This is a genomic window from Nocardia takedensis NBRC 100417, from assembly GCF_000308695.1.
Classification (GTDB): Bacteria; Actinomycetota; Actinomycetes; order Mycobacteriales; family Mycobacteriaceae; genus Nocardia; species Nocardia takedensis.
Map to the genome: position 1 here is coordinate 57,672 of NZ_BAGG01000266.1, position 114,792 is coordinate 172,463.

General features: G+C 69.4%; 107 protein-coding genes, 1 tRNA gene and 1 pseudogene (2 of these 109 running past the window's edge). 63 read left to right on the plus strand and 46 right to left on the minus strand.

The annotated features are described in order from the left end of the window. Both ON30_RS35055 and ON30_RS35060 read right to left on the minus strand, forming a co-directional pair. Positions 1 to 60, minus strand: the 5' end (the start) of a protein-coding gene (locus tag ON30_RS35055) for a hypothetical protein (protein ID WP_040714741.1). The gene continues 141 nt to the left of window position 1, outside the view; 60 of the gene's 201 nt are visible here — the first part of the coding sequence; it begins with the start codon at positions 58 to 60; the stop codon falls past the left edge of the window. Positions 61 to 190: 130 nt separating this feature from the next. Next, on the minus strand, positions 191 to 514 hold the full coding sequence (locus ON30_RS35060; protein ID WP_040714743.1) for a hypothetical protein: 324 nt from the start codon (positions 512 to 514) through the stop codon (positions 191 to 193). Positions 515 to 1,366: 852 nt separating this feature from the next. Between ON30_RS35060 and ON30_RS35065 the strand changes: the two genes are divergently transcribed. After that, positions 1,367 to 1,696, plus strand: coding sequence for a hypothetical protein (locus ON30_RS35065; RefSeq protein WP_040714745.1), 330 nt, complete (start codon positions 1,367 to 1,369; stop codon positions 1,694 to 1,696). A gap of 108 nt (positions 1,697 to 1,804) precedes the next feature. Here the strand turns inward: ON30_RS35065 and ON30_RS35070 are convergent, their stop codons facing one another. The 4 genes from ON30_RS35070 to ON30_RS35085 all read right to left on the minus strand — a co-directional run bounded on the left by ON30_RS35070 (position 1,805) and on the right by ON30_RS35085 (position 9,535). Next, the gene (locus tag ON30_RS35070) at positions 1,805 to 2,443 is read right to left on the minus strand and encodes a hypothetical protein (protein ID WP_051030449.1); all 639 of its coding nucleotides are present in this window, start codon (positions 2,441 to 2,443) and stop codon (positions 1,805 to 1,807) included. A 257-nt stretch (positions 2,444 to 2,700) separates the two neighbouring features. Next, positions 2,701 to 3,117: a hypothetical protein gene (locus tag ON30_RS35075; RefSeq protein WP_040714749.1), complete on the minus strand. Its 417-nt coding sequence runs from the start codon at positions 3,115 to 3,117 to the stop codon at positions 2,701 to 2,703. Between the two features lie 1,653 nt (positions 3,118 to 4,770). Further along, positions 4,771 to 6,075, minus strand: coding sequence for a damage-control phosphatase ARMT1 family protein (locus ON30_RS35080; RefSeq protein WP_063720015.1), 1,305 nt, complete (start codon positions 6,073 to 6,075; stop codon positions 4,771 to 4,773). After that, positions 6,017 to 9,535 carry an NB-ARC domain-containing protein gene (locus ON30_RS35085; protein ID WP_218006345.1) on the minus strand — a complete coding sequence of 1,173 codons (3,519 nt, stop codon included), beginning with the start codon at positions 9,533 to 9,535 and terminating at the stop codon, positions 6,017 to 6,019. The genes ON30_RS35080 and ON30_RS35085 overlap by 59 nt, the downstream gene beginning before the upstream one ends. Positions 9,536 to 10,034: 499 nt before the next feature. Between ON30_RS35085 and ON30_RS35090 the strand changes: the two genes are divergently transcribed. The 4 genes from ON30_RS35090 to ON30_RS35105 are packed head-to-tail and all read left to right on the plus strand — an operon-like array spanning position 10,035 to position 14,691. After that, positions 10,035 to 11,465 carry a coproporphyrinogen-III oxidase family protein gene (locus tag ON30_RS35090; RefSeq protein WP_040714751.1) on the plus strand — a complete coding sequence of 477 codons (1,431 nt, stop codon included), beginning with the start codon at positions 10,035 to 10,037 and terminating at the stop codon, positions 11,463 to 11,465. Further along, the gene (locus ON30_RS35095) at positions 11,462 to 12,595 is read left to right on the plus strand and encodes a pyridoxal phosphate-dependent aminotransferase (protein WP_040714752.1); all 1,134 of its coding nucleotides are present in this window, start codon (positions 11,462 to 11,464) and stop codon (positions 12,593 to 12,595) included. The genes ON30_RS35090 and ON30_RS35095 overlap by 4 nt, the downstream gene beginning before the upstream one ends. Further along, positions 12,596 to 13,642: a hydroxymethylglutaryl-CoA lyase-like TIM-barrel protein gene (locus ON30_RS35100; RefSeq protein WP_040714754.1), complete on the plus strand. Its 1,047-nt coding sequence runs from the start codon at positions 12,596 to 12,598 to the stop codon at positions 13,640 to 13,642. Then, the gene (locus ON30_RS35105) at positions 13,639 to 14,691 is read left to right on the plus strand and encodes a pyridoxal phosphate-dependent aminotransferase (protein WP_040714756.1); all 1,053 of its coding nucleotides are present in this window, start codon (positions 13,639 to 13,641) and stop codon (positions 14,689 to 14,691) included. Before ON30_RS35100 ends, ON30_RS35105 begins: the two co-directional genes overlap by 4 nt. Positions 14,692 to 14,708: 17 nt before the next feature. Here ON30_RS35105 and ON30_RS35110 read toward each other — a convergent pair whose 3' ends face one another. Beyond that, complete coding sequence (locus tag ON30_RS35110) at positions 14,709 to 15,398, minus strand: DNA alkylation repair protein (protein ID WP_040714758.1); 690 nt, start codon at positions 15,396 to 15,398, stop codon at positions 14,709 to 14,711. Between the two features lie 48 nt (positions 15,399 to 15,446). Here ON30_RS35110 and ON30_RS39960 point away from each other — a divergent pair, with 48 nt between their 5' ends. From ON30_RS39960 to ON30_RS35130, 4 genes are all read left to right on the plus strand, one after another. Next, on the plus strand, positions 15,447 to 16,742 hold the full coding sequence (locus tag ON30_RS39960) for an ATP-grasp domain-containing protein (protein WP_040714760.1): 1,296 nt from the start codon (positions 15,447 to 15,449) through the stop codon (positions 16,740 to 16,742). A 10-nt stretch (positions 16,743 to 16,752) separates the two neighbouring features. Then, on the plus strand, positions 16,753 to 17,157 hold the full coding sequence (locus ON30_RS35120; protein ID WP_051030450.1) for a VOC family protein: 405 nt from the start codon (positions 16,753 to 16,755) through the stop codon (positions 17,155 to 17,157). A 38-nt stretch (positions 17,158 to 17,195) separates the two neighbouring features. Further along, entirely contained in the window at positions 17,196 to 18,443 is a 1,248-nt protein-coding gene (locus tag ON30_RS35125) for a cation:proton antiporter (RefSeq protein ID WP_040714762.1), read from the plus strand. Between the two features lie 354 nt (positions 18,444 to 18,797). Continuing rightward, positions 18,798 to 19,202: a hypothetical protein gene (locus tag ON30_RS35130; protein ID WP_157184076.1), complete on the plus strand. Its 405-nt coding sequence runs from the start codon at positions 18,798 to 18,800 to the stop codon at positions 19,200 to 19,202. A 232-nt stretch (positions 19,203 to 19,434) separates the two neighbouring features. Here the strand turns inward: ON30_RS35130 and ON30_RS35135 are convergent, their stop codons facing one another. The 6 genes and pseudogenes from ON30_RS35135 to ON30_RS42650 form a co-directional block, all read right to left on the minus strand. Then, positions 19,435 to 20,091 (minus strand): RibD family protein, encoded by a 657-nt coding sequence (locus tag ON30_RS35135; protein ID WP_245554346.1) that lies wholly within the window; start codon positions 20,089 to 20,091, stop codon positions 19,435 to 19,437. 20 nt (positions 20,092 to 20,111) lie between these two features. Further along, complete coding sequence (locus ON30_RS36845) at positions 20,112 to 21,530, minus strand: NsdA family TPR-like regulatory protein (RefSeq protein ID WP_157184077.1); 1,419 nt, start codon at positions 21,528 to 21,530, stop codon at positions 20,112 to 20,114. 313 nt (positions 21,531 to 21,843) lie between these two features. Beyond that, a complete protein-coding gene (locus ON30_RS35145; RefSeq protein ID WP_040714768.1) occupies positions 21,844 to 22,404 on the minus strand; it encodes a GNAT family N-acetyltransferase in 561 nt (186 codons plus the stop codon). Continuing rightward, positions 22,401 to 23,714 (minus strand): NsdA family TPR-like regulatory protein, encoded by a 1,314-nt coding sequence (locus ON30_RS35150; protein ID WP_040714770.1) that lies wholly within the window; start codon positions 23,712 to 23,714, stop codon positions 22,401 to 22,403. The genes ON30_RS35145 and ON30_RS35150 overlap by 4 nt, the downstream gene beginning before the upstream one ends. Positions 23,715 to 23,770: 56 nt before the next feature. After that, positions 23,771 to 24,193 (minus strand): aminotransferase class IV, encoded by a 423-nt coding sequence (locus ON30_RS40790; protein WP_218006346.1) that lies wholly within the window; start codon positions 24,191 to 24,193, stop codon positions 23,771 to 23,773. Positions 24,194 to 24,263: 70 nt separating this feature from the next. Then, positions 24,264 to 25,076 (minus strand): annotated as a pseudogene (locus ON30_RS42650) (aminotransferase class IV); the annotation flags it as partial. Positions 25,077 to 25,210: 134 nt separating this feature from the next. Here ON30_RS42650 and ON30_RS35165 point away from each other — a divergent pair. The 12 genes from ON30_RS35165 (at position 25,211) to ON30_RS35220 (ending at position 39,230) form a co-directional block, all read left to right on the plus strand. Next, positions 25,211 to 26,161: a hypothetical protein gene (locus ON30_RS35165; protein WP_169334982.1), complete on the plus strand. Its 951-nt coding sequence runs from the start codon at positions 25,211 to 25,213 to the stop codon at positions 26,159 to 26,161. A gap of 2 nt (positions 26,162 to 26,163) precedes the next feature. Then, positions 26,164 to 26,628, plus strand: a complete 465-nt coding sequence (locus ON30_RS35170) for a hypothetical protein (protein ID WP_157184080.1) — start codon at positions 26,164 to 26,166, stop codon at positions 26,626 to 26,628. 284 nt (positions 26,629 to 26,912) lie between these two features. Further along, positions 26,913 to 28,712, plus strand: a complete 1,800-nt coding sequence (locus tag ON30_RS35175) for an amino acid adenylation domain-containing protein (protein ID WP_040714779.1) — start codon at positions 26,913 to 26,915, stop codon at positions 28,710 to 28,712. Further along, positions 28,709 to 29,680, plus strand: a complete 972-nt coding sequence (locus ON30_RS35180; RefSeq protein WP_040714782.1) for a hypothetical protein — start codon at positions 28,709 to 28,711, stop codon at positions 29,678 to 29,680. The genes ON30_RS35175 and ON30_RS35180 overlap by 4 nt, the downstream gene beginning before the upstream one ends. A gap of 109 nt (positions 29,681 to 29,789) precedes the next feature. After that, positions 29,790 to 30,779: a nucleoside hydrolase gene (locus ON30_RS36850; protein WP_083911908.1), complete on the plus strand. Its 990-nt coding sequence runs from the start codon at positions 29,790 to 29,792 to the stop codon at positions 30,777 to 30,779. After that, a complete protein-coding gene (locus ON30_RS35190; RefSeq protein WP_040714784.1) occupies positions 30,776 to 31,999 on the plus strand; it encodes a cytochrome P450 family protein in 1,224 nt (407 codons plus the stop codon). Before ON30_RS36850 ends, ON30_RS35190 begins: the two co-directional genes overlap by 4 nt. Then, positions 31,959 to 33,236: a cytochrome P450 family protein gene (locus ON30_RS35195; protein WP_051030453.1), complete on the plus strand. Its 1,278-nt coding sequence runs from the start codon at positions 31,959 to 31,961 to the stop codon at positions 33,234 to 33,236. Before ON30_RS35190 ends, ON30_RS35195 begins: the two co-directional genes overlap by 41 nt. Positions 33,237 to 33,280: 44 nt before the next feature. Next, complete coding sequence (locus ON30_RS35200; protein WP_040714786.1) at positions 33,281 to 35,059, plus strand: acyl-CoA dehydrogenase family protein; 1,779 nt, start codon at positions 33,281 to 33,283, stop codon at positions 35,057 to 35,059. Further along, a complete protein-coding gene (locus ON30_RS35205) occupies positions 35,056 to 36,042 on the plus strand; it encodes an SAM-dependent methyltransferase (RefSeq protein WP_040714788.1) in 987 nt (328 codons plus the stop codon). Before ON30_RS35200 ends, ON30_RS35205 begins: the two co-directional genes overlap by 4 nt. A 116-nt stretch (positions 36,043 to 36,158) precedes the next feature. Beyond that, positions 36,159 to 36,347: a cold-shock protein gene (locus ON30_RS35210; protein ID WP_040714947.1), complete on the plus strand. Its 189-nt coding sequence runs from the start codon at positions 36,159 to 36,161 to the stop codon at positions 36,345 to 36,347. A 259-nt stretch (positions 36,348 to 36,606) separates the two neighbouring features. Next, positions 36,607 to 38,565: a cytochrome P450 family protein gene (locus ON30_RS35215; protein WP_040714790.1), complete on the plus strand. Its 1,959-nt coding sequence runs from the start codon at positions 36,607 to 36,609 to the stop codon at positions 38,563 to 38,565. Between the two features lie 164 nt (positions 38,566 to 38,729). Beyond that, a complete protein-coding gene (locus ON30_RS35220; protein WP_157184081.1) occupies positions 38,730 to 39,230 on the plus strand; it encodes a helix-turn-helix domain-containing protein in 501 nt (166 codons plus the stop codon). Between the two features lie 271 nt (positions 39,231 to 39,501). Here ON30_RS35220 and ON30_RS35225 read toward each other — a convergent pair whose 3' ends face one another. Further along, a complete protein-coding gene (locus ON30_RS35225; protein WP_083911916.1) occupies positions 39,502 to 40,257 on the minus strand; it encodes a helix-turn-helix domain-containing protein in 756 nt (251 codons plus the stop codon). A gap of 245 nt (positions 40,258 to 40,502) precedes the next feature. On the opposite strand from ON30_RS35225, the gene ON30_RS35230 reads away from it, so the two are divergent. The 3 genes from ON30_RS35230 (at position 40,503) to ON30_RS35245 (ending at position 43,228) form a co-directional block, all read left to right on the plus strand. Then, positions 40,503 to 41,540 (plus strand): NAD-dependent epimerase/dehydratase family protein, encoded by a 1,038-nt coding sequence (locus ON30_RS35230; RefSeq protein ID WP_245554347.1) that lies wholly within the window; start codon positions 40,503 to 40,505, stop codon positions 41,538 to 41,540. Positions 41,541 to 41,916: 376 nt separating this feature from the next. Next, on the plus strand, positions 41,917 to 42,246 hold the full coding sequence (locus ON30_RS35235) for a hypothetical protein (RefSeq protein ID WP_157184082.1): 330 nt from the start codon (positions 41,917 to 41,919) through the stop codon (positions 42,244 to 42,246). Between the two features lie 691 nt (positions 42,247 to 42,937). Next, the gene (locus ON30_RS35245; protein ID WP_157184083.1) at positions 42,938 to 43,228 is read left to right on the plus strand and encodes a hypothetical protein; all 291 of its coding nucleotides are present in this window, start codon (positions 42,938 to 42,940) and stop codon (positions 43,226 to 43,228) included. 469 nt (positions 43,229 to 43,697) lie between these two features. On the opposite strand, the gene ON30_RS39965 is transcribed toward ON30_RS35245, so the two are convergent. From ON30_RS39965 to ON30_RS35275, 6 genes are all read right to left on the minus strand, one after another. Continuing rightward, complete coding sequence (locus ON30_RS39965) at positions 43,698 to 43,931, minus strand: hypothetical protein (protein ID WP_157184084.1); 234 nt, start codon at positions 43,929 to 43,931, stop codon at positions 43,698 to 43,700. Positions 43,932 to 44,448: 517 nt separating this feature from the next. Then, complete coding sequence (locus tag ON30_RS35255; protein ID WP_051030454.1) at positions 44,449 to 46,635, minus strand: hypothetical protein; 2,187 nt, start codon at positions 46,633 to 46,635, stop codon at positions 44,449 to 44,451. Between the two features lie 265 nt (positions 46,636 to 46,900). Beyond that, entirely contained in the window at positions 46,901 to 48,127 is a 1,227-nt protein-coding gene (locus ON30_RS35260; RefSeq protein WP_040714806.1) for a hypothetical protein, read from the minus strand. Beyond that, the gene (locus tag ON30_RS35265; protein WP_051030473.1) at positions 48,124 to 49,197 is read right to left on the minus strand and encodes a tyrosine-type recombinase/integrase; all 1,074 of its coding nucleotides are present in this window, start codon (positions 49,195 to 49,197) and stop codon (positions 48,124 to 48,126) included. The genes ON30_RS35260 and ON30_RS35265 overlap by 4 nt, the downstream gene beginning before the upstream one ends. Further along, complete coding sequence (locus tag ON30_RS35270) at positions 49,194 to 49,655, minus strand: AbrB/MazE/SpoVT family DNA-binding domain-containing protein (protein ID WP_040714808.1); 462 nt, start codon at positions 49,653 to 49,655, stop codon at positions 49,194 to 49,196. The genes ON30_RS35265 and ON30_RS35270 overlap by 4 nt, the downstream gene beginning before the upstream one ends. A 109-nt stretch (positions 49,656 to 49,764) precedes the next feature. Beyond that, positions 49,765 to 49,849 (minus strand) — tRNA-Leu (locus tag ON30_RS35275). Positions 49,850 to 50,064: 215 nt separating this feature from the next. On the opposite strand from ON30_RS35275, the gene ON30_RS35280 reads away from it, so the two are divergent. Continuing rightward, a complete protein-coding gene (locus ON30_RS35280) occupies positions 50,065 to 51,150 on the plus strand; it encodes an NAD(P)-dependent alcohol dehydrogenase (protein WP_040714811.1) in 1,086 nt (361 codons plus the stop codon). Next, positions 51,147 to 51,419, plus strand: a complete 273-nt coding sequence (locus tag ON30_RS35285) for a helix-turn-helix domain-containing protein (protein ID WP_157184085.1) — start codon at positions 51,147 to 51,149, stop codon at positions 51,417 to 51,419. Before ON30_RS35280 ends, ON30_RS35285 begins: the two co-directional genes overlap by 4 nt. 14 nt (positions 51,420 to 51,433) lie before the next feature. Here the strand turns inward: ON30_RS35285 and ON30_RS35290 are convergent, their stop codons facing one another. The 5 genes from ON30_RS35290 to ON30_RS35310 form a co-directional block, all read right to left on the minus strand. Beyond that, a complete protein-coding gene (locus ON30_RS35290; protein ID WP_040714815.1) occupies positions 51,434 to 52,645 on the minus strand; it encodes a globin domain-containing protein in 1,212 nt (403 codons plus the stop codon). Beyond that, positions 52,642 to 53,115: an RrF2 family transcriptional regulator gene (locus tag ON30_RS35295; RefSeq protein ID WP_040714817.1), complete on the minus strand. Its 474-nt coding sequence runs from the start codon at positions 53,113 to 53,115 to the stop codon at positions 52,642 to 52,644. The genes ON30_RS35290 and ON30_RS35295 overlap by 4 nt, the downstream gene beginning before the upstream one ends. Positions 53,116 to 53,322: 207 nt before the next feature. Next, positions 53,323 to 54,186: an oxygenase MpaB family protein gene (locus ON30_RS35300; protein ID WP_040714819.1), complete on the minus strand. Its 864-nt coding sequence runs from the start codon at positions 54,184 to 54,186 to the stop codon at positions 53,323 to 53,325. 154 nt (positions 54,187 to 54,340) lie between these two features. Continuing rightward, positions 54,341 to 54,601 carry a hypothetical protein gene (locus ON30_RS35305; RefSeq protein ID WP_040714821.1) on the minus strand — a complete coding sequence of 87 codons (261 nt, stop codon included), beginning with the start codon at positions 54,599 to 54,601 and terminating at the stop codon, positions 54,341 to 54,343. Between the two features lie 377 nt (positions 54,602 to 54,978). Continuing rightward, complete coding sequence (locus ON30_RS35310; protein WP_040714823.1) at positions 54,979 to 55,578, minus strand: DUF47 domain-containing protein; 600 nt, start codon at positions 55,576 to 55,578, stop codon at positions 54,979 to 54,981. 633 nt (positions 55,579 to 56,211) lie between these two features. Between ON30_RS35310 and ON30_RS35315 the strand changes: the two genes are divergently transcribed. After that, the gene (locus ON30_RS35315) at positions 56,212 to 56,553 is read left to right on the plus strand and encodes a hypothetical protein (RefSeq protein ID WP_040714825.1); all 342 of its coding nucleotides are present in this window, start codon (positions 56,212 to 56,214) and stop codon (positions 56,551 to 56,553) included. 41 nt (positions 56,554 to 56,594) lie between these two features. Here ON30_RS35315 and ON30_RS35320 read toward each other — a convergent pair whose 3' ends face one another. Beyond that, positions 56,595 to 57,824 (minus strand): globin domain-containing protein, encoded by a 1,230-nt coding sequence (locus tag ON30_RS35320; protein WP_040714827.1) that lies wholly within the window; start codon positions 57,822 to 57,824, stop codon positions 56,595 to 56,597. A gap of 317 nt (positions 57,825 to 58,141) precedes the next feature. Here ON30_RS35320 and ON30_RS35325 point away from each other — a divergent pair, with 317 nt between their 5' ends. Next, positions 58,142 to 59,041, plus strand: coding sequence for a hypothetical protein (locus ON30_RS35325; RefSeq protein WP_051030475.1), 900 nt, complete (start codon positions 58,142 to 58,144; stop codon positions 59,039 to 59,041). Between the two features lie 20 nt (positions 59,042 to 59,061). Here ON30_RS35325 and ON30_RS40480 read toward each other — a convergent pair whose 3' ends face one another. Then, positions 59,062 to 59,229, minus strand: a complete 168-nt coding sequence (locus ON30_RS40480; RefSeq protein ID WP_174387643.1) for a hypothetical protein — start codon at positions 59,227 to 59,229, stop codon at positions 59,062 to 59,064. Positions 59,230 to 59,294: 65 nt separating this feature from the next. Further along, positions 59,295 to 59,972 (minus strand): hypothetical protein, encoded by a 678-nt coding sequence (locus tag ON30_RS35330; RefSeq protein WP_051030455.1) that lies wholly within the window; start codon positions 59,970 to 59,972, stop codon positions 59,295 to 59,297. A gap of 286 nt (positions 59,973 to 60,258) precedes the next feature. Here ON30_RS35330 and ON30_RS35335 point away from each other — a divergent pair, with 286 nt between their 5' ends. Both ON30_RS35335 and ON30_RS35340 read left to right on the plus strand, forming a co-directional pair. Continuing rightward, positions 60,259 to 60,585, plus strand: coding sequence for a hypothetical protein (locus tag ON30_RS35335; RefSeq protein WP_245554349.1), 327 nt, complete (start codon positions 60,259 to 60,261; stop codon positions 60,583 to 60,585). Between the two features lie 88 nt (positions 60,586 to 60,673). Beyond that, entirely contained in the window at positions 60,674 to 61,294 is a 621-nt protein-coding gene (locus ON30_RS35340; protein ID WP_040714829.1) for a flavodoxin family protein, read from the plus strand. Positions 61,295 to 61,307: 13 nt separating this feature from the next. Here ON30_RS35340 and ON30_RS35345 read toward each other — a convergent pair whose 3' ends face one another. After that, the gene (locus ON30_RS35345) at positions 61,308 to 62,417 is read right to left on the minus strand and encodes a glutamate--cysteine ligase 2 (RefSeq protein WP_040714831.1); all 1,110 of its coding nucleotides are present in this window, start codon (positions 62,415 to 62,417) and stop codon (positions 61,308 to 61,310) included. Between the two features lie 283 nt (positions 62,418 to 62,700). On the opposite strand from ON30_RS35345, the gene ON30_RS35350 reads away from it, so the two are divergent. Continuing rightward, positions 62,701 to 63,513 (plus strand): SigB/SigF/SigG family RNA polymerase sigma factor, encoded by an 813-nt coding sequence (locus ON30_RS35350; RefSeq protein WP_051030456.1) that lies wholly within the window; start codon positions 62,701 to 62,703, stop codon positions 63,511 to 63,513. Between the two features lie 60 nt (positions 63,514 to 63,573). Here ON30_RS35350 and ON30_RS35355 read toward each other — a convergent pair whose 3' ends face one another. Then, positions 63,574 to 65,091: an FAD-dependent oxidoreductase gene (locus ON30_RS35355; RefSeq protein ID WP_051030457.1), complete on the minus strand. Its 1,518-nt coding sequence runs from the start codon at positions 65,089 to 65,091 to the stop codon at positions 63,574 to 63,576. 394 nt (positions 65,092 to 65,485) lie between these two features. Between ON30_RS35355 and ON30_RS35360 the strand changes: the two genes are divergently transcribed. Then, complete coding sequence (locus ON30_RS35360; protein ID WP_040714833.1) at positions 65,486 to 65,932, plus strand: ATP synthase subunit epsilon domain-containing protein; 447 nt, start codon at positions 65,486 to 65,488, stop codon at positions 65,930 to 65,932. Between the two features lie 3 nt (positions 65,933 to 65,935). Here the strand turns inward: ON30_RS35360 and ON30_RS35365 are convergent, their stop codons facing one another. Beyond that, positions 65,936 to 66,439: an SRPBCC family protein gene (locus tag ON30_RS35365; protein ID WP_245554350.1), complete on the minus strand. Its 504-nt coding sequence runs from the start codon at positions 66,437 to 66,439 to the stop codon at positions 65,936 to 65,938. Between the two features lie 62 nt (positions 66,440 to 66,501). Then, positions 66,502 to 66,915, minus strand: a complete 414-nt coding sequence (locus tag ON30_RS35370) for a hypothetical protein (protein ID WP_040714835.1) — start codon at positions 66,913 to 66,915, stop codon at positions 66,502 to 66,504. A gap of 254 nt (positions 66,916 to 67,169) precedes the next feature. Between ON30_RS35370 and ON30_RS35375 the strand changes: the two genes are divergently transcribed. From ON30_RS35375 to ON30_RS35385, 3 genes are all read left to right on the plus strand, one after another. Then, positions 67,170 to 67,802, plus strand: coding sequence for a PAS and ANTAR domain-containing protein (locus ON30_RS35375; RefSeq protein WP_051030477.1), 633 nt, complete (start codon positions 67,170 to 67,172; stop codon positions 67,800 to 67,802). A 56-nt stretch (positions 67,803 to 67,858) separates the two neighbouring features. Beyond that, entirely contained in the window at positions 67,859 to 68,185 is a 327-nt protein-coding gene (locus tag ON30_RS35380; RefSeq protein WP_040714838.1) for an ANTAR domain-containing protein, read from the plus strand. 97 nt (positions 68,186 to 68,282) lie between these two features. Beyond that, entirely contained in the window at positions 68,283 to 69,098 is an 816-nt protein-coding gene (locus tag ON30_RS35385; protein WP_040714839.1) for a SigB/SigF/SigG family RNA polymerase sigma factor, read from the plus strand. 220 nt (positions 69,099 to 69,318) lie between these two features. Here the strand turns inward: ON30_RS35385 and ON30_RS35390 are convergent, their stop codons facing one another. The 3 genes from ON30_RS35390 to ON30_RS35400 form a co-directional block, all read right to left on the minus strand. Further along, complete coding sequence (locus ON30_RS35390; protein WP_040714957.1) at positions 69,319 to 69,594, minus strand: GlsB/YeaQ/YmgE family stress response membrane protein; 276 nt, start codon at positions 69,592 to 69,594, stop codon at positions 69,319 to 69,321. Positions 69,595 to 70,097: 503 nt separating this feature from the next. Further along, positions 70,098 to 70,871, minus strand: a complete 774-nt coding sequence (locus ON30_RS35395; protein WP_040714841.1) for a DUF72 domain-containing protein — start codon at positions 70,869 to 70,871, stop codon at positions 70,098 to 70,100. Between the two features lie 305 nt (positions 70,872 to 71,176). Continuing rightward, the gene (locus ON30_RS35400; protein WP_040714842.1) at positions 71,177 to 71,359 is read right to left on the minus strand and encodes a hypothetical protein; all 183 of its coding nucleotides are present in this window, start codon (positions 71,357 to 71,359) and stop codon (positions 71,177 to 71,179) included. Positions 71,360 to 71,555: 196 nt separating this feature from the next. Here ON30_RS35400 and ON30_RS35405 point away from each other — a divergent pair, with 196 nt between their 5' ends. The 3 genes from ON30_RS35405 (at position 71,556) to ON30_RS35415 (ending at position 75,164) form a co-directional block, all read left to right on the plus strand. Next, positions 71,556 to 72,026 carry a MarR family winged helix-turn-helix transcriptional regulator gene (locus ON30_RS35405; protein WP_040714845.1) on the plus strand — a complete coding sequence of 157 codons (471 nt, stop codon included), beginning with the start codon at positions 71,556 to 71,558 and terminating at the stop codon, positions 72,024 to 72,026. 47 nt (positions 72,027 to 72,073) lie between these two features. Next, entirely contained in the window at positions 72,074 to 73,477 is a 1,404-nt protein-coding gene (locus ON30_RS35410) for an MFS transporter (RefSeq protein WP_218006348.1), read from the plus strand. A gap of 121 nt (positions 73,478 to 73,598) precedes the next feature. Further along, positions 73,599 to 75,164, plus strand: a complete 1,566-nt coding sequence (locus ON30_RS35415) for an alpha/beta fold hydrolase (RefSeq protein WP_051030458.1) — start codon at positions 73,599 to 73,601, stop codon at positions 75,162 to 75,164. A 1-nt stretch (position 75,165) separates the two neighbouring features. Here ON30_RS35415 and ON30_RS35420 read toward each other — a convergent pair whose 3' ends face one another. Beyond that, entirely contained in the window at positions 75,166 to 75,774 is a 609-nt protein-coding gene (locus ON30_RS35420; RefSeq protein WP_051030459.1) for a TetR/AcrR family transcriptional regulator, read from the minus strand. A gap of 125 nt (positions 75,775 to 75,899) precedes the next feature. On the opposite strand from ON30_RS35420, the gene ON30_RS35425 reads away from it, so the two are divergent. From ON30_RS35425 to ON30_RS35440, 4 genes are all read left to right on the plus strand, one after another. Beyond that, the gene (locus ON30_RS35425) at positions 75,900 to 76,955 is read left to right on the plus strand and encodes a Rieske 2Fe-2S domain-containing protein (RefSeq protein ID WP_040714847.1); all 1,056 of its coding nucleotides are present in this window, start codon (positions 75,900 to 75,902) and stop codon (positions 76,953 to 76,955) included. Between the two features lie 38 nt (positions 76,956 to 76,993). Next, entirely contained in the window at positions 76,994 to 78,079 is a 1,086-nt protein-coding gene (locus ON30_RS35430; RefSeq protein ID WP_040714848.1) for an NAD(P)H-dependent amine dehydrogenase family protein, read from the plus strand. A gap of 66 nt (positions 78,080 to 78,145) precedes the next feature. Next, positions 78,146 to 79,141, plus strand: a complete 996-nt coding sequence (locus ON30_RS35435) for a DUF2332 domain-containing protein (RefSeq protein WP_040714850.1) — start codon at positions 78,146 to 78,148, stop codon at positions 79,139 to 79,141. Positions 79,142 to 79,325: 184 nt separating this feature from the next. Next, positions 79,326 to 80,552 carry a PucR family transcriptional regulator gene (locus ON30_RS35440; RefSeq protein WP_085999464.1) on the plus strand — a complete coding sequence of 409 codons (1,227 nt, stop codon included), beginning with the start codon at positions 79,326 to 79,328 and terminating at the stop codon, positions 80,550 to 80,552. Positions 80,553 to 80,571: 19 nt separating this feature from the next. On the opposite strand, the gene ON30_RS35445 is transcribed toward ON30_RS35440, so the two are convergent. Continuing rightward, complete coding sequence (locus tag ON30_RS35445; protein WP_040714961.1) at positions 80,572 to 82,089, minus strand: aldehyde dehydrogenase family protein; 1,518 nt, start codon at positions 82,087 to 82,089, stop codon at positions 80,572 to 80,574. Positions 82,090 to 82,715: 626 nt separating this feature from the next. Between ON30_RS35445 and ON30_RS35450 the strand changes: the two genes are divergently transcribed. Then, on the plus strand, positions 82,716 to 83,957 hold the full coding sequence (locus tag ON30_RS35450; protein ID WP_040714852.1) for an oxygenase MpaB family protein: 1,242 nt from the start codon (positions 82,716 to 82,718) through the stop codon (positions 83,955 to 83,957). Positions 83,958 to 84,049: 92 nt separating this feature from the next. On the opposite strand, the gene ON30_RS35455 is transcribed toward ON30_RS35450, so the two are convergent. From ON30_RS35455 to ON30_RS35470, 4 genes are all read right to left on the minus strand, one after another. Further along, entirely contained in the window at positions 84,050 to 84,715 is a 666-nt protein-coding gene (locus ON30_RS35455; protein ID WP_040714854.1) for a phosphate signaling complex PhoU family protein, read from the minus strand. Positions 84,716 to 84,826: 111 nt separating this feature from the next. After that, positions 84,827 to 85,177, minus strand: coding sequence for a hypothetical protein (locus ON30_RS35460; protein ID WP_157184086.1), 351 nt, complete (start codon positions 85,175 to 85,177; stop codon positions 84,827 to 84,829). 10 nt (positions 85,178 to 85,187) lie between these two features. After that, a complete protein-coding gene (locus tag ON30_RS35465) occupies positions 85,188 to 86,006 on the minus strand; it encodes a potassium channel family protein (RefSeq protein WP_083911919.1) in 819 nt (272 codons plus the stop codon). A gap of 377 nt (positions 86,007 to 86,383) precedes the next feature. Continuing rightward, entirely contained in the window at positions 86,384 to 87,118 is a 735-nt protein-coding gene (locus tag ON30_RS35470) for a class I SAM-dependent DNA methyltransferase (protein ID WP_040714963.1), read from the minus strand. Between the two features lie 245 nt (positions 87,119 to 87,363). On the opposite strand from ON30_RS35470, the gene ON30_RS35475 reads away from it, so the two are divergent. Continuing rightward, positions 87,364 to 88,929: a sensor histidine kinase gene (locus ON30_RS35475; RefSeq protein ID WP_051030461.1), complete on the plus strand. Its 1,566-nt coding sequence runs from the start codon at positions 87,364 to 87,366 to the stop codon at positions 88,927 to 88,929. An 87-nt stretch (positions 88,930 to 89,016) separates the two neighbouring features. Here ON30_RS35475 and ON30_RS35480 read toward each other — a convergent pair whose 3' ends face one another. Both ON30_RS35480 and ON30_RS35485 read right to left on the minus strand, forming a co-directional pair. Beyond that, positions 89,017 to 89,346, minus strand: coding sequence for a histone-like nucleoid-structuring protein Lsr2 (locus tag ON30_RS35480; protein ID WP_040714857.1), 330 nt, complete (start codon positions 89,344 to 89,346; stop codon positions 89,017 to 89,019). A 484-nt stretch (positions 89,347 to 89,830) separates the two neighbouring features. Further along, positions 89,831 to 90,298, minus strand: a complete 468-nt coding sequence (locus tag ON30_RS35485) for a MarR family winged helix-turn-helix transcriptional regulator (protein ID WP_040714859.1) — start codon at positions 90,296 to 90,298, stop codon at positions 89,831 to 89,833. 198 nt (positions 90,299 to 90,496) lie between these two features. On the opposite strand from ON30_RS35485, the gene ON30_RS36855 reads away from it, so the two are divergent. The 7 genes from ON30_RS36855 to ON30_RS35520 all read left to right on the plus strand — a co-directional run bounded on the left by ON30_RS36855 (position 90,497) and on the right by ON30_RS35520 (position 103,255). Continuing rightward, positions 90,497 to 91,165: a TetR/AcrR family transcriptional regulator gene (locus ON30_RS36855; RefSeq protein ID WP_051030462.1), complete on the plus strand. Its 669-nt coding sequence runs from the start codon at positions 90,497 to 90,499 to the stop codon at positions 91,163 to 91,165. Between the two features lie 517 nt (positions 91,166 to 91,682). After that, the gene (locus tag ON30_RS35495) at positions 91,683 to 97,142 is read left to right on the plus strand and encodes an ATP-binding protein (RefSeq protein WP_040714861.1); all 5,460 of its coding nucleotides are present in this window, start codon (positions 91,683 to 91,685) and stop codon (positions 97,140 to 97,142) included. A 446-nt stretch (positions 97,143 to 97,588) separates the two neighbouring features. After that, complete coding sequence (locus ON30_RS35500) at positions 97,589 to 98,851, plus strand: ABC transporter substrate-binding protein (RefSeq protein WP_174387645.1); 1,263 nt, start codon at positions 97,589 to 97,591, stop codon at positions 98,849 to 98,851. 86 nt (positions 98,852 to 98,937) lie between these two features. Then, positions 98,938 to 100,944, plus strand: coding sequence for an ABC transporter permease (locus ON30_RS35505; protein WP_040714863.1), 2,007 nt, complete (start codon positions 98,938 to 98,940; stop codon positions 100,942 to 100,944). Beyond that, positions 100,937 to 101,749: an ABC transporter ATP-binding protein gene (locus ON30_RS35510; protein ID WP_083911921.1), complete on the plus strand. Its 813-nt coding sequence runs from the start codon at positions 100,937 to 100,939 to the stop codon at positions 101,747 to 101,749. Before ON30_RS35505 ends, ON30_RS35510 begins: the two co-directional genes overlap by 8 nt. Then, positions 101,746 to 102,501: an ABC transporter ATP-binding protein gene (locus ON30_RS35515; protein WP_051030463.1), complete on the plus strand. Its 756-nt coding sequence runs from the start codon at positions 101,746 to 101,748 to the stop codon at positions 102,499 to 102,501. The genes ON30_RS35510 and ON30_RS35515 overlap by 4 nt, the downstream gene beginning before the upstream one ends. Before the next feature lie 67 nt (positions 102,502 to 102,568). After that, a complete protein-coding gene (locus ON30_RS35520; protein WP_040714865.1) occupies positions 102,569 to 103,255 on the plus strand; it encodes a TetR/AcrR family transcriptional regulator in 687 nt (228 codons plus the stop codon). Between the two features lie 137 nt (positions 103,256 to 103,392). Here the strand turns inward: ON30_RS35520 and ON30_RS35525 are convergent, their stop codons facing one another. Next, positions 103,393 to 103,809, minus strand: coding sequence for a hypothetical protein (locus ON30_RS35525; protein WP_040714867.1), 417 nt, complete (start codon positions 103,807 to 103,809; stop codon positions 103,393 to 103,395). A 113-nt stretch (positions 103,810 to 103,922) separates the two neighbouring features. Here ON30_RS35525 and ON30_RS35530 point away from each other — a divergent pair, with 113 nt between their 5' ends. From ON30_RS35530 to ON30_RS42485, 4 genes are all read left to right on the plus strand, one after another. Next, positions 103,923 to 104,555 (plus strand): TetR/AcrR family transcriptional regulator, encoded by a 633-nt coding sequence (locus ON30_RS35530; RefSeq protein ID WP_040714869.1) that lies wholly within the window; start codon positions 103,923 to 103,925, stop codon positions 104,553 to 104,555. A 124-nt stretch (positions 104,556 to 104,679) separates the two neighbouring features. Further along, entirely contained in the window at positions 104,680 to 105,084 is a 405-nt protein-coding gene (locus ON30_RS35535) for a fluoride efflux transporter FluC (RefSeq protein WP_306307406.1), read from the plus strand. Then, positions 105,081 to 105,443, plus strand: a complete 363-nt coding sequence (gene crcB / locus ON30_RS35540; protein ID WP_040714871.1) for a fluoride efflux transporter CrcB — start codon at positions 105,081 to 105,083, stop codon at positions 105,441 to 105,443. The genes ON30_RS35535 and crcB overlap by 4 nt, the downstream gene beginning before the upstream one ends. A 2,015-nt stretch (positions 105,444 to 107,458) precedes the next feature. Further along, a complete protein-coding gene (locus tag ON30_RS42485; protein ID WP_040714875.1) occupies positions 107,459 to 108,157 on the plus strand; it encodes a helix-turn-helix domain-containing protein in 699 nt (232 codons plus the stop codon). Positions 108,158 to 108,187: 30 nt separating this feature from the next. Here ON30_RS42485 and ON30_RS35555 read toward each other — a convergent pair whose 3' ends face one another. After that, entirely contained in the window at positions 108,188 to 108,616 is a 429-nt protein-coding gene (locus tag ON30_RS35555; RefSeq protein ID WP_040714878.1) for an ATP-binding protein, read from the minus strand. A gap of 155 nt (positions 108,617 to 108,771) precedes the next feature. Between ON30_RS35555 and ON30_RS35560 the strand changes: the two genes are divergently transcribed. The 6 genes from ON30_RS35560 to ON30_RS35585 all read left to right on the plus strand — a co-directional run bounded on the left by ON30_RS35560 (position 108,772) and on the right by ON30_RS35585 (position 114,056). After that, a complete protein-coding gene (locus tag ON30_RS35560) occupies positions 108,772 to 109,176 on the plus strand; it encodes an STAS domain-containing protein (RefSeq protein WP_245554352.1) in 405 nt (134 codons plus the stop codon). 486 nt (positions 109,177 to 109,662) lie between these two features. Then, positions 109,663 to 110,151 (plus strand): hypothetical protein, encoded by a 489-nt coding sequence (locus ON30_RS35565; RefSeq protein ID WP_040714880.1) that lies wholly within the window; start codon positions 109,663 to 109,665, stop codon positions 110,149 to 110,151. A 48-nt stretch (positions 110,152 to 110,199) separates the two neighbouring features. Next, complete coding sequence (locus ON30_RS35570) at positions 110,200 to 110,715, plus strand: 2Fe-2S iron-sulfur cluster-binding protein (RefSeq protein WP_040714882.1); 516 nt, start codon at positions 110,200 to 110,202, stop codon at positions 110,713 to 110,715. Continuing rightward, positions 110,712 to 111,710, plus strand: a complete 999-nt coding sequence (locus ON30_RS35575) for an FAD binding domain-containing protein (RefSeq protein ID WP_040714884.1) — start codon at positions 110,712 to 110,714, stop codon at positions 111,708 to 111,710. The genes ON30_RS35570 and ON30_RS35575 overlap by 4 nt, the downstream gene beginning before the upstream one ends. Next, on the plus strand, positions 111,707 to 113,815 hold the full coding sequence (locus ON30_RS35580; protein WP_040714886.1) for a xanthine dehydrogenase family protein molybdopterin-binding subunit: 2,109 nt from the start codon (positions 111,707 to 111,709) through the stop codon (positions 113,813 to 113,815). The genes ON30_RS35575 and ON30_RS35580 overlap by 4 nt, the downstream gene beginning before the upstream one ends. Before the next feature lie 52 nt (positions 113,816 to 113,867). Next, positions 113,868 to 114,056, plus strand: a complete 189-nt coding sequence (locus tag ON30_RS35585; RefSeq protein WP_040714971.1) for a DUF3072 domain-containing protein — start codon at positions 113,868 to 113,870, stop codon at positions 114,054 to 114,056. Positions 114,057 to 114,121: 65 nt separating this feature from the next. Here ON30_RS35585 and ON30_RS39975 read toward each other — a convergent pair whose 3' ends face one another. Beyond that, positions 114,122 to 114,286 (minus strand): hypothetical protein, encoded by a 165-nt coding sequence (locus tag ON30_RS39975; RefSeq protein ID WP_157184087.1) that lies wholly within the window; start codon positions 114,284 to 114,286, stop codon positions 114,122 to 114,124. Between the two features lie 26 nt (positions 114,287 to 114,312). Here ON30_RS39975 and ON30_RS35590 point away from each other — a divergent pair, with 26 nt between their 5' ends. Further along, positions 114,313 to 114,522: a hypothetical protein gene (locus ON30_RS35590; protein ID WP_040714889.1), complete on the plus strand. Its 210-nt coding sequence runs from the start codon at positions 114,313 to 114,315 to the stop codon at positions 114,520 to 114,522. A gap of 106 nt (positions 114,523 to 114,628) precedes the next feature. Further along, positions 114,629 to 114,792, plus strand: the start of a protein-coding gene (locus ON30_RS35595) for a PASTA domain-containing protein (RefSeq protein ID WP_040714891.1). 187 nt of this gene lie beyond the right edge of the window; the window shows 164 of its 351 coding nt (coding positions 1-164); its start codon is at positions 114,629 to 114,631; the stop codon falls past the right edge of the window.

Sequence of the window (114,792 nt, forward strand, 5' to 3'; positions counted from 1 at the left end):
GGCGTACTGGTGTCGGTAGTCGTCATGGAATTCGTCGAGGGTGATGATCTTCACGGCCATCGTTCTTCCTCCTGACATGGGCGGCGCGTTCGTGCGGCTTCTGGCTGCTGTCGCATCGGTTGGTCCGTGCGTGATGTGGCTACGGCCGGACGTGGCCGACGCGTTGTTCACCGGGGCAGTTCCGAAGTCCTCAGTGGGTGTAGTGGTCGGAGGAGGGATCGAAGTGGGCGAGGATGGCCGCCTCTGCGGCGTCGAAGCGCTGCCGGAGGACGATGAGCGACCGGGTCGTGAGCGCGGCGAGTTGCGTGGCGCTGAATCGTGGAGCGTCCTCGGTGAGAATCACCACGCCCGAGCCGGGACACAAGTCCGTGTAGTCGTGTTCGGTCCCGCCGTTACGGTGCTGTTCGACCCGGCTGTTGAGTCGGGCGATATAGCCGGCGCGGCTGATGTGGTGGATGGCGAGTGCGGCTTGGTGCCTGCGTTTCTCTGTGGCGGAATTGATGTTCCAGGCCAAGGTGATTGACCGGCGTTGTGAGGTTCGGAGCGGTGGCCGGTGGGGAGTGGGGCAGGAGTGGTTCATCGAGAACCGTTGGGGTGTCGACGGAGTAGGGGTTGCGCGGGCTGCCTCGCTGGGGGCTCGGTGTCACGACGGTGTCTGTCTGAGGCGGGGTCGAAATAGGATCGGATGACCGGGTCGCCGTCATCGAAGCGGCGCTGTACCTCAGCGAGCGACATGGTGAACAGGTTGTTCAGAGTTCCGCGGTGAAAACGGGTCTTGCCGTCGACCTCGTTGAGAATGGTGGAAGGGAGCGGTCCGCCGTCGATGACGGTCCGGCTGTGATCACCCTCGCGCCGGACAGCACCCACGCTCAAGTGGACCCAATAGCTGGCTCCGGTGAAGAGCACGACGAGTGTTGTCTGCGCTCGGAATCCCTCGTGATCAGGCTCGCCGACGTCCCATATTCCCGCAATCGACTGGAATGCGTTCTCGATCCGGGGTTGGACGTGGGGGCCGTGCGGAGGTTCGGTATGAGCGGTGTGGAGCGGTGGTGTTGTCATGGTGAGTTTCACGTTTCTGGTAGAAGGAGGTGAATCGAGGGAGTCGTTCGGAGCGGTCGCACCGCGTAGCTCGTGTTCGTGTTGATGGCAGGGCAATTCGGGCGATGTAGATCCGAGAGCAAAGTCAATATACATAATTCACATACTTCACACAAAGTGCCACGTAGGGCGGTGGCCGGCGCGTGTGTATCCCCGGCGGTGGCGGTTCGGTACGCCGGGCGGAGGCTGAGGTGGGGGCGGCGCGGAGTGCGGCGCGACGGAGGGCGCATGCGAATTGCGTATAATGCGGCCGGTGCAATCATTCCCGGTGAGCACCGTGCAGAGCGGATTCGCCAACGTGCTCTTGGCCGTGCAGCGAGACGGAACGGCAGTCCTGACTTACCACGACCGCGACGATGAGGCCGTTCTGGTGATCCGATCCGAGCTCTGGCACGAGACGCGAGAAGCGTATCCGGTGGACGAGGGCAAGATCATGGAGCCGCTCGCCATCGCCGACGCCCGCGCTGTCTTCGCTCGCGTCCGTGAGCATGTGGTGTACGACGGATACCACGCGCCCATCACGCGCCACCGTCGAGAACACGCGGTCGTGGTGCCGTTGGGCTGGGCGCGACAAGCCCGCCTGGTCCAGTGGCCGTAGGTGTCAGGTGCTGACCAACACTTTCGGCCTGGATGCCAGGAAGGAGGGCTCGGTGTCCGCTCGCCAACAACTGAATCGGGCAGCGCAGATCGCGGGACTGCGCGTGCCCTACAGATGCATGAGTTCGGGCCTGGAAGAGGATTCGCGAGCCCAGGACAGGATCTCGCCGAGGTTGTGGTCAGGTGCGTAGACCAGGTGGGTGCCGTCGACGGAGTGGCAGCCGATTGCTCTCGCGTAGTTGTAGCGCCTGGCCGAATTCACCCGTCCCATATGGACCCACAACCCCAGACCGGAAGCGACCGCGGCGAGCTTCGCGGCGTGCGGGCCGAGCTTCCATTCCGTGTCTCCCGCTAGGAACAGGCAGTCGATCTCGTCCCATGGGTGCCAGGCGTCGAGCTCCATGAAGTTCTGCGCGGCGAATGCGGCGGGGAACCCCAAATCCCTTATTCGACTCAGCATGTCCCGCGATCGTGACAGGGTTCCGAGGTGGTCCCCGACGACGTCGGGGGCCACGACGAACAAGCAGCGCTCCGCGTGGGGTTGCAGCGTCTTAAGCCACGCCAGATACTGCCGGTCGCCTGGATATGTTCCGGTATAGATTCCATTGTCGACACAGAACGCCGGATAGGACTCCTCGACCCGGTTGCCCTGGGCTGGGGTGACGATCATGCCCAGCGCCCCGGCCCGGATGAAAGCGCGCGTCTCCGCGGTTGACGGCGGGGTGCAGTAGAGAGGCGCGTCGTGCATGGCTCGGAACTTTCATACGGGAGAGTGGGGACGTTGAGGGGCTGGGGCGTCGACCTGGCCGATGTGCTGACCGCTGCGGGGAAACGATCACGCCTCCCCGCAGCGCCGACGCCGACGTGCTCCGGATTCTGGACGATCGGCCAGAAGTGCGTTACTCGAAGTCCGGATGCGGTCGGGCACCTTGCATGTCGAACGAGAATGAGCCCCTCCCGTCGAGGGTGAGGCAGGACCGGGCCGTGCGGCCCTCGGTGGATGGCCTACGCGGTGGGTGCCGCGCGGGCCGTGAAATAGCGGGCCAACGCGAATGCCGCGTCGATCTGCGGGCCAGGGAATCCCTCGTACTTCCAAGTATCCCGGCTCAAGTCGAGACTCTCCGCGAGTCGGGTGGCTTCGACTTTCAAAGTCGCGTAGTCGCGGTCCTGTGTGCCAGCGCCCCACCGCGCCAACCCGGGGTAGTCGGCGTTCCCCCAAGCCCGTGCGATGGCACGGGAGTGAAGCTCCGACATCGACGTTTCGCCGTCTTCGTCGTCGGACAGGAGCAGCACTGCCAGTTCGTACCGGTACCGCCACAGTTGCTCGGGATCGACTTCCAGCCAATAGCATTCGGTCCACGGCACCATGTCCGTGCCGCATTCCTGGCACCGCGCCTGATGTGGATCTGTGGAGTCGACCATGGTCGCGCAGTCGGGATCGGGACAGTACAGCAGGCACGTCAGGCGGGTGCATGAGCCAGGTTCTCCTGTGGACTTCGTGGCTGCGTCGCTCTCGATGACGATGCCGGCTCGCCTCGGGTGGTGGGGCGAGGCGTCGGGGACGTGGCGATGCCTGTACCGCGCTTGGAAGGACGGTGAACATTCGCCGGTGAAGTGAAAGAACAACAATGGATTCTCGCTTTGGCGTGTATGCCCAAGAGGTGGGCGGTGTGAGGTGGAGGATTGGCGGTGAGCTCGATATATTTATACATACTTCACAGAAAGTTTGCAACATCGAGGCGCCTGTACCTGATTGGGAAGATGTTGAGTACGGATGGAATATAAAAATGGTTGTATCAGTCAGTTGTCGGGTGAGCCTGTAATGACTGCGGCCTCGCGTGCGTTAATCCGCATACGCGTATTTGGGGCGAGAGTGTTGTGATTGATGTGTCTCGGTGACTCTTCCTGGTCGTGGGGGCCTGCTCGCCTGTGGACTTCCGGTCCCTCGCGTCGTGCGGCGGAACTAGCACTCGTCGGTGTCGTGGCATTCAGTGACTGCCCCAACGCCTTCGGGTATCTCGTTGGTGGCATCGCCGCATCTCTTCGGATCGTGTTGGCTTGGCGGAAGTCGCCGACGGCTCGCCTGAACTCTGGAGACTCTCCCTCGCAATACTGCGGGGCTGCATCGGTGACAACAGAAGTGCCGTCACCGAACTATCCACGAGCGTGGATCAAGCACGTCTAGCAGCGGCGCGTGATCGGCTGCGGCCGTCACAGCATTTGCCGTCACAGCATTTGGGAGTGGCGCCCTGCCGTCGAGGGCGTGTGGCTCCAGCAGGGCTCCAAGCCAAGTTCGAGGAGTCGTCGGCGAATCGTGTGGATCGACAACGAGTCGATCCTGACGGCGGCTGAGCATTCGCGAGCCGCCGTGGGGATGCCCGTGGAGCGCTTCGATCTGGAATGCGGCGCGCGCGGTCGTGCGCGGCTCGGGCCGAGCCCGCGCGCAACGCGCGCGGGTCGGTCACCTCGTGATCTCCGTTGGAATGCTGAGCGTGGGGCTGACTCGCCGGTCTCTCACCGGATCTACTTTGTTGTGCGCGAAGAAGGGGGCGAGGTGCGCGCGAACCGGTGTGGTGATGCGCGATGTAAACCCACCGATCAGCGGCCTATGCGACGTGTTTGGAGGTCGGTTGGACGGTTGCCGACGGGTGTGCGCGCGGCGACCGGGGTAGTGCGCACACCCGGGTTGCCATGGCGTTTTGAGCGTGCGCGAGTGGAGGGTTGCCATGCTGCGGGCCGTCGTCCTTGTAATCGTTGTAGTTTCAAGCTGGCGGTCTTGTTTGCGCGCGGTGGTGATCGCGGCGCGCGCGAGTTGTTACTTGGTGCGCGTGGTGGCTCTCGCCGGTTGCGCGGGCCGCGCGCGGCGTAGGCGAGTGCGCTGCGGTGAGCGTGTCGTGCGGCCGGATGCCTATGTCCGCTCGCGCGCACCCCCTCTCGGCCGGGCGGGTACTCCGCGCGGAGGTTCTGCTCTGTTCGAGGTCGCGAAGGGGGTGGTCTTGATGTCGGTTGGTACCCCGTACCGTGAGGATGGCGCCACGCAGACTCTCCATTCCGGAGCTCTGGGCCCAACGTCACTCACCGTGGCAGTTGCGGGCCGACATCGGTGGTTGTTGACGTGTTTCCTTGTGATGCGCTGGGAGTAGCGGTTCGCTGGTGGGCGCTGACTAGCGCGCGAGTGCCGTTGGTTCGCCATCGTGGATCGGCGGTGTCGAGTTGGCGTCGTTGGTGGTCGGTGAGTCCGACGACGACGTCGGACTTCAGGGTGCGGAGCGCTAGCGCGGAGCTGGGGAAGTGGCTGGCCGCAGTGGTGAAGGGGGTCACCGCTGGCCAGTGGAGGTCCCCGACTAGCCTGCGGTAGTTGAGGTCGCCTTTGAGGATGGTGACGGTCGCGGTGCCCAGCTCGCTGGCCAGAGAGGTTGGCATGTGAGTGAACGAGAGTGGTGCGCAGAAGAATTCGTGGGTTCGCACGGCCAGGCGTGCTGTGTGCATGTGGCGGGTGAGCCGGTCTCCGAGCCGATTGGCTTCGGGGGTTGCCGCGGTGGTCAGTAGGTCGAGGATGGCCAGGACGTCGGTCATGGTGGCGTCGGAGACGTAGTACGGGTGCGGCTTGACCCATACCGTGACGTGGGCGGTGATCTCGTGGGTCAGCAGGTGGTCGATCAGGGCGAGGTCAGGCAGGAGCTCACCGCCGGCGTTGTCGGCGATCAGATGCAGCGAAGGGGCCGGCACGGTGGCCAGGATCGCCCACAGGGTGGGGCTGTCGTCGATGAGCAGGGCGTCGGTGGATTCGGTCGCGGTGGCGGTGAGTTGGAATCCGAGGTCGGACCGGTTGCCCCACAGTGAGGACAGAAGTAGTTGGTCGCGTCGCTGTTCGACGGGCAGGTCGGGGAATGCCTCAAGGGCGTGGAGTTGGCCGGTGACCGTGGCACCGTGGAGTTCGGCGGTCTTGAAGGGGCCGAACGGGTCGATGCCGCGCCAAGCGCTGTGGCCGAAGTAGCCGACGGCTTCGAGCAGCCTGCGGTAGAAGAAACTTTCGGCCCACAGGAACGGGACGTCCGCCCAGAGCTTTCCGTAGTGTTCGCTGCCCCAGGAGTTCCACCCCGGTGCGTCGTGTGAGTCAGCAGGCAGTGGTTGCACGGTACCGGTGGTGGATTCGGCGAGCAGGGCGTGCAGGGCCGTCCGTTGCTCGGGGTGGTAGGGGAACGCGCCTTCGAGGCGCGCGATGAGTTTCGGGTGGCGTTGGTGGAAGACGTCGTGGGCGAAGGACTCCGGAACACCGGACAGGATCGGGGGCGGTGGCGTGTTCAGCGTCGGTGTCCCTTCATCGACCGGTGTCGGACCGGTGTGGCGTGGCTGGTGTACCGATGATGCTGTGCGCACCCGAACGGAGCATTACAGGCCCTGCGGGTCCGGCGGCGAGGATGTGTCCGGTGCGGGGTTCGGCGGCGGCGCAGTGCAGGCTGGCGTCGAGGCGTACCTCGGCGACGTGGTCGCTCTCGTACAGGGACCATGCTTTGACGGTGCCGTCGGCGGCGGCCGAGAGCAGGGTGTCGGCGGTGTCGGCGAAGGCGAGCATCAGGACTCTGCCCGCGTGGCCGGGCAGCTGGGTTTGGTAGCGGTCGGTGGTGAGGTCGCGGATGTGGATGTCGCCGGAGCCGGAGCCGACCGCGATGCGTTCGCCGCTGGCGTCGATGGCGACCGATCGTGCCCAGCCGCCGGGGTTGGCGAAGCCGGCGCGGTGCCGCCCGTCGGTGGTGTCCCAGAGGTGTACGGTGCCGTTGCCTCCGCACGCGGTGAGCCGGCGTTCGGTCGGGTCGAAAGCCAGAGTCCGTATTCGGCCCGCCTCGACGTGATGATGCCAGGCCAGGGTGGCGGTGGGCAGGTGCCAGCACCGGACGCTGCCGTCGTGCAGGCTGGCTGCGAGATAGGTGCCCGCGGCGCTGAGCGCGACGGCCCAGGTGCGGGGTGCGTCGTCGTTGAACCGGGCGGGGTCCTGGTCCGGCGTATCGAGTGGCCAGAGTCGGACGGAGCCGTCGGCGCAGGCGGCGGCCAGGTGGGTGCGGTTCGCGGCCAGCGACCAGATGCGCCCGGCCGGTGCGGTGATCGTGTGGTTGAGGGTGGCGGTGGTGAGGTCGCGGATTTCGATGGAGCCGTCGCCGTAGCCGAGCAGGGCGTGTCCGGCCGCGGTGAGGTGGGTCGACCACACGGTGTTGGCGCCCGAGGCGAGTACGCGTGGTGGTCCGGGGTCGGCGGGGTTCCACTGTCGCAGGCTGCCGTCTTCGCAGCCCGCGATGACCGATCCGTCGTCGGCGGGGGCGGCGAGGGATCTGATCCAGTCGACTCCGGCCGGTGGCGTACTGCGCGCGGTGACGTCGTGGCCGAAGGTGGTGGTGATGGCCGCGTCCTCGGTGGCGGTGTAGAGGACGGTGGCGTCGGTGAGTTGGACAGAGCGCACCCGAGCGCTGCGGGACTCGACGCGCAGTGGGGTGAGTGTGGCGTCGTGGGTGTCCCACACGATCGTGGTGTTGTCGCCGGATCCGGAGGCCAGCAGGGGGGCGTTCGGGGCGAATGCGAGGGTGCGTATCCAGTCGCGGTGTGCGGCTTTCTCGTCGAGGAGTTCCCCGGTGGCCAGGTCGTAGAGGCGGACGTACTCGTCCTGGCCCGCGGCGGCGATCGTGGTGTTGTCGGCGTTGGCGGCCACCGTCCACAGCGGGACACCGGTGGTGGGAATGGGGTGACGCAGTGCGCGGCGCGCGAGGTCCCACACGTTCAGGTTCCCGTCCTCAGCGGCCGAGATCAGCCACCGAGCGTCGGGAGTGAACGCGAGCGCGCGGATGCGTCGACGGTGCCCGGCCAGGAGCCCGACCGCCTCACCGGTGCGCGGGGACCACAGCCGGATCTGAGCGTCGTCGCCGGCGGAAGCGGCGAGTTCGGCGTCGAGGGTGAGCGCGACGGCGTAGACCCAGCCGGTGTGACCGCGCAACACCGCCCGCGGCGCTCGACTGCGCGCGTGCCAGATCCGCACCGCGCCGTCCTCGCCGCCGGAGACGGTTATCGGTCCGGCGTTCGCGACCGAAACGACCGCGCCGATGTGGCCGAGGGATTCGTCGACGCCGTGGGCCCACAGCGTCGCGAAACTGAGTTGTCCCGGTTCGGACGGTGGGCCGTGTTGTTGGGCGCGGACCAGGGCGGTGTGCAGCGTCGCGGCGCGGTCGGGGTCACGGCGCAGCCCGTTGAGCAAGAACCCGGCACTGGTCAGGGTGTGCGCGGTGGTCCACGCCGGGTTCCGGCGCGGCGCGGGCGCGCTCTCGTTGAGCAACGCTGTGTCGGTCACCAGCGACAAAGGTCCGACGGTGGCGGCCTTGGTGGTGATATAGGCGGGGCGAGCGAGGACCTCGACGAGTTCGTCGCCGAGGTCGGCGGCGTGCAGATGGTAGGTCAGGTGCTGCCACAGGTAGCTGTGATGTTCGGGCAGCGCTGTCCAATCCGGGCCGAGCGCGCGATAGGAGTCGAGCAGGGAGCGGTGCAGTCCGGTCCACCGGTCGGCGACGAGGTGGGTGAGGTAGGAGCGGAACACGTCGTGCAGCACGATCACGTCGCGGTCGGGCAGGTAGGCGCTGATCAGCGATCGGTCGGCCAGTGCCCGGCAGAATTGGCGCACCGCGATGATCGTCCAGCCGTGGGCGTAGCGCCACCAGTGGGTCAGGACCCGGATCGGTACCGGGGTGGCGGCGGGGAAGACCGCCAGCGACAAATATCGGTCGCGCAGGTGGCTGCCACCGGGGATGGTGACGTCGGTGTCGAGGCTGTGCAGGCTGGCGGTGATGGCGTGGCCGATCGCGTGGGAGCGTTGGTCGGCGTCCCAGACGTCGAAGGCGGGCGCACCGTGCGCGGCGAGTGCCTGATGTGCTTGGGCGACGGCGTGTTCGGGGTCGACCCCGGTGGCGAGGTCCGCGTTGACGTTGGATCCGACGACGGTGGCCAGCAGCGGCCAGCCGCCGCACAGATCGGCGAGCCGGTCGGCGGTCGTGCGCGGCAGAGCGGTCACGGCGCGGGTGAGCAGTTCGCTGACCTCGGCGCCGCTCATCGGCCCCAGACGCAGGGGCCGCGCGGTGGCGGGGCAGGTGCGAATGTTGCGGGTGGTCACCAGGCGGGTGCAGCGCGCGAGCAGGAACGGCGCGAGGTCGGCGGCGGACCAGACGTTGTCGATGACGATGAGCACCTCGCGCTCGGCCACGATCCGGGCCAGATGGAATCCTGCCTGCTCGGCTGTGGTCAGCGGCGGTGACTGGCCCTCGAGGTGCACGCACAGGTCCGAGATCAACGCCAGCACCCGCGCCGGGGTGCAGTTCTGGCCGGTCTCGACCCACAGGATCTCCGAGAATGCCGCGCGGACGGTGGGATCGGCGCACACCTGGGTGGCCAGGGTCGTCTTGCCGAATCCGCCGGGCCCGCAGAGCGCGACGGTGGTGTCCGCGCCGGTCGCGTCGGTGAGCAGCGCGGCCAGTGCGGTGTGGTCGTCGGATCGTTGGATCAAGCCGGGCTCCGGGGTCGGTGTGAGGACCTCGGTGGTGATCGAGGTCTTGGGACGTCGACGCGGCAACTGCTCGTTGAGGTTCCAGAACCGGTCGGCAACCTCGGCGTCGGCTCGACTCAGCAGCGTATCGAGCATTCGCTGCGACTCGTTGGCCGGGACGAGACTCTCCCACCCGGCCTCCCACCGCGACACCACACGCGCCGCCACCCCCAGAACGGCGGCGAAATCGCGCACGCTCCACCGACCGGCCTCACGCAGAGCCCGCGACTCACGGCCGGTCCACCGCGACACAGTGCGCACCACACCCCCGAACATCGGAAACCGGCAGACGCGCACAGCGTAAACCGTTCAGCCCCCGCCTATCTCCTACACCGAGCGCATACACAGATTCGGCCCGCCCGGCGACCCTCCTTCGAATTGGTTTGGTCGACTAGAAGTCCACAAAAGGTCTACACAGGGTCGACAACGAGGCGCGACGTCATCGTGGCGGACCCGTCACGATCGAACAGGGACAGAAACCGACGCACGAGCGGGGTTCGCCCACACCGACTTTCGACATCAACCCCGGCGGGCTCGGACCGCTCGGGCGGCTGGTCGTCTCGGGTCGGATCGGTGGAAAGGAGGTGATCGGGATGTCCGGTTGGGTCGCGGGCGGCGCATAACGCACCGTCATACCCGGACCCGATGGGTCCGAACCGTCATCTGGGCTTGTCGGCGGCCCGCCGCGTTCGCGCGGTAGGGCCGTCGGCAAGGCAGTTCCGATTCCTATTCCGTTGTTCCGACGCACCTGTTCGAGGTTTGGATGCTTCCGTTCGAGTCCTTCTCCTATCCGTTTTTCGACCTGAACACCGTCGCGGACCATCGCGGTATCGTCTCGGCGTTCCTGGACCACACCGACCCGCAGGTCGTGGGCGACCACGCCACCGGGCGCAGGGCCCTGTATGTGCATATCCCGTTCTGCGAGACCATCTGCCGGTTCTGTCCGTTCGTGAAATCGGTGGGCAGCACCGAACGGGTGAACGCCTACCTGACCGCGCTGTTCGTGGAGCTGCGGACCTTGGGCGCGACACCGCGGATGGCGGGCTGGGAGATCGACAGCGTCTATATCGGCGGCGGGACACCCTCGGTGCTCTCGATCGAGCAGATCACCGCCCTGATGCGCGAGATCCGCGTCAACTTCCAGATCAGCGCGGATGCGGAGATCTCGTTCGAGTTCGAGGCGAAGAGCGTGGACCCCGAGAAGTTCGCGGCGCTGGCCGAACTCGGCATCACTCGGGTGTCGTTCGGGGTGCAGTCCTTCGACCCGGTGATCCGCGAACAGGTCAACATCACCGCCACCCTCGACCAGGTCCACGACGCGATCAACTGGGCCAGTGACTATTTCGTCAACACCAATCTGGACATGATGGTCGGGTTTCCCGGTCAGGACCGCGACCACGCGCACGCCGACGCGCGCGCGGCGGCGTCTTCGGGGATCGGCAGTGTGTCGATCTATCCGGTCGACTACGTGATGACCCTGCCCGGCTGGCAGAACCGTATCCGCTCCGGGGAGCTGCCCCGGCCGGAGAACCTGGATGAGCGGTCGCGGATGTTCCACGTCGCGCGGGCGGCGCTGGGGGAGTCGATGGGGGAGCAGAACATGTACTGCTTCGGCCCGCCGCAGGCGCCCGCGACCAGGTACATGTTCTCCACCCTCTACGGCGGCTACCGCGACGAAGCGGTCGGCGTCGGCGCGGGCGCGTATTCGTTCCTGCGTGGTGTGGCCTGGATGAACGAGGCCGACGAGAGAGCGTATGTGGCCGCGGCGGGTGCAGGGGGCCTGCCGATCACCCGGTCCTCTCCCGGGCACGCCTACGAGAAGGGGCTGGTGTTCTTCCCGAAACGACTCAGCTTCGACATGCGGGATCTGCCGCTGCTGGGCCTCGAGCAGGTTTACGCCGACCGGATCGAGGCCGTCGTCGCGGCCGGTCACGCCGAGATCGCCGGCGACATCCTGGCGTTGACCGAGGCCGGGAAACTCGTCTACAGCGAGCTGATGGCGCACTTCTTCTCCGACGCCCAAGCCCGCATCTATCAACGCATGGTGGCGCGGCTCTCCCGCGAGGTCGGTGTCATCGACGAAATCGAGTGGCAGGCCGGTACCGATCGTGTCTCGGCGATGGGCGCGGCCAACGCCCTGCCGGGCGCGTCGAGCCGGCGGCGACGCCTGCCATTGGTCGGGACACCGCGGTGAACGACCCGTACTTCGATTTCCTGCTGGCCGAGTTGACCGCGCCCGAACCGGTCTACGGGCGCGCCGGGCCGATTCCGGCCGGGGTGCTGGATCTGGGTGTCGGTGAGGTCCGCTATCGCCCGCCCGCGCACCTGCGCGCCGAGATCGGCGCCGCCGCCGCGGGCATCGAGGGAATGTGGTACTCGGAGCTCGCCGGTGAAACTCCGTTGCGGGCTGCGTATCTGGACCATCTGGGTCTCGGCGGTGAGGATCCGGACCGGGTGCTGGTGACCGCCGGTGGCAAGGAAGCCGCGTTCCTGGCGTTGCGGTACCTGATGCGTCGTCGCGCCGCGGCGGCGGTGCTGGTGCCGTGGCCGGGCTGGGAGCCGTACCCGCTGTGGGCGCGCGCCGCCGGAGTACAGGTGTTCGGCTACGACCCCCTAGAAGTCGCGGCGAACCCGAGTGTGTTGCGCGAGCGGTTGCGCGCTTGCGATCCGCGGCCTGTGGTGCTGGTGGTGAACTATCCGAACAACCCGACCGGAGCGTGCGTGAGTCGGGAGGTGATGGACGAGATCATCGGGATCGCCGTCGAATTCGACCTTGAGGTGCTCAGCGACGAGGTGTATCGGGTCTTCGGTGAGCCGCCGGTCTCGGCCGTGCACGCACCCGGATTCGACCCGCGCCACCACCTCGTCGTCGACTCGGTGTCCAAGTCGGCGACGGTCGCCGGGTTGCGTGTCGGATTCCTGCACGCCGAACCAGAGGTCGTGGCCGACCTGGCGGCTTATCGCGGCGCCTACGCCTCGTGCACCAGCGTGCTCACCCAACGGGTCGCGACAGAGCTGCTGATCAGCGCTGCGGCACGAGCGTGGCTGGCCGGGGTCACCGAGTCGGTCACTGAAACCCGGGCGGCCACCGCCGACGCGCTCACCGCCCACGGTATCGAGGTCACCTCCCACGGGGCCCTCTACGTGTGGTGCCGCGTCCCCACCGACAAGACCATGCCCCGGGAGCCGGTGGCCGGTGGCGCGCGGCTGCGCGGAGGCGCGGCGATGGGGGCGACCGACCACGTCCGGGTGTGTACCGCGCGTGAGGATCTGGACCCTCATTTCGCGGCGGCGGCGGTGGCCCGGACGCTGCGGGGGCGATGAGTGTTCGATCATTTCGCGCCTCCACCACCGGCCGCGGCCGGGAAGCTGGCGACGTTGCTGGACGTGACGCTGCGTGACGGCGGATTCGAGGTCGACTTCAACTGGCCCGAAGAGTATTTCGCGATGGTGGCGGCGGCCGTGTGCGCCGCGGGCACCGAGGTGGCAGAACTCGGCTACATCGGTGGCGTGCCGCTCGAGCACAGTGTCGCGCGCGCCGGAGTCGGCGCGTACCTGCGCCCCGACCACATCGCCGCCGCCCGCAACACCGGTCCCGTCCTGGCCGCGATGGTGCACCCCAGCGCACTGAGCGCCGAGCCGGACCTGCACGCCTACGCCGCCGCGGGCTTGGGTATGGTGCGGCTGGTCTACCATCCCGACTGGCTCACCGGAATCACCCGGTTGGCCGCCCACGCCCGCGACCTCGGGCTCCAGGTGGCCATCAACATTGCGTTGGCCTCGCGCTACACCGGCGTCGAGATCGTCGAACACGCTCACGCCATCGACGTGGCCGCCGGGCCGGACCTGCTGTATCTCGCCGACACCTGCGGTGCCCTGCATCCGGGCCAGGTCGGCGACCTCGTTTCCGCGGTACGCAGCACGGTCTATGCCGAGGTCGGCTTCCACGCCCACGACTTCCTGCACCTGGCCTACGCCAACGCCCTGGCCGCGGTCGAGGCCGGCGCGACCTACCTGGATGTGTCCCTGCTGGGACTCGGTCGCGGCGGCGGCAACCTGACCGCCGAACCACTGCTGCTGCGCCACCGACTCACCGAGGCCACCTATCAGCAGACCGAACTCCTGCGCATCTGCCGACATCGCCTGGCCGCTACCACCGGACGTCCCGCCGATTCACTGGCGGTGGCGGTGTGCGCGACGTTGAACCTGACCCCGGTCGAGGAACACGCGCTGCGTGAATTCGCGCAGAGCGAGGAGGTCGACCTCGATCGTGCCGCGTTGTGGCTGCTCACCCACGTCCGCGAGATCCCGGCCCCGCGCGTCGCCGCTCTGCGCGCGCACTGGCAAGACCGTGCGGAGCAGCGGGGATGAGCGCGACGATCAGCCGCCGCGCCGCGCTGGTAGTGGCTCACGACTACGACGACTTCCCCGTCGGGTCAGGGCAACTCGACCTGCGCGGGGACAACTCGCCACCGCTTCTGACCCGCACCGATCTGCCGTGCACGCTCACCCCCGGGGCGGTGGCCTCCTACGGGGAGATCGCCGGTGACGGGCGGCTGCGCGCGGTGCTGGCCGCGTTGTTCGGTGTCCGCGCCGAGCAGGTGCTGATCACCGCCGGCGGCAGTGAGGCGTTGCTGTTGGCGCTGACCTGTATCGCCGACCACGGCGAGAGCGTGTGCCTGCCACGTCCGGCGTTTCCGGGGTTCGAGGAACTGGCCGGGCTGCTCGGGCTGCACGTCATCGGATACGACGTCCCCGGCACGGTCCCACGCCGCGGCCGCGTGCCGGTGTTGGTGTGCACCCCGCACAACCCGACCGGACTCATCTACAGCCCCGAGGACACCGGTGACGGGGACGGTTGGGTGGTGTGGGACCTGTCCCACAGCACCCTCGTCGACGGCAGCGCGGCCGAATTCGGGGCGCGGCTGGGCGCTCAAGACGTCGTGGTGTTCAGCCTGTCGAAGCTGCTGCGGCTGCCCGGCGCCCGGATCGGGTGCCTGATCGCGCGCGATGACGATCTGCTCACCGCCGCGGCCGCCGCGAAGACCCACCTGTCGATGTCGACCAACCGGCCCGCCCAGGACCTCGCCCTGCACGTACTCCGAGACCCGCTGCTGCCCAACGAATTACGGTTGCGCACCGCCCATTTCGCGGAGATGCGCGAGCTGATCCTCGACGCGGTCGCGGAGTCGTCGGCGCTGACGGCAGTGCCGGCGGTGGCGGGCACCCACGTGTTCGTGGGCACCGTCGACCGCGGCGACGCCTGGCAGAGGCTGCGCGCCGCCGGAGTGGTCGGCATCCCGGGGACGGTGTTCAAGACCTCCGATTCCTGGGTGCGGTTGTGTGTCGCCCAGCAGCACGGGGTCATCGACGCCGCCGCGACCCGACTGCGCTCCCTGCGCTCGGCGCGAACGCGATGACCGCGCGCCGACTGCCCTCAGACCAGGGCGGCGTCCAGCAGACGCGCCACGGACTTGGGTTCCTCACCTGCCAGCAGCTCGCGGAACTGTCGGGCGGCGTCGGGGCGGGCTTTGATGGCCTGGTTGATCAGCCACAGGCACGCCTTGCGCAGCGGCGGGCGCGGATCTCGCATCAGTTCCGCGAGCGCGGGCACCTCGCCGGGGGACAGCCCGGCTTTGACCGGGCCGATCAACGCCACGACGTACAGACGGCGCTGCCACACCGACTCCGACCCGGACAACATCGCCGCCAGATCGTCCACCAGCGCGGGGTCAGCGAGCAGCGACGCGCCGACCACCGGGCCGAGTTCGTCGACCGAGAGCCAGTTGTCCAAGCTCTTCGCCCACCGCTCGATCGCCGTGGCGGGCATCGTAGTTCCGGTCAGACGCAACATCATCGCCGCCGCCAGTTCGGCTTCGTGGACCCGCCCGTGCCACAACGCCTCGGACGCACCGAACACCACCGCACCGCCGTCATCGAGGTCCGCAGACTTCAAGGCGGCCTTCACCGCGCCGCGCAACAGCGGGATCCGCACGCCCAGTACAGGTTTGCCCGGATGACGGGCCGCGACCGTACCGGGCACGTAGTCAGGGTCGGCATGGCCGGCCAGCCCGGTCACGACGGCGGTCACCAGCGATTCGACGCGTGTATCGGTCACAGCGTGCATCGGCCCAGCCTACGACCCCACCTCCACACCGATCGGCAGGAAATCACCATGGCAGCAACCGCGGTCGACATGACCGCTCCGCGCCCGCACTCCAGCGGCCAGGTCTACGCCGTCTACGGGCACCTGGACCCAACCGTGCTCACCCTCGACGAAGCGTTCGCGCGGGGACTGAGCTGGCACCAGATCCCCACCGACGCGCTGATGGCCCTCGACACGGGCCACCCCACGCTGGTGCGGGCCGCCATGCAACGGCTCGACCGCCACGACGAGCCGTTGATCGGCGCGGTCGGGTTCGACGACTGGTGCAACACCGCGCTGTCGGTCCTGAACCCGGACTGGGCGCTCGCGCCCGCCCGCACGCTGGTCACCGACAAACCCAGCCTCTACGCGCGGCTACGCGAGCACGAGGCGCAGGTCGCACAGTCCCTCGTCGGTGCGGTGTCGACGGTGTTCCTGCGCGAGGCGATCGACGCGCTGGGACCGCGCCCGATTCTCAAACCCGCCACCGGCGCCGGGTCGCGCGGGGTCTACCGCTACCGCGACGACCTCGACCTCGACGCCAACCTCGCGCTCTACCAGCAGATTTTGCGCCACGGCCACATCGACTCCCGCACCCCGATCATCGCCGCCGCCTACCTCGGCGACGACGACGCCGCCCGCGAGATCAGCGTCGACCTCGTCATCCACGACCACGCGATGCGGGCGGCGACCGTCCACGAGAAGCGCACCGCCACCGCGGTACACCCCTTCGTCGACAACCTCATGATCTCCCCACCGACTGACCACGTGATCACGGCCGCGCTCGACCAACTGCCGATGGTGCTGTCCCGGACCGCGGCCGCGATCGACGTGCCCGCCGGGGTCCTGCACATCGAATTGCGCCTGCACCACGGGCGTTGGCATGTCCTCGACGTCGGTGTGCGCCCCGGCATGGGCCTGGTCGCCCACTCCGCGCACGCGCGCACCGGCATCGACCCCCGACTGGCGCACCTGGCCGCCAGCATCGGCACCCGCCTCGACCCGACCGCGCTGCGCTCCGCTCAGGGTGCGCACGCGGCGACCGCGATCATGTGCTGCTACGTCGCCGACCCGCACCGTCGGCGAGTTCGGCTCGACCGCTACAGCGAACTCGCCACCCGCCTGCGCGAAGCCGAGGCGGTGATCGGCTGGCATCTCAACGTCGCCGAGGTCACCGACCCGATGTATCGACCCGACGCCGGGCTGTCGGTCGGACTCGGCGCGCCCGACACCGCGACCGCGCTCACCCGGCTACGGTCACTGCTCGACCCCTACCAGCTCACCACCGACACCGACAGCACAACCGAAAGTGTTGTCGCACAATGAAAGGAACCCCTTGCCCGTCAAGCTGCACCATCTCGCTCTCACCACCGCCGACCAGGCCAAGAGCGGACCCTACTACGACACGGTCCTGGCCCTGCTCGGCTACCGGCCCGGCCACACCAGCGACCGACTGCGGACCTGGGGCGGGCCCGGCCCGGAGATCCTGCTCTACACAGTCGAAGGCGACGACGACCGCCCACACACCCACGGCAGGCCCGGCTGGCAACACGGCTGCTTCCAGGTCGAGGACCGCGACACCGTCGACGCCGTGCACACCGCGGTCGTCGAGGGCGGCTGGACCGTCGTGCATCCCCCTCGCGAATATCCCGAATACGCCGACGGCTACCACGCGGTGTTCGTCGAGGACCCCGACGGCATCCGCTGGGAGATCGCCCACATCCCCAACCCCATCGCCTGACCCCACCGCCCGGACCGACGCGACCACGGGACGCCGCGATGGCCGGTAGCGCGCTCGTCACGGTTCTGGTCGACCTGGTGCTGATCCTCGCCGCCGCCAAAGCCCTCGGGTGGGCGGCCACAAAGCTCGGGCAGCCTGCGGTGATCGGTGAGATCACCGCAGGAATTCTCGCCGGGCCCACCGTTTTGGGCACGCACCTGTCCCAGACCCTGTTCCCGCCGGAAACGCGCCCGACGTTGGCGGTACTGGCCAACATCGGGATTGCGGCGTTCATGTTCCTCGGCGGACTCGAACTCGACCTCCCGAGCCTGCGGCGTCGTCGCGGCGCGATCGGCGCGGTCTCCCTGGCCGCCTACATGGTCCCGTTCGCCCTGGGCTGTGTCGTCGGGTTGGTCGTACTCGAGCGCCACCAAGCCGACGACCGGCTCAGTTTCGCGCTGTTCCTCGGCTGCGCGTTGGCGGTCACCGCGTTTCCGGTGCTGGCTCGCATCTTGCACGACACCCGCCTCATCCACACCGGCATCGGCCAGTTCAGCCTCGCGTGCGCCGCGCTGGTCGACTTGCTGGCCTGGGCCGCGCTCGCGGTCGTGCTCGCCCTGTCCGCCCCAGGCGGCAGCCACTGGCGGTGGGCGCTGGTTTTGCCTGCGGCGGCGATCACGTGGTGGGTCACCCGTCCGCTGATCGCCCGGATCGCCGAACGCGCCGAGGGCACGCAGACGGTGATCACCCTCGGTGTCGGGGGCGCGCTGCTCTACGGCGCGCTCACCGAATGGATCGGCCTGCACCTGATCTTCGGCGCTTTCCTCTTCGGCCTGATCTTCCCGCGCGCCTACCGGCCCACCGCCGAGACCGGAGCCCGGGTCCTCAGCACTCTGCTGATGCCGGGGTTCTTCGTCGTCGCCGGACTCGCGGTCGACCTGTCCAGCACTGACCGCACCGGCATCATCGAACTCGTCCTCATCGTGGCCGCGGCAGTTGGCGGCAAACTCGGCGGCGCCTACCTTGCCGCGCGTGTCGGCGGGTTGGACTCCGCGACCGCGTCCGTGGTCGCGGTCCTGCTCAACACCCGCGGTCTCACCGAACTGGTCATCCTCCACATCGGCTACACCCTCGGACTTCTCGACACCGGCCTGTACTCGATGCTCGTGGTCATGGCCCTGCTCACCACCGCCATGACCGCACCCACACTGAGGCTGCTGGACCGGCGCAACCATCACCGGGGCGACAACGAGACGACATCGGCCCGCGCCGGTGCGCCCGCCAGCGACCCTGTCACGAGACAATGACCGAACACCGCCACGCAGGTCGACGGTCCGATACGAAGCATCGAGTACCCGAGTGTTCGCCACAGCCGAGAAACGCCGCAGCACTCATAATCGAATTCGGAAGTGGGACATCGATGGACAGTCCGAGCGGTCATGTGGTGAGCGGGGCAAGAAGCACCTCGCGCTGGCGCCGGGGAGCACGGCCGACGTATTCGGGGCCGCCTGGATCGGAGGTGAGTGCTGATGTGTCTGATCTGTGATGACGAACACTGCCTGACCCGGTTCCGGGCGACACCGCGGCGCAAGCAGTCACGAATTCTGGGTACCTGGGATGAGGACGGTGACGCCTCGACCCTGTCGGATCACCTCGAGAGCATGGATACCACCGATGTCGAACCCGCTGAACTCGACGACGCGGCTTGGTTTGTGGGATACGACAGACTGCGCTCCAAGCCCGCCCCGCCGATCCGGTGGCGGATCGCGGGACCGCTCGAATTCCCCGAGTACTGCTTCGGTGATCGACCCGGTGTCGTGGTCGGGCCCATCCGCACCGCGTGGGAGCTCGCGGCGTTCGCGGAACGATTGATGACCGGACATGAATGCGACGACGGCGGCACCATCGCTGAATGCCTGACCGGCGCGGTACCGCTACGACAGGAACAGCACTGCTGGTTCCTGCCCAACCTGCGGGTGCTGGCACCCACACCGCACGACGCCACCGACGAGGGCGCGGTGCGGGTGGTCGAATACCTTCCAACGCCCCCACCGCCCCGGCTGTGACCGACATGCCTGACGCGGCCTCGAGCGACGAACAGCCTCCGGTCGGGGGATCGAGCATCGCGGTGCTGGACCGGGTGGTGACGGTGGAGGAGTATCGAGCGCTGGGGACCGCAGTGGGCAGGTGCCGCCCGGGAGCGGTGCGAGGCCGCGTTGCGGGCGTCGCTGGCCGGGGGCACCGTGCGGTCACAGGGGGATCCGGTCGCGATGGCCCGACAAATTGGCGACCGCGCTCTTAGCTGTCCTCGAAGTCGATTTTCGGGAAGTAGCGCAACAGTGCAACATCACCGATCTGGGACACCTCGACGAGATGCATCCGTCTCCGGGAGCCGCCGGGGAACTGCGCGGGATTGACGAACCGTGGGGCGTCCTCCTGGCCGATGAGCAGCGGGGCGACGGCGAGGTGGAGTTCATCGGCCAGTCCGGCGGCGAGTATGGCGGTGTGGATGCTGGTGCCACCCTCGATCATCAGCCGGTCGATACCGCGACAACCGAGGTCGTCGAGAAGAACACCAAAATCGACTGCTGTGCCCAGTGATACGACTACAGCGAGATCTCCCAAGCGATCCCGCAGGTTGTCGGCACCGGTGTCGGTCGTGTAAACGATCGGTATTCGTTCCTCGACGCCGTAATGCCAGAAACGGGCCTCGGGGTCCAAGTCGCCGGAACCAGTGACGACGATTTTCTGGAGGTGTGCTGGTTTACCGGCCGCGGCGCGAGCGGCGAGCCGTTCGGAGCTTTTGATGATCAGACGCGGGTTGTCGCGGCGCAATGTCTCCGCGCCGATCAGGATGGCGTCGCATTCGGTGCGCACGACTTCGACGCGGTCGAAATCGGCCTCATTGGATAGGTAGAGGCGTTCGGGGACGGTGTCGTCGATGTAACCGTCCACGCTGACTGCGACGGACAGGACTACATACGGTCGGGGCAACTGGCTGCCTTCCATTGCTCGAACGCGGCGACGAAATCATGAACGCCAGTCTGGATGCTGGCGGGATCTATCATGCCCGCAAGGGTGATCACCCGTTCCATGATGCGACCCGAACCGCTAGCGACGCCGATCTGAAGGGCTTGAGTGCCCAGTGCCGCAGCGGGCTCGATCTGCCCCGCAGCCATGTGCGCGACAGCTGAGCGCGCGAGATAGACCCCCCGGTCGCGCGGGTACCCGGACTGCATACGTGCGGTTGCGTCGTCGAACTGCGCGATGGCCGCAGGGTGGTCACCCAGGGTGGTGAGGCTGTGGGCCTGGCAAGCGTCGATGTAGGAGTGGTCCAGGAAGAAACCCCATGCTGGATCGGTGTCGGCCTGGCCGACAAGGGTGCGGGCGGTGTCATAGGCGCGGGCGCTGGCAGACGCGTCTGCCTCGAGCGCCAGAGCGTGCGCGTTGTAGGCCACGGCAGCAGCGGTGAACAGAGAGGCTCTCGGTGCAGCACGGCTGGCGGCAACGGCAAGTTCACCGCTACTAGCACCATCGCCCCGGTCCGAGGCTAGCTGGCTCATTCGCACCAGCGACAGCCCGATGTAATAGGTGTCTCCGAGCTGGTGCGACCACGTCAGAGCCTTCTCGGCCCAGTGTTGGGCCTCGGGGAACATGCGCTGATCCTGGTACTGCCATGCGGCTGTCTCGGCGTACATCGCCATCAGCCGTAGAATCCCGTTGGAGTCAACCACTTTCGCGTCTCGCAGAGCTTGCATTCGATCGAGCGCGCCGAGTACTTCAGGAAGAGTGCTGGCGGATCCGTAGATATTGTCCGACTCGATGATATTCATCCGTTTATCGCGGAAGAACTTGATGTGGTCGATCTCGCTGTGCACGAACACTGCGGCCAGCAACTTGCTGGATAACGCGGCTCCTGCTGCCATACCCAGTGCACCAGCTCCGGCCCCGGCGATGAAGGTCCGACGTGGCATGGACACCAGGATTACCTCTCCGGTGCTGGTGCGGGCCGGCATCAGAATGCGATCGGTGCCCGCACCTGATTCCAATAGTGAACCCAGCTGGTGGCCAGCACCTACCGAGATCTCGACGGAGCCTGGACGCTCTACCCGCGTTTGATGGATCTGTTCTGCGGTCGTCGCATCCGCCGTTGTACACGCCCGATCCAGGATTTGCTGCGTGCTCGGCGACACCACCCCCTCAGCGTCGGCGAAGGCTTCGCTGGGCATGAGTTCAATGAATCGGGTGAGTTCGTCGTGTTCGAGTCGGGACAGGGATCGGTCCAGGGCTGCTTGGTTGACCGGCCGGGGTGTGGTGTCGGTGCCTTTGGCTTCCCAGACCGAGACGATGCGTGGGCTGACGCCCAGGTGCGCGGCGAAGTCGATCAGGCTCATGCGGCGGGCTTCGCGGAGGGCGGCGACGTAGGCACCTGTCCACTGCCTCAGTGGCGACGTCATGGTGGATTCGTCCCCTTTCCTTTCCAGCGCGCTGGGATGTCAGCGTAGTCGCGCGTAGTGGTCTCATGAGCCCAAAACTGGTTGGACGGAACTGTTTCGTAGCACACGTGGGGATTTGCGGCGGGTGCTTGAGGTGTGGGCCCTGTGGCCTAGAACCATGCCTTTTCCGCCCTTTCGGATGAGCGACTTTCGCTCGACTCGACCATGCTCGTCGGGGAACGAGCTGATCGGTGTCGCGAGGGTAGCCGGATCAGCTCACTCTGAGCGGCCGAGTCAGTACGTCCAGCGTTGGGGCGTCGTCCCAGGAGGGGGTCAGGGTGCCGATTCTCGTCCAGCCCCAGCGTCGATATTTTGCGTATGCCCGCTCGTTGTTGGGCTCCACGAGCAACGTTGCTCGTGACTCGTTGCGTGTCCGGAGTAGTTCGTCGTGGAGGCTGCGGGCATACCCTTGTCCGGTGTGCTCGGTGTAGACCATGATCTCCGAGAGCGCGAATGTGCGTGTCCCGTCTTCACGGGTGAATGTGGCGTGGTCTTCGGTTTCGTCGTCGAGGCGCAGTCCGTCCCACCATGCGGTTGTCGGGGTCAGCGGCCAGCCCCATGCTTGTCCGACTCCGTGACCGGAGAGGTAGGCGACTACCAGGTCGAACTCGGGGTTGCGGGTGTATGCGTCGAATCGTTCGGCGAATGCTGTGGGGGAGTCGAAGGGGTCGCCGGAGGCGATCGCGTCGGTGTAGGAACGGGTGAAGATCGCCATGATGGTGTCGCGGATTTCGCGGGCCTGGTCGTGGTTGTAGCGGCGGAACTCGATCATGTGCGCGCCTGTCCTTTGCTGGTGAGGGCGTCGAAGCGTGCGCGGAACTCGGCTGCTGCCGGCAGTGACTGTAGAGCCTGGCGAACTGGTCCGAGGACTTTCAGTGTGCGGGGGGAGGTCACCGAGTATTCGAGCTGATCCAACACCGGGAGCGCTCCTTCGAGCGCGCCGTCCAGTTCGCCGATCTGGGCGCGAGCCTTCGCTGCCCATGCGGCCGCGTTCACTCGGTTGGACGGGCTGGCGTCCTCGGCGACGGCGAGGTCGAACAGGGCGACAGCGGCCTTGCTGCGGCCGACGTCGGCGCAGCCGCGGGCCTCGTGGCCTCGGATCTCCTGTGGGCCGACGAATCGCAACCAGGCGGGGCAGTCCTCGGGCGATTCGTGCTGCTCGGCACGTTCGAGTTCTCGCCACGCGGTGGTGATGGCGCGGCCGAATCCGTCCGCGTCGCCGAGCACTCCGAGCGCTGCGGCTTCCCGCACGGCGATCAGAGCGTGTATTCGTGAGGGTGGTTGGCGGCGCATCGCGTCCGCGGCGCGCGCCACCAAGGGGAGTGCGCGGGAGGCGGATCCGATGCCGGTGCGGGCCAGCGACACCGGTTGCAGGGCGGCGGTGAGACAGGTGTAGGCGGTTAGCCAGTCGTGGTCGACGGTGCCGGCGAGGGATCGAGCCTCGGTGAAGCATTTGCGGGCGAGGGCGTGGAGGTCGGCGTCGTAGGCGAGCCAACCAGTTTGGGTGGCCAGATCACCGACAGCGCACATCAGTCGTCGACCGACGCTCTGGCTGTAGGTGCCGTTCTCGACCAGAGCGAGGCCGGCATCGAGCGCGGCCGCCGCGCGCTCGACCAGCGGGGCGCCACCGGACTGTTGCAGATCACGCTCGAGCTGTGCGTTGATCTCCTCGATGCGGGCGACGTCGGTGGCGCCGACGTGGACTGAGGTGAAGCTCGTAGTGGCTGCGGCGACAGCGAGAGTGCCGAACGTGCGGCGTCGCATCTCGTCCTCCTCTGGGGACATGAGGGCACCTCCAGGGTGCCCGCTCACGGCCGACCGCGCCTCCGTCAGTGTTCCCGTGTCGTCGGGCATGACTTCGAGGAAGCGCGCTCGCTCGTCGGGGTCGAGTCGGGACAGGGATCTGTCCAGGGCTGCTTGGTTGACCGGGCGCGGGGTGATGGCGGCGCCTTTGGCTTCCCAGACCGAGACGATGCGCGGGCTGACGCCCAGATGCGCCGAGAACTCGAGCAGACTCATCCGGCGAGCCGCGCGCAGCGCGACGACGTAGGCCCCTGTCCACTGTTGAACCAGCGGTGTCATCGCTTCCCCCTTCCGCGCGTTTGCACGTCAGCCTATCGGTGCCTGCGCTGCGGCGATCAGATCTTCTCCGGCGGGATGGATTCGTAGTGTGCGCGCAGTTCCGCGACCAGCGGGTGTTCGGACCATGCGGTGTCGTCCACGGCGGCGATGGTGCGCACGCCGGTGGCCGCGTTGGTCGCCACCGCGCCGACGTAGCCGGCGAGGTCGGTCACGGTGATGGTGTGGCTGAGGACGTCCTCGTCGCGGTCCTGGTTGATCAGGCACATGGTGATGCCCGAGAGCATGTCGGCGGCGGGCCAGACCAGCTGGCCGGATTCGCTGATGAATCCGATGTTGCTGGTCGCGATCTCGCTGATCGTGCCGTCGGGGGCGGTGAACAGGACGTCGTCGTAGCCGCCGCGCTGGGCGAGGGCTCGTTGATGGACGGCACCGAAGAGCCCGACGTGCTTGATCTCGGGGTGGTCGCGGGAGTAGACCACCGGATCGCAGCCGCAGCGGGGGCTGTGCGGCTAGGGGTGCGGGTCGGGTCGTGACCAGGACGTGAGGGTGAGCCGGGCCACCGGGGTAGGGCAGGCCCAGGTCGGGGTCGAAGACGGTGACCCGCGCGATCACCGGACCGTCGGTGCGAGCGACCGCCTCGCGGAGGTGGTCGCGCACTCGGTCGGTGTCAAGGTCGGCGTCGAACACGCTGCGGCAGTCCCGGGTGAGGCGATCCAGGTGCAGGCCAAGCCCGCGCACCCCGCCGTGGTGGACGGCCATCGAAGTGAAGTGCGCGTATCCGACCAGCGCGAGCCTCGCGAGGTCATCTGCCGTGGCGGGTCTGCCGTTGAGTTCCATAGGGCCAGTCTGACACCGGAATCGACGTCCGGGGCAGACCCACGAAGTGAAGTTGCAGTGCAATTGCAGTGCCTTGCAGTGATTGTGCAGTTCCCCGCGGCGACGGTTGGGGTGATGCTGAGATGCATGACCAATCCTGCTCCGGCAGTGCGCTTTCACGATCCGCCGCATGGATCGGCGTGCCTGCCTCGCGTGGTGAACGCGAACAATCCGAACGACAGGGCCGTGCCGGAGGTGGTTCCGATGCGCCCTCCGGGCGTGGGTGCGCTGTGGCTGACCGAAGCGTTCACCGATGGGGTCGGCGCGTGGTTCTCGGTGGTGCGCTCGATCGTCTCCGGCGTCGTTCACGCCGACGTGAACGTGCGCGTTGCCGAGGCTGGTCGGATGCCAGCGGGTACCGCGCGGCACGAGGTTCGGGACCACGACGTCACGCAGGGGGTGCCGTCGTGGGTCGCTGCGATCCAGCCGAGTCGGTGTGGCGGCGCACATCACCGTGACATCGGACCGGACGCGCGTCGGTGGCATGTGACGGTGTTCGACTCGGCGGGCCGATGCCCGCGACTCCGGGTGGGGGCGATCTGATGTCGAGTGACGTTGTGCGGCAACAGGTTGCGCCGTCTCCACTGTGTGATGGTTTCGCTTCAGCGCCGTTGGGGTGTGTGTACTGGGATTCGAGCTGTGCTGATCCGGTCCTGATCGCGGCTTGTCGTCAGCGGCTGGACCCCCGCAGCGCCGGGGCCAGAGCTGCGGTCCTGGTCACCGGCAGACGTATCGAGGTGTACGCGCGGGGCTCGATGGGCGCGAGCGCCGTTGCGGTCGAAACGCTCGGGGGCGGCGGGCAGAGCGTGGGCGGGGTGGAGGCGACGCTGCACCGGTTGGCCACGATCGCAGTGGGACTGCGTTCACCGTTGCTGGGCGATCGGTTGATCCTGGACCAGGTCGCGCGCACGGGGCAGCGGCTGCCGGATCCGCATCCGCTCAAGCCGGTGTTCGCCGAGACCGTCGCGCTGGCGCGTCGCGTCCGTGAGGAGCACGACCTGGTCTCACCGCCGGGGTATCCGGAGATCGCGTTGGCGATCCTGGGCGCCGACACGCGCCTCGAGTCGGACGCGGTGGTCGTGCTGGGCGCGGGTCGGTTGGGGCGCGCGGTGGCCCTGGCGGCGGCCGCGGCCGGTCGTCGGGTGCTGGTCGTGACCCGTACCGTTCGTCGCGCTGAGCGCGCGCTGCGCGGAGTTGGCGGTCTCGGGCGGGTAGTGACGGTCCATGATCCTGCGCAGGTCGGTTCGGTTCTGCCGATGTCTTGGGATGCGGTGGTGGCCACCGACTTCGACCACGAGTATCTGCCCGTGGTCGCGGCGTTGGTCGACAGCCGGGGGTGTCGCCACGCGATCGACCTGTCGGCGCTGCCGCTGTACCGGGGATGCTCGCGCCGCTACACCAACCTGGCCTCGGTGCGGGCAGGGGACGCGATCGAGGCGCACAACGCCGCGTACGCCTCGCGAGCCACCGCAGCGCGACATCGGCTGGATCTGCATTACGGGATCGCCGCGCGCCCCGCGCACCGCGCCGTCGGACCCGACCGGATGTGCCTCGCGGCGGGATGGAGGTGATCGTGACCACCGCCCCGAGCCCTGACAGCCCGCCGCGCACCACGGTCGGCGCCGTCGAGGAGACCGGTCCCGCCCGCTACGCGAGGGTTGAGGTGTTCGACCTCGCCGAGGAGCGGTGTGCCGCCCGGGCCGAGGAGTTCGCGAGCACCACCGCCTTGTTGTGGATGGCCAGTGAGGCGGTTCGGGTGGCGATGGTCGACACCGCGGCCGCGCTGATCGAAGGTCTGCGCACGATACATGCCCGGCCCGGCGCTGATCGCTGGTCGAGGGCGACGCTGCTGATTCGCTACAACCCGGCCTCGGGTATGGGCGTGCTGGAGATCTTCGATACCCCGCCGCGGCGGGGCCGGGGGCGGCCGCGCCTGAGCGAGCGGCGACTACCCGATCGACGCGGCGTCGAGTGGCCGCGCTATCGGTTCTTCCGGCTCGGGTGTGTGCGCGTCGGGACCGAACGCCTCGCGACCTAGCCGGCGAGAGACTTCCCCGTACCGACACGGCCGACGGATGTGGGGAACCCGGGGGAGCCCCTGGACCGACCGGACTCGCCGGTACGACCCCCGAATGCCTCGGGGCTCGTCCGTCGAGAGGTCCAGGGGTCTCCCACAGACCCGCGTCGCCGCGGCAACGTACGGCGCGAAACCGATCAACGCAAGTGACATCGAATCATGGGGATGGGCAAAGCAATTCATGCCACACGCATCGCTGGTGCGTGCACCGTCCAACCGTGTCGATCGAGAGTAGGTGATTCCCCGTGACTTCGGCGATTCCGCAGCGATGGCTGGTCACCGCCGACACCGTCGCCGCCCTCGTGGAAGCGATCCACGGCCCCGAGGTGGGGGCGACGAGTCGACTCCACGACGACGTCTTCGGGGCTCCGCCCGGCGGCGAACCGCCCGGCGCCCCACTGAGGGGGACACAAGTGCCGAGCTTGGGCCGACTGCTCGGATCGAGCACCGATTCGGGTACACAGCAACGATTGCTCGCCCGGGCGATGATCGAGGACTCTGGGATGATCGCCGTGCTCACCGCGCACTTCGGGGTGCTCGACGCGGTCCTCGCCGAGGACCGGGGGCGGCACGGAGTGGACCGGCAGCGGGTCCGTGATGACCTCGCCTGTGGGGCGGTGATCGGCGCGGCCGCCCTGAGCGAGCATTCGGCGTGGGACCCGCGCTCGCAGCGTACGACCGCGACGTGGGACCGGGACCGCGGCGAGTTCGTGCTGTCCACTCCGGATCTCGGTGCGACCAAGCGCACCGCCCATCCCGAACGCACGGGCATCGTCGTGACCGTGGCGCGGATGATCGTCGACGGCCTCGACCACGGGCCGCGCGCGTTCCTGGTGCGGCTGCGTGATCGCGACGGCGCCCTGCTCGACGGCGTCGAGCTGATCACGCTCATGGGCAGCGGCGACGAGCCGTCACCGACGGTCATCGAGTTCACCGACCTACGTCTACCGCCGCATGCCCTGCTCGGCGCGCGACACCACGCGGACCGGACTGACGCGCAACCGCCGGCGGTGCGCGCGATCGGCGACCGCCACCGCCTCGACACCTCCACCGCGGCCGCGGCCGCCGCCCGCGCGGCGCTGGTGGGGGTGGTCGATACCGAGTCCGCCACCGCGCACGCACACCTCGACATCGAGACCGCTCTCGAAGTCGCGCTCACCTACGCACTGAGCGCGTTCGTCCGTGCAGCGCGCGCACCGGCGACACACGACAGTCGACAGGTGATGGCGGCGCTGACCGCTCACCTGCTGCCCGAGCACGCCCGTCGCGTGATCGACTGGAGCGCTGCCCGTTTCGGCTCCGATGCCAACCCGCACATTCGGCGACACGCGCGGTGGCTGGCCGCCCTCGACACCCTCCAGCGCCACCATGGCCGGTGGTGGGGATCCGAGGAACTCACCGAGACGCTCGCCGACATCGACCTCGACGAACTGACCCTCCCCGCCGCGGCAGAATCCGGATTACTCGACGGTCTCGGTACCGTCCATCGCCTGTGCGGCAGGTATGAGCAATTACCGGTAGGTGCGGGAAACCGTTGGTGGATGGCCTATCTCGAGTATCGGGTGGACATGCTGCAACGGTTGTCGCGCGGCTGCGCAGACACAGCCGACCTCGGATTCGGTCGCCGCGCCGTGACGGCCGAGTTGGCGACGGCCACCGCCGAACGACTCGCAGCGACCGCGCTGCACGCTGCGTCTGCGCGCACGCCTGAGCCCACCGCCAGGCTGCTGCTGGAGGCGATGGCCGATGTCTACGCCCTGCATTGCATCCGCCGCCACGCCGGCTGGTACGCCGCGCACAACCGATATCGCCGCAAGACCGCCGTCGCGATCGTGATCGCGTTGCGCGCCAACCTCGCGAAGATCGCCGCCCACCTGCCGACTCTGACCGCGGCGTTCACCGACCCGCCGCGCGCGTTCCCCACCGGCGAGGACTCCGACACCGCCACTGCCGACACCTGCGAGCCCGAGCACATCCATGAGCCCGGACCGCCCTCACCGACCCACTCCAACACCCTCCCCGAACTCAGGACCGAGAACAGATGACCGACCACACCACACCACCCCTGCTCGACGCTCCGTTGATCGTCGCGACGACCGCGGGCGGTGAGCCGGGAACAGCGCTGGGGCTGGCCCTGCTCGCCCTGACCCGACCGGGCCTATCGCTGGTGATCGCCGCCGACGAGTTCACCGACCACCGACGCGCCCGATTCACCCGGCACCTCCTCGACACCCTGGGACGCGACGACGTCCAGGTGGTGCCCGGCATCTGCCGCCACGAAGACGGTCGCTACCGCCCGCCCACCAGCCGATACTGGACCGCCCACCGGCTGACCCCCGACCACCTCACCGTCACTGACCGCGACACCTACACCGCCGTCGCGGAGGTCTGCCGCGCCCACCCCGCCACCCCGGTCGGATTCTGCAACCACGCACCGCTGACCGACCTCGCCCACCTGCTGGCCCTCGATCAGGGCGCGCCGAACCCGCTGGGCCTGGCCTCGCGCCTGACCGTCTGGCAGAGCGGCGGCGGACTCGACGGATCGGGGGAGCGACCCGAACCCCGCTTCGCGGTCGACCTGACCGCCGCCCGCACGGTGCTGTTGACGGCACGCAGGATGCGCCTGGTGCTGCCCGCGCGCACCGCGCACCTGCCCGCCCTGGAACCAGGATCCGCGATCCACCGGGTCCTGGCCGAATCCGACCGGCCATGGGCCGCGCTGCTGCTCGCACACCTCGATCAGGCACGACACGCCACGATCGCCGCCCGACATCTGGCCGACACCGTAACCGCCTCCGCCGCAGCAGGACTCGGATCCGTAGACTTCGCTCCCACGGGGTTCACCCTCGCCGAGAACGGCCGACTCATTGTCGGGCCGGGCGACTTCGAGGTCCCGATGTCGACCTCGGTGAACTCCGACGCAGTCATGGACTGGGCACTGGCGACTCTGCACGGCGACGGGGCCGACCACGCGGGCGTTCCCGTCGCGGCCATGCGAGCGATGGCCCGATGAGCGCCGTGATCAACCGGCACGCCGGGAGCGCCCGGTCCCGCAGTACCACCCTGCCGATCACGGCCGGAGCGAACCGCACTCGCCCGCGCCGACGCGACCGGTGGGGGCGATGATGGCGCCGGTCCCGTGGGTGTCCCCGCCGCGCACGTCGTTGGCGGCGGGCGTGGTGTGGCCGATCCTGCCCGAGAGCCTGGGTGTCCCCGCGGTCGTGGACGTGGATCTGGGCAACACCCCGGATCGAGCCTTGGCGTTGTGGGCGGCCGCGCGGTCGCTGCGCAACCTGTCGCTGGTGGTGAGCAGTGACGAATACGGGGGGCGCCGCGCCGGGCTGGCCGCCCGCCTGGTGGACCTGATGGGCGTGGACGCGGCGGTCGTGGCGGGCGCCGAGCACGCGGGAGCGCAGCGACGGTGGGTGTGCGAGCACCTCGTCGACGACCGCGCGCCGGCGGTGGTGTCGACGGACCTTCTGGGGCAGCTCGACAAGATGACCGCCTGTCACCCGCAGGGCCCGATTCTGTGGATCGTGTTGGGTCCGGCGACGAATCTGGCCCACGCGATCGCGGCCCGGCCAGGGTTGGCGGCGCGGTTGGTCGTGGTGATGCAGGCCGGAACCCGACGTCGCGGCAACGCCGAACGCAACATCCGTCTCGATCCCGTCGCCGCGCGCACCGTGGTGGCGGCGAGTTCGCGGGTGGCGAGTCTGCGCATGCTGCTGGCCGAGCATGTCCCGCACGAGCCCGCAACGGCCGTGTTCGACGCCCTGTCCGGATCGAGCTCACCGGCATGGGATCTGCTCGCCGAGTGTGCGCGGGCGTGGATGGCAGCCCGGAACTCCGCGCCGCCGATGCGCGCGGTGCTCACACTGGCGTGGGCCGCAGGGCTCCCCGTGGTGGAATCGGCGTTCACCACTGTCGCGATCACCGATCACGCGGAGCTGGTCGCGGGGAAACCGGCGGCCGCCGGTGCGCACCTGTCGACCGCGGTCGCGGACGAGACGTTCTCTCGATGGCTGCGCGGTCGCCTCGAGACCGCGCCCGCGAACGATCCACACCGCCGCGGCGCAACGTCGCGGAACTCCTCGGCGGGCTCGATCGGGTGAGCGGGCGAGCGAGGGACATCCCCGATCTCGACGCGCCCGACCGCGCCGAGGGCCCGACCGCCCTGGCGGGTGCGGGCAAGGTCGTGCCCGCCCGGATCGGCGGGCGGCCGGTGTCGGTGGTTACCGACTACGCCACCGCGCTGGCGTTGATGGACACCGAACGATTCCCACCCACACCACTCAACGGCGCGAGGCCGCTGCACTGCCCGGTGGCCGGTGTCCTGCGCCCGGCCGGGGACACGATATTCGGCCAGAGCTATCGAGAATTTATGGCGAACACCGACTCCGAGGGGATCCGGTCGCGCGCGATCGAGTCCGCCGATCGGTTGACCGGCCGCTTCGTCGAGCGCGGGCGCGCGGATCTGCTCACCGACTACGCCCAGCCGTTGGCACGCGAGGTTTTCGCCGGACTACTGGGACTGTCGGAGTCGGTCGAGCCGCTCGTCGTGGAAGCCGCCACCGCGCTGCGGGCGGCGGCGGACCTCGACGCCGCCGCCCACCGACTCCTCACCGTGGTGGCCGAGGCGATCGCCACGGGTCAAGCATCCCCGAGCACCGGATTCGCCCGCGCGCCACATTCCTCGCCCGAGCACAGCGCGCGCTGCGTGGCGGCACTGTACGCCGCGGGCCTGGAGCCGACGTGGAATCTGATCGCCAACACCCTGTTGCGGTTGATGATCGACCCGGATCTGGATCCGATCCGCCACGGCGGCGGGGTCTCGGTGGAGGCCGCGGTCGAGCTCACCGTGCTGCGCGATCCGCCGATCCCGTACGCGGTGGTGGCCTACCCGCACACCCCGGTCGAGTTCGAGCACGGGTGGCTCTCGCACGAGGTCCCGGTGATCGTGTCGATCCTCGACTGTCACCGCGATCTGGACCGCGCTGAGCTGCCCGGGGGACAGGACGCGCACCTGGGGTTCGGCGCGCGTGACCGGCAATGCCCGGCCGCGCGGATGGCGCGGACGGTGGCGGTGTCGGCGGTGGAGATGCTGCTGGACTGGGTCCCCGACATCGCGTGGGGCTCACCGAACCCGCCGCGCTATCTGCCCGGCGCCGCCCGTCGGGGGTTGACCGCGCTGCCGGTGGTCTTCGCCCCCACCCACCTCATGAACCCCCTGCACGAGACAGCCACCTTCAGCGAGGCCGAGCGCCGACGAATCGAGCAGAGAGACAGTGACTTTGAACGCCCCCGCAGCGGTCGCCATCGGCGATCTCGGTGACCCGTACCCCCTGCACACCCCCGAGTTCGCCGCCGACCCGTACGCCGCGTACGAGGCGATGCGGTTGCGGTTCGGGCCGCTGGCCCCGGTCCTACTGCATCCGGGAGTGTCCGCCACCCTGGTGTTGGGGTATCGCGAAGCCGTCCACATCCTGCACGCGACCGACAAATTCAGCGCCGATCCCACACGGTGGGTCACCGGGGGCGGGCTGCCCCGGGGGTGTCCGATCGCGCCGATGATCGGACCGCGCCGCAACTCGTTGCGCACCGGTGGCACCGCCCACGACCGCTACCGGGCCGCGACCGTGGCCGCGTTGAGCGGCATCGATGACCTGATGGTCCGCGACCTGATCGCGGAACGCAGTGTCGCGTTGGTCAACGGGTTCTGCCGGCGCGGCCGCGCCGATCTGCTCACCGACTACATCACCCCGCTGGTGTTCGAGGTGATCTGCCAGATCCTGGGATGCCCGCCCGCCCTCGGGGCGATGGTCGCCCAGGCCAGCGCCGCGATGTTCGACGGCATCGACACCGGCGCGGTCGACGACATGCTCACCACCGCCCTCGGACGCCTGATCGCCCTGCGTCGCCACAGCCCCGGTCAGGACGTGACGACCCGGTTCCTCAACCATTCCGCCCGGTTGACCGATCGCGAACTGATCGACCAACTGTTGACCGTGTTCGCCGCGGGCAGTGAACCGTTGGTGAACCTGATCGCCAACGCCCTTCTGCTGATACTGCGTGACCCCGACTTCACCGGCCGCGACGGTCGCCACGGGGAGCCCACCGGCGCGGCGATCGCGCGGGTGCTCAGCCAGGACCCACCGATGGCCAACTACTGCATCACCTACCCGAGGGCCCCGACCCAGCTCGACGTCATCCGCACCTTCCCCCACACCCGCCGGGTCACCATCGCCCTGCCACCGCATCAGCCGGTGGTCGTCAGCATGGCCGCGGCCGCGACCGATCCCACCATCGCCGCCGGCGAGCGCGAACTCGCCCGCAGCGCCTGGAATCTGGGCTGGGGCACCGGACCGCACGCCTGCCCGGACCCGGCCCGCACCCTGTCCCAACACGTCGCCGCCGAGGCGATCGATCACCTGCTCGACTACATGCCCGACCTCCACCTGATCGGGCAACCCCACTGGCGGCCGGGCCCGTTCCACCGTGCCTTGGCCGAACTTCCCGTGACCTTCGACCCCCGCCCACCCTTCCCTGCCCCGCACGACCGCAAACAGTGAACCTGACTGCCAAACAATGGCTTTCATTGATCGAAAGGTCGACCTTGTCTGCCACATCGCTTCCCTCGCCGCTCACCGCGCTGCACCGTGTCGTCTTCGGTGACCGTCTCGACCTGCACCTACGGGTCCGTCACGTCGTCGCCGCTCTCGGCGACGACTACCGGCCCGAGGTCTCCCACATAGAGCAGGTCCGCGCCGCCGCGCCGCTGCTGCGACGGGTGATCGCCGCGCTGGACGCACCGAGTTCGGGCATCGCCGCCGACGTACACCTGCGCGGCGCGCTCTGCGCGTGGGCCGCGATCGCCGCCCCGCGGCTGCTGCCGGTGCTCACCGGGCACCTCGACCTCGCGATCGGCCTGCTGAGGTCGTTCGGCGACGACAGCGTTTACCAACGCGAGTTGCTCGCCGACCTCGACACCGGTGCCGCGATCGGCGTGCTGGCGTTGACCGAACTCGGCGGCACCAACGGTGCCAACCAACAGACCAGTGCCGTGTGGGACCCCGACAACGACGAATTCGTGCTCTCGACCCCCGATACAGCGGCGACGAAGTTCATGCCCAACATCGCCGACCCCGAGATAGCGAAGGTCGTCGTGGTCACCGCGCGACTGCGCGTTCAGGGCCGCGACGTCGGCGTGGTCCCGTTCGTGTTCCGGCCCCGGACCCGCGACGGCCACCCAGTCGAGGGCCTGCGGATCACCGCGCTTCCCGAGAAAGGTGGCACGGCAATGGATCACGCCGCGATCGAATTCGATGGTCTGCGACTGCCGAGGCAGGCGCTGCTGGCCTCGGAGTTGATCGAGATCGACGACCACGGCGGCCTACGCACCGTGGTCGAGGACCCGCGGCGACGTCTGCAAGCGATACTCGGTGTACTCGACGACGGCCGCGTGGACCTGGCCGACGCGGCCGCGGCCACCGCGCGCGCCGCGGTGGCCGGCCTGGTCCGCTACTCCGGCGACCGCCGCATCGGCGCCACCTCGATGCGCGAGCACGACAACGTCCACGCCGACATCGACCGCAGCCTGGCCGCCACGTACGCGATCACCGCGCTCGCACGCCAGGTCCGTGACCTGCACGCCACCCGGCCCGTGGGGGACCGGGAACGCGCCGTCTGGGCGATGCTGACCAAAGCCCTGCTGTCGGCGACCGCGATCGAGGTCACCACCACCTGCGCCGAACGACTCGGCGCGCAGGGCACGCTACGCGCCAACCTGTATCCGGACTGGCTCAGCGCGCTGCGTTCGCTCGCGGTCGCCGAGGGCGAGACCCGCGTCCTCCTCCTGGCCGCCGCGACCGACCCCGACATCGACCCCAGCACGCTCAGCCTGCCCGGCACCCTCAACCCTCGAAAGCCGGGCGCGATGCTGCCGTGGTGGCTGGCCTCGCTCGTCGAGCGCGAACGCCGACTCCGCAACCTCGTGCGCGGCGCGGCCGCCACCGATGCGCGACCCGACGAACGCACCGTGCTCGACTACGCGCGCTCGGTCGCCGAACGCGCCGCGGTGTGCGCGTTGTGGGCCGACGCCGCAGCCGCCACCGACCCCCAAGCCACCGACCTGCTCGAAGCGATGACCTTCCACTACGCGGCCGGCCTCATCCAAACCCACGCGGCCTGGTACCTCGCCGAAGGACTGCTCACCCGACGCTGGGCCACCGCCCTCACCACCTACCGCGACAACCAACATCCCTTACTGTGTCGCCACTACGACCCCCTCGTCGAAGCCTTCGCCCTCCCGCCACTGCCCTCACCGGTACACATCGGCTACCTCGACGCCTGGCAGCGCTACCTCACCCCCGAACCCGACGGCGCGACCGGATGAACCGCTCCTACCTGCCCGCGACCCCCACCGGCCCCGGCGAACAGATCCCGGCGGACCTGCTGTGCATCCACGGTCTACCCACCCGGATCCGTTGTGGGCGTTGTCATCCCACCACGGAAGTACTCGCCCAGTTGTCCCCGCAGCGGGTCCTGAACGGTCTGCTGTGCGGGTTCGACTGCCCCGCCGAATCCCAGGAGGTCGTCACCGTCCTGCACCAACGCGCACCAGCGTTCGCACCCGCTGTGCGCGCCGCCGACCTGGTACGGCGGCGCGCCGTCGCCACACTCGTCTCACGCAGTCCCTGGGTCGGCGGCGTGCTCGAACTCGGCGCGGGATTTCCCGACGAGCACGACAACTACGTCGAGATCCAGGCGCGACTGGCGGGGCTGGCGATGGTCCGCGTCCAACACGATCCGGTCATCGCCGCGCACGGACGCGCGCTGCTCGAGACCAGCCCGGCCAGCCGGTACTGGCACGCCGATCACACCGACCCCACCGTGGCCACCGCCGCGATCGCACACTTCGGGCGCACCCCGATCGTGGTCGATCTGGCACCTCTGCTGCTCGAAAGCATCACTGATGCAGCAGAATACGTACGCGCCGCGATCTCGGTTCTGGCCTCGGGATCATATGTGGTCCTCACCCACCTCTCGGCCGACCACGATCCCGCCACCGCCGAGGCCGCCGCCCGGACCTACAGCGACACCGAACATCGTCATACCGCCGGGGGTGCCACCGACCCCGCGCACCGCTTCGCCCTGCATCCCCGCACCGCAGCGCAGATCACCGCGATGCTGACCGGCGCCGACCCGCTCGGGCCCGGCCTCGCCCTGGTGGGCGATCTGATCAGCGCCGACGACGCCGCCGAAGTCCACAGCCGACGACCCCCCGGCGCGAACCCGCCTCCCGCCGACAGGCGGCACACCGCCTCTACCGCGGCTCCTCTGACCTGCTGCTACGCGGCGATAGCGAGAATCTCATGACCACACCCCGCCCCCAGTTCTCTGCACCGATGTCCGCCGCCGGCACCCCCGATCGCCGCCGCGCATCTGTCCCATCAACCGACACGCCCCTCGACGATGACACCGAGAAGGGCACCGTGAGGTGGTTCGACGCCGACAAGGGCTACGGATTCATTCGCCGCGACCGCACCGGCGACGACGTCTTCGTCCACCACGCGGAGATCGTCTCGGACGGGTACCGGGCGCTCAGCGCGGCGCAACGCGTCCGGTTTCACGTCCACTCGGGCTCCAAGGGGCTGCGATCCACGCGAGTCGAACCGCTGTGAGCACCGCCACCGACACGGCTCCCAACGAGCAGGCCCGCCTACCGCCGGCACTCACACGCAGAACACGCCCGCCGTATCGGTGGGGCGGACACATCCGTACCGGCACAGACACTTTCGACCGCGACTGCTACCGCGTCGCGGGTCTCGACTCACCACGTACCCGGGAGCACCGATGAACGAACCCTCAACGCCGAAACTTGCCCCGCAGCCCGCAGTCCGACTCCCCACAGAAGCCGTCTCGCCGCATGAAGGCGCCGCGATGGTGCGGATCAAGCTGCCCGGGGACGTCGCGGCGTGGGTGCTGACCGATCCGACGCTCATCGGGCAGGTGCTCGCCGGCGGACCGTTCTCGAAACACCTGCGATCGCACCTGCCATCTGCGTCCGGCCTGCCGGCCGGACGCGAGGTGAGCGCCGACGGCGCAGCCGAGCGCCGCCGCCTGGCCGGCGTTGTCGAGCGCGCGCTCGACGTGGGCCTTTTCGAGGGGATGGCAGGCCACCGTGAGGTGGCGCTTCATCGTGTGTGCGACCGACTCGCCCTGCTCTCATCGGCCGAAATCGTCGACCTGCGCGAGCAATTCGCTGTCACAAGCGCGATTCAGGCGGTCCGCCTGCTACTGGGGGCCACCGGCGAGCACGCTGAGGTGCTGGGGGAGTGCGTAGGCGCGCTGCTGAACCCCGCCGGCGGCTGCACCCAGACCATCGCCGACGACACACCCAGGCTCGATCGGCTGGTCGAAGCCGTGCGGGCGCTGGTCGCCGACAAACGCGCTGACCCGACCGACGGCGACCTCACCACCGCCCTGCTGGCTACCCACTACGCCGGGGAACTCACCGAGCATGCCGTGACTGCCGCTCTCGTCGCGGTCATCGTTGCGACCGCGCCAATGACTACCCACATCATCACCGCCGCGCTCGACGATCTGTTGACCCGCCCCGGCCGGCGCAGGGCAGCGCTGTACGGCGACCTTTCCTGGTCGGAGCTGATCGAGGACGCACTGCGTCGACGACCCCTGCCGATTCAACTGCTCGCGAGAGTCACCACCGAAGCGGTGACTCTCGGCGACGCCGCGCTCGCCGCCGGCGAACTCATCCTGCTCTGGCCGGACCGCGACGCCGATGCCCCCGCGTACAGCGTGAAGCCCGGGGCCACCGATCCGGACCAGCATCCCCAAGCCCCCGGGGACTGGGATCCGTTCCGTCGCATGGGGAAGTCGCTGGCACGACGTTACGCCCGTGAGGTGATCCCCACCTTCGCGCGACGCTTCCCCGACATGGCACCGGCCTCTGCCGACCGCGGTGGCGCGCACGTCGCGGCGGCGGCGCGGCTGGGTCGTGGCGAGCCTTCGACGCTGACCGCCACCCTCACCGACGGACCACGCCGAGGGTTCCGTTTGGCGTGGTGGGGGCACCCAGTTGCCGAGGTGATCGGGGTCGCGTCCGATCTGTACCGCTGGAGCGACGACATCACCTGCCGACAGTGCGCGCCCGTCATCGATCGCACCGAGCTGCGTACGACGATGGTCTACCGCGTCCACGACCCGGCCATCCCCTGGTACGTCACAGTGGAGATCCACCGCTGCCAGGACGGCCACGCCCGCATGATCATCCGACCCACCGCCACGGTGATCCGCCTCGCCCGCGACCACGACGCGGGCCCCGACCCCGAGGATCCGCAGACACGGCTGTTCTGGGTCGCCGTCGACGCCGCGGACGGCAGCCACCGCACCCTGGTGCGCGCACGCCACATCGACGACCATCTGCACTGCGCGGGGTGCGATCGCTGCTACGGGCGCGCCACCGCCGAGATCCTCGACAACGACATCCCAGACTGGCTCCACCCCCTCACCATCGACTGGTGCGATCACTGCGTCACCACGACACTGTCGGTGTACACCGAGCACGGCCCCGGAGTCACCGACGCCCACCTCCCCTCACCGCCCACCGGCCGGGCCGACGGTGACAGCATCGCGCTCCCGCGCCTGACCGACCGTCTCGCCGCCCACGCCGACCTCGAACCGGACAGTGCGAGCTACCGCGCGAAACTCGCGGCCGACCTGATCGAATGCGCCGAGACCGGAAACGTCAGCGCGGATCTGGCCGTCTTGTTCGAGGCGTTCGACCACGATCTCCGCGACTACAGCCGAACGAGAGGCCACGCTCCGGGCCAGACCGGTACGGGCGACAGCCCTGTGCTCGACGTGCCCGAACGGCCATGACCCATCCCGTACAACGAATTCTCCAGGCTCGCAATCCGTGTGCGCAGGCCCGATGAGTACCAGGTCCGATCCGTCGGGCGAGCCTTCCCGGTCCGAGCGGTCACATCGAAAGCGACATCGACACGAGGGAGACGGAGTAACGGGCAGCCGCCGGGGGAGTGATCGTGGCGGGGCGTAGCGGCGGCGTGGGATCGACCGAGGACTGGGAGCGCCTGGGAGAGCGGGTAGTTGCCCGCAGGCATGCATTGGGTATGTTGACCCGTAACGCGTTTGCCGAGTTGAGCGGGCTCAGCTACCGAGTGCTCGGCGACATCGAACGAGGCGACCGCCCTGTGTCGAGCGGGACGTTGAGCCAACTCGAACAGTACCTCGGTTGGAGCGCGGGCAGCGCGCGAACGATCTTGCACGGCGGCGAACCCACACCGACCGAACAACTGGAACTCGACAAACAACTGGCCTACTGGATGAACGCGCTGAGCGAGGCGTACGCGGCGACCGCCGAGCTGGCGCAGTCCGGCCAAACCCGCGCGTCCCAGCGCCTGATCCGAGCCCTGAACAGACTCAGCGAATCGCTGACCGCGTACTCAGCGGCGGCGGGGGGCAATGTCAGAACAAACCCAGGCATGGCGAGCCTGGAAGCTCGACCTCAACACGGTACGCAGTAGATACGGCGTTACCGGGCCCGAGACCTCCGCGGGCTCGGTCAGGGATTCGATGTCGGGGGGCCTGCCGCATCCCGTAGTCATAATCGAGCATTGCGCCGATGCATCGTGCCAGGGCCAGCCTTGATCTCGGCTCCGTGCACGAGTCGGAAATCCACGCTCTCTCAGCGAAATTAGCGCATGGGCGCTCGCTTGTGAGCTGGAACACTGATCGACAAGGGTTGCCGCAATCTTGGCTGCAAAGGCGTGGCTGGCATGTGTATCGCCGCATCGGTTAGTCAACCGGATGGAAGGTCATATACCATGTCGAACGCTGGTGCGGGAACAGCATGGTAGTAATGTTCCTGTACCAGGTTTGTTCTTCGTTGGTATATCGGTCCCGAGTGGTCACGGTTGTGGTGTGCTCCAGTAGTTTGCTGGGGGGTATCCGACGTTTGTACATCGTTGTGAATTCCAGCGAAGTGCTGAGCTTCGATAGCATTTCATCGAACTTTTCTCGAGTCATCAGAGCAGGGGCGAGGCAGTGGAAAGCGCTGGAGAACAACTGCGCCTGTGTCTCCCAGTCCACCACAACGTACTTCGCCCGCGGATCCAGTAGCTGGTAATACAACACATTACCGACCTCTTCTATTCCGGGAAAGAGGTCGTAGAACTGTTGATTCGCGGCTACGACATTGAACGTCGCTGGGCGATGGATGCACGCGGGGTGGCGCAGGCTGTCCAACATGGCCAGATCTTGTTTTTCCACCTCGAAAGTTTCGTCGGCAAGAATTCTTGCCTGTACCTCGAAGGGTTGGTCGCTAAGCGACATCAGGTAGTCTTGAGCCAGTGGAAATATGTCCAATGCATCGAATATCTGACGGAGAACCTGCGGAGTTCCTTGTCGGACCTGCCGCTCGATCAATTGGACAGTCGATAAAGAGGTATGCGCCAGATCGGCGAGTTCCTGCTGTGTGTAACCTGCATTCTCGCGATGCATGCGGATGACTTCGCCGATGCGAACTAATCTCTGTGCCCCCGATGTAGACATGCGCAACAACCTACCGGCCCTTCGTGCCCTGTCAAGTTGGGCGATATGTGACCGGAAGTGGCCGACCAGCGGCTTCTCGGCGCCCTATACCACAAATCCTCGTGGCTGGACCCGTACAAATTGTGCGGCTTTCTGATTCGCGTAGAGCGTGCCGTCAGGGTTTAGTTGATGCATACGTCGAGTGAGACGCACGCCGGGGCACGGCGTCGTGGACGTGAGGGAGTGAAGTGAATAGACGAGTCTTGGTGACGGGGGCGACAGGGTTTGTGGCGGGTCACGTTATCGGTGACCTGTTCGGCCAGGGCTACGAGGTTCGGGCGACAGTGCGCGACCTCGATGACATCGGCGCCCACCGCCACCTACACGCCATGGCGGCGGACGCACGAGCGAAACTGGAATTGGTACACGCCGACCTGGGAAGCGACGCTGGCTGGGACGACGCAGCCGCAGACTGCGAGTTCGTGTTGCATATCGCATCCCCACTGCCCATCAGCCATGATCCGACCGGGCTGGTCCGCGTCGCCGTGGACGGCACACGCCGGGTATTGCAGGCGGCTGCTCGCGCCTCGACTGTCCGCAGGGTCGTCCTCACCTCCTCGACGTTGGCGATCGACGCGTGTCCAGCGCGGCCTGACGGGGTGTTGACCGAGCAGGATTGGTCTGAGACGGATGCCGGGGAGCCGTACGCGCGGGGCAAGACCTTGGCCGAACTCGAAGCGTGGAAGTTCGTGCGCGCCTTACCGCCTGACCGCGGGCTCGAACTCGCGACGATACTGCCCGGCAATGTGTTGGGCCCCTTGCAGCGGCCGGCCGAGGTCACTTCGCAGATGGTGATCCGTCGGCTCCTGACCGGAGCAGTGCCTGGCCTCCTTCGTATCGGCTGGGCACCGGTCGACGTCCGCGATCTCGCGATAGGACACCGGCTAGCGATGGAAACCCCTGCTGCCGCAGGCAATCGCTATGTGTTCGCCGGCCCGCACCTGTGGATGAGCGAGATCGCCGAGATCCTGGCCGACGAGTTCGGCGCGCAGGGCTATCGCATGCCGCGAAGGACGCTGCCGGACTGGACAGTCAGACTAGCCGCTCGCTTCGACGACGGTCTGGCGCTGGCCGTTCCGACTCTTGGACAGACCACCCGGATCACTAGCCTGCGCGTCGAGCAGGATTTGGGCCTGACGCTGCGACCTGCCCGAGAGACCGTCATGGACACGGCAGCCAGCCTTATCGAGTTCGGTGTAGTTCCGGCGCGACCGCCCCGTAGGCGACTGGCGGCCGTCATCTAGTTGCGCCACACCCCGGCCACATCCGTGCAGTACTCGCTCTCGTGAAATGGCCGCCGTCGACCGCTGCATGCGACCTTCGAGAGCGGAGTGTGAACACCTCGACGAAAGCATCGCTTTCTCCATCGGTGCGCACGCGCCCGCTTACTCAACATCCGACCACTCGCGCCCGGGTGATCGACGCCCCCGTCCGGGTGCTCGTCGAAATCGATCGACAACCGAGATACTGAGAATGGCATTCTCAGGACACGCCCGTTCCGCCCCCGGCTGTCAGCCTGCGTGGGAAGCGCACCACGCCACCCGTCCGGGCTGCGTTCGCAGCTCACCGACCCCCGACTGAAGAAGGCGCCGAGTGGCCGATCTCCCTGGGCTGGAGTGGTTGACCGTCGGCGCGACGGTCGCCTACATCACCGGCGGGCATCGCAGCGAAACCGTCCACGCCGCGACGGTGGACCGGATCGGTAGGCGCGATGTCGTGGTGACGGTCGACGGTCGTAGACAGCGGTTCAACATCGGCAACACCACGCAGCGCGGCGAGGTGAGGTGGTTGTCGCGGCGCGTCGACAGCTGGAGCCAGGACACCTACCTTGCATCCTTGGACGATCCCCGCGTCGCCGCCATACGGGCGGTGCGCACAGAGTCCGACGCCGCGCGTGCTCTGCATGCCGCGGTCGACACCTATCTGGAAATCGTGGATGAAGCGAAATGAACCTGACAGAGCATGACGGTCCGGACGGGGTTGACTCGGTTGAGATCGCCGGGTTCCAGTGGGTGTCCAAGGACGGCGCGAGGGGCGTGCTCGTCGTCAGTGAGTCACCGAAGTGGCTCGGCGATCGGATGTTTCGGGTTCGGGGGACGCGTGGGTCCGGGTGTGAGCGTTCGCTCTCCTATCCCGGCCTGCTCCGCAAATACAAGCGGGTCGAACAGCGCCCCGGGGAGACTGTGGGTTAACGGCGCTCACCGGGGTCGATGAGCCCGCTCGAAGCGTCCAAGACTCCCCTTCGCGAATGGTCCGAGTCCGGCGCGCGACGTCGCGGAGTAGATCATCGCTCAGCCAGCTCATGGGCCGGTGCGTTGTGCGCGCGCTTGCGGGGCGCGGTCGCCGGTCAACGGCCGACGTAGGCGAGCCGGTGCGAGAAGATCGTTTCCTCAGAAGGAGTTTGGCGTGCTCAGACCCCGTGTTCGAGTCCGGCTCGCGGGTAGTCCCCGGCGATGGTCGGCTCGTTGTGAGATCCCGCGGGCGGTGGCTGAAAGTGGCGTTCGGTGCCCCCTATCGTGGGATAGTGCCACGCAAACGCCCGATTCCGGAGCCTTGGGCCTCGGTGATGAGTCCGATGAACATCGATAGCCGCAGCGAGCTCGCCGACCGCGCCAGCCTGCACCCTACGACAGTCAGTCGGATGATCGACGACCCTGAACATCTCCCGGCCCTGGGCACTCTGCGCGCCGTCGCCCAGACACTTCGGCTAGATGTCCGCGATGTCGCCTACTGGTGCGGGCTGTCGATGGAGTTGGACGAAACCTACGACCCGCCACCGGAGTCTGCGCGGCTGAGCCGTCCGCAACGCACGCTGGTCAACGACTTCATCCGGGCACTCGCCGAAACCAACCGTCACCCCAGGCCGACGGTGACGGTGTCGGGGCTCCGGCGCCACTTCCCCGCCGCCGAGGAGAAGAACCCGACGGCGTGATAGGTGGGTGACCGCGGCCCGCACGGCTGGGCGGTCGGCAGCGACCTGTCCGCACTGTGTAACCGGCAGGGGACGGTCGACTGTGCGAGAGTGGCGAGCGCAACTCGATGCGTAGCGCTGTCGACATCGAACTGCATGTCCAATGTCTCTGTGGCGCGGCAGGTCTCGCGATATCCGGTTGGCGTCGACGAGGTTGCTGCTGTTCGTCGGCAGGTGCGACAGTCCGCAGGGATTCGGTGACCGCAGAGTGCCGCCGCGGTCTTCGACACCCGTATGGTGCTCGGGTTCTGCTCGATGGGGCGGCCGCGTAGTGAGCAGGGGCGCGAGAACGGCGATCGCGGCTACTAGGGCTTCGGCGAGCGCGGTGAGCGTCGAGCCGGCGCCCAGTGGTGCAACGGGCGTTGGATCCGGCCGTGCACGAACTCGCGGCGATCGGCGCCGAGTGCGTTCTACGAACTGTGATCCTGAACTACGTCAGCGTCGGGGCTTCACGCGCGTGGTCGGGGAACTGCCACTGTTGGGTGAATCCGTTGTCGGGTGTCCAGGGGTCGGTGCCGTCGGGGAGTTGGATGGAGTCGAGGTCGATGATGTGGTCGTTGGTGGCGTCCAGCGCCGGGCAGTGACGGAACGCGGTGGGCGCGCACGGTGTGCGGTGTAGTGGGGCTGAGGTCAGTGCCCAGCCGTGGTGGTCGATGATGGCCACGGAGTCCTCAGAGGTGGTGGGTGTTCCGCAGAGCTGGCAGAGCATGTCGCGCTGGCACTCGAGGAGTCGTTGTTCGTGTATGAGTCGGTAGTGGGGTCCGTGTTCGGTGACGACGGTGATCCAGGGAATGGGTTGGCGGGCGTGGACGGGGCGTGGCCATCCGGCTGGGTTGCGGTCGGTGCCGGTTTCGTCGACGAGTATGTCGATGCTGTGCCCCGGGTCGGGCGAGCAGGTATCGGTGGTGCAGTAGGTGGTTCCGGTGTGCGGGTCCAGGCGCAGAGGAGCGCGGCAGCTTCGGCATGGAAATTCGGTGAGTAGAAGCGAGAGGTCCGGTGGATTCATGGGCCGACTTTCGCGGTCGAGGTACTGAATGGCTGGCCGTCCGGGAGCGGTGGGCGGTTCGGAGTTGGTGTGGCGTCGGGGAAATCGGATTCGAGCCTTGTCGGTGAGATGATGCTCGATCGGGGTGATGTAGGTGGGTTCGGCCGCGGGTGCGTCTCGAGCGTCGCGACGGCTGTCATCCCCCTCTGACGTCGAGCGAGTGGATTCGGCGCCGATGTTCGTTGGCTGTCTCGGGGGTACCGACCACGGCCGCGCCGTCGTCGGCTGCCGACACAGTGGACAGATTCGCCTGGGTGTGTGGTTGGCGTTCCGACGCTTGCGTCTCGCTGTTCACCGCGGGTTCTCGGCGGGCCCTGTTCGTCGGATTTGTTTGCACGACCACGATCGATGCGCGTGATCCTGCACGGCTGGGTGTCTTTCCGAAGACGGGAGAGGTTCTGCGCTGACCGGGTGGGCCGCTGAATCCAGGATGCGGGGCGTCGGTCGGTCGGCGCGGCGAGTTCGCGCGTCGTTGGCGACGGCTGGTCGGGACTGGTGCGCGCAGGTCGGGTGGTGTGCGCACGGTGAGCCAGCTCATCCATGCTGCTCGTTCGCGGCGGTGGCGTGCGATCGTGTCTTGTCGGAGGGCCGGTAGTCCGTGGGCGCGCGCGATGTCGTCCAGGGTCCGGCTGCCCGTGCACACGGTGGTGCGTGTGTGGCGGAGCAGTCCGATGGTGGTCAGGGCGGCGAGTGCGTTGTAGCCGGCGGTGCGTCCGAGTGCCGTGGTCGCTATCGCCTCGCCCGCGGTGGTGGTCGAGGTGTCGACGATGTTCTCGTAGAGGCGTCGACGGGACAGGCCGACGATCCGCCACGCCGGGTGGACGGGCTCGATGCGGGTGCGCGCGATCCGAGTGTGGTCGATGGTGATCGGCCGGTCGGCGAGGCGGGGGAGTGTGAGGGCGTAGCGGTCTGCGAACGGGCCGGTGGCCGCGCGTATGCGTTGGATCGGGGCGCCGGGGAGGTCGCGGATCTCGCGCAGGGCCTGCCAGAGGGTGGTTTCGGGCATGGAGCCGGCCACGAGGGACAGTGAGCGGCCGCCGAATTCGATGATGGGTGTGCCGCGGTGGATGTCGGGTTTGCGGGTGCTGGCGTAGGCGAGGGCCTGGAGGACGGCGTGGGCGGTCCAGCGTTTGGGCGAGTTGGGCCAGTGGGCGTCTGCCCAGGTGGTGGCCGCTGCGAGCCAGCGGCGTTGGCGGGCGTGGTTGGTGGGTGCCCACCCCCCTGTGTGCTCTTTGTACTTGTGCGCGGACGGTAGGAATTCTCGGGCGTTGCGGGATATCCACCGGCAGGCGCTGTTCCAATCGCGTCGCATCGCTGTTTGGCGGCGGGTTCCGTAGCGGTCGTAGGCGGTGGCCAGGCCGGTCCAGGTGCCGCCGTGGTCGGGTAACTGGGCGAGTAGGTCGGTGTAGCTGTAGCCGCGGTGCGCGACGGCGGTGAGCACGGATTGGCGGGCCGCGGATCGGTCCAGGCGACCGTTGTGCGCGCGCCACCGTGCCGACGGTGCGCGACCCTCGCGCGCGAAGTCGAGCACCGCCGAGGGAATCGGCGAGACGCGGCGAAACCGCGCGCGCAATCGCGCGTGGTCTTCGGATCCCTCCCAGATCCGGGCATCGAAGAAATGGGTGTCCGCGCTGGTGGGCGACAGTGTGCGCGGGGTGCGCGCGACCGCGCGCGGTGCGCCGACCTCGCGCGCGGCCCGCCAACCGGTGCCGGTGTGGAGGCCGAGAGCGTGGCTGAGTTCGGCCCAGAAGGCGGGGCGGGAGCGGGTGGTGAGGGCTCGGACGGCGTCGTCGAGGGTGCCGTCGTCGAGGACGCGGAATCCACCGTCGCGGCAGCGGGATCCGGGTGGGGTGATGGCGCCGGTGCGGTCGTTGAGCATCGCGGTGATGTCGAGGGTGGGCAGTCTGGCGGCCAGGGCCCGCAGGACGGGTTCGATCTCCGCTCGGGTCAGGGGCGCCCCGTCGGCGAGCGGGACGAGGATGTGGCGGCCGCCGCTGGTGGAGCGGTCGGTGATCGCGGCGGCTCCGCACGCGCGGAGCAGGCGGAGGCAGTTGGCGACGTCGCGGTCGACGGCGGCGCTGGTGTGGCCGTTTTTGGCGTCGAAGTCCAGGACCAGCAGCCTGGTTCGGCGGTGTTGATAGATCGGCACGGCCGCCGGCTGGTCGGGCAGCTTGCGGGTCAGACACCGCCCGCGGTCGGCGTAGCGCGCGGGCGTGGCATCGGGATCCCACAGCCGCATCGAGCGTCGCGCGGCGAGCAGGGGAGCCAGTGTCGCGAACACCCGGCGCGCGGTCTCGGTGTGCGGATCGACGGTGTCCCGCACGGACCCGCCGGCCTCCGGTGTCGGTCGCTCGCAGCGCCCATTTCTACTCTCGATGCCGGTTGATCCGGGTTTCGGACATGGGTTACCCTCGGAGGTGCCAGTCATGGACAGCCTTCGTGTTGTCTGATGTGAAATCTCAGCTGCAACTGAGGTTTCGGAATATTGGTTCTTGGTTCTGTCGGACCAAATCTCGGTACCCGAGGCGGGTGCGATCCCTTACGGCCGGATCGCACCCGCACCGACCGTCACCGGTCTCGGGGATTTTCTAGGCGGTCGTCTGGTCGGTCACCACCTCCAATCGTGTCGGCGTTTTGGGGAATCCGAACTCCACCGCGCGGCCGACGATCCGATCGACGGTCGAGCGCGACCACGTGACCCCGGTCCCGGCGGTCATCGCGGTGGTGATGGCGTTGACGTTCATCCCTGTCGAAGCGAAGGTGAGGATCTCGACGATCTCGCCCTCGGTCTTCTCGCTGCGCCCGGCCGCGAGCATCTGGCGCACGATGCGCCGCAACATCTCATCCGGAATCACATCGTCGAATTCCTCGGAGCCCTCACCTGCCGCCCCGCGCTCGACCGCCCCCGACGGTGGATCCTCGACGCCACCACCGCCGGCGGCTACAGCCGCGCGCCACGAGCGCTCTTCCAGCAATGGTGTCTCGGCCGAGGTTGTCTCGATGTCGGTGAGATCTGCTCGGTCGCCGCCGACCTGGTCGATGAGTTCGGCGTAGCGGCTGGTGAGCCACGCGTGCAGCCACATCAGCACGACCACCATGACCGGGGCGACCGAATACTCCGCCGCGCGACCGTAGTCGCCGCCGACCAGGTGTGGCCCGCAGTTCAACGCGACGGTGCCGGTCAGCAGCGCGGCCTCGAAGAACAGGATCTTGCGGCGGTCGACGCGCTGCCCGAGTCGGGCCGCGGTGGCGGCCTGGGCCATGATCTCGAGGATGGGCACCGAGATCATGGCCTCGATCCCGAACGAGAGCGCCCACAGCATCCACCAGGTCGGTCCCTGATCGATGCCGGCGGGTGTGAGGTTGCGGCCGACGTTGACCGCCGACCACAGCAACCCGACTCCCATGACGCACCGCAACAGCAACGATGAGCGCTTGGCCCGATGGTGCAACGCTCCGACCAGTGCATCGGGATTGGTCGCGCGGGCACGGTCGGCGCGCGCGTTCGCCAGCCACCGCGACTGGCGCGCGTCTCGGCGTCGCAGACTGGCCGCCGCGCGCTGTCCGCGCCGTGCTTCGGTGAGTTCGCCGCGAACCGCACGCTTGCGTTGACGTCGTCGCTGGGCTCGCTCCCATCGGGCCAACTGCTGTTCGGCCTCGATCTCGGCTGAGGTCATGGCTTCGTACAGTTCGGGAGCGCTCTGCAACGGGACGACGGCTTGGGCTAGTCGCGCCTGCCGGGCCAGGACCGTGGGGTCGATCGTCGACGGGCGTCGACGGGCGTCGTCGCGTTCGTCGCCGGGAGGTGTGGTCATCGGACATCATCCAGATCTGTGGGGACGAGGGGCTCGTCGGGCCTGGGAGGGTCGCCCGCTAGCGGATGGGGTTCACCGGTCATGTAGGACAGGGCGACGGCGACTTCCTCGATCGTGGCGACGGTGTACAGAGCGGTGACGCCATTGCCGGTCACGCTGTGTCGGGCGTAGGCGGCGGCGACGGCGGTGCCGAAGTGTCGTTCGACCCAGGTCGTGGTGGTGTGGCGCAGCCAGTGAATCGAGATTCCGTGTTGGCGGACCCAGGGCAGGTGTCTGCCCACCCGCACGAATAGGCCGTCGTAGTGCCGGCGGGTGATCGGTCGGCCGCGTCGGTTGCGCAGCAACTGGCCGTCGTGGGGCGCGCCGCGTCGGCGTGCGTGTCCCAGTAACGCTTTCATCAGGGTCGGGGAGACAGGATGCCAGAAGTAGGTGTCGCCCTTCTCGCGGAAGAGCACCAGTGATTGGCCCGGGTCGAGGTCCATCGGGCGCAGTGCCAGGGCGCCGCCGCGACGGCAGGCGGTCTCGATGTGCAGCCGCAGCAGCAGGTTGTCCAACTCCGGATCGCGCCCGGTGCTCGCGGCGACGCGAATCAGTTCGGCCAGGCGGGGCTCTTGGAGGGCGCGCCGCTGGCCGCGGCGCTGGCGAGGACGTCGCAGTCGAGTGGTCGGGTTGTCACGCGGATCGAGGACCTTGTTGTCCTCGGCGTGGCGGTAGAGCCTGCGCAGCGCTTCCACGACGTGGCGGACCACGTCGTGGCCGCCACGGTCGTTGCGGCGTATAAGCCGGGCGCGCCTGATGGCTTCGCACAGATCGGCCAGATCCTGAGTGGTCGGTTCGTCGAGACGCTTGTCCGACCACCCCGGTTGGGCGAGGATCTTCCGCCAGTAGGTGTGCAGGTGCTCGCGGGTGCGACCGCCGGGGATCGACTCCAACACCCGCGGGATGTAGTCGCCGAAGGTGACAGCGCTCGCGACGGTCTCGCGTTCCGCGGCGAGATCTTCGACGCTGACCTCGAGGCGGTCCATCATCATCCGGACCGCCGCGACGTCGCCCTCGGTTCCCGCCCTCATCGGACCGGCCACAGGCCGAAGGGGCGCGCCAGGAGCGCATCGAGCAGTCGGGGCGGGTAGATGATCAGCAGACCGCTGGCGGGGTCGGCGGCGATGAACAGTTGGTCGCCGACTTCCACGCCGACGGCGCGGCGCGCGGCGACGGGCACCGTCAGCCGACCGAGGTTGGTGGCGGTGCGGCCGGGACCGATCTCGTTGCGGCTGACAACGATAAGCCCGCCCACGACCAACCACGACAGCGACTCTCCATCACGCCACCCCATGTCGGCGCTGATGATCGAGATGCTGGCGTAACCGTTCTCGTGGACCGGACGAATCGCGTAGATCACCGTCCGCTCCGGCAGTTGCTCGACATTCGCCAAAGGCAGCCGAGGGACACCGGATGCGCCCGCCGGACCGCGGCGGGGATCGAGATCGCGTGAGGACGGGATCAGCGGAGGGAGCAGGTCATCGTCCACCGGAGTCACCCCCGTCGACGCGAGGACGCGAGTAGGAGGAGTCGGGGAGACGATGCGTGTCCAGAACATGCCCGGACACGGGTTCGAGAGCATACGTGCGGTGGTTTTGTGTCCGGAGGGGGACTTGAACCCCCACGCCCGATAAAGGGCACTAGCACCTCAAGCTAGCGCGTCTGCCATTCCGCCACCCGGACAAGGTGTGTTGTTCTCGTGTGTCGCAGGGGACTTCGTGGTGTCTCCGGCGATTTGGAATCTTAGACACAGGGTGGCCAGGAATGCCAATCGGCCTGTTCCGGGGTGGTGGGGGTGGTCGGAGGGGCGGGGGTGGGATAGTCTTCTGGTCGACTGTTCGGACAAGTGTCCGGGATTGGCTCGTTCGAGATGGCTCGGCGTGGCGGTAGGAGGACTGGTGCGGGTTACCGCTGCGGTTTCGCGTGGGGTGGGGGAGCCCATGGCGGTCGAGACGTTGGAGATGCGGGAGCCTCGGGGCGACGAGGTGGTGGTGCGGGTGGTGGCCTCGGGGGTGTGCCATACCGATTGGACTACGCGCAAGAGTTTTCCGGCGGGGTTGCCGATCGTGTTGGGGCACGAGGGGGCCGGGGTGGTCGAGCGGGTCGGGCAGGACGTGTCGGGGATCTCGGTGGGGGATCGGGTGCTGATGACCTATCAGAGTTGTGGGGTGTGCGCGGAGTGTTCGGCCGGGGTGCCGGGGTACTGCGCGGACTGGGCGATGTTGAATGCCGGGCGGTTCGGGGCGGACTCGCCGTTGCGGGCGGGGGACGAACCGGTGACGGGTGCGTTCTTCGGGCAGTCGAGTTTCGCCTCGCATGTGCTCGCGACCGCGCGCAATGTCGTGGTGGTGGACGAGGATGTCGATCTGGTGCGGGCGGCGGCGTTCGGGTGTGCGGTGCAGACCGGGGCGGGGGCGGTCACGGAGGTGTTGCGGCCCGATTCGGCGTCGGTGTTGGCGATCTTCGGGGCCGGCGGGGTGGGGATGTCGGCACTGCTGGCGGCGCGGGCGATCGGGGTGGGAACCGTTGTCGCGGTGGATGTGTCGCCGGAGCGGTTGCTGTTGGCGCGGGAGTTGGGGGCCGATGTGGTGGTCGACGGGAACGATCCGGATGTGGCGGGGCGGATCTCGGCGTTGGGGAAGGGCGGGGCGACGCACGCGCTGGACACGACCGGACTGGCCGGGGTGATGAAGACGGCGATCGAGGCGTTGGCCCCGCGCGGGGTGCTGACGTTGGTCGGGTTGGGGGAATCGCCGGTGCCGGTGGAGGTTTCGGCGCTGATCGGTCGCGGGAAGACGTTGCGGGGGTGCATCGAGGGGGATGTCGATCCGCAGGTGTTCCTGCCTCGACTGGTGCGGTGGCAGCGGGAGGGGAAGCTGCCGATGCGGCGGCTCGTGCGGGAGTATCCGCTGGAACGGGTCGACGACGCGATGGCCGACGCCGCGTCCGGTGCGGTCGTGAAGCCGGTCATCGTCTTGCCGTGAACCGGGCGACGACGGATCGGTGCGCGGACGCGGGGCTCGTGAAATCGCTGTATTCGCAGGAGCATCTGCGGTTCTGCGCGGTGATGCGCAGGCTGCGGGTGGACAGCGGACTCACGCAGAGCGAGTTGGCCGCGCGCCTGGGCAAGCCGCAGTCGTTCGTCAGCAAGTACGAGACCGGCGAGCGACGGTTGGACGTGGCCGAGGCGCGGGCGGTCGCCGCCGCGCTCGGGACGAGCCTGCGGGAGGTCGTCGCGGAGCTCGGCTGGTGAGTGGTGCGGCCGGCTCAGCCCTCGCGCCAGTCCGTCGGGGTGAACTGCTCGATATGGACGCGCGCAGCCGGAATTCCCCTGTCGCGCAGGGTCGCGCGCACCGCGTCGAGGAACGGGAGCGGACCGCAGACGTAGATGTCGGAGTCCGCGGGTAGGGTCAGCGCGGACAGGTCGAGGGGGCCCGCGTGGGTTCCCGGGGTGGGTTCGTCGTACCAGAGTTCGAGGGTCGCCGCGGTGAGTCGGCGGCTCAGGTCGAGATGGCGTGCGCGCAGGGGGTGGGTGATGGGCGAGCGGTCGGCGTGGGCGATGGTGACCGGTCGGTGCGGGGCGGTCGCGGCGAGGTGTTCGAGGATGCCGATCATCGGGGTCGCGCCGATGCCCGCGGAGAGCAGGACGAGCGGGGTGTCGGCGGTGGTGTCCAGGGTGATGTCGCCGAAGGGGTGGCTGATCTCCAGGGTGTCGCCGACGGCTACGCCGGTGTGCAGGAAGGTCGACACTTCGCCCGCGGGCGCGGCGTCGCGGTCGTCGACGCGTTTGACGGCGAACTCCAGCACACCGCTGCCGGGCGCGCCGAGCAGGCTGTACTGGCGGATCTGGCGGGCGCCGTCGGGAAGGGTGACACGCACCGAGACATACTGGCCCGCAAGGAAATCGGGGAGGGGGTCGGCGGTCACGGTGAAGACGGTCACCTCGGGGGTGTCCTCGGCGCGCGCGGTGACGGTCGCGGGGCGGAACACGGTGTCCGGGGTGGTGCCCGAGTCGCGGTAGAGGCGTCGCTCGAGGTCGATGAGGGTGTCGGCCATCAGCCAGTAGACGCGGTCCCAGGCGGCGGCCACCGGCGGGGTGACGGTGTCGGCGCCGAGGACTTCGACGATGGCGGCGAACAGTTCGTCGTGCACGAGGCCGTACTGCTCGGGGGCGATGCCGAGGGAGGCGTGCTTGTGGCCGATGCGGGCCAACATCCCGGCGGGGTGCGGCAGGTCGGGGTCGACCAGGTGGGTGGCGAAGAAGGCGATGGAGGCGGCCAGGGCGCGCGGTTGGGTGCCCTCGGCCTGATTGCCGCGGTTGAACAGGTCGCGGATCAGCGCCGGGTGGTCGGCGAAGAGCGTGCGGTAGAAGACGGTGGTGATCTCGTCGATGCGCGCGCCGATCAACGGCAGGGTGGCGCGGACGATCTCGGCGTGTTCGGGCTCGAGTTCGGTGCCGCCACGGGTCGCTGTGGTCATCGCACGGTCCTTTCATCCAGGGTTTCGCTCGCCGGTGACACGGCGAGCAGACGCAGCAGTCCCGAGGTCGGTCCGGTGACCAACTCCGCGAGGGTGTAGCGGTCGAGTTCGCGATAGAAGGCTTCCTCGGCGTCGGCGAGCACCCGGCGCAGTCGGCAACCGCCGATGAGCGGGCACGCGGGTTCGCCCGCGCATTCGACCACCGCGCGTCCGCCTTCGAGTTCGCGGATGAGCGCGCCCACCGAGACCGCACGGCCCGCGGGGGTGATGAACAGTCCGCCGGTGCGGCCGCGCTGGGCTTCGACCAGGCCGAGGTCGACCAGTTTCGACACCGCGCGGGCGACGTGCTGTTCGGAGACGCCGACCTGGTGCGCGATCAGACGGGTGGTCACCCGTGGGTCGGTTTCGCGGTTCACCGCCAGACGCATGATGGTCCGCAGACCGATGTCGGTGAACCTGGACAACTGCATGGGATCGACGCTACCGAGCGGTCTGTTGCCGTGACGGCCACGCGGACGTGGCGTTAATTACGCACCGACGTGCGGTTTTTCGGTCTGCGATGATGTTCGGAAAGGTGATGTGGGCCACTGTGTACTCGTTGTGCTGTCGAGGGATGCGGACTTCGAAACGGCGACGCGCCCGCACGGCGGGTGGCGTGCGGGCGCGCGTCGATAGCGTCAGATGAGCGATTTGCCCTGTGCTCGTCGCTCGCGCATGTCCGCGAGGTAGGTCTCGAAGGGGTACAGCCGCACCGATTCCGGCATCTTGGAGATGATCAGGCCGATGGTGCGCATGATCCGCTCGAACAGCCGCTGCCGCCGCGGACTCCAGCGCAGGCCGAGCTGATCGCGGAACGCCTGCGGCAGGAATCCGGTGCTGAAGAAGCGGTTCACGGGCGCGAAGGCGATCTGCGCGAAGCGCGGGTACGGTCCGAGCTCGATGACCTGCTCGATCAGGTACTTCTTGACCTCGTCGTCGAGGGAGAGTTCCTTCTCCATCTCCGCCCAGTACGCCTCGAAGGCGGCGCGGTCGGCGGGCCACATCTCCTGCGGCACCTGCAAGGTGGTGCCGAAGCGGGCGGCTTCCCGGTAGTGGTCCTCGGTGGTCGCTTCGTCCATGGGGCCGAACAGCAACGTCAGCGAGTCGACGCTGCCCTGGTAGAGGCAGGCCGCGACCCAGAGCTGGAGCTTGGGGTCGAAGGCGTTGTACTTGATCGGGCTGTCCGGCTTGGTGCGGACCTGCCGGTGCGCGGTGTTGACGGCCTCGCGGAAAGCCGCGCGGTCCTCGTCGGTGCCGATCATGGCGACCGCGAGGTAGGTCAGGGTGGTGCGGCCGCGCTTGTTCGGACGCAGGTCGTAGCGTCCGCTGTCCACGCTGCTCTCGATCACGCCGCGTCCGACCGGCGCGTGGCTCAGCTGCATGACCACGTTGGCGGGCCCGCCGAGCAGGGCGGCCGGACCGGCCAGGTACTTGCGTCGCCGCTCGAGGTCGGCGGCGTCGTCCGGATCGCGCGGCGGCACGGTGCGGAGGGGACGAGTCATGCGCTACTCCGTGAGTCGTTGAGAGAAATGTACATACATAGTCTCAGACCCGTGTCCGGCCTGCAACCACCGATGACCTGCTGATCTGCCGGTACGGGAGATCAACAAGTTGATGTGGATTCTCAGGTGGCGGTCGCCGCCGCGCGAGGTGGACTCAGTAGGTGACGCGCGAGCGGCCCTCGTGGACCACCGGCGGTTCGCCGCTCATCGTGGTCACGGCCGCGGGGCCGGACCAGCCGCACGGCGTGCCGCAGGTGGCCACGACCGCGGACTCGGTGGTGCCGTCGCGATAGGTGGTGACGTGCACGGCGGCCGTGGCGGGATAGCCGCAGTCGTGGCATTTGCCGAAGTAGTTGACGATCTCGTGGATGTGGACGCGGGACACCACTTTGGGTGTGTCGCTGGTGATGCTCATCGGAGGGCCGTTCGTTTCTGGGGTTGGCCGTGGGGGCGGTGCGGGTCGCGGACCGGCGGTTTCGGTGGCGCGGCCCGTTGTGTGCCACGTCACGTGCTGGAACCGTGCATAACTTACGCCATTGTCGGGCGGTGTGCGGAGGTTTGGCGATCGGGTTTGCTGGCGGTCTACGGCGACGCCGCTGGGTGCGGCGGCGATCTGGCTACGCGCGCTACCGGAATCGCCCTGCGTAGGGCCGTTGGACACCGTAAGAGCAGCGCGGGCGCGCGGGTGGGCGTCGAGTTCGGAATTGATTGCCCGCGAACCCGGGTAGTGCAGGATTCAAGTTCGCCGGACAGCGGAAGTAGATGGAACTGTGAGTAACATGCCAGCTCGTCTCACGGCGATTCGGTGCGTTCTCCCGCGCGGGCGTCGGCGGCCACGACCGTAGCGCTGCGGCCGACCGCGCACAGCGCCCGCACGGTTTCCGACAACTGGTCGTGGACTTCGTTGACCGCGGGATCCGACGGTTCGGCGGGCAGGGTGGGCGCGCGGTTCGCGAGTCGGTCGAGTTCGCCGGTCGAGGCGATGAAGCGCCGTGGCTCGGCGATGTCGGTGAGCGCGGTGGCGGCCAGGCGGGCGCAGTCCACGACGGTGTCGATCAGCGCGCGGGTCTCGGGCGGCAGTCTCGTCAGGGTGTGGATGTCGGCCAGCACGGCGGCGGTGCGCATGTGGTCGAGGGCCGCGGCGAGGGTGTTGGCGACCCGGTAGAGGTTCGCGCGCTCGTGCGCGGTGAGCGCGGCGCTGTCCAGATCGTTGAGCAGGCGGTGGGTGAGTTCGTCGCCCGCGTGCTCGAGCAGGCGGACCCGCTCGCGCACCGAGGTGGGATCGGCGGGGCGGGAGGCGAGTTCGCGCAGGATCGAGGCGGCCTCGAGGGTGGCGGTCGCGGCGGTCCTGAGGTAGATCAGACTCGGCAGCATCGCGGGCGCGACGAACATGACTCGATCCTTTCCCCGTCGGTCCGCCGACCGGGGTGGCGGTGCGGTGATCCTCTCCGTGCCGGTCGACCTATGTTTCCCACCATTCTCTCACCCCGATTCCTACGTCCGTGGCGGATCGATGGACGAGTGACGGTGATTTCGATCGAAACAGCGATGTTTCATCATGCCGCACGAGGGCGGGCATGGCGTGGCGGGCTGAAAGTTAATTGATCTTCCGGGGGTGTGTCGAAGGGGAGTCGGCGTGGGAGCGTATCGGTGGTCGCAGCTCGGCACATCGTCGGCAAATGCGCGGCGGCACATCGGGAGCCGAAGGTGTCGAGCGGGGGGCGGCCGCGGGCGACAGGCGGATCGGCAATCGGCGAATGGAACGTCGTACGAGTCCGTACCGCCTCTGCGTCGCGGAGCTGGGGCGACGGTGCCGAGTGTCAATATGTTATTAAGAATTCCTCGAATGTAGTCCTGGTGAAAGCTGGTTTTCGCGCACCATGTGAATGTATATTCTGGTGGTCTCGATCGGGTGGCGCGGAGCCGATATCCGGGCGACCGAGGCGCTCGGCGCGGGCCATCCGGTCACGGTCGGCACAGTCCGACCGGTGGCACTCTCGTGGCAACGACGCAGAAAGGTGCGCTATGACACCGGCCTCCGCGGCACTCGCGGAAGCCACCGCAGCAGGATCGGCCAGTGCCGCAGCAACCGTCCCGGCTCCCGAGCCGCGACCCGGTGACTTCCCGAAACAACTCCGGCACATCCGCGTCCGGGTCGGAACGCTGACGCTGGACTACATCGCCTCGGCCGCGCAGGCCGACGATGTCGCCCGGATCCTGAGGACCTGTCACGCCGAACTCGAGGTGACGGTGGTCGTAGACGACGAGATCCGAGCCGATCTTCCCTCGCTGCCGTGCTCGAAACTGTGGGACGGTCCGCCGTGCCAGGCGAAACGAGGCGGGGGCGAACGGATTCGCGCGACCTGAGTCGACCGGGCCGCACCGGCGGGGCGCGGCCCGGTCCGTGCTCACGCCGAGAGGTGGCGCCAATCCACCGGCGTGAACTGCTCGCAGTCGATGTGGTCGTCGGGGACCGCGATGCCGCGCAGTTCCTTGCGCATCGTGCGCAGGAATTCCGGTGAGCCGCACAGGTAGTAGTCGGCGTCGGCGGGGAGATCGAGGAGGGTGAGGTCGAGGGCGCCCTGCCGCGACCCCGGGGTGGGTTGGGTGTACCAGAGCGCGAGCGTCGCGGCGGGCAGGCGTTCGGCGAGATCGCGCTGCCGGGTGCGCAAGGCGTGCGTGGTGGGGGAGCGGTCGGCGTGGGCGATGGTGACGGGTCGCCGCGGGGAGTTGGCCGCGATGTGCTCGAGAATCCCGATCATCGGGGTGATGCCGATGCCCGCCGACAGCAGCACCAGGGGAGTGGTGGCCTCGGTGTCGATGGTGGTGTGGCCGAACGGGTGGGTGAATTCGACGGTGTCGCCGGGGACGAGATTGTCGTGCAGCCATGTGGACACCTCGCCCGCCGGATGCGGCGGCCGCACCTGACGGCGTTTGACCGCGAATTCGAGCGTGCCGCCGCCGGGTGCGTTGACCAGGCTGTACTGCCGGATCTGCCGCGCCCCGTCGGCCAGTGTGACGCGCACCGAGATGTATTGGCCGGGAAGGAAATCGGGCGTCGGGGTGGCGGCGTCGGCGGATTCCACGGTGTAGATCGCGACGTCGGGGGTGTCCTGCACGCGTGCGGTGACCAGTCCCGGGCGGAAGGGGTCGTTGGGTTCGGTGCCGGTGCTCGAGTACAAGTCGATCTCTCGCTCGATGAGCGTGGTGGCGAGCAGTTGGTAGACGTGATCCCAGGCGGTGGCGACTTGCGGGGTGACGGTGTCGGCGCCGAGGACCTCCACGATCGCGTCGAACAGGTGCCGGTGCACGACGGCGTACTGGTCGACGGTGACGCCGAGGGAGGCGTGTTTGTGGGCGATGCGCGCGAGCATCGAGGCCGGACGCGGGGTGGCGGGGTCGACCAGGTGGGTCGCGAAGGCGGCGATGGAGGCCGCGAGCGCGCGCGGTTGGTCGCCGTCGGCTTGGTCGGCGCGATTGAACAGGTCGCGTTCGAGATCGGGGTGGTGCTGGAAGAGGCGGCGGTAGAACACGGTGCTGATCTCGTCGACGTGCGCGCCGACCAACGGCAGGGTGGCGCGGACGATCTCGGCGTGTTCGGGTCGGAGGTCGGCGTCGTTGCCGGGGGCGAGGGACATCGCTGATTTCCTTCCACTCCACGCGATCGCCGGTCCGGGGGCGCGCGGGGGCCGCACAGGGTCACCGATCGGCTGCGGTCGGCGCGGCGCTCATGGGGGTGGGTACGGCGAGCTTTGGAGAGCGATTTTCTGGTTACATATTCTCGATAACTGCCATGTAGACGGCAAATTCAGACGCAGAATACCCAATAACTTATGTCCGCACCGCCGAATCGGCGGCACGATCCGGGCGTGGGCCACGGCCGGCGCACCCATCCAGGTCACCCGGTGATCCGAATGCGAATGGACAGGGTCTCTTTCAGGATGAAGGGTTGAAGATGGGTACCGGTAAGCACAGGGTTGTCGGTCCGCGCCGGCAGAAGATGGGGTCGATGGTGGTGGCGGGCGCGGTACCCGTCGTGCTCACGCTCGTCGGCGGCGGCACGGCCGAAGCGGCCCCCGAAGCGCAGCTTCCGGTGAGCCAGGCCGGATTCGGCCCGCGGGTCCAGGTCGTCGCCGAGGAGAACACGGCCACGCCGATCGACGAACCGGGCGACTCGCCGCAGTGGCCCGCCGCCGAGGTGCCGAACGTGCGGCCCTACCTGGGCACCCGTATCCCCGACGACATCATGAGCTCGTTGCAGTGGGCGCGTCCGCTCCCGAACGCCGACTACCTGTCGCCGGTGGAGGGTCTGCACATGCCCGTCCCCGTCGAGGCGGTGCCGCCGATCGCGCCGCCGCCCGGCATGCTGCGCTTCGGTGACGTGCAGGTCGAGTCGCCGGACTGGCTGCCCCGCGAGCCCGCCATTCAGGTCAACGACGCCGCCGCGGTGACCGAGGCCAATATCGCGACCTTCCTCGACTCGGTCGGCATGGAACGCACCCGCTCGGACCGGATCGCGAGCCAGACCGTCGGCGCGGCGGCGGTGGGCGCGGCCGCGGGCGCCGCGGTGGCCAGTCCCTTCGCCCTGATCGGCGCGGGCTTCGGCGGTGCGCTCGGCCTCGCCATCGGCCTGCCCTTCGCCCCGATCGGCTTGGCCGCGGGCCCGGTCGGTGCGGTCTACGGCGCGGCGCTCATGGCGGCCCCGCTGGCGGCCATCGGCGCGGGCATCGGCGCGACGGTCGGTGCCACCCAGGGCCTCACCGCGCCGCCGCGCGCCCTCGGCCCGGCCCCGGATCTCGCGGTCCCGCAGGCCACGGAGCAGGCGGTCGAGGCCGAGGGGTCCCCGGCCGTCTGATCACCACCCTCGGAAGCGGGTCACCCGGTAGGTGACCCGCTTCCGTGCTTCGAGCGACCGCGGGCGACGGCCTCGGTGACGGTCGTCGGCGCGCCGCCCGCCATGCCGTAGCCGGAGAATCTGCCGCCGTCGACCAGCAGGTCGGCCGCCGCCGCACCCAGTGCTCCGCCCACGCTGTCGAAGACCACGTGCACGCCATGACCGAACGGTATAACCTGAAGCGAGCTTCAGGTCAAGTCGAACGGCGGCGGGTTCAGAGCTGCTCGCCGCGACCGGCGCGGCTGCCCTGGTAGGCGAATTCGCGCAGGCGCGCGACGACGCGGGGTTCGAGTTCGACGTCGTCGGGGTGGTTGAGGACCGGGTCGTAGAAGTCGGTGCGGTGTTCGTGCGCCTCGGCGTGGTGCAGGACGAGTTCCCCGACCCGTCGTGGCGCGGAATTCAGTTCGCGCGCCGTGATCTCGAATTCGAGCGGGTGTTCGCGCAGATGCCGCGCCATGCTCACCAGCGAGGCCGAGTCGGGTTGGCCCGCACCCGGTTCGGCGAAGATCCAGGTGGCGGGCGAGTCGCCGAACCGGTAGGGCAGCAGACTGCCGTAACGCGCGCCGGACCAGCCGAGCGCCGGGGTGATAACGAAGCGGCCGAGTGTGCTGCTGCCGGTGGTCGCCAAGGCGAAATCCCAAGGCCGCTCGTCGCGGTCCAGGACACGGAAGGCCAAGCCCATGACGTCCGGCAGGCCGGTCGGTGTGCCGACGCCCTTGGACAGTCGCGCGATGACCGCGCGTTCGCCCGCGCCGAACCACGGCACGAAATCGGCCGCCGCGTGGAAGCGTCCCGAGAGCAGCACGCCGCGCGGGTGGAAGACGCGGGCGTTGCGCAGGCGCGCACCCGCGTCGAAGACGGATTTCACCAGGGTGGAAGTGAATTCGGGCAAGGGATCCTCCTCGGAGTTCGGGGATACGATCCGTGGCCGCTGCGCTGCGGCGAGCCGGACCCGCTCGGTGAGCGTCGGATGTCCTCCGGGTGCCCGGCCCGGAGGTCGACAAACAGGGGTGTGTAGCGGTGAGATCGCCGGATCGGCGATCTTCGGCCCGAAACCGCGGTTCGGGCGTAGGGTGAAACGCATCGACAGGTCATTGCCGATGCATAGCCGACGAGCGGGACGCACTGCCGTCCCCGGCAGGGGGTCGCACGTCGGGCCCCGAACCGAGGAGTTCGTCATGGCCGATACCGCACCGATGCACCCCGCACCGTCGTTCCCGCGCAGCGCGTCGGAATTCCCGGACAAACAGCGCACTTCCCGCAGCCACGCCGGTGAGGCGCTCGCCGACGGCTACAACTTCCCCGGCATCGTGCTGTGCGCGCTGGCGCTGGTCGCCCTGGCCGCCACGCTCACCGCCGCGGGCTACGGATTCGAGGGCTGGGCGGTGATCTCGGCCGCGTTGGCGTTCCTGTTCGCGACCGTGGGCGTCGCCTGGGTGACGTTGGAACACCGCCGGGTCAAGGCCAAGGAAGGGCTGCACCTGATGGATCAGTGCGGACACTGAGCGGCCGCCCGGGGGCGGTGATTGATCGGAAGGGCGCGGGGTAGCCGCGCCACGATCACCCACCGTCCTCGGAGAAAGGTCGTCCACCATGCCCGTCGATCCCCCGGTGACCGCACTGGCCCTGGTGTGCAGTCTGAAGAAGTCGCCGTCCACCTCGAGCAGCGAACTGCTGGCCAGTCAGGTGCTCGACGCTCTGGCGGGGCACGGTGTCGCGGGATCGTGCGTGCGGGTGGTGGATCACGACGTCCGTCCCGGCGTGAGCGCGGACGAGGGCGAAGGGGACGCCTGGCCGGCGCTGCGGGCGCGGGTCCGGGCGGCCGACATCCTACTGATCGCCACGCCGACCTGGGTCGGGCACATGTCCTCGGTCGCCCAGCGCGTGCTGGAGCGTCTGGACGCGGAGTTGTCGGAGACCGACGACCTGGGCAGGCCGGGATTGGTCGGCAAGGTCGCGATCACCGCGGTCGTCGGCAACGAGGACGGCGCGCACAAGATCACCGCGGACCTGTTCCAGGCGCTGAACGACATCGGCTGTTCCGTGCCCGCCCAGGGGGGCACGTACTGGAACGGCGAGGCGATGGGCGGGGTGGACTACAACGATCTGGACAGCACCCCGGAGGCGGTCGCGCGGGTCAACGCGGCGGTGGCCCGCAATGCCGCGCATCTGGCGCGGGCGCTGCGGGACCATCCGTATCCCGCCTACGAATAGTCCGGACGCACGGTCAGGGGCAGCCCTCGAGGGTCGCGCGGCCGACTTCGGCGACAACGTCGGCGATCTCGCCGCGGGCGCGCAGGGCGCGCAGTTGGCGGCGCGCGCCGTTGCCGCGGGCCAGAACCACCGCGAGGGTCTCGGTGACGAAGGCGTGGTCCTCGGATTCGCGCAGGGCTGGTCCGATGTATTCGACCAGGCGGGTCAGCAGGTCGCGGTGCGGGGTGAGTCGTCCGGCCACCGGGTCCAGGCCCGCGCCGTCCAGACCGGAGTGGGCGGCGTTCCAGTACGCGGCGCGCAGCACCTCCGCCGGGACCGGCGGCGCGGACTCGCGCGACCGCAGCGCCCGCAACCCCGTGGCCACCAGGCCGCGGATCAGTGCCGCGAGCAGCGCGGCCTCCTCGGTGGTCGCGGCCACGTCGGAGACCCGGATCTCCACGGTGGGAAAGGATTCCGAGGGCCGCACGTCCCAATAGACCATCTTGTTGTCCAGGATGCTGCCGCTGGCGCGCATCATCGCCACGATCGACTCGTAGTCGTCGACGGAGGCGAAGAACGGGGGCGGACCCGCGCTGGGCCAGCGTCGCCACAGGATGCTGCGCCAACTCGCGTACCCGGTCTCGCTGCCTCGGTAGATCGCCGAATTGGCGGTCAGGGCGAGCAGCAGTGGCAGCCACGGCCGCACGTGGTTGCCGACCAGGATCGCGGACTCGCGGTCGGGCACCCCGACGTGTACGTGGCAGCCGCACAGGCCCTGTTCGTGGGCGAGCAGGCCGAAGGTGTGCGCGATGCGCTGGTAGCGCGGGGTGTCGGTGACGGGGAAGCCCTCGGGCACGGTCGGCGGCACCGCGACCGCCAGGAGTCTGGCGTCGTTGTCGGCCGCGCAGTCGGCCACCGTGCGCCGGGAAGTGCGCAGTTCGTCGAGCAGGTCGGCGATGCTCGAGTGCACGCCGGTGCTGGTCTCGACCTGGCAACTGGTCAGCTCGAGTTGCAGATCCAGGCCCGCCGCCTTCGCCGCGTCGGCCACCCGGACGTTGTGCGGGGTGGGTGCGCCGGTGTCGGGGTCGGTGAGCAGGAACTCCTCTTCGACTCCGACCGTCGGTACTGCGTGCGTGGCCGCCATCGCGCCGCTCCCTGCCGTTCGCCGTCGCTCCCGATTGCGCCGCCCGACCCGCGCGGACGACCTGACGTGCTCGGACGGTACCCGTCCCCCGAGCGACCAAACAGCACCCCGGCGCGGCGCGCCGCCACCCGGACTTCGTTCTACGTCCCTCCGGCGTCGCGATCCTGCGTTTCCCGTACTGACTCCGGCGACTCCGGCCGGCAGGCTCGAAGGATGGCCTGACCCGGGCGCGTGGTTCAGCAGTGAGCTCCGCCTCCGGACCTCGCGGGCATGGAGGTACGTGATGATCGAACGAGTGACGGTCGACCTGACGACAGCCGATCGCAAACGACGGGGCACCGATTCCTACGAAGGCATCGAAACCGCGCTGGCCGAACTGGCCGCCCTGGCGCCGGAGGATCCCGGCAGGCGCGCGCTGCGCGAACAGATCATGCGGCGCTGCCTGCCGCTGGCCGACCACATCGCCCGTCGCTTCACCGGGCGCGGTGAGACCTACGACGACCTCAACCAGGTGGCCGGACTCGGCTTGGTGCTCGCGGTGGACCGCTTCGATCCCGACCGGGGCAGTTCGTTCCTGGCCTTCGCCGTCCCGACGATCATGGGCGAGATCCGGCGGCACTTCCGCGATCACACCTGGGCGGTGCGCGTGCCGCGCCGCACCAAGGAGATCCAGTTGATGATCGGCCCGACGGTGGAGGCGATGTCGCAGCGGCTGGGCCGCATGCCCAAGGCGATCGAGATCGCGGTCGAACTCGACATCGACCTGTCCGAGGTCACCCAGGCGCTGCTCGCGAGCAACGCCTACCGCACCGATTCGATGGACGGCGGCAACGACGACGACGATGTGGCGGGCGCGGCCCCGATCGCGGAGACCTACGGGGCCGAGGATCCGGAATACGAACTGACCGTGCAGTCCATGGTGGTCTCGCCGCTGCTGGCGCGGCTGCCGGAGATGGACCGCCGGGTGCTCTATCTGCGCTTCTTCCACAATCAGTCGCAGTCGCGGATCGCCGAGCAGTTGGGCGTCTCGCAGATGCACATCTCGCGGATGCTCTCGCGCATCCTGGGCGAGTTGCGCGAAGCCGCCGACGCCTGAGTTCACCGAGATCCCCGGTGCGTGCCGCGCGCCGGGGATTTCCGTGCGCCACGAACGTGGTCAGTTCGGCGACCGCTCGGTCACTCGGGGCGCTCCCGCGGCGGGCAGTGGCGCGGTGGCCGGACCCTCGAGAACCGTCCCGTCGGCGGCGAACCGCGAGCCGTGCAGCGGGCAGTCCCAGGATTTCTCGGCCGAGTTCCAGCGCACGATCCCGTACAGGTGCGGGCACACCGCCGACACCTCGGTGGTGACGCCGTCGACCGTCGCGGTCGCGACCGGTCGCAACCCGTGGCGGCGTACGTGACCGCAGCCCTCGGCGGGGGCGGGTTGCCCTTCCGGGCGCAGCGCGGCCAACCAGCCGGTCATCATCTCGCGCGCCACCGTGCCGTTGGCCTCGACCGCCGCCGGAACGGCCTTGGGGACCGGCGCCCGCCAGGTGGCGAAGGCGCGGGCCCAGCGCGGCGCGTCGCCGGTGACGCGTCCGGTCAGCGCGAGGGCGGCGGCGACACCGTTGGTCAACCCCCATTTGGCGTAGCCGGTGGCGAGCAGGATGTGGTCGCCACCGGGCAGCAGCGGACCGGCGTAGGGGAGTTCGCCGACCGGCCGGTAGTCCTGGGCCGACCAGGTCGCGACCGGTTCGGCGGTGGGGTAGTGCCTCCGGGTCCAGTCGATCAGGTCCTCGACGCGTTCGGCGCAGTCCGCGGCGCGTCCGACGCCGTGCCCGTTGCCGCCCACGAGCAGCACCGAACCCGCCGAGGACAGGGCATCGCGCAGGGAACGCGTCGGTGAGCCCGCGCTGAGGAACATCTCCGAGCGGACCGGCCCGCCGATGCGGAAGGCGGCGAGGTAGGAGCGCTGCGCGGTGACTCGCGCGAAGAACCCGCCGCGGTCCAGGATCGGGGTGCCGGTCGCCAGCACGATCCGGCCCGCGCGCAGGTCGCCCTGATCGGTGTGCACCACGTGGTCGCCGTCGTGGCCGCGTCCCACACCGCGCACCCGGGTCGACTCGTGCACCGGCACACCGTGGGACTCCACGTCGGCGGCCAGTGCCATCAGCAGCGCCATCGGGTCGAGCTGGGCCTGCTCGGGCAGTCGGACGCCGCCGTGGAACGGGAACGGCGTATCGATCGCGTCGACGAAGTCCACCGGCAGGCCCGAACGCCGGGCGATGTCGTGTTCGGCGCGCACGGCGCGCAGTTCCGACTCGTCCTGCGCGTAGGTGATCGCGTCGCGGATCTGCACGTCGACCCCGGCGGTGCGGCAGTATTCGAGCAGCCACCGCTGGGCGTCGCGATTGGCGTCGATGTAGGCGCGCACCGTCTCCATCGAATGCCGTTCGGCGATGTCCTGACCGCGCACGCCTTGCAGGAGGCTGACCTTGCCCGTCGTGTTGCCGGTGGTGCCCGCGCCGATCTCGCGGGCCTCGACCACCGCGACGTCCGCTCCCGCGCGGGCCAGCAGCAACGCCGTCGCCAGCCCCGTGATGCCCGCGCCGACCACCACGTGGTCGTGGCGGCGATCCGGGGTGAGCGGCAGGCGGGTGGGAGTCTTGCGGTCGTGCGACCAGATCGCCGTCATCGTGTCGGCCTTTCCTCCGTCGGGCGCGGGGCGTCTTCGGCCGGCTACCCGGCGACGCGGTGGTGAAACGCGGGTCAGCCGATCGCGGTGAGCGAGGCCCCGGGTCCCTCCGGCGGCAGGGCGAACGGACGCAGCGGCAGGCCGAAGTCAGCCGGGTCGATTCGCGAGAGATGTTGCGGAACAAAACCTTCCCGCAGCGCCTTGCAGGCCGTGTCGGATGTGGCGGCAGAGTCCGCAGTTCGCGTCCGGTCGGTTTCTCCGCGGATTCGCGCTGTTTCGGCGTGACCGCCGCGGGGTAAGGACGCCGGGATACGATCCACGCGAGGGGAGTACGCATGCGAGACGAGTACGCGCGGTCGCGCTGCGCCGCGGCGATCCGGGCCGGGAAGCGACCGTGAGGCGCGCGAGCGGCGCCGCCGAACGGGTCGGCGCCACGATGGCGGTGACGTTGCGCGTCCCGGGGTATCGGGAGTTCGCCTTCCTCGCCACCTCGGTCCGCGTGCCGACCACCGAGGGCGAGTCGCTGCTCGAACCGGGCGGTCCTGACCTGCGCGCCGACCTGGATGTCGGCGTGCTGACGATCTGTTCGGGCTCGCGGGGCTGGCCCGCCGCGGTGCACGGCGGGCGGGTCGAGGCCACCGACGACGCCGTCCGCGTGTACGCCGACGCCATCGAATTCGCCGACCGCATCGACGTGTCGCGCGCGCGTCAGGCCCAGGCCGACGCGGCCGAGAAACTGCGTCACGACCGTGACGACACGGCGGCCTACGACGCGCTGCGTCGCGCGAATGTTCGGATGGCGGTGGCGGCCCTGGCCCACCCGGGGCCCGGCGCCCGCTGAGCGTTACCCGTGTCGCCCCTCGACGAGATGGGCCAGCCTGCGCAGTGATTCGTTGTTGCGCGGGGCCAGCGCCACTCGTTGCGCGGCGAGGGGGAGGTGACGACCCGGTCCGCCGTCGGCCCGCTCGGCCAGGCAGATCTCGGTGCGTCCCTCGGGCGCGGGATGGGTGGTCAGGCGGATCCAGGCCGTGCCGACGGGCCACGCCTTGGCGCGCAGTTCCAGTGACCACGGCGGGTCGACGCGGAGCACTTCGGTGGCGTCGTCCAGCGTGAGCGGCCACGGCCCGACGCTGTGGTGGATGCGGGAACCCGGCGCGGGCCAGGTTTCGTCCACCGCGCGGATGTGGGACGCCCCGACCACCCACAGCGCGTACAACCAACCGTCCTGAAGCACCCGGAAGACGTCTTCGGCGGTACTCGAGACCGTCAGCGACACCTCGACGGCCGGATGTCCGTCGGGGTCGGTCGTCGTCGTGGAGCGCAGATCCGCGAGGGCGGACGATGGCATGGCACCCACCTCCTTGGCACCGATGCATTACCCTCGCGGCGCGGCGTCAAACGACGGTGTCCCTAGCCGGACAGGCTCGGCAGCAGCGAGCTGAATCCGCCACCGCTACACGTTCCGTCGGCGGCGACCTGCACGGTCAGCGGTTCCACCCACACCGCGGCGCTGAGATAGCCGACCGAGGCGGTGAGCGTGTGTGATCCCGCGGCCGCCGGGGTCCATCGGGTCTCGAGCTCGCCGGTCAGGTACGCGGACCCGGAGGTGGAGCCGATCCGGGTCCCGTTGTCGTAGAAGCTCGCGGAGGCGGGGGAGGGCGGTTCATCGATCGACAGCGTGTAGGCGCAGCCCGCGACGATCGTCGCGCTCGACAGCGACATCGTGTAGTAGCCGGGCGCCGCCGCGGCCTGCGGCGCGGCGACCGCCAGCGCGGCGGCTGCCGCGCCGATCGCTGAGAGGCCGTGTCCTGCGGAAATTCTCATTGAATCTCGTTTCTGCGATACCGCAGGCGGACCGGTTCGGGCCGCCCCCGGGTGAGTCTAGAGATGAAAGAGGTGTGTTTCAGACGCAGGAAACAGGGGCTCGACAGTGTTTCGTGGACGGTGGTGGACCCGGATCGGTGACAGAAGTCCTCATTTTCGAGGACTTCTGTCCTCTTGTTCGGTCGACAGTGCCACCTGAGCTGTTTGTGACTTCCGGTGGCGGAAATAATGAGAGCGTGTACGACCACGAGACGATGAAATCGGGCTTGGAGCCCCGGTTTCCGCTACTGACGGGAAGCTTCCGGTTCTGGTTCGCCGACGAGCGCTGGGAGTGGTCCGACGAGGTCGCCGCCTTGCACGGCTACAGCTCGGGCGAGGTCGCGCCGACCACCGAGCTGCTGCTGGCGCACAAGCACGTCGAGGACCGCGACGAGGTCGCCGACACCTTGGCCACGGTCGTGGAGACCGGACTGCCGTTCAGCAGCCGCCACAGGATCATCGACACCGCCGGGCACGTGCACCACGTGCTGGTCGTCGGCGACCAACTACACGACGACGACGGCATGGTCGTGGGGACCTCCGGGTTCTACGTCGACGTCACCGACACGGTCGCGGCCGAACGGCGCGAGATCATCGATGAGGAACTACCCGAACTGCTGGCGGTGCGCGAGGTGATCGAACAGGCCAAAGGGGCGTTGATGGCCATCTACGGCATCAACGCCGAACAAGCGTTCGCGGTCCTGGTGTGGCGCTCGCAGGAGACCAACACCAAACTGCGGGTGCTCTCGGAGAAACTGGTGGCCGGACTCGTCGACTTCGGCGGCGCGAACACCCGCACCCGCACCCTGTTCGACCACCTGCTGCTGACCGTGCACGAACGCCCCTGAATCGGTCCCGGGCACCGAAATGTGTCCGGGACCGCCGCCGCGGGTAGGTGGCTGACATGGAGGACTACGCAACCCTCGACGGGGACGAGGCGGCGATCGCGGCGGCGCGGCAGGTCATCGAGCAGGCCAAGGGTGCGGTGATGCTGGTCTACGGGGTGCGGGCGGAGGAGGCGTTCACGATTCTGCGCGCCGCCTCCCAGGCCACCAACGTCAAGGCGCGCGAGGTGGCGGCGATGGTGGTCGAGCATCTGCCGCGGATGGGAGCCCCGAGCGATCTGGCGGCGCTGCGCGTCTCGCTGGACCGCGTCCTGTTCGGCCCGAACGGACACGGCGCGCCCGGCCGGGGACGCCCCCGCGACGGGAAGGATCGACGCGCGCGCTGACACCGCCGGAAATTTTTCGCGATCGGAGGGTTTGGCGGGCGGAAACCCTGGCTACCCGGGCTCTCACCGGAAGTCGTCCCCGAACCTGAGGCCACTCATGAACGGAAATCCGCCAACGACATCCCGATCGCCGCAGCGTGGCGGCGACTCCTACGACAACATCGAGCCGTGGCTGGACAAACTCGCCGCCCTCGCGCCGGACGATCCGCACCGCGGGGCGCTGCGCGAACACATCATCGGCCTGTGCCTGCCGTTGGCCGAACACATCGCGCGCCGGTTCACCGGGCGCGGCGTCGACTACGACGACCTGCACCAGATCGCGAGCCTCGGGTTGGTCGCCGCCGTCGACCGGTTCGACCCCGCTCGCGGATCGAGTTTCCTCGGGTTCGCGGTGCCGACCATGATGGGCGAGGTCCGTCGCCATTTCCGCGACCAGACCTGGAGTGTGCGGGTGCCGCGACGCACCAAGGAGGTGCATGCGCTGGTCGCGCCCGCCGTCGAGGAGTTGGGCCAGCGGTTGGGCCGGTCGCCGCGACCCGGCGAGATCGCCGCCGAACTGGGCATCGACCAGGCCGAGGTCGCCCAGGCGCTGGTCGCCGCGAACTGCTATCGCGCGGATTCGCTGGACGCGGGCACCGAGGACGGGGAGTCGGCGGCCGCGCCGATCTCGGCGCGCCTGGGCGCGGACGAACGCTGCTACGGCCTGCTCGAGGACGCGATGGCGGTCCGACCGCTGCTGGCCGCGCTGCCCGAGCGGGAACGGCAGGTGCTGGTGTGGCGGTTCTTCGACAACCTGTCGCAGGCCGCCATCGCCGAACGCCTCGGGCATTCCCAGATGTACGTCTCACGGATGCTGGCGCGCATCCTGGACTCGCTGCGCCGCGAACTAGCCGTGACAGCGGAGGCCGACTGAGGCGGCGCGACGGCGGACGCTGACCGAGTCGACCGCAGACGCCGGCCGGGCCGAGCACGGACGCCGGCCGGGCCGTCGGAGGCCGCGCCCAGGACGACCGGAGTGTCGGATAGTCCGAGAGTCGGCCACCGGCCGGGCAAAACAGCAACGGTCCGGAGCCGGAAAGCTTCGGACCGTCGCTATTTCGGGCTGGGCGCTGACGGCGCAGCGCGTCCGAGGGTCAGCGCACCGCGCCGCGGCGACCGGTGACCAACCGGACCAGGAACAGCAGGATGACCGCGCCGCCGAGGCAGGTGAAGAAGCTGAACCAGAGGCCGCCGCCTTCGACGTCGACGCCGAACAGTTTCAGCAGGAAGCCGCCGAGCAGGCCGCCGATGACGCCCACCACGATGTTGAGCAGGATGCCCTGCTGAGCGTCCGTTTTCATGATCTTGCTGGCGATCCATCCGGCCAAGCCGCCGATGATGATCCAACCGATGATTCCGAGACCGAGCATCATCTTCTCCGATTCGTTCGAGATGCCGCGTCCGCGCCGCGAGGTGCCGCGCGCACGGCCACGGCATACCCCCGCCGGCCGAGCCGAACCACATTCCGCGCGCAGGCCGATTGGTTCGTTTCGTGACGAATGGGGTAGTCCGCTGCCGGGCGGCAGTGCCGCCGTGAGACGCGGTCGCGCGGGCGGGTCACCGCCGCCGATCGCGCGTTCGGGTCGACAACGGCGTCGGCTCGGACGGCCGAGGGCCGCCGTCGCCGCAGTGACGGCGGCCCGTCGCCTTCCTCCCCGGGTTCCTGGTCCGCCCTGCCGGACGGTCTCTCCCGGCTCCGGCAGGGCGAACTGTGGCGAGCGGCCACCGCCCCGAGCAGGGTGAGCGGCGCCGGATCGCCCGAGCGGGTACGGAGGGCAGTCCCACCCGCTCCCTGTTCCGACTACCCGCCGTTTGTGCGTTCAACCAGCGATTTCGCTGAAAAGCGACCCGATGGGAACGACTCGGCAACGGTTTACGACGGGGCCGCCGGAATCGCGGTCGGTGTCCGTTCCACGGTGACGCCGCGGGCGGCGGCGAGGCGGGCGAAGGTGACCGCGTCGCGGAGGGCGGCGCCGCCGGGATCGTTGTTGAAATAGACGAAAACGTCCTCGGTGGACCAGGTCTCGCGTAGGCGGTCGACCCAGGAGCGCAGCGCGGTGGACCCGTAGCGCGGCCAAGGCCGCGCGCGTCCGTGGTGCAGGCGCAGGTAGCCCCAGTCCGCCGTGCGCCACAGCGGGGTGACCGGGCGTGATCCGGCGTCGGCCCAGCACAGGCTCGCGCCGTGCCGCTCGAGGACCGCGCGTACGCGGGGAATCCACCAGGTGTCGTGCCGGGGTTCGACGGCCACCCGGATCTCGCGGGGGAAACAGCGCAGGCAGCGGTCGAGCAGGTCGGGGTCGGCGGGCAGGGTCGGCGGGAGTTGCAGCAGGATCGGTCCCAGCTTCGCGCCGAGGTTCCCGGCGTGCTCGAGCAGTCGCCGCACCGGTTCCTCGGGTTCGCGCAACCGCTTGACGTGGGTGAGGAATCGACTGGCCTTGACCGCGATCCGGAAGTCCGGCGGCGTCCGCTCGCGCCATCCGGCGAAGGTCTCGGGGCTGGGCAGACGATAGAAGGCGTTGTTGATCTCGACGGTGGCGAACCGCTCGGCGTAGTGCTCGAGCCACGACCGTTGGGCCAGGCCGGGCGGATACAGGACGCCGCGCCAGTCCCGGTACTGCCAACCGGAGGTGCCGACGAAGAAGGTCATCGTCGCGAACGGCGCTGTCCCGGAACACTATACGGCGTCATCGGGGGACCGTCCTGTTCGCGTCGGCGGGTCGCCTTTCCCGTGTCCCGCCCGGCCGGCGCAGAGAGGGGGGCGCCGACCGGGGCGGGGTTCGACGCCAACCTGGGAAGCGTCGAACATCTACACGGTGGGAGCGATCGGCACTCGCTCCCACTACCGGCCCTACCCCGCCCCGGGACGCTGAATCATCCGGGGGGGAGATCGGAAGCCGACAGCGGGCGGGTCGTGCACGGCCGGCCGAGGGCCCGGCCGCGCACCTGCCGACCTCAGAGGCAGACGCTGATGCTGAACGGTCCGATCGGGACGTTCAGGCACACGGCGACCGAGCCGACCGCGGTGGCGGAGGGCACGGTGGTGGCGGGCGCGGCCGAGGCGGCCGGCGCGGCGATGGCTCCCAGCGACAGCGCGATGGCGGCGGCCGCGGAGATCTTGGTGGTCTTGGTGAACATAGGGGACACCTCGGGTGAACGGAGTGGCGACTTTTCGGACCGGGTCGGTCCGACTGACATCATGCGCCGCGCCCCCGATACAGGGCAAGAGTCCGTCCTGCCCCGAATCCTTCGCGTGACCGGTCGGTGTGATCGGCCGAGACGATGGTTCCGCGGCGGATCATCCGCTGTCGAACGGCTTGCTAGGCTCGGGGATATGACCGTCCCGCGCGTCGTCGAGCCGGACCTGTCGTTCCTGCTCGACCACACCAGCCACGTCCTGCGCACCCGGATGGCGGCGGCGCTCGCCGAGATCGGGCTCACCCCGCGCATGCAGTGCGTGCTGTTGCACGCCATCGGGCAGGAGCGCACCCAGGCGCAGTTGGCGGAGATCCGCGGCATCGACAAGACGACCATGGTCGCCACCGTCGACGCGCTGGAGAAGGCGGGATTCGCGCGGCGGGTGCCGTCGAGCACCGATCGGCGGGCCCGGATCATCGTCGTCACCGAGGCGGGCGCGGAGATCGCCCGGCGCGGGCAGGAGATCGCCGACGGCGTGCACGCGGCGGCGTTGAATTCGCTGCCCGCCGCGGACCGCGACGTCCTGGTGCGGGCGATGGAGCGCCTGGCCGCCGAACATCTGGCCGATCCGGTGGAAGCGGCCGGAGTGCGCCGAGCCCGACAGTAGATCGGTAATAGATAGTTCCGTAACAGATTATCTGTTACGGTCTTTTCGTGATCTCCTCTCGCGGCGCCGCGCTGGCGGTACTCGCCACCGGCATGCTGATGACCATCCTCGACGGCAGCATCGTCACCGTCGCCATGCCCGCCATGCAGGCCGACCTCGGACTCTCCGCGGCGGGGCTGACCTGGGTCGTCAATGCCTACCTGATCGCCTTCGGCAGTCTGCTGCTGCTCTCCGGCCGCCTGGGCGACCTGCTCGGCCGCCGCCGGGTGCTGCTCGCGGGCACGGGCGTCTTCGTCGCGGCCTCGGTGCTGGCCGGCCTCGCCACCGACCCGTCGGTCCTCATCGCGGCCCGCTTCCTCCAAGGCGTCGGCAGCGCCATGTCCGGCGCGGTCTCCCTCGGCATCGTGGTGACGCTGTTCCCCCGACCCGACGAGCGCGCGAAAGCCTTCGGCGTCTTCGCCTTCACCGGGGCCGCGGGGGCGTCGCTGGGGCAGGTCCTCGGCGGCGTGCTGACCGACGCGCTGAGCTGGCACTGGATCTTCCTGATCAACGTGCCGATCGGTGTGGCCGCCTTGGCGCTGACCGTCGTCTTCGTCCCCGCCGACGCGGGTCTGGGGTGGCGTGCGGGTGCCGACCTGCTCGGTGCGGGCCTGGTGACGGTCGGGTTGATGGCGCTGATCGCGGCGGTGGTGGAACCGGAGGTGCGGTGGAGCGGCGCGGTCGCGGCCGTCGTCCTGCTGGGCGGTTTCCTGCTCCGGCAGGCCAAGGCCCGCACCCCGCTGATGCCGCTGCGCCTGTTGCGCTCGCGTCAGGTCGCGGGGGCGAACGCCCTGCAGATCCTGATGATCGGCGCGATGTTCTCCTTCCAGATCCTCATCGCCCTCTATATGCAGAGCGTCCTGCGTTATTCGGCGCTCGAGACCGGACTGGCGATGCTGCCCGCCGCGCTGGCCATCGCCGTCATCTCGCTGGTGGTCTCGGCGCGCGTGATCGCCCGGGTGGGCGAACGTCTGACGCTGATGATCGGCCTGGCCGCGCTCACCCTGGCCCTCGGACTGCTGACCGGGCTGCCGGTGCACGCCGACTACGTCACCGATCTGCTGCCGGTGATGCTGCTGGTCGCCGGCGGCGGACTCGCCCTGCCCGCGCTGACCGGACTCGGAATGTCCGGCGCGGGCCCCGCCGACGCGGGGTTGGCCTCGGGGCTGTTCAACACCACCCAGCAGTTGGGCATGGCCCTGGGCGTGGCGGTCCTGTCCACGCTGGCCGCGCAGCGCAGCGCCGCGCGGGTCGCGGCGGGCGTCGCCGAATCCGAGGCGCTGACCTCCGGATACCGCCTCGCCTTCGCGGTCGGGGCCGGGCTGCTGTTGGTCTCGATCGGCATCGCCGCGGTGATCCTGCGCAATCCGACGCCCGTCGAGGGTCGGGGCGTGGCGGCGCCGGTCGGCTGACTCGACCCTGATTACGAACGGCCCGCGCGGGAACGTCCCTACCGGACATTCTCTCCGGGTTACCCGACAGCCGGGCGAGATCGCCGACCGCCCAGATCCGCGACGACGGGAGTCGACCCGCATGAGAACAGCCCACACCGACCGCCGGACCGCTCGCGCCCCGCGGAGGTGGGGAATCGCCTGCGCCGCCGCGCTCGTGCTGGTCACCGCTCTGGCGGGCTGCGGTGGGGACGAACCGCCCTCGGCGCGGAAGTTCTACGACCAGAAGGTGGATTTCGGTCCCTGCGCGGGTTACGCCACCACCCAGATCGACGAACGGGCCTTCGCCAGTGATCCGGCCTTCGAGTGCGCGCGCTTGGAAGTGCCGCTCGACTACGCCGATCCCGGCGGCCGCACCGGAACCGTCGCGCTGTTGCGGTCCCCTGCGCGCGGCGAGCGGATCGGGTCGCTGCTGCTCAATCCCGGCGGACCGGGCGGTCCCGGCATGAGCATGGCCGCGGTCGGGGCGAAGACCTGGGCGAACAGTCCGATCACCGAACATTTCGACCTGATCGGTTTCGATCCGCGCGGGGTCGGGGCCTCCACCCCGGCCATCGACTGTTTCACCGACGCCGAGATCGACGCGGGCGCGTCGAAGACCTCGATCACCGTCGGCGACGGCTCGTGGACCGACCGGGACACCCGCGCTTTGGTGGAACGGTGCGCGCGCGGGTCGGGCGGCCTCGACGTGCTCGCGAGCGTCGGCACCCGCGACGCGGTGCGCGACATGGACGTGCTGCGGGCGGTGCTCGGTGACGAGAAGCTGAACTTCCTCGGCCAGAGTTACGGCACCCGCCTCGGCGCGGTGTACGCCGAGACCTTCCCGGACAAGGTGCGGGCGATGGTTCTCGACGGCGCGATCGATCCGCGGGTGGGCACGGTGCAGCGGCGAGTCGACCAGTTCACCGCGTTCCAGAGGGCTTTCGACGAGATGGCCGCCGATTGCGCGACCCGCCCGGACTGCCCGCTCGGCCCGGATCCGGCGCGGGCCACCGAGGTCTTCCTCGGCATCGCCCGCCCGCTGACCGATCGGCCGATCGTGCTCGCCGACGGGCGGCGCGTCGATTTCGACGCCGTGTACGGCGCGGTGACGGCGGGACTCTACGATTCGACCGCGTGGCCCGCGATCACGCGCGGACTCACCGAGATCGGCCAGGGCCGGGCCGACACCCTCACGGCGCTGGGCGACGCGTTCGGCGGACGGGACGCCGCGGGGCGCTACAGCAATTTCAACGAGGCGCTGTTCGCGATCAACTGCATGGACGAGCAACGCCGCACTCCGGCCGAGGAGGTCGCGCTCAAACAGCGCATCCAGGAGGTCGCGCCGTACACCGATGCCGGTCGCGGGCCCGAGGGCGCGCGCGACGGGTGCGAGGCGTGGCCCGCCGCGCCGACCCTCGGCAGCCCCTACGCGGTCGGGGTGACGAATCTCGCTCCCACGCTGACGATCTCGATCACCGGTGATCCCTCGACGCCCTTCGACGGCGGCGTCTCGCTCGCGCGCGAACTCGGCGGCGGACTGCTCGCGGTCGAGGGGGAGCAGCACACGATCGCGCTCTCGGGCGCCAGCGCGTGCGTGAACGACGCCGTCGCGGCGTACTTGGTGCACGGGACGACCCCGTCCGCGGACGCGCGGTGTGTGCTGTGAGTCAGGTCTCCAGGTAGGCGACGATTCCGCCGACGAGCGCTTCCAGGGCGTCGTCCAGATCGCCGTAGGTGCCCAGCGTGCGTTCGGAGGTGATGCCGCGCATCGCGGCCGGGATCAGGGCGGCGACCCGGCGGACCCGGTCGGGGTCCAGGCGCAGATCCGCGAACGCGCGCTGACAGGCCATGTCCCAGTTGGGTTTCCACGACGCCAACTCGGCGGCGGTGAGCGGGTAGTCGCGCTCGAGTTCGGCGTGGTCGCGGGGCAGGGCGGCGCGCAGGGTCTCGATGGCCAGCGATTCGGGGCGGCGCAGCCCCTCCGCCATGGCGCCGATCAGGGCGGCGACCCGTTCGCGCAGTGTGCCGTCCGGTTCCAGCCCCGCCGGTAGGTCGCCGCGCTTGTCGGCGGTGTGGCGCAGGACCGCTGCCCACAGGCCGTCGATATCGCCGAACTGATATTTGACGACGCCCCAGGTCGCGCCGATGTCGCGGGCGATGCGGTTGCCGGAGACCGCCGCGGGATCGCCGGTGGCCAGCGAGGTGATCGCCGCCTCCAGCATGCTCTCGCGCGACTGTATGCCGCGCTTGTTCGCGCGTCGTCCGCCTACCGCCACATCCGTCACGACGGTCGATCATACCGCTGCCGACCAGCGCGATCCAGTTTCAACTAACCCTCTTGTATTCTTTCAAAGAGGGTTCTACTCTCGTGGTCGTCGCGCATCACCCCGGGAGGATCGAGATGGCGAAACCACCCCTGTCCATGGAGCCGACCGGCTGGTTCCAGGTGGCTTGGTGCGCCGAGATAGCGGTCGGCGCCGTGCACACGATGAAGTACTTCGGCCGCGAGATGGTCGCCTGGCGGTCGGCCTCCGGCGCGCTCGCGGTCTTCGACGCCTACTGCGAACATCTCGGCGCGCACCTCGGCTACGGCGGTCACGTCGAAGGCGAGAACCTGGTGTGCCCGTTCCACGGCTGGGAATGGAGTCGCGAAGGGCGCAACGTGTGCATCCCCTACGAGAGTCATCCCAACAAGGGCCGCCGGATGCGCAGCTACCCGGTCGTGGAACGCAACGAAGCGGTCTGGATCTGGCACGACATCGACGGTCGCGCACCGTATTTCGAGGTGCCGGACATGTTCGAGGCATTCGGCGACGGCCGGACCGCCGCCGACTACTACCCGCCCGTGCCCGCCGCCACCCTGTTCCGGCAGGGCCTGGAACTGCACCCGCAGTACGTCATGGAGAACGGCGTCGACTTCGCGCACTTCAAATTCGTGCACAAGACCCCGTTCATCCCCGAATTCACCCGCCACGACTTCGCCGGGCCGGTCTCCTACGTCGACTTCACCATCGCCTTCGACGACTCGGTGCCCGAGGACCAGGTCAGCAGCGGCGTCGAATCGATCAACGCCGGGCTCGGATGCTCGATCACCAAGAGTTGGGGGATGGTCGACAACCGCACCATGCCCGCCGTCACGCCTGTCGACGACCGCACCAGCGACGTCCGGTTCACCGTGTGGATCGGCCGCCGCCCCGGCGACGACAGTCCGGAGATCAACCGCTACGGCAAGACGATGGCCGATTTCGTCATCGAGCAGTTCGCGGCCGACGTCCACATCTGGTCGCATCAGCGCTACTCCGATCCGCCCGCGTTGTCGCGCAAGGAATTCGAGGGATTCCGCGCGTTGCGTGCCTGGGCCGCGCAGTTCTATCCCGACGGCGGACCCGCGGGCGTCGACCCCGAGCGACCGCACAGCGGCGCGATCCTCCCCGCACCGAACGGCACGCGGGCCTGAGCCCGCCTCCCACCCCTACCGGCAGAAAGGCCGCCTCGATGAGCACCTCCGAACGTATCCGGGTCTTCCAGGTCGCGACCGGCAATCTCGGCACCGAGATGATCGGGCGCATCCGCGAACATCCCGACCTCGAGTTGGTCGGCCTGCACTGCTACACCCCGGACAAGATCGGCCGGGACGCGGGCGAGATCGTCGGCATCGACCCCGTCGGGGTGCGCGCGACCGGCACCGTCGAGGAGATCATCGCCGCGCGACCCGACGTCCTGACCTTCCACGGCGTGTTCCCCGACGAGGATCTCTACGAGCAGGTGCTAGAGGCCGGCATCGACGTGGTGACCACCGCGGACTGGATCACCGGCTACCATCGCGACACCAATCACCCGCATCCCTCGGGCCGCAAGGTCAGCGATGTCATCCGGGCCGCCTGCGAACGCGGCGGGTCCACCTTCTACGGCACCGGCATGAACCCGGGTCTGGCCCAGATCCTCGGCATCGTGCACACCGCCGACGTCGCCGAGATCGAGAACATCACCGTCACCGAATCGGTCGACGTGTCCTGTCACCATTCGGTGGACACCTGGAAGGCGGTCGGCTACGGCCGCCCGGTGGACGACCCCACCATCCCCGACTCGCTGCACAAGTACACGGCGGTGTTCGCCGACTCGGTGTATCTGATGGCCGACGCCTTCGATCTGACGCTGGACGAGGTCACCTTCAGCTACGAACTCGGCGCCTGCACCAAGGATGTCGACCTCGGCTGGTACTTCCTGCCGAAGGGCTCGCTGGGCGCGAACTACATCAAGTACCAGGGCTTGGTGGACGGCGTGCCGCGGGTGGAATCGCACCTCGAGTGGCAGATGACCCCGCACACCGACCCGTCCTGGGAGATCAAGGGCTGCTATATCACCCAGGTCACCGGCGATCCCAACATCTACAGCAAGCACATGATCTTCCCGCGCAAGGGTTTCGACCTGTCCAACCCCGAGAACTTCGCCTCGATCGGCATGACCGTCACCGGGTTGCCCGCGCTGAATTCGATCAAGTCCGTGGTGGCCGCCCCGCCCGGAATCGTCACCAGCGCCGACCTTCCGCTGCGCGCGTTCGCCGGGCGCTTCAAGCTCTGAACCCGATTCGGCGCGGCTCGAGCGCAACCCTGACGCGCCGGGCCGCAGGCGACTACTGCTGACTCCATGGGTGTGGCACGGCGGTTCCGGGAGTTCGTGGAGCGGGAGGTGCGGGACTACGCACCCGTATACCGAGGGTGGGCACTGGCTCTGGCCGACGACCCGGCGGCGGTGGCCTTGGTCGAGGCGCTGCCGCCGGACAAGCGGCAGCCGAATCTGGTGCTGGCGGCCGCGCGGTTCCACGGGGCCGACGGCGTCGCGGCCGCGGATTTCCCGACGTGGCTGCGGGCGAACTGGGCGGCGGTGCGCGAGACCGTGTCGCGGCGGCGCACCCAGACCAACGAGGCGGGCCGGGCGGCGGTGCTGGTGCCGGCGTTCGGTCTGTTCCCGGGACCGTTGACACTGATCGAGGTCGGCGCGTCGGCGGGCTTGTGCCTGTACCCGGATCGGTTCGGTTACCGCTACGCCCGCGGTCATCGGCTCGATCCCGCGGACGGTCCGTCCGAGGTGCTGCTCGAGTGCGCGGACACGGGACCGGTGCCGCATCCCGCTCGGCTGCCGTCGGTGGCGCACCGCGCGGGCGTGGACCTCGCACCCCTGGACCCGGCGGACCCCGAGGACCGCCGCTGGTTGGAAACCTTGGTGTGGCCCGGCCAGACCGCCCGCCTCGACCGGTTGCGCGGCGCGCTGGACATCGCGGCACGAGACCCGGCCACGGTGCTCGCCGGCGATCTGAACACCCTGGTGGCGGACCTGGTCCACGCCGCACCGGCCGACACCACCGTCGTGGTGTTCCACAGCGCCGTCCTCGGCTATCTGACGCCGCCGGAGCGGGAACGCTTCCGCCGCACCGTCTCCGAGCTGCCGTGCCACTGGATCGCCAACGAGGCGCCCGCCGTCTTTCCCGAATTCCTCGGAAACCTCCCCGGTTCCGCGACCGCCCCCGCCACCGACTTCCTGCTCACCGTCGATGGAACCCCGCTCGCCCGCACCGGCCCGCACGGGCAGAGCCTGCACTGGTTCGACCGGTCCAGCGGCCGCGACGCTCTCTCGTCACCGTGACGAAACTCCCGGTGGGGGTAGGTGGCCGCCGGATGTGGTGGCGGGTCCGCGAGTTCGCCGCGCGACGGTGTGCACGGAAAGGTGGCCTGGCCGATCAGACGCGGGGCGAATGCCGAGTAACGACGTTCCTCGGGGCCGGTGGCGGGTAGGCTGACCGCCACCTGTCCGTTCCACCCGGGATTCCATGACTGCTTCCTCCATCGATCCGGCCGCGGATGTGTGGCTGCGTCGTCTCGTGACCGAATTGCTGGAGCCGCGGCGGCAGGAGGAGTTGGTGCGGCGGGCCTTCGAGCAGATCAGCCGAGACGTCCCCGAATTGACCACGCCCGCGTTGAGTCGCGGTCTCGACCGCGCGCTGGTCGCGATGAGTCGTTCGCTGCTGGCGAGTCTGGTGGGCGGGGTGAGTGCGGCCGACCTGCCCGACGAGGCGTTCGACCTGGTCGAGGATCTCGTGCGCAACGACCTGGATCTGCGGGTGCTGCTGCGGATGTGCCGCTCGGGCCAGCACGCGACGGTGCTCGCGTTGACCGAACAGGTCACCATGTCGGCGCTGAGCGAACCGATCTCGCAGCAGGTGATGATGCATCTGGTCGGCCACACCACCGATTGGGCGGGCACCGCGGCCGAGGCGTTGAGCACCGCGTTCCAACGTGAACGGGCCGTCGATCCGGCGGAGGCGACCGCGCGGCGACGGGAAGTGGTGCGGGCCGTGCTGGCCGGCGGTCAGGTCGACGTGGCGGGCGCGCAGGCCCGCCTCGGGTACCGGCTCGAGATCCCGCACGTCGCGATGGTGCTGTGGACCGACGACCCGGCGGTGGGCGGCCTTCGTGACCTGCGCGCGCTGGCCGACACCGCGGCCGCGCGACTCGGGGCCGCCGAACTGCTGGTCATCCCGTGCGGTGAGCAGACGGTGTGGGCGTGGGCGGGCAGGCCCTCGGGCGAACCGATTCGGGCGGGCGAGGTCGATCCCGGCGGGTTCGGGCTGGCGCTGGGCGGCCGTGACGCCGGTGTGGCCGGATTCCGGCGCAGTCACGCCGAGGCGATCGCCGCCCAGCGGGTCGCGCGACTCGGCGGTGACCGCGGCGGCGTGACGGTGTTCGGAGATATCGAGATCGAACACCTGATCAGCCAGAACACCGCGGCGATGGCGGATTTCGTGCGTCGCGAACTCGGCGCGCTCGCGGGTTCGGATCCGACCGCGGTCCGCCTGCGCGAGACGCTGCGCGGGTATCTGCGCTGCCTGTGCAGCGTGGAATCGACCGCGCGCGCCCTGGACGTGCACCGCAACACCGTCCGCTACCGGGTGGACCGGATCGAGGAACTGCTCGGCCATTCGGTGGAGAGTCGCAGACTAGAACTGGAACTGGCGCTGCGCGGGGTCGTCCTGCTGGCCGCCGACACCGCCGGATGAGGCGGTGTCGGCGGTGCGCTCAGCCCCGCAGGCGACGGCCGCCGCGCGCGGACCCGGCGCGCATCGCCCGCTCGACCACGCCGAAACGCTTGAGCGAGTAGGGGAACCAGAGCAGTTCCTTCTTCATCGTCGGCATCGACGGCGCGGTGATCGCCTTGCGGCGGCAGTACTTGCGCACCCCTTCGGCTCCACCCCAACGGTATCCGGTGCCCGACTGTCCCCAACCGCCGTGCGGGAGGGTCGGGTTGAACAGGTTGATGACCGAGTCGTTGATGTTGACCGCGCCCGCGTCGAGCAGACGCGCGATCCGTCGACCGCGCCGACCGCTCGCGGTCCACACCGAGGCCGACAGCCCGAAGGGGGAGTCGTTGGCCAGGCGGATCGCCTCGTTCTCGTCGGAGACCTTGATCACCGGGATGGTCGGGCCGAAGGTCTCCTCGGTGATGCAGGACATGGTGTGGTCGACGTCGACGAGCACGGTCGGCTCGAAGAAGGTGCCGACCCCGGTGGGCTTGCCGCCGGTGAGGGCGCGCGCGCCCGCGGCGACGGCATCGTCGACGTGCCTGCGCACGATGTCGAGCTGTTGCTGGTTGGCCAGCGCGCCGAGGTCGAACTCGCCGTCGCGGCCGTCGTATCCCTGACGCAGCGCGCTCACGATGGCGACGAGTTTGTCGAGGAAGGCGTCGTAGACCGCGGCCTCGACGTAGACGCGCTCGATGGACACGCACAGCTGACCGGCGTTGACCAGCGCGCCGTAGGCGATGCCGTTGGCGGCGCGGTCGAGGTCGGCGTCGGCGAGCACGATGGCCGGGTCCTTGCCGCCCATCTCCAGGCTGTAGGGGATCATCCGTTCGGTGGCGGCGACCGCGACCCGCTTGCCGGTCGGCGTCGATCCGGTGAACTGGATGTAGTCGGCCGCGCCGACCAGGGCCGCGCCGGTTTCCCCGAGTCCGGTGACCACCTCGAACACCGGCGGTGCGCCGATCTCGGCCCACCCGCGGGCCAGCACCAGCGGGGTGAGCGGGGTGACCTCGGAGGGTTTGAGGACCACGCCCGCGCCCGCCATCAGCGCCGGGACGAGGTCCGCGATCGGCATGGCCAGCGGGAAGTTCCACGGCGTGATGATGCCGACCACCTGGTAGGGCTGGTAGACGGTGCTGAGCCGCTTGACGCGCATCATCGGCGAATGCGGCGCGACGCGCTGTTCGGCGAGGAACTTCGGGGCCTTGCGCGCCCAGTAGCCGATCATCTCGACGGTGAAGGCGATCTCGACGCGGGCGTCGACGCGCGGTTTCGCGGATTCGGACTGGATGCTGTCGGCGAGTTCCTCGGCGTGGTCGATCACCCAGTCCTGCAAGCGCAGCAGCCAGCGCCGCCGCGCGCGGGGCCCGATCGCCTCCCACTCCGACTGCGCGCGCCGCACCCGGTCGACGGCGAGTTCGACCTCGTGCGCCGAGGCGATCGGCGGAGTGCCCGCGACGGCTCCGGTGGCGGGGTTGCGCACCTCGATGCGGTCGGCGGTCTGCGCTTCGGTCATGGGGTCTCCTCCGTGGGCGTCGCGCGCGTCGTCGCGCGGCGACTCTTGCGCCCGATGGTGGCAGCGCGGGGCGGCGGCGCGCTCGGACGAACCGCACAGCGCGGCGGGCGGGTATTTGTGCGGGTGCTCCAAGTGAACGGACCGTCGCGTCCGGCGGGGATTCGCGGCGATCCCGTCGATTCGCGAATCACGTTGTGCGTGAATCGTTTTCGCGCCGAATCGGGTGGTTTCCGATGCCCTGTGACCCGCCGCACTGTTCGCGTAGGCGAACTATCAGCGCCGCCGGTTCTCGCGCGCGGCGGGCGCGATTGTTGTACGTTATCGCTGATTCCACAATGATGTTGCCGGCCGATCCGGTCACACGGACGGCGACGAGGTAGTCTCACGTCTGCGGTCTCTCCGCCGTGTCGTGGGTGAAACTTGCTGATCACGTCGAGTAGGCCAGGATTTGTGCCGGGTCGGAGCGTGGGATCGCCGGAAGTCTGACAAGGGGACTGAAAACTTCCGCCAGGAGACTTCCGAAGCGCTAAGTTACTGACTATTCTTGTCATGTGACCAACAGGCCGGCCGTGTCACGAGTCACCCGGCCGCCGGTGGTACTGGACTCGATGAGGAGTGACGGCAACATGAACGGATTCAGCAGGCGTGACGCGCTGCGGGCAGGCAGCGTCCTGGGCGCGGCGGGCGCACTCGCCGCGGTGACCCCGGCGCGGGCGGAACCCTGGACCTGGTCCCCGCAGGGATCGGTCGCCGGTTCCGGCGACGGCTACGACCCTTTGACGGTGTGGGACCCCGAGGCCGACGATGTGATCGCCTCGGTCATCGACCGCGGCGAGGCCCCCGCGGTCAACGACTTGTTGCGCGGCTGGACCAAGAACGGGCAGCCGCTGCCCGCCGGTCTGCCCAACGACCTGCGCGACTTCATGGAGTACGCCCGTCAGCTTCCCGAGTGGACCGACCAGGGCAAGCTCAACACGGCCGTGGAATTCAACAAGAAGCGCGGCCTGTACCTGGGCGTGCTCTACGGCCTGGCCAGCGGCATGATGAGCAACGTCATCCCGAAGGAAGCCAAGGCGGTCTACTACTCCAAGGGCGGCCAGGACCTCAAGGACCGCATCGCCAAGACCGCCAAGCTCGGCTACGACATCGGCGCCAACAACGCCTACGGCCCCGGCGGCGAAATGGTCGTGACCTGCGTCAAGACCCGCATGGCGCACGCGGGCGTACGGCACCTGCTCCCGCAGTCCCCGCACTGGACGGCCTCGGCCGAGGAGCAGATCCCGATCAGCCAGAACGACATCATGGTGACCTGGCACAGCCTGCCGACCACCGTGATGCGGCACCTGACCGCGTGGAAGGTCCCGATCCCGGCGCACGAGTCGGAGGCATTCCTGCACTCGTGGCAGGTGGCCGCGCACATGCTCGGCGTCAAGGACGAGTACATCCCGAACTCCTGGGAGGAGTCCAACTCCCAGGCTTCGCAGGTGCTCGACCCGATCCTGCAGGCGACCCCCGAGGGCATCGCCCTGGCCGACCGGTTGCTGCGCCTGGGCGTGAACCTGGACCTGGCGATCCTGACCAAGCCGATCCTCGGGTCGTTCACCCGCTTCCTGCTCGGTGACAAGATCGCGGACGATCTGCACATCGGCCGTGAGGTCCTGTGGGATCCGATGCTGCGGCTGTCGTGGGGCCCGTTCATCGCCGTGCGCGAGGGACTGCTCCCGATCGTTCCGCTGGCGCCCGACGCCTACTGGCTCTTCGACGAGTTCCTGCGGCAGTTCGCGCTGGTCTACCTGTCCCAGTTCGACCTTCCGCTCAACATCCAGATCCCCACGATGAACCGGAACATGAGCGTTCCGCCGAAGTAGTCGCCTCCGGCCGCGGCGGGCATCCATCCACGGATCGGGACCCGCCGCGCCGGGAACACCGCCGCGGGCCGGGACACGGAATCGACCGTGTCCTAGTTCTCGGCGGATTCGCGCTGTTCGGCGGCCCGTCCGGTGGCCACGAACACGATCCGATGCCCGACCTGCACCGCGTGGTCGGCGAAGCGCTCGTAGTAGCGGCCGATCAGCGTCAGATCGACGGCGGCGACGACCCCGTCGGCCCAGTCCTCGGCCAGGATGCGCGCCAGCAGCGTCTCGTGCAGGTCGTCCATGACGTCGTCGGCGACGTCGAGTCCGGCGGCGGTCTCGGGATCCTCGCTGGTCATCGCCTCGATCGCACCGTCGGCCAATTCCACCGCCACCGCGGCCATCCGCGTCACCAGCGGGCGCACCGAGGCGGGCACGACCGGCGCGGGATGGCGCAATCGCGCGATCTCGGCGAGATGCTGGGCCAGCGCGCCCATGCGCGAGAGGTCCGAGACCAGCTGGATGGTGGTCACGACCTGACGCAACTCCCCGGCGACCGGCGCCTGCAACGCCAGCAGCGTCATCGCCGCCGTCTCGCAGTTCTCGCGGTCGGCCTCGAACCCCTCGCACAGATCGAGGGCGCGTTCGGCCTCGTCGAGGTCGGTGTCCAGCAGTGCGCGTCCCGCGTGCTCGACCGCGTCACGACCCCGGCGGCCCATCGCCCGCAGCACGGCGCCGAGCTCGTCGAGACTGTGACGGTAGCTGGTGCGCATCGTTCGATTCTGCCTGTTCGCCCCCCGATCCCGCACAGCGGGCACGCCCGCCCGGTGAGTTCGTGACGTGCGTCTCCGCGATCCGGTTGCCGGCGGGAGCGAGGACCGGCGTCAGCGGCCGTGCGTGGGCAGTCCGCGGTGCGCGCGCAGGGCGGTGGCGTGATCGCGGAGCTTTCCGGGCAGTTCGGTGAGGTCGAGGTCGGGGTGGTGGTAGGTCAGGATGCGGGCATCGGCGCTGACCTCGAGGTGGTACCGGATGCGGGCGGCGGGGTCGACCCGCAGCATCATCCGGGCCGACGGGTCGATGCGCACACGCAGCGCCAGTTCGTCCAGAGCGGCGGCGATCTGTGCCTGCGTTCCGTGCAGACGCGGATTCCACCACAGGCCGTGAGTGCCCGGCCACGCGAGTTCCACCCGGCAGCTCAGCTGTCCGGCCGGACCGATTTCCGGAAATCGACGCATCCGACGATTCTCACCCGCCGCCGGCGACCATCGGGTCCGCGTCGTCGCGCACCCGCACCGTCGGCGTGTCGAACGTGGTCGGCGTCGCGTGTCCGGCGTTCGCGCGCAGCGCGGCCATCTCCGCGCGCAACGCTCGGACCTCCGCGACCAGCGCGCCGATCTCCCGGTCGGTGTTCTCCACGTTCGCCTCGACCGTCTTCAGCTGATCGAGCACCCAACTCGTGGTGGTGCCGATCGCGAAACTGATCAGGCCGATGCCGAAGGTCATCAGGATCAGCGAGATCAGCCTGCCCTCGGTCGTGACCGGATAGACGTCGCCGTAGCCGACGGTGGTGACCGAGACGACGGCCCACCACAGCGCGTCGCCGAACCCGGTGATCTTGGTGTCGGGCGCGTCGTGTTCGGCGTCGAAGAACGCCAGACTGCACAGCAGCAGGACCAGCACCGAACCGGAGCCGACGAACACCGACAGGCGCGCGCGGGTGGTGGTGTTGCGGTTGAGCGAACCGAGGACCAGCATCGCCGCGCGCAGCAGTCGCAGCGGACGGAACGGCGGCAGCAGCACGATGAGCAGGTCGATCGGATGGGTGCGCAGGAACCGCCACCGGTCGCCGGACAGGGCCAGGCGCACCGCGAAGTCGACCAGGAACGCCGCCCAGATCGTCACGTCGACGACGGTCAACCAGGTGTCGAGGTGCGGTGAGGCCCCGGTGTCGAGGACCTGCCAGGCGTAGACGCCCAGGAACAGGACCGCCAGCACCATCAGGGGCAGGCTCGTCGCCCGCTCCCAGCGCAGGCGTCGGGAAGTCGCGGGGGAGGTCTCGGACATGGGCTTACCTGCGTCGTTCGGCTGCGGATCGGGTGTCGCCGCAGGTCGGTCCGCTGAGGCTACCGAAGTGTCGCGCGATATCCGACCCGCCGGGGGAGCGGCGAAAATAAGTTACGGATGATTCTTTGTCTGATATGGCGCTGACATGCTCATTGGTGCTGTAAGTTACTAAGTAATCGGTTCGTAGCTGCACTGGGGTTCCCCGCCCGACAGGTGGTTCGCCGATGACCGGGCCGCTTCCGACTCCTCTCGGACGCCCGGGGACCGGGTGCGCGACGTTCGTTTCCGGCGACTCCCGAATGTCGCGCACCCCGGTCCGAAACCCCGCCCGGTGTCGGACCCGATCGGGTGAAGTGGTGCGGCGTGGTGGCGTGGCGCTACCGGTCGGGTTTGCGCCAGACCGAGACGTGGGATTCGCTGTCGCCGGTGAAGGGCGCGCCCGACCAGTCGGCGTGGCGCTGTTCGAGGGTCAGGCCCGCGAGTTCGGCCATCAGATCGCATTCCGAGGGCCACACGTAGCGGAAGTTGCTGTGGCCGTAAGTGATCGATCCGTCCGGGCGATGGTGGTAGTGGTGCGAGGCGCCCTGCTGGGTGGTCATGTCGTAGGTGTCGAACCCGGCGTGGTGCGCGCCGACGTGGAACGGCACCGCGGCTTGACTCGGCGGGAATCGGCGGATGCCGGGCACCCACAGTTCGATGACGAAGCGTCCGCCCGGCGCGAGATGCCGCGCGGCATTGCGGAAGCAGGCGACCTGCTCGGCCTGGGTGCGCAAGTTGCCCAGACCGTTCCATACCAGCAGGACCAGGGAGAACGCGCCCGGCACCGTGCTGGTCGCCATATCGCCCACCACCACCGGGATGTCGGCGCGCTTGGCGCGCAGTCGCTCGGCCATCGGCGCGGACAGTTCGATCCCGCTCACCGCCAGGCCGCGTTCGCGCAACGGGACGGCGACCCGACCCGTCCCGATCGCGAACTTCAGCACCGGTCCCGCGCCCGCGAGGTTCGCCAGACGATCGACCGTGGCGTCCAGTATCTTGGGGGTGGACATGAACGCGGTGTCGCGGTCGTAGCGTTGCGCGGTTTCCTCGTCCCAGACGTCGCTGCTCACCATCAGGGTCACGCTTCCGCATCGACACCCGTGCGCGCCAGTGATTTTCGCGTCGCCGCCGACCGGGCGCAGGACGGCGCGACCGCGACCGCACGCGGTGTGGCAGAGTTGGCCGCGCGTGTGCCGGGGACGGCGCAGGCCGCGCAGTGATCGTTCAGGGCCTGCGGTCGAGGCGCCTCCGGCGGAGGCGGCCCCGCGACCGGGTGTGCGATGACTGGGCGTCGGGCTCCTCGAGATCAGGACCAACGATGATTTCCCGTTCCCGGGCCGGCAGGCCGCTGGTTCGCAGGTTGACCGTGCAGGCGTGGCTGCGACTGGCCCTGGCCTTGATGGTCGCGCTGGTGCTGATCGGCGGCGCCGCGGGCGCGCAGGTGATCAGCCAGACCAGGGATCGCACCGCCGAACTGGTGAACCACGTGCAGCCTTCGGTGGTCGAGGCCTACCGTTTGCAGGCCGCGTTGGTGAACCAGGAGACCGGGGTGCGCGGCTACGCGATCGCGGCCGTGCCGAGTTTCCTCGAACCGTTCGAGAACGGGGTGCGCGAAGAGCAGGGCAGTGCGAACCGGTTGCGCGAACTGCTGATCGACCACCCCGCGCTGACCGCCGACGTGGACGCCGTGCAGGCCGCGGCGCGCCAGTGGCGCGAATCCTATGCCGAACCGCTGATCCGTTCGGCCCGTCCGGGGAACAGCGAAGCGGGCAAGGCCGCCTTCGACCAGGTGCGGACGCGCGTCGCCGAGCAGAACGCGCGGCTCGAGCGGGCGCGCGTCACCGCCCACGAGGACATGACGCGCAGTCGGACGATCCGCAACGGTGTGCTGCTCGGGTCGGTGATCCTGGTCCTGCTCGCCGTGGCGGCGACCTTGGTGATGGCGCGGCGGCACGTCGCTGATCCGTTGCGGCAGTTGGAACATGCCTCCCGGCGCGTCGCGTCGGGGGAGTTCGACCACCACATCCCCGCGCGCGGGCCCTCCGACGTGGCGACGACCGCGGCGGCGGTGGAGCAGATGCGCGAACGGGTGGTCGCGGAACTGGCCTCGGCGCGGTCCACCGAAGCCGAGTTGGCCAGACAGGCCGCCGCGCTGGACGCGCAGGCCATGGAGTTGCGGCGCTCGAATCTCGAACTCGAGCAGTTCGCTTACGTCGCCTCCCACGATCTGCAGGAACCGCTGCGCAAGGTCGCCTCGTTCTGCCAGTTGCTGGAGAAGAGATACGGCGACCGACTCGACGATCGGGGGCGGCAGTACGTCGACTACGCCGTCGACGGGGCCAAACGGATGCAGGTGCTGATCAACGACCTGCTCACCTTCTCGCGGGTCGGCCGCGTCGATTCACCGGCCTCCTCGGCCCCGGTCACCTTGGACGCGGCGTTGGACGCGGCGCTGGGCAATCTGGCGGTGGCGCTGGAGCGTTCCGGCGCGCGGATCGTGCGTCCCGCCGAACTGCCCGCGCTGACCGGGGACGCGACGCTGCTGGTGATGCTGTGGCAGAACCTGCTCGGCAACGCCGTCAAGTTCGCCCATCCCGACCGTGCGCCGGTGATCGTGATCGAGGCCGAGCACACCGGCGAGGACATCCGGGTCACGGTGAGCGACAACGGCATCGGGATCGAGGCGGAGTTCGCGGAGAAGGTGTTCGTGATCTTCCAGCGCCTGCACAACCGGGGAGAGTACGAAGGGACCGGCATCGGTCTGGCGATCTGCCGCAAGATCGTGGATCACCACGGCGGCCGGATCTGGATCGACACCGACCACGTCGAGGGCGCGCGTTTCTGTTTCACGCTTCCCGCGCCGGTCGCCGCGACGGCGTCCTGACTCTTCGTCGCGCGGGTCGACGCGGGATGGGCGGTGCCGAGCGCCCCGTGGACAGTGCGGGGCGCGCCGGAAACGGGCGGACGGCGCTCAGTGCGCTTTCTTGTACGCTTCGACGACGTCGGCGGAGATGCGCCCGCGATTGGAGACGGCGAGATCGTTCTTGCGCGCCCACTCCCGAATCTTCTGGGTGTCCTCCCTTTCGGCGGCGGGCTTGGCCTGGCTCTTGGTCCGCGGCGCCCGGCCGACCCGGCGCGCGTTGCCGCTCCACTTCTCGAACACCGCGCGCAGCTTTTTCGCGTTGAGCGTCGACAGGTCGATCTCGTAGGCAACGCTGTCGAGTGCGAAACTCACCGTTTCCTGGGCGGGTGATTCGCCGTCGTAGTCATCGACCAGTTCTACGATAACTTTGCGTGCCACAGAGATTCCTTCGCGGGGTAGGCGATCAGTTGATCTTCATGGTAGTCCGACTCCGCGCGAGAGCGGTGATCGCGCCCCGTGCTCGCCCGGTGGTCCCCGGGCAGGTCGTCGCCGTGGCGCGGTCGGCGGGGGTTCCGCATCTCCTCCCGAGAGGTAATACCTACCGGTCGGTTATTGAGAGAACCGTTCCCGGAGTCGCCATGTCGTACCGCCGGGTGTGCGACGACATCCGCACCCGGACAATCGCTTTCGCCCACCCGTGATATTCGGTCCTCGACCGGGTGAACCGTTCTCCGGCGCCCCGCCCGGGAAATGGCCGCGGCTGTCACGGGGGTGCTGCGGGCGGAAAGGTGACCGGCCGTCGGGGGAAGTCATCCGGAAATAATGGTGACCGCTCGGGATGACGGCGTGAATTGTCCGCTTCATCACCGCGCATCGGACCGCGCAATGCTTTGATACCCGAATGGTCGCCGTGCGGGAACAATCACTCGCGGCCGGGATCGAGCGCGCTCACCATGCGGTCCAGATCGGTCAGCAGCGCGCGCAGTCGCGCGGGCGGGATCGCGGCGACCATCGTGGTTTCGAGGGAATAGACGGCCTTGCGCGCGGCGCGGAGTCGCGCGCGTCCCGATTCGGTGAGGTGGACCGGCAACGCGCGGCCGTGCTCGGCGGTCGCGGGCCGGGTGATCAGACCCGCCTGTTCGAGTCCGCGCACCACGATCGCCGAGGACTGACGGGTGACGAAGGTGCCGCGCGCGAGTTCGGCGCCCGAGATTCCGGGGCGTTCGTCGAGCAGTTCCAGGCACGAGTACTGCGGCACGGTCAGGTCGTGGTCGCGCAGCGCCTGATCCATCCGCGCGCGCAGTGCGGCGGCGGCGCGTTTGAGTCGGTAGCCGACGTGTTCGGTGACATCGGCGGCCGGGTGGGGCGGGAGCGCCTCGGAATCCTCCATGTCAATACTTTGACATATCGACCGGGCGGGCCGCCCACGACGCCTGAGGTCCGGCCGCGAAACATCCACGCCGGCGGCGCTTTCCGGGTGGAAAGCGCCGCGGGCCGCTGTCTTGACGGTGTGTCGGCGGTGCCCTAGCCTCGCTGCGGTGAACAGTGATCACCGTTCGACGGTCGCTCTTCTCCGCCCGGCGTCGCGATGACCAAGCGCGGGCTGTCCCGGGAGCGGTTGGCCGACATCGCCCACGGCTACGTCGCCGAGCACGGTCTCGACGCGCTCACCATGCGCAGATTGGCCGCCGCCGCGCAGGTCACCCCGGGAGCGCTGTACAAACACCTGCGCGACCGTCGCGACCTGCAGCGCGCGATGGCCGACACCGTGTTCCGGTCGGTCGACCTGTCCGATATCGACCCCGCGCGCCCCGACCTCGCGCAGATCATCCTGTGCTGTGAACGCCTGCGCGCGGCGCTGCTGCGCTTCCGGGAGGGCGGGCGGATCGTCGCGGGTTCGTATTCGCCGTCTCCGGAGACCATCCGGGTGGCGAGCGCGCTGATGGCGCTGCTGCGCGACGTGGTCGCGCCCGGGTACGGCGTGGGGGAGGTGGTGCTGGTGCTGCGTTCCTACATCACCGGATTCGTCATCGAGGAGCAGTCCTATCTGGAACTGTCGGCCGCGGGGGAGTGGGACGCCGTGGTGGCGCGGATCGCGGGTGAGGCGAACCCGCGCCCGGAGGGGGCCGAGGATCTGCTCGCGATCATGACCGGCGACCGCGACCGCCGCTTCACCGCCGGGTTGCACACAGTGCTCGACGGCAAGGTGCGCGACCCGGCCCGCGCGGCGGATCGAGGACTGCCCCGGCCCGCGTAACGGACCGGGCGGTTCGCGGTTGTCGGCTTCTCTGGAGCGATCGGATTCGTCAATCGCCTCCGACGCGCGCGTTCCCCGCCGCGGCGCGGATTCGTCGATTTCCGCCCGGATCGCCAGGTCAAAATACGCGCGTCCGAGCGCTCGCGCGAAATACCGATCAGTAATGTGGGATTCGCGCTCGGAAACGAACTCGGCCACGGGGTGGGAAGATTGACGCGGGTCCGGGCTGGCTCTAATCTTCGCCTGGTGAACGATGCTCACCATGCGGCGTCGGGGTGGCCGCCGCGTGTTCCGCCATCGCCGCGATTCCGGGTAGCCAGGTGCGTGATGCTGCCCTGACGGTCGCGGTCGGCGAACCATCCGGATTCGCGCCGGGCCGTTCCCGACGTGTTCCACGTGAGGATACGGCCGAGTAACCGCCGGACAAGTGTATTTGTGACGGCCGGATGTGCGAAAACGGGTATTCACCCTTTTGCCCGTCGAACGGGCCATTACTTCGGAGAGGAAGGAACGGCGAGTGTTCAGCCGCATCGCCATTGTGAACCGGGGAGAGGCCGCTATGCGCCTCATCCACGCGGTCCGAGACCTGGCCGCGGAAACGGCACGTTCGATCGAGACCATCGCTTTCTACACCGATGTCGATCGAAACGCGACGTTCGTCCGCGAGGCCGACATCACCTACGACCTCGGGCCCGCCTCCGCGCGTCCCTACCTGGACCTCAAGGCGCTCGAACGCGCCCTGGTCAGCACCGGCGCCGACGCGGCGTGGGTCGGGTGGGGCTTCGTCGCCGAGGACCCGGCCTTCGCCGAACTGTGCGATCAGATCGGCGTGACCTTCATCGGTCCCGATGCCGAGGCGATGCGCAAGCTCGGTGACAAGATCGGCGCGAAGCTCATCGCCGAAGAGGTCGGCGTCCCGGTCGCGCCCTGGAGTCGCGGCCCGGTCGAGACCGTCGAGGCCGCGCTGGCCTCGGCCGCCGACATCGGCTACCCGCTGATGCTCAAGGCCACCGCCGGCGGCGGCGGGCGCGGTATCCGCGTCGTCACCGACGAATCCGAACTGGTCGACGCCTACGAGCGCACCCGCCAGGAGGCGGCGCGCGCCTTCGGCAGCGGCGTCGTCTTCCTCGAGCGCCTGGTCACCGGCGCCCGCCACGTCGAGGTCCAGGTGATCGCCGACGGGCAGGGCACGGCGTGGGCGCTGGGCGTGCGCGACTGCTCGGTGCAGCGGCGCAACCAGAAGGTCATCGAGGAATCGGCTTCGCCGGTGCTGCGGCCCGAGCAGGTCGCGGACCTGAAGTCCTCGGCCGAGCGCCTGGCCGTCGCGGTCGGGTACCGCGGCGCGGCCACGGTCGAATTCCTCTACCACCCCGGTGACGAGCTGTTCGCCTTCCTCGAGGTCAACACGCGCCTGCAGGTCGAGCACCCGATCACCGAGCTGACCACCGGTTTCGACCTGGTGCGCGCGCAGATCGCGGTGGCCTCGGGCGAACGCCTCGAAGGCGAGCCCCCCGCCGAGCGCGGCCACGCCATCGAGGCCCGGCTCAACGCCGAGGACCCGGATCGCGACTTCGCGCCCGCACCCGGTCGCATCGCGCGCCTGGACCTGCCCGCGGGCCCCGGCGTCCGCGTGGACACCGGCGTCAGCGAGGGCGACACCATCCCGGCCGACTTCGACTCGATGATCGCCAAGATCATCGCCTACGGCCGCAACCGCGACGAGGCCCTGGGCAGGCTGCGCCGCGCGGTCGCCCAGACCCGCGTCATCATCGAGGGCGGCGCGACCAACAAGAGCTTCGTGCTGGATCTGCTCGACCAGCCCGAGGTCATCGACGCCTCCGCCGACACCGGGTGGATCGACCGCGTGCGCGGCGAGGGCCGGTTGGTCTCGCACCGCAACTCCGCGGTCGCGCTGGCCGCCGCCGCGATCGACGCCTACGAGGACGAGGAGCGGGCCGAACGGCACCGGTTGCTGTCCACCGCCGCGGGCGGTCGTCCGCTGGTGCAGCACCACGCCGGCCGTCCGCTGGATCTGAAACTTCGTGGTGTCGGCTACCGGGTGCGGGTCGCGCGCACGGGCGCGCACCGTTTCCGCATCGGCATCGAAGCGGGCGAGGACATCCACACCGCCGACGTCGACCTGGTCCGCTTCGACCGCCACGCCGGTCAGATCGTGGTCAACGGCAGCACCTTCCGCGTCACGGCGGGCACCCACGGCCCGATCCACATCGTCGACGTCGACGGCGTCACCCACCGGGTCAGCCGCGACGAGGGCGGCGTGGTCCGTTCTCCCGCGCCCGCGCTGGTGGTCGCGACGCCGGTGCAGGTCGGCGACGAGGTCGAGGCCAACGCGCCGGTGCTGGTGCTGGAGAGCATGAAGATGGAGACGGTGCTGCGCGCGCCGTTCAAGGCGCGCCTGAAGGAAGTCGCCGTCTCCGTGGGCACCCAGGTCGAGACCGGCGCCCCGCTGCTGCGGCTCGAGCAGATCGTCGACGACGCCGCGGCCGAGGAGGACACCGCCGCGCCGACCGTCGAACTGGACCTGCCCGCCGTCGACACCCGGGTCCGGCCGCACGACAAGCTGGCCCGCCGGTCGGAGGACCTGCGCGGGCTGCTGCTCGGCTTCGACGTCGACCCGCACGACGACCGCCGCGTGGTCGAGGACTACCTCGACGCGCGCCGCGCCGCCGTCGCCGACGACCGCAGGCCGCTGGCCGAGGAACTCGAACTCATCGACGTCTTCACCGATCTGGCCGAGCTGAGCCACAACCGGCCCTCCGGCGAGGACGCCCAGGGCCACGTGCACAGCGCCCGCGAATACTTCCACACCTACTTGCAGAGCCTCGACGTCGAACGCGCCGGTCTGCCGGAATCGTTCAAGGCCAAGCTGGCTCGGGCGCTCGGTCACTACGGCATCACCGAACTGGACCGGACGCCGGAACTCGAGGCCGCGGTCTTCCGCATCTTCCTGGCCCAGCAGCGCACCGACACCGTGACCGTGGTGACGACGCTGCTGCGCGAGTGGCTGCGCGAGCCGATGCCCGACCGCGCGCTGCGCGAACCGGTCGGCCTGGCGCTCGAGCGCCTGGTCGCCGCCACCCAGGTGCGGTTCCCGGTCGTCGCCGACCTGGCTCGCGGGCTGGTCTACGGCTGGTACGGTCAGCCGCTGCTGCGGCGCAACCGCGCCCGCGTCTACACCGACGTCCGCCGGGCGCTGAGCTACCTGGACGCCAACCCGCGGGCGGCCGACCGCGCCGACCGCATCTCGGAGATGGTGCGCAGCACCGAACCGCTGGTGCGCCTGCTCGGCCAGCGCCTGGTCCGGGGCAAGGACGACAACACCGCCATGCTCGAGGTGCTGACCCGCCGCTACTACGGCAACAAGGGCCTGACCGATGTGCGGACCCACGACGTCGGCGGCTGCCGCTACCTGATCGCCGAACGCGACAGCGCGAGCCTGGTCTCGGCCGCGGTGCGTTTCGACGCCCTCGGCGCGGCGGTGCGCGGACTGGCCGAACTGTCCGGTGACGCGGCCTCCATCGACGCCGACATCTACCTCAGCTGGGAGAACCAGCCCGCGGACTTCGACGCGATGGCCGCGGCCCTGCACGAGGTGCTCGGGGCGCAACCGCTGCCCAAGCAGGTGCACCGCATCACCGCGACCGTCGCGGGCAGCGACGGCGCGGTCATGCACCACCACTTCACCTTCCGTCCGTCGGCCACCGGCCCGACCGAGGAACGGCTGATCCGCGGTCTGCACCCCTACATCGCGCAGCGGATGCAGATGGAGCGGTTGCGCAAGTTCGACCTGACCAGGCTGCGCTCCTCCGACGACGAGGAGATCTACCTGTTCCGCTGCGTGGCGAAGGAGAACCCGGCCGACGACCGGCTCATCGCCTTCGCCCAGGTCCGCGACCTGGCCGCGCTGCGCGAACACGACGGACGACTGCTCGCGCTGCCGACCGCCGAGAGCACCATCGCCACCTGCCTGGACTCGATCCGGCGCGCGCAGTCGCAGCGGGCTTCGGGCAAGCGGCTCAACACCAACCGCATCGTCATGTACATCTGGCCGCCGCTGGATGTCACCCGCGAGGAGTGGGAGACGATCGGCGGCCACGTGCTGCCGACCACCGCGGGCGCGGGGCTCGAGGAGATCGAGTTGATCGCGCGCGAGCGCGACGCGCGGACCGGCGAGCTGACCAAGGTGTCGATCCGGATCAGCTTCGACGCCGCGGGCGGCACCGTGGTGACCGTCGGCGAGCCGTCCGACGCGCCGCTCGAGCCGCTGGACGCCTACCGGCAGAAGGTGCTGCGCGCCGCGGGCCGCAACGCCGTGTACCCCTACGAATTGACCGGCCTGCTCGGTGATTTCGCGGAGTACGACCTGGACGCCGAGCACGCGCTCGTCCCGGTGGACCGGCCCAAGGGCCGCAACTCGGCCGCGCTCGTCGCGGGTGTCATCACCACGCCGACCCCGAAGTACCCGCAGGGCGTGTCCCGGGTGGTGCTGCTGGGCGATCCGACGAAATCGCTGGGCGCGCTGTCGGAACCGGAGTGCAGGCGGGTCATCGCCGCGCTGGATCTGGCCGAGCGTCTGGCGGTGCCGCTGGAGTGGTACGCGCTGTCCTCGGGCGCGCGCATCTCGATGGAGTCGGGCACCGAGAACATGGACTGGGTGGCGGCCGCGCTCAAGCGGATCGTCGAATTCACCCAGGACGGCGGCGAGATCAACATCGTCGTCGCGGGCATCAACGTCGGCGCGCAGCCGTACTGGAACGCCGAGGCGACGATGCTCATGCACACCAAGGGCATCCTGGTGATGACCCCGGATTCGGCGATGGTGCTCACCGGCAAGCAGGCGCTGGACTTCTCCGGCGGCGTGTCGGCCGAGGACAACTTCGGCATCGGCGGCTACGACCGCGTCATGGGCCCCAACGGCCAGGCGCAGTACTGGGCCCCGAATCTGGCCGCGGCGCGCGACATCCTGATGGCGCACTACGAGCACACCTACGTGGCTCCGGGCGAGCAGGCGCCGCGGCGCTCGCGCACCGAGGACGCCGTCGACCGCGACATCTCCGATTTCCCGCACGTGTTGGCGGGCAGCGATTTCACCACCGTCGGCCAGATCTTCTCCGCGTCGGCGAACCCGGATCGCAAGAAGCCCTTCGACATCCGCACGGTGATGCGCGCGGTGTCCGACCAGGACCACCCCGTGCTGGAGCGCTGGGCGGGCATGGCCGACGCCGAGACCGCGGTCGTGCAGGACGCGCACCTGGGCGGAATCCCGGTGTGCCTGCTGGGCATCGAGTCCCAGGGCGTGCCGCGCCACGGGTTCCCGCCCACCGACGGCCCGGACACCTACACCGCGGGCACGCTGTTCCCGCGGTCGTCGAAGAAGGCGGCGCGGGCCATCAACGCCGCGAGCGGCAACCGCCCGCTGGTGGTGCTGGCCAACCTGTCGGGCTTCGACGGCTCGCCGGAGTCGATGCGCAAGCTGCAACTCGAGTACGGCGCCGAGATCGGCCGCGCGATCGTCAATTTCGTGGGCCCGATCGTGTTCACCGTGATCTCCCGCTACCACGGCGGCGCGTTCGTCGTCTTCTCCAAGGCGTTGAACCCGAATATGACCGTGCTGGCGCTCGAGGGTTCGTTCGCCTCGGTGCTGGGCGGCGCGCCCGCCGCGGCCGCGGTGTTCGCCGGTGACGTGAACAAGCGCACCGCGAGCGATCCGCGGGTCTCGGACTTGGAGGCGCGGGTCGCCGAGGCTTCCGGTCCCGAACGCGCTTCGCTCATCGCGGAATTGGACGAGATCCGTTCCTCGGTGCGCGCCGAGAAGTTGGGTGAGGTGGCCGCCGAATTCGACGGCATCCACAACATCCAGCGCGCGGTGACGGTGGGTTCGGTGGACGCGGTCATCCGCGCCGCCGAGTTGCGCCCGCGCATCATCGAGGCCATCCAGGTGCGCCTGGACGGCTGACGCGCGCAGTCGGCGTCCCACGACGGGCGGCGACCGCGGTCGGAGGTGTTCGATGGACACCGCCCGGCCGTCGGTCGCCGCCCGTCGGCGTTTCCATAGCCGAATCACATCACTTCGGAACCGAACCCGTTGTGAACCCGCCCTATGGCGTCGGGTGTCCGCGGGTGTGTCGGCTTCGATTCGCAGTCCTCGAAATCGGGCATCTCGCCCATAGCGCGCGGCATCCTACGCGCCGCAAGGCATCTCACCTCGGGTTTTGTCGGGAAAGTGAGAGATCGGATTTAGCTTGACACTTGTGTAAGGCCGCGTTAACTTCTAGTGGCCCAGGTCACAATGGTGATCGGGTGGCCGGATCGTCGAACGCGCGATCCGGTGACGTTCCACTAGCTCGACGGGGTGACCCGGGCGTTGTTCGCCGGCGCAACCGGCCTGGAAAGGCATGCAGAATGGGAATCAGAACCGGCCGGATCGCCGCCGCGGCATTGGCCGTCGCGTGTGTGCTGTCCGTCGCCTCCTGTAGTGACGACAGCAAATCCGACGCGGGCGGTGGCAGCACCGCGATCGCGCCCGGCAACAAGGCCACCGGTGCGCCGATCAAGATCGGCCTGTTCAACCCCTCCAAGGGCCCGGCCACCCAGGCCGGTGTGACCACGGGGAAGAACGCCGCCGTCGAATACATCAACAACCAGATCGGCGGCATCAAGGGCCGTCCGATCGAGGTGGTCGACTGCGGAATCGACAACACCTCACCGGAATCCACGATCTCGTGCGCCAACCAGTTCGTCCAGGCGGGCGTCGTGGCCGCGCTGGACGGCTTCAACGCCGAATCCTCGGCGGCCATGCCGATCCTGACCTCCGCGGGCATCCCGATGGTCGGCCAGATCCCGTTCAACACCGCCACCGGCGCCCTCACCGAGAACCGGGTGTTCTTCGGTCCGCCGCCCGCGGCCTTCCTCGTCGGCTTCCTCCAGTCGCTCAAGCAGGCCAACAAGACCACGCTGACGCTGGTCAACTCGGATCTGCCGCAGGCGCATCAGGTGTTCGACAACCTGCTGACCCCGCTGGGCAAGCAACTCGGCATCGACGTCAAGAGCGCCTACTACCCGCCCGCCGGACCGAACTTCACGGCGCTGGCCACCACCATCGCCGACGGCAATCCCGCGGCGGGCGGCCTGATGACCGCGCCCAACGACAACACCTGCAACAAGCTGGCCCAGGCCCTGCGGTCGGTGAAGTACACCGGCACGATCTTCCTCGCCGCGTGCACCGAATTCATCGACACCCTCGGCGCGCAGGCGGTCGGCGCGCAGTCCTACTCGCCGGTGTGGCTGCCGCCCGCCATCGAGTCGGCTCCCGAGCCCGCCAAGACGAATCTGAAGACGGCCCAACAGTTCATCGACAACGCGGGCGGCACCGCGGGCTTCTACGCCTACGGAACCTTCTCGCTGTTCGTCGATTTCGCGCAGGCGCTGAGCGCGGGCGCCTCGACCGAGGTGACCGGGCCCGCGATCCTGGCCACGCTCAAGGGGCTGACCGACTACCAGAGCTTCCTCGGCCCGAAGCTGAACTGCGGCAAGGCCACCTCGCCCAACTGCACCACCGACATGCTGCTGTTCGAGGTGACCGCGGACAAGAAGACCGCACCGGTCACCGGCGGGTACATCACGCCGAGTCCCGAAGTCCTGAAATTGATCCCGGGCGCGGCCTGACCGTCTCGGGGTGACCGTGGGGGCGGGTCGTCGGAGAGATCCGGCGGCCCGCCCCCACCCCTCGCTATCACAGAAAATCAGGGCACATGGGCCAGTTCTTACAGTTCGTCTTCCTGGGTCTGTCGACCGGCGCGGTCTACGCCGTGCTGGCCTCCTCGCTGGTCGGCGTGCACGCCGCGACCGGGATCATCAACTTCGCCCAAGGCGCGTTCGCGCTGTGGGCGGTCTACGTCGTGGCCGCGTTGCGCACCGACGGGACCTTCGTCCTGCCGATCGGCAGCATCCCCCTCGGCAGCGAAGAGGAACCCACGCCGATGCTGCTCGCCGCGGTGCTCGGCGTCGCCTCGGCGGCGGTCTGGGCGCTGCTCGCGCACGTGGCGGTGTTCCGCCCGTTGCGTCACGCGCCCGTCCTGGCCCAGGTGGTCGCCTCGGTGGGCCTGATGCTGTTCATCCAGGCGCTGGTGGGCCTGCGCTTCGACACCGAGAACCTGTTCGCGCTGCCGATCCTGCCGGAGAACACGCTGACGGTGGCCGGCGCGCTGATCAACGTCTCGGACCTCATCCTCGCGGGTATCGCGATCGCCGTCGCGGTCGGCCTGCGCGCCTACTTCGCCTTCACCACCGCGGGCATCGCCACCCGCGCCGGGTCCGAGGACGAACTCGCCGCCCGCCTGACCGGCTACTCCCCGGACCGGCTCGCCGCGATCGTGTGGGGGCTCACCGGCGCCGCCTGCGGCCTGGTCGGCGTACTCGCCGCCTACACCATCGGCATCAACGAGACCAGCTACACCTTCTACGTCATCCCCGCGCTGGCGGCGGCGCTGGTCGGACGGCTGTCCTCGTTCGGCGTCGCGTGCGCGGCCGGTCTGACGCTCGGTTCCTTCCAGGCGGTCATCCTGTGGGTCGATACCAAGGACCTGTGGCCGAACTGGGCCCAAGCCGGTCTCGGCGACGCGGTGCCCTTCGTGATCGTGGTGGTCGCGCTGTTCCTGCTGGGCGGCAAGATCCCCGCGCGCGGCTCGCTCGGTTCGGTGAAGATGCCCGCCGTGCGGATACCGCGCATCAGGATCGTGCCGACCGCGGCGGTCTTGGCCATCGCCGTGGCCGCGATCCTGTTGACCACGGGCACTTGGCGTTTCGGGGTGGTCACCTCGATCATCCTGTCGCTGATCGCGCTGTCGCTGGTGCTGCTGACCGGCTACCTCGGCCAGATCTCGCTGGCCAGCATGGCTTTCGCGGGCACGGCGGGCTTCGCGCTGTCGAAACTGGCCGACGGCTGGAACATCCCGTTCCCGATCGGCATGGTGCTGGCCGCCCTGGCCGCCACCGCGCTCGGCATCCTGGTCGGCATCCCCGCGCTGCGCATCCGCGGCGCGCAGTTGGCCGTGGTCACCCTCGCCGCAGCCCTGGCGATCCAGAGCTTCGTGTTCAACAACCCGTCGCTGACACCCGCGCAGGGCAACCTGATCGCCGACCCGACCCTGTTCGGTCTCGACCTGGGCGTGCGCGACGGCACCGACCTGGTCACCCTGCCGTTCGCGCTGATGGTGCTGGTGGTCGTCGCGATCTGCACCCTCGCGGTCATGCGGGTCATGGCGGGCGCGACCGGACGCGCGATGCTGGCCGTGCGCTCCAACGAACGCGCGGCGGCCTCGGCGGGCATCGACGTCGCCGCCACCAAACTGCTCGGCTTCGCGGTCTCGGCGTTCCTGGCGGGCATCGGCGGCTGCCTCATCGGCTACAGCCGCGGCCAACTCTCGGCCGGATCGTTCACCGTCGTGATCGGTCTGACCGTGCTGGCGATGACCTACGTCGGCGGTATCACCTCGGTCTCGGGCGCGTTCCTCGCCGGCACCGTCGGACCCCTCGGCGTCGGCTACGTCTTCCTGAACCAGACCCTGGACCTCGGCGAGTACTACGACATCATCGCGGCGGGCGTGCTGCTGCTGATGGCGGTCCTGAACCCGGTCGGCATCGCGGGAGCGTGGGCCTCGGCCTTCGAGGCGCTGCGCGCGCGCCTGCGAAAACCCGACCCACGGCCGGTCGCCGAACCCGTGGCCGGCGTGGAAAAGGAAGCGGCGGCCCATGTCTGAGAACTCCGCATCCCTGTTGCGCACCGAGGCGCTGTCCGTGCGCTACGGCGGCGTCGCCGCCAACACCGATATCGACATCGCGGTCGACGCGGGCGAGATCGTCGGACTCATCGGCCCCAACGGCGCGGGCAAGACCACCTTCGTCGACGCGGTCACCGGATTCACCGAGGCCACCGGGAAAGTCACCCTCGGCGGTGACGCGCTGAACGGGCTCGGCCCGCACCGCCGTCGCCGCGCGGGACTGGCCCGCACCTGGCAGGCGGGGGAGTTGTTCGGCGATCTCACGGTCGCCCAGAACCTCGCCGTCGCCTTGCAGCCGAGTGGTCTGCGCCGGTTGTTCACCGACCTGTTCGGGCGGTCCGCGCCGCCCGGCGAGGCCATCGACGCGGCGCTGGAACTGGCGGGCGTGCCCGGCGTCGCCGACCGCCGCCCCGACGAATTGACCTTGGGGCAACAGAAATTGGTCGGCGTGGCGCGGGCGCTGGTCGGCGGCAGCCGAGTGGTGCTGCTCGACGAGCCCGCCGCGGGCCTGGACACCCACGAGAGCCGCGAATTCGGGCAGCACCTGCGCCGGGTCGCCGCTTCGGGCATCGGGGTGCTGCTCATCGACCACGACATGTCGCTGGTCCTCGACATCTGCACGCGCCTCTACGTCTTGGACTTCGGCGTCGTCATCGCCTCGGGGGAGCCCGCCGCGGTCCGCGAGGACCCCCGGGTGATCTCGGCCTACCTCGGCGCCGCCGGGGCCGGCGACACCGAACCGGCCGCACCGGCGACCACGCGACCGGCAGGAGACAACGCATGACCAGTCCGGCGACCACCGCACCGACCGTCTCCCAAGGGGAACCGGCGCTGCGCCTGGAGAAGGTGACCGTGGGCTACGGCGGCGTGCCCGCCGTGCGCGACCTCGACGCCGAGGTCCGTCCGGGGGAGATCCTGGCGCTGCTCGGCCCCAACGGGGCGGGCAAGACCACCACGCTGCTCGCGGCCGTCGGCGCGCTGCCCGTGCTCTCGGGCGGCATCACCGCGCTCGGCGCGCCGTTGGACAAGCGCATCGAACGCAACGCGCGGCGCGGGGTGATCCTGGTCCCCGACAGCCGCGGGGTGTTCCACCGACTCTCGGTGGAGGACAACCTGCGCCTGGCCCGTCGCAAGCACGGACCGTCCATCGACGACGTCTTCGAGTACTTCCCGAAGTTGACGACGATGCGGTCACGGCGCTGCGGCACGCTCTCCGGCGGCGAACAGCAGATGCTGGCCTTGGCCAAAGCGCTGCTGTGCGCGCCGAAGATCCTGCTCATCGACGAACTGAGCCTGGGCCTGTCGCCGATCGCGGTGGAGGACCTGCTGCCGCGCCTGCGCCGGATCGCCGACGACCAGCGGATGGCCGTCGTCCTGGTCGAGCAGCACATCGAATTGGCGCTGTCCATCGCCGATTCGGCGGTCGTGCTGCACCACGGCCGGATGGCGCTGGCGGGCTCCGCCGCGGAGTTGCGGGGGCGGCGCGATAAGGTCGAGGCCGCCTATTTCGGAACGGTCGCCGAGACCGGGAGCTGACCCCGACCCGGTGGCGGCACGCACGGCGAGTCCGAGGTGAGAGCCTCGAGGAAACGAGGGAGGGAGCGTGACCGCAACCGGGAATCCGGGTAGGCGGGGCAAACCCGCGCGTCGCAGTACGCGCAACCGCCCCACCGACGCCGAACTGCTCGACGCGGCCCGCGCGGTGATCGCCGAGGTCGGTGTCGACCGCGCCACGATGGACACCATCGCCCGGCGCGCCGACACCTCCCGGGTGACGCTCTACGCGCACTTCGGGTCCCGTGACGCCCTCGTCGAAGCCGTCATCGACCGCGAACTCGCCGCCATCACCACCTGGATGTTCGAGATCTACGACAACGGCGAGACGATGAAATACGGGCAGCGCGCCCGCTATTCGATCGAATCGCTGTTCGAGTACGCGCGCAGACATCCCGACGGTTTCCGCGTCCTGCTCGACAAGCGTTACGACGACGCCCATCCCGGGCGGCGGCTCTCGGCGGCCCTGGAACCGCGCATCGCCGAACGCCTGCGCGCCAACTACTCCGAACGCGGCACACCCATCGACGCCGGCGCGGACACCCTGGCCGCCATGCTGCTCGGCATCAGCCTCGACATCGCCTACCGCGCGGTCATCGTCGCGGGCGCGGACCTCGACGCGGCCTGCGATCTGGCCGTCACCGCGTCGTTGGGCGTGCTGCGCGCCGTCGAACCCGACCAACTGCGGGCCATCGATCCCGCCGATCCTCTCGGCCGCGAGGACCGCGCGGGCTGAGCCGGCGGTGTTCCGTGGATTCCCGTGACCGCGCGGACTGCGCGGGCCGATTCGGCGGTGTTCCGTGAACTCGTGCGACGCGCGGACTGCGCGGGCTTTTCGGCGGTGTGTCGTGAACTCGCGCGACCGCGCGGAGATCACGACCTGGCGAATCGGGCGCGCAACTGTTCGCGGGTCTGGGTGAACAGAAGTCGCGAGCCGGACGGGACGACTGCCCGAGGGGCGCTCACGGCGTCGTCGCCCATCCGGGTGCGCAATTGCGCGAGTTCGGTGAACAGGCCGCTGGCCTCCTCGGCGACGTCCCAGGCCAGTTTGGCCTGCGGGGAGCGGGTCGCGATCGCGAACAGATCCATCGTCAGTCGGGCGGTGCGGCGCTCGAGGCGCTGGAGTTCGTCCGCCAGCGGCGCGGCGGGCGGGGCAAGGCCGTCGGTCGCCCGCGAGCGGCCCGCGACCAGGCGCGACGTCATCCGCTCGATCTCCAGCCTGGCCCGCCGTAACAATCCCTCGTCGCGGGCGGCGGCGAGACCGGAGACGGGGCGGGGATCAAGCTGCACGGCGCCGGTCCATTCGTTCTAGTCGATCGAGCGTCGCCCGGAGCGGGGTGTCCGGGACACCCATCTGAGGACGAACGTCGTCCAATTTAGGGGTGACCTACTATGGCAGTCAAATGGTCAGGTCCGAAGTCGAGCGTTCCTACGGCGGGGTCACCGCGGCACAGCGGCGGGCCGAGCGGCGCACCCGCCTGCTCACCGCCGGTCGGAACCTGTGGGGCGGCACCGGGGTAGCCGCCGTCACCGTGCGCGGCGTCTGCAAATCCGCCGGCCTCACCGACCGCTACTTCTACGAACACTTCACCGGCATCGAGGACCTGCTGGTCGCCGTCGCCGACGAGGTGCGCGACCAACTGCTCGGCACCCTCGTCCGCACCGGGCTCAGCAGCCCCGGCGGCCCCGAACAACGCCTCAACGCCGCCCTGCGCGCCATGCTCGACCTCGTCGACACCGACCCGCACCTGCACCGCGTCGCCGCCGCCGACCTGAGCTCCGCCCCCGTCCTCGCCGAACGCCGCCGCGTGCTCATGACCGCCATGGCCGCCGTCGTCGTGCAATACGCCCCCGAAGAACTCGGGATCGAACCCGACGCCGAATGGCTCACCCAGGCCGCCATCTTCGTCACCGGCGGCGTCAGCCAACTCGTCGAAGCCTGGCTCGACGGCACCCTCGAAGCGAGCACCGCCGAACTCGCCGAACGCACCACGACCCTGCTGCTGCGCGTGCTCGCGCCGGTGGGCTCGGAATAGGAGCGGCGTGCCCGACGAATCGACGTCCGGTGAGCCGATATCGCCCGGCGAATCGGTGCCGGGCGCGGTGAGGCTCCCTGTCGATCCGGATATCGCGGTCGAAGCGCCGGAACAACGTCGTGAACTGTCCGCCACGCACGGTGCGGTCCTCGCCGTCATCGCGGTCGGCGGCGCGCTGGGTGCGCTCGCGCGCTTCGGGATGCTCGAATGGTGGCCGACCCCGGCGGGCGGCTTCCCCTGGACGGTCTTCGTCATCAACGTCACCGGTAGTTTCCTGCTCGGCGCGCTCATGGTGGTGATCACCGAACACCGCACCGCGCATCCGCTGGTGCGCCCCTTCCTGGGCGTCGGCGTCCTCGGCGGGTTCACCACCTTCTCCACCTACGCCGAAGGAATCCGCGACCTGCTCGAACCCGCCGCGCTCACCGGCCTGCTCTACCTCGCGGCCACCCTCGTCGCGGCGGTGAGCGCGGCAGCCCTCGGCCTGCGCGCGGCCCGCGCCCTCGGCCCGCGCGAGGCGACACGGTGAACGCGCTGCTGGTCATCCTCGGCGCGGCCCTGGGCGCACCGGCCCGCTACCTGCTCGACCGCGCCGTCCAGACCCGCCACCGCGGCCGATTCCCCCTCGGCACCTTCCTCGTCAACATCTCCGGATGCCTGATCCTCGGTGCGCTCACCGGCGCGGGTCTGCCCGCCGCCTGGATGGTCGCCGCGGGCACCGGCTTCTGCGGCGCGTTCACCACCTACAGCACCTTCAGCTACGAAACCGTACGCCTCACCGAACAGCGCGCCTTCGGTGTCGCGATCGCCTACGCGGCGGGCAGCGTCGCGGTCGGGCTCGCCGCCGCCGTCCTCGGCTATACCCTCACCCACCACCTGTTCGGCTGAGTTCGCCCCGCGCACACCAGGGCACGGTCGGTTCGCGAGCCATCGTGATCCCGGGACTTGTGTCGCGGGCAGCGTGGCGAGCCTGTCGAACGGCGGGGCTGCTGCGGGTTCGACCGGCACCGTCCGAGTACGCGGCTGCCGTCGGGGCGGTGCTACCGGAGCCGTTTGTCCGTTTGTGGAATCCGTGTCGCCCTCGCCGGCCGAGTATCCGTCAGGGCGTGATGCGTTGGCCTACTCGGGGGTGATGTCCGAGGTGCCGCCACCGCCGGTTGTACCTGGTGCCTGGGGGTCGAACGAACGGCCGGGGCCGCTGGGAGAGTGGGCTGTACCCGGAGTGCCCGTGTGGCCGCTGGACTCCCCTGCACCTGATGTGCCGGTGCCGCTCGGGGTTTCGGTGCTGCGCGGGGCTTCGGTATCGCCCGGGGTATCGGTGGTCCTCGACGTGCCGGCATCGCCGGTCGATCCGGGGGTATTCGACGCGCCGCCGGCGGGTTCGGGGGTGCCCGTGGGGGTCGAGGGGGCGGTGTCCGGGGTATCAGTGCTGTCGGAGGATTCGGCGGGGTGTGGCTTGTCGGTATCGCCGGTGGAGTCCGAGGTGGTCGGTGTGCCGTCGGTGCCGGGGGATTCGGTGCCGCTGGAGGTGCCGGCACCGCCCGGGGTACCTGCGCGGTTCGTGGATTCGGGGGTGTCGGCTGCGCCTGCGCCGTTCGAAGATTCCGCCGTGCCCGGTCCGGAGGCGCCGGGGTCCGGGATGCCCGGTGCGGTCGTGCTGCCGCCCGGGGTAGTGCCGGTCGGTGAGCCGGGGGTGTCGGAAGTCCCTGCGCCTGTCGGGGGCTGGGCGTCGTCGGGCGTATTGGTCGGTGAATCGGAAGCGCCAGGGGCGGTCGGGTTGCCCGTGGACGCACCGGAGCCTGGGCGGGGGTCGCCCGAGGGCGACGTTTCGTTCGAGGGCGACGTTTGGTTCGAAGAAGTCGTGTCTTCGGTGGGTTTCGGGCTGCCGTCCGCCGGGGTGTCCTCGCTCGCGCCCGGAGACGGTCGGGGGGCGGAGTCTTCCGTTTCGTGAGCGGGGATGTTGCCGGGGGCCTGGTGGAATCGGTGCGGATCACCCGGGTCGGTGTCGGCGGGGGCCGGGTGGATGTCGGCGGGGGCCGGGTGGATGTCGGCGGGGGCCGGGTGGATGTCGGCGGGGGCCGGGTGGATGTCGGCGGGGGCCGGGTGGATGTCGACCGGTCCCGAGGGGGTGGTGCGCGGATCGTTCTGTTCCGCACTCGAATCCGGGTAGGGTGCGGGTGCGACGAGGACGCCGGGGAGCTCTGGGAAAGCCGGTGCCGCGAGGTCCGGGATCGCCGATGCGCCCGCGGCGGGACCGAGTACGGCCGCCGCCGCCACGGCGGCGATCATGACCGATCGGATGCTGTTTGCCACTGTCCAACCTCTCGTGTGCGTTCGGTGGAGCGGTACAGCCGGCAACGCTAGGGGGATGCGCCTGCTACCGGTCGGTTCTCCGGTGGGGTCGGCATGTTCCGGCGTCACCAGGTGACCGGCAGGGCGAGGAACAGCATCGAGATGTCCATCGACACCGGCAGGACCGGCGCCGGCACCGCCACACCCGGCCACGCACGCCGTGCGCCCTGAGGCCGTCGAGTCGCGACGGGATTCGGTCGGGCCGCACACGGTGGGCGGCGCGGTCCGCAGGCCGAGGCGCGCCGCCCGGTGTCCGACGCGGGTGTGGATGCCGTTGCCCGACGCCGAGGTGGCCGACGGTGTAGGCGGACCAGAACCGAGGCGATCGGGTCGTCGGAAACCTCGTCGGTGGGTGCGATGTGTGCCGAACGGTAGAGATCTTCAGCCCTACCTCAACGGAATTCTGTCCGAAATATCGTGCCATGCTGGTGAATCCGGTAGCCGCGTTGCAATGAGCTTGTCGCCGAACGCAACAGGGTGGCGGGTGGTTGCAATGGGTTGGCGCTGAACGCATACTGGCAGAGCGCGCCTGATCGAAGGAGAACAGACGGATGCCAGGAGGCAGACTGACCTTCCAGGAGCGTGAACGCATCGCGGCGGGCTTGGCCGAGGGCCTCGGCTACACCGAGATCGGACGGCAGCTCGACCGGCCGACCTCGACCATCAGCCGCGAAGTCACCCGCAACGGCGGCCCCGGTCGCTATCGGGCCGACCGCGCCCACCGGGCGACGGCCCTGCGCGCCCGGCGCGGCAGTTCCCCAGCGGGGCCGCACCAGTCGGCGACCTTCGTCGTGGACAACCCCGAGATCCGCGAATTCGCCGCCCGATTCACCGACCTGCTTATCAACGACGGGATGCCGCGCATGCAGGCCCGCATCCTGACGTGTCTGCACCTCACCGATTCCGGCGGGCTGACGGTGGCCGAGTTGGTGCGGTGGCTCGAGGTCAGCCCGGCCTCGATCTCCACGGCCGTCGCCGCGCTGGAGAAACGCGACATCATCCGCCGGGTCCGCGACAAGCGCCGCGACCGCTACTGCGTCGACGAGGGCACCTGGCACCGCGCGACGCTGAACCTGGCGCGCGCCACCGAGGACCGGGTCCGGGTGGCCCGGCGCGGCTCGCGGGTTCTCGGCGCGAGCACCCCGGCGGGTGTGCGCTTGGAGGAGATGAGCAGCTATCTCGAATTCATCGCCGACGAGATGGTCGCCGCCATCGATCGCTGGCACCGGCGCGCCCCGCGCGAGCGTTGAGTCCGGCGCCCGCGGTCCACCGGTGCGCGCTCAGCCGTGGTTGTCGGCGAGGTCGGTGCGGGCGGCCGGGGCGACGGGAACGGCGAAGCGGACGGTCGTGCCGTCGTCGAGGACGAGGAGATCGGTGTCGGGGACCAGGGCGCGCATGAGCGCGAGTCCGCGTCCGCGCCGCGAGTCGGGCTGCGGGTCGTGCGGCGCCCACCGGCCGTGGTCGGTGACGGTGACGCGCACGGTGTCGGCGTCGAGGACCGCGTCGAGGCGGATCGGGCCGCCGTCGCCGCGGTGCCCGTGTTCGATGGAGTTGGTGCACGCCTCGCACACCGCCAGCAACAGGTCGTAGGCGCGGTCGGGGTCGGGCAGGGCCGCGCTCAGCCACTGCCGCAGGCGCGCGCGCACGACGGGCAGTTGATCGGGTGCGGCCGGGAACTCGACTCTCAGCGGCGTCGTCGCGTCACCCATGCTGTCCCTTCCGCCGCCGATACCCGAACCCATCCGGCCGTCCGGTCTCCGGCGCGGCGGACGACGAGGATAGGGGTCACTACGGTATCCGATCGATTCCGCGGCGGCCCTCCCGCCGGGCTCCGCGCGGGTCGGCCGGTAGCGTGGTGTGGATCGTGCAGGCGGCCGCACCGTGGCCGTCGACCGCCACCAGGACGAGGGACGAAGCCGAACCCATGCCGCACCAGCCGCCCGACTTCGACGTGCGCCGGACGGCGACGGATTCCGCGAGCGTCGTCACCGCCGTCGGTGAGGTCGACCTGTTCTCCGCGCCGCGTCTGCGCGCGGCCCTGGACGACGCGCTCGCCGCGCGACCGTCGCTGCTGGTGCTCGACCTGTCCGGCGTGGAGTTCTTCGACTCCAGCGGACTCGAGGTGCTGCTCCAGGTCCGCGGCGAACTCGGTGACGTGTCGCTGCGCCTGGTGGCCTCGCCCGCGGTGCGCAGGCCCTTGCGGGTGACGGGCCTGAACCGGGTCTTCGCCGTCCACGACGATCTGAGCGCGGCGCTGGCCGATTCCTGAGGTGGTGCGCGATTGAGCGCGCGCGGCCGGGGTAGCTGAGCGAGGACCGAAGGAGGTGTGCCGTGGCCGGTGAACAGAAGTCCGACGAGGAGACCGCGAGCGAGCCGAAGGGCGGGCGACCGGGCCGACCGATCAGGGCCGCGACGGCGGAATGGCGACCCGGGAGATCGCCCCGGAGCTGACGACGCCCGACGAGGACGAGTCCGACTGATCCCGAACTGCACGAACCCGTCCCCACCGCTACACGCGATGGGGACGGGTTCGTGGTGAAGGGTCAACCGCCGTACCCCGACGATACGACGGCGAGTTCCCTCACCGAGCAGCCATCAACACAGTGGCGCACCCGAGGAGCGGTATACCCCGCCTACGCGACTCGACACCGTTCGAGCGCGACTTTCTTCTCTCACCCCGGCCGCTCGACGGGTCGGTTTGGTCCGTACGCGGAGTGGAACACCGCCCCTACCGGTGGCGAGAGGAGCAGGGCAGATGGCGCGGTGGCACGGGGGCGGCGCGAGTCGGTGGCGGTGGATGGCCGGCCGGATCGCGATGGCGGCGGCGGCGATCGGGGTGCTGGTCGCGGCCGGGTGCGCGGATTCGCCCGAACAGCAGTCGGCGCGCGAGGACCGCGCGGCGGGCATCGGCTTGTTCGAGTTGCACATGCCGGAACGGGTGTGGGAGCGGACCAATTTCCGGATGGGCGGGTCCGAGGTCGACGAGCCGCAGAGCCTCACGCCCGAACCGGAGGGCATGTCGCGCATCGAGTTGACCGGCGCGCAGATGGTCGACTACCTGGGCGCGCTGGACCACAACGCGCACGGTGGCTTCGGCGCGCGCGATCCGGAACTGGCCACGACCGTCTACGACATCGTCGCGGGCGCGATCGACCGCCTCCAGGTGCCCCCACCGCCCGGTCAGCCGACCCCGCGCATCGACGTGCCCGCCTCGGTCGCGGACTCGATCGCCCCGACGGAGTGAGAGCCGGGCGGCTTGGTTCGTTCCTTGGACGGCGGGTAGGCGCGAACCATGCACGCTTCCGATGCCCGCAGCGAGATCGCCCTCGAGGTCGATGGTGAGCGGCGGTCGCTGACCGTCGACCATCGCACCACCCTGCTCGACGCGCTGCGCGAGAACCTCGGGGTGACCTCGCCGAAGAAGGGCTGTGACCACGGCCAGTGCGGGTCGTGCACGGTGTTGCTCGACGGTCGACGGGTCACCACCTGCCTGAGTTTCGCGGTGGCGAACGACGGCGCGCGGATCATCACGGCCGCCGGTCTGGCGCGGGACGGTCTGCACCCGGTGCAACAGGCGTTTCTCGATCAGGACGGCTTCCAGTGCGGATACTGCACGCCGGGGCAGGTGTGCTCGGCGGTCGGGATGCTCGAGGAGGTCGCGACCGGTCAGCCCAGTCACGTCACGACCGATCTGGAGTCCGATCCCGCGCTCACCGACGACGAGATCAGGGAGCGGATGAGCGGCAACCTGTGCCGGTGCGCCGCCTACCCGAACATCCTGGCCGCGATCCGGCAGGCCGCCTCGTGATCCCGTTCGAGTACCGGCGGCCCGCGAGCGCGGCCGAGGCCGTCGACCTGGTGTCGGCGCGGCCGGGTGCGGCCTTCCTGGCGGGCGGCACCAACCTGGTGGATCACATGAAGCTCGGCGTGCGCGGACCGGACCTGCTGGTCGACGTGCGCGGGCTGCCGCTGGACGGCGTCGAGGAGACCGCGGACGGCGGTCTGCGGATCGGCGCGACGGTGCGCAACAGCGATCTGGCCGCGCATCCGCTGGTCCGGCGTCGGTATCCGGTCCTGTCGCGCGCGTTGCTCGCGGGCGCTTCCGGTCAGTTGCGCAATCTCGCCACGACGGCGGGAAACCTGTTGCAGCGCACCCGGTGCCCGTATTTCCAGGATGTGAGCACGCCGTGCAACAAGCGCGAGCCCGGCAGCGGCTGTTCGGCGGTCGACGGGTATGTCCGCTACCACGCCATCCTCGGGTCCTCGCCGCTGTGCGTGGCGGTGCATCCCTCCGATATGGCGGTCGCGTTGACGATGCTCGACGCGACGGTCGTGGTCCGGGACGTCGAGGGGGAGCGGCGCATCCCGCTGACCGGTTTCCACCGTTTACCCGGCGACCACCCCGAGGCCGACACGGTGCTGACCCACGGCCAGTTGATCACTGCGGTCGAACTACCGCCGCGCCCGGAGGCGGCGCGCCAGGACTACCGCAAGGTGCGCGACCGCGCCTCCTACGCCTTCGCCCTGGTCTCGGTCGCCGCCGAAGTGGTGCTCGCCGAGAACGATTCGGTGATCGAGTCCGCGCGGATCGCGCTCGGCGGGGTCGCCCACAAGCCGTGGCGGGCCCGACAGGCCGAGACGCGATTGCGTGGCGCGCCCGCGACCGAGGAGCAGTTCCGGGCCGCCTCCCGCGCCGAACTGGCGGACGCCCGCCCGCTGCGCGGCAACGAATTCAAGGTCACCCTCGCCGAACGCACCCTGGTCGCCACGCTGCGTTCGCTCACCGGACAGGCGGTCCGATGACCACGACACCGACCAGCGCCGTCGGCACGCCGCTGACCCGCCTCGACGGACCCGCCAAAGTCACCGGCACCGCGCCGTACGCGTTCGAGCACGCCGTGGACGAACCGATGTACCTGCACCCGGTCCAGTCGGCGGTCGCCCTGGGGCGGGTGGTCGCGATGGACGTGGCCGCCGCCGAACGGGAACCGGGGGTCACGGCGGTGCTCACCGTCTTCGACGCCCCGCGCCTGGCCGACGCCACCGACGGCGAACTGGGCATCCTCCAGGACGATCGGGTGCACTTCCGCGGTCAGTTGATCGGCGCGGTGCTCGCCGACACCCCCGAAACCGCCCGTCAGGCCGCGAGTCTGGTGCGTGTCACCTATCACGAGGACCTCCACGACACCCATCTGCGCGTCGACCATCCGCGCCTGTACGCGCCGGAGACGGTCAACGCGTCGTTCGCGACCGACACCGACCAGGGCGACGTGCGGACGGCGTTGCGCGAGGCGGCTGTCACCGTCGACCAGACCTACACCACGCCCTTGGAACACAACAATCCGATGGAACCGCACGCGTGCGTCGTGCGCTGGTCGGAGGACGCCGACGGCCCTCGGGTGACCCTCTACGACAGCACCCAGGGCGTGCACACCGTCCGCACCACGCTGGCTCCGCTGTTCGGGCTGGAACCGGAGCGGATCCGGGTGATCGCCCCGCACGTCGGCGGCGGCTTCGGCAGCAAGGGCGCGCCGCACGCGCACAACGTGCTGGCCTTGCTGGCCGCCCGGCGCGTCCCCGGACGCTGGGTCAAACTCGCCCTCACGCGTCAGCAGATGTTCGCCCTGGTCGGCTACCGCACCTCGACCATCCAGCGCGTCCGACTCGGCGCGGACCGCGACGGCCGGTTGACCGCGCTGTGGCACGAGGTGGTCGAACAGACCGCGACGGTCAAGGAGTACTCCGAACAGACCGCGGTCCCGTCGCGGATCATGTACGCGACCCCGAACCGACGCACCTCCCACCGGTTGGCCGCCTTGGACGTGCCCGTGCCGTTCTGGATGCGCGCGCCGGGGGAGTGCCTCGGCATGTTCGCGGGGGAGACGGCGATGGACGAACTCGCCGTGGCCTGCGGGATCGACCCGATCGAGGTGCGCGTGCGCAACGAGCCCGCGACCGACCCGGAGACCGGGAATCCGTGGTCGGGTCGGCGTCTGGTGGACTGCCTGCGGACGGGCGCCGAGCGTTTCGGCTGGGCCGGACGCGATCCCACGCCAGGCGCGCGAGTGTCCGGCGCGTGGTCGATCGGCACCGGCGTCGCGTCCGCCACCTATCCCGCGATGCGGATGACCGGCAACAGTGCGCGCGTCGAATTCGACGCGGACGGAAGGTATTCGGTGCGGATCGCGGCCGCCGACATCGGGACCGGCACCTGGACGGCGCTGACCCAGATCGCCGCCGACGCCCTCGGCTGCCCCGTCGAGGCCGTGGACCTGCGGATCGGCGACACCGATCTGCCGGCCGCGACCGTCGCGGGCGGGTCCTCCGGGATCAGTTCCTGGGGCACCGCGATCGTCACCGCCGCCGACGGGTTCCGGGAGAAGTACGGCGACACACCGTCACCCGGCGACCACCACACGGGGGAGACCCCCGACAACGAGGCCGCCGAACGGTACGCCCTGCACTCCTTCGGCGCGCATTTCGCGGAGGTGCGCGTGGACCGCGACACCGGGGAGCTCCGCGTCCCCCGGATGCTCGGGGTCTTCTCGATCGGCCGGGCCATCAATCCCGCGACACTGCGCTCCCAGCTCATCGGCGGGATGACGATGGGCCTGTCGATGGCCCTGCACGAGGAGAGTGTGCGCGACAACCGATTCGGTCACGTCGTCACCCAGGACTTCGCCTCCTACCACATCAGCGCGCACGCCGACGTCGGTGCGATCGAGGCGGTGTGGCTCGACGAATCCGACGAGCACGCCAACCCGATGGGCGCGCGGGGCGCGGGCGAGATCGGCATCGTCGGCGCGGCGGCGGCGATCGCCAACGCCGTGTACCACGCCACCGGGGTCCGGGTCAGGGACCTGCCCGTCACCTGCGAGGATCTGCTGCCCGCCGCCGACCTTGGTTGACCCGCTCCGTGGCGGGTAGGCAACCCTGCGTAGCCGAGTGTGAGGAGTGGAGATGGTGCGGTCGAATCCCGAGAAGGATCGCGAGGAGTGGACCACCGGCGACGAGCCGTCGACCGGACCGCAGGACTCGTATCTGCACACGCTCGCCAACGAGGCGGGCGAAGCGGTGCCGGACGGGCTGACCAAAGCCGAGGCGTCCGCATTGATCGATGAACTCCAACGACGCACCGGGCGCGGCTGAGTCGAACGCCGAACGGCCGTCGGTTTCCCGCAGGCATCGCGCGGGAAACCGACGGCCGTTCCGACTCAGTTCGGGGTGTCGCCCTCGTAGTCCATCTCCGCTGCCTGGTCTTCGGTGGTGGGACCGGTGGGCGTCTCCGAGTCCGGGAGACGCTCGACGTCCTTGTCGGTGTCGACGGTCTCCGTGCGGTCAATGGTCGGGTCGTCGGGGGATTCGCTGGGTCGGTTCATGGGGTGAGCATTCCCCCTGGACGCGGATGAAACCACAGGTCGCGCGGTCCGGCGGGGCCCGCTTCGTCGGCCCCACCGACCTGGCGGCCACGATCAGCGCTCTGCGTCCGGTCGAGAGTCGGTTCTTCGAGTTGGTGGAACGGCTCGCGGAGGTCGAAGAGGACGCCGAGGACGAGCGGTTCGAGACCGACGTCCCGCGCGATCCGGCGTTCATCGATCCCGCCGTGCCGGCGTGAGTGTCGAAACCCGCCTGAGCCGGCGACCCGCTCGCGATCCGCTCGGATCGACCTGTGTCGGTCCCGCCCGAACGGGAACACCGGGCGTGTGACGAGAGGAGATAACATGCGCACCAGCGCTTTCGCCATCATCGCGGTGTCCTCGCTGGGATTGCTGTCCGGATGCGCCTCCGGTTCGGCTTCCCATCCCGCGGCGGCCTCGGAGGTCTCGACCAGCAAGTCCGACAACGCCTCCCATGTGATTCCCGACGTCCTCGGCGACCGCCCCGC

Excerpts from the sequence above, each read along its gene's own strand:
- ON30_RS35070 (WP_051030449.1), bottom strand. The coding sequence starts at position 2,443 with ATGCACGACGCGCCTCTCTACTGCACCCCGCCGTCAACCGCGGAGACG.
- ON30_RS35075 (WP_040714749.1), bottom strand. The coding sequence starts at position 3,117 with ATGGTCGACTCCACAGATCCACATCAGGCGCGGTGCCAGGAATGCGGC.
- ON30_RS35090 (WP_040714751.1), top strand. The coding sequence starts at position 10,035 with ATGCTTCCGTTCGAGTCCTTCTCCTATCCGTTTTTCGACCTGAACACC.
- ON30_RS35105 (WP_040714756.1), top strand. The coding sequence starts at position 13,639 with ATGAGCGCGACGATCAGCCGCCGCGCCGCGCTGGTAGTGGCTCACGAC.
- ON30_RS35110 (WP_040714758.1), bottom strand. The coding sequence starts at position 15,398 with ATGCACGCTGTGACCGATACACGCGTCGAATCGCTGGTGACCGCCGTC.
- ON30_RS39960 (WP_040714760.1), top strand. The coding sequence starts at position 15,447 with ATGGCAGCAACCGCGGTCGACATGACCGCTCCGCGCCCGCACTCCAGC.
- ON30_RS35125 (WP_040714762.1), top strand. The coding sequence starts at position 17,196 with ATGGCCGGTAGCGCGCTCGTCACGGTTCTGGTCGACCTGGTGCTGATC.
- ON30_RS35130 (WP_157184076.1), top strand. The coding sequence starts at position 18,798 with ATGGATACCACCGATGTCGAACCCGCTGAACTCGACGACGCGGCTTGG.
- ON30_RS36845 (WP_157184077.1), bottom strand. The coding sequence starts at position 21,530 with ATGAGCCTGATCGACTTCGCCGCGCACCTGGGCGTCAGCCCACGCATC.
- ON30_RS35145 (WP_040714768.1), bottom strand. The coding sequence starts at position 22,404 with ATGATCGAGTTCCGCCGCTACAACCACGACCAGGCCCGCGAAATCCGC.
- ON30_RS35150 (WP_040714770.1), bottom strand. The coding sequence starts at position 23,714 with ATGACACCGCTGGTTCAACAGTGGACAGGGGCCTACGTCGTCGCGCTG.
- ON30_RS35180 (WP_040714782.1), top strand. The coding sequence starts at position 28,709 with ATGACCGACCACACCACACCACCCCTGCTCGACGCTCCGTTGATCGTC.
- ON30_RS36850 (WP_083911908.1), top strand. The coding sequence starts at position 29,790 with ATGATGGCGCCGGTCCCGTGGGTGTCCCCGCCGCGCACGTCGTTGGCG.
- ON30_RS35205 (WP_040714788.1), top strand. The coding sequence starts at position 35,056 with ATGAACCGCTCCTACCTGCCCGCGACCCCCACCGGCCCCGGCGAACAG.
- ON30_RS35215 (WP_040714790.1), top strand. The coding sequence starts at position 36,607 with ATGGTGCGGATCAAGCTGCCCGGGGACGTCGCGGCGTGGGTGCTGACC.
- ON30_RS35225 (WP_083911916.1), bottom strand. The coding sequence starts at position 40,257 with ATGTCTACATCGGGGGCACAGAGATTAGTTCGCATCGGCGAAGTCATC.
- ON30_RS35245 (WP_157184083.1), top strand. The coding sequence starts at position 42,938 with ATGATCGACGACCCTGAACATCTCCCGGCCCTGGGCACTCTGCGCGCC.
- ON30_RS35260 (WP_040714806.1), bottom strand. The coding sequence starts at position 48,127 with ATGACCACACCTCCCGGCGACGAACGCGACGACGCCCGTCGACGCCCG.
- ON30_RS35265 (WP_051030473.1), bottom strand. The coding sequence starts at position 49,197 with ATGAGGGCGGGAACCGAGGGCGACGTCGCGGCGGTCCGGATGATGATG.
- ON30_RS35290 (WP_040714815.1), bottom strand. The coding sequence starts at position 52,645 with ATGACCACAGCGACCCGTGGCGGCACCGAACTCGAGCCCGAACACGCC.
- ON30_RS35295 (WP_040714817.1), bottom strand. The coding sequence starts at position 53,115 with ATGCAGTTGTCCAGGTTCACCGACATCGGTCTGCGGACCATCATGCGT.
- ON30_RS35300 (WP_040714819.1), bottom strand. The coding sequence starts at position 54,186 with ATGACTCGTCCCCTCCGCACCGTGCCGCCGCGCGATCCGGACGACGCC.
- ON30_RS35305 (WP_040714821.1), bottom strand. The coding sequence starts at position 54,601 with ATGAGCATCACCAGCGACACACCCAAAGTGGTGTCCCGCGTCCACATC.
- ON30_RS35310 (WP_040714823.1), bottom strand. The coding sequence starts at position 55,578 with ATGTTCGTCGCGCCCGCGATGCTGCCGAGTCTGATCTACCTCAGGACC.
- ON30_RS35315 (WP_040714825.1), top strand. The coding sequence starts at position 56,212 with ATGACACCGGCCTCCGCGGCACTCGCGGAAGCCACCGCAGCAGGATCG.
- ON30_RS35320 (WP_040714827.1), bottom strand. The coding sequence starts at position 57,824 with ATGTCCCTCGCCCCCGGCAACGACGCCGACCTCCGACCCGAACACGCC.
- ON30_RS35325 (WP_051030475.1), top strand. The coding sequence starts at position 58,142 with ATGGGTACCGGTAAGCACAGGGTTGTCGGTCCGCGCCGGCAGAAGATG.
- ON30_RS35335 (WP_245554349.1), top strand. The coding sequence starts at position 60,259 with ATGGCCGATACCGCACCGATGCACCCCGCACCGTCGTTCCCGCGCAGC.
- ON30_RS35340 (WP_040714829.1), top strand. The coding sequence starts at position 60,674 with ATGCCCGTCGATCCCCCGGTGACCGCACTGGCCCTGGTGTGCAGTCTG.
- ON30_RS35345 (WP_040714831.1), bottom strand. The coding sequence starts at position 62,417 with ATGGCGGCCACGCACGCAGTACCGACGGTCGGAGTCGAAGAGGAGTTC.
- ON30_RS35350 (WP_051030456.1), top strand. The coding sequence starts at position 62,701 with ATGATCGAACGAGTGACGGTCGACCTGACGACAGCCGATCGCAAACGA.
- ON30_RS35355 (WP_051030457.1), bottom strand. The coding sequence starts at position 65,091 with ATGACGGCGATCTGGTCGCACGACCGCAAGACTCCCACCCGCCTGCCG.
- ON30_RS35365 (WP_245554350.1), bottom strand. The coding sequence starts at position 66,439 with ATGCCATCGTCCGCCCTCGCGGATCTGCGCTCCACGACGACGACCGAC.
- ON30_RS35370 (WP_040714835.1), bottom strand. The coding sequence starts at position 66,915 with ATGAGAATTTCCGCAGGACACGGCCTCTCAGCGATCGGCGCGGCAGCC.
- ON30_RS35375 (WP_051030477.1), top strand. The coding sequence starts at position 67,170 with ATGAAATCGGGCTTGGAGCCCCGGTTTCCGCTACTGACGGGAAGCTTC.
- ON30_RS35380 (WP_040714838.1), top strand. The coding sequence starts at position 67,859 with ATGGAGGACTACGCAACCCTCGACGGGGACGAGGCGGCGATCGCGGCG.
- ON30_RS35385 (WP_040714839.1), top strand. The coding sequence starts at position 68,283 with ATGAACGGAAATCCGCCAACGACATCCCGATCGCCGCAGCGTGGCGGC.
- ON30_RS35390 (WP_040714957.1), bottom strand. The coding sequence starts at position 69,594 with ATGCTCGGTCTCGGAATCATCGGTTGGATCATCATCGGCGGCTTGGCC.
- ON30_RS35395 (WP_040714841.1), bottom strand. The coding sequence starts at position 70,871 with ATGACCTTCTTCGTCGGCACCTCCGGTTGGCAGTACCGGGACTGGCGC.
- ON30_RS35400 (WP_040714842.1), bottom strand. The coding sequence starts at position 71,359 with ATGTTCACCAAGACCACCAAGATCTCCGCGGCCGCCGCCATCGCGCTG.
- ON30_RS35405 (WP_040714845.1), top strand. The coding sequence starts at position 71,556 with ATGACCGTCCCGCGCGTCGTCGAGCCGGACCTGTCGTTCCTGCTCGAC.
- ON30_RS35415 (WP_051030458.1), top strand. The coding sequence starts at position 73,599 with ATGAGAACAGCCCACACCGACCGCCGGACCGCTCGCGCCCCGCGGAGG.
- ON30_RS35425 (WP_040714847.1), top strand. The coding sequence starts at position 75,900 with ATGGCGAAACCACCCCTGTCCATGGAGCCGACCGGCTGGTTCCAGGTG.
- ON30_RS35430 (WP_040714848.1), top strand. The coding sequence starts at position 76,994 with ATGAGCACCTCCGAACGTATCCGGGTCTTCCAGGTCGCGACCGGCAAT.
- ON30_RS35435 (WP_040714850.1), top strand. The coding sequence starts at position 78,146 with ATGGGTGTGGCACGGCGGTTCCGGGAGTTCGTGGAGCGGGAGGTGCGG.
- ON30_RS35440 (WP_085999464.1), top strand. The coding sequence starts at position 79,326 with ATGACTGCTTCCTCCATCGATCCGGCCGCGGATGTGTGGCTGCGTCGT.
- ON30_RS35445 (WP_040714961.1), bottom strand. The coding sequence starts at position 82,089 with ATGACCGAAGCGCAGACCGCCGACCGCATCGAGGTGCGCAACCCCGCC.
- ON30_RS35450 (WP_040714852.1), top strand. The coding sequence starts at position 82,716 with ATGAACGGATTCAGCAGGCGTGACGCGCTGCGGGCAGGCAGCGTCCTG.
- ON30_RS35455 (WP_040714854.1), bottom strand. The coding sequence starts at position 84,715 with ATGCGCACCAGCTACCGTCACAGTCTCGACGAGCTCGGCGCCGTGCTG.
- ON30_RS35460 (WP_157184086.1), bottom strand. The coding sequence starts at position 85,177 with ATGCGTCGATTTCCGGAAATCGGTCCGGCCGGACAGCTGAGCTGCCGG.
- ON30_RS35465 (WP_083911919.1), bottom strand. The coding sequence starts at position 86,006 with ATGTCCGAGACCTCCCCCGCGACTTCCCGACGCCTGCGCTGGGAGCGG.
- ON30_RS35470 (WP_040714963.1), bottom strand. The coding sequence starts at position 87,118 with ATGGTGAGCAGCGACGTCTGGGACGAGGAAACCGCGCAACGCTACGAC.
- ON30_RS35475 (WP_051030461.1), top strand. The coding sequence starts at position 87,364 with ATGATTTCCCGTTCCCGGGCCGGCAGGCCGCTGGTTCGCAGGTTGACC.
- ON30_RS35485 (WP_040714859.1), bottom strand. The coding sequence starts at position 90,298 with ATGGAGGATTCCGAGGCGCTCCCGCCCCACCCGGCCGCCGATGTCACC.
- ON30_RS36855 (WP_051030462.1), top strand. The coding sequence starts at position 90,497 with ATGACCAAGCGCGGGCTGTCCCGGGAGCGGTTGGCCGACATCGCCCAC.
- ON30_RS35500 (WP_174387645.1), top strand. The coding sequence starts at position 97,589 with ATGGGAATCAGAACCGGCCGGATCGCCGCCGCGGCATTGGCCGTCGCG.
- ON30_RS35505 (WP_040714863.1), top strand. The coding sequence starts at position 98,938 with ATGGGCCAGTTCTTACAGTTCGTCTTCCTGGGTCTGTCGACCGGCGCG.
- ON30_RS35510 (WP_083911921.1), top strand. The coding sequence starts at position 100,937 with ATGTCTGAGAACTCCGCATCCCTGTTGCGCACCGAGGCGCTGTCCGTG.
- ON30_RS35515 (WP_051030463.1), top strand. The coding sequence starts at position 101,746 with ATGACCAGTCCGGCGACCACCGCACCGACCGTCTCCCAAGGGGAACCG.
- ON30_RS35530 (WP_040714869.1), top strand. The coding sequence starts at position 103,923 with ATGGTCAGGTCCGAAGTCGAGCGTTCCTACGGCGGGGTCACCGCGGCA.
- ON30_RS42485 (WP_040714875.1), top strand. The coding sequence starts at position 107,459 with ATGCCAGGAGGCAGACTGACCTTCCAGGAGCGTGAACGCATCGCGGCG.
- ON30_RS35555 (WP_040714878.1), bottom strand. The coding sequence starts at position 108,616 with ATGGGTGACGCGACGACGCCGCTGAGAGTCGAGTTCCCGGCCGCACCC.
- ON30_RS35565 (WP_040714880.1), top strand. The coding sequence starts at position 109,663 with ATGGCGCGGTGGCACGGGGGCGGCGCGAGTCGGTGGCGGTGGATGGCC.
- ON30_RS35570 (WP_040714882.1), top strand. The coding sequence starts at position 110,200 with ATGCACGCTTCCGATGCCCGCAGCGAGATCGCCCTCGAGGTCGATGGT.
- ON30_RS35580 (WP_040714886.1), top strand. The coding sequence starts at position 111,707 with ATGACCACGACACCGACCAGCGCCGTCGGCACGCCGCTGACCCGCCTC.
- ON30_RS35585 (WP_040714971.1), top strand. The coding sequence starts at position 113,868 with ATGGTGCGGTCGAATCCCGAGAAGGATCGCGAGGAGTGGACCACCGGC.
- ON30_RS39975 (WP_157184087.1), bottom strand. The coding sequence starts at position 114,286 with ATGAACCGACCCAGCGAATCCCCCGACGACCCGACCATTGACCGCACG.
- ON30_RS35590 (WP_040714889.1), top strand. The coding sequence starts at position 114,313 with ATGAAACCACAGGTCGCGCGGTCCGGCGGGGCCCGCTTCGTCGGCCCC.